This window comes from Streptomyces sp. S186, assembly GCF_051603415.1.
Classification (GTDB): Bacteria; Actinomycetota; Actinomycetes; order Streptomycetales; family Streptomycetaceae; genus Streptomyces.
The window spans coordinates 7,469,759-7,579,196 of sequence record NZ_CP193932.1 but is presented as its reverse complement, the minus strand read 5'-3'; the positions used below and the strand labels follow the sequence as shown (position 1 = coordinate 7,579,196).

The 109,438-nt window shown below is 70.3% G+C and carries 118 protein-coding genes and 3 pseudogenes (2 of these 121 cut by a window edge); 56 read left to right on the top strand and 65 right to left on the bottom strand.

The annotated features are described in order from the left end of the window. The 3 genes in view from ACRAS8_RS33100 to ACRAS8_RS33090 are tightly spaced (at most 45 nt apart) and all read left to right on the top strand, a layout consistent with a single transcriptional unit that may run on beyond the window. Positions 1 to 583: the final stretch of a permease gene (locus tag ACRAS8_RS33100; RefSeq protein WP_438489676.1), read on the top strand. The gene continues 596 nt to the left of window position 1, outside the view; only the last 583 of its 1,179 coding nucleotides appear in the window; its start codon lies off the left edge, out of view; its stop codon occupies positions 581 to 583. Between the two features lie 45 nt (positions 584 to 628). Then, the gene (locus ACRAS8_RS33095; RefSeq protein ID WP_438489675.1) at positions 629 to 1,306 is read left to right on the top strand and encodes a response regulator; all 678 of its coding nucleotides are present in this window, start codon (positions 629 to 631) and stop codon (positions 1,304 to 1,306) included. Continuing rightward, positions 1,299 to 2,807: a sensor histidine kinase gene (locus ACRAS8_RS33090; protein ID WP_438489674.1), complete on the top strand. Its 1,509-nt coding sequence runs from the start codon at positions 1,299 to 1,301 to the stop codon at positions 2,805 to 2,807. Before ACRAS8_RS33095 ends, ACRAS8_RS33090 begins: the two co-directional genes overlap by 8 nt. On the opposite strand, the gene ACRAS8_RS33085 is transcribed toward ACRAS8_RS33090, so the two are convergent. After that, positions 2,785 to 3,246 carry a cupin domain-containing protein gene (locus ACRAS8_RS33085; protein ID WP_438489673.1) on the bottom strand — a complete coding sequence of 154 codons (462 nt, stop codon included), beginning with the start codon at positions 3,244 to 3,246 and terminating at the stop codon, positions 2,785 to 2,787. The two genes, ACRAS8_RS33090 and ACRAS8_RS33085, sit on opposite strands and share 23 nt — an antisense overlap. Positions 3,247 to 3,430: 184 nt before the next feature. Here ACRAS8_RS33085 and ACRAS8_RS33080 point away from each other — a divergent pair, with 184 nt between their 5' ends. From ACRAS8_RS33080 to ACRAS8_RS33060, 5 genes are all read left to right on the top strand, one after another. Then, a complete protein-coding gene (locus ACRAS8_RS33080) occupies positions 3,431 to 3,874 on the top strand; it encodes an RrF2 family transcriptional regulator (RefSeq protein ID WP_438489672.1) in 444 nt (147 codons plus the stop codon). A gap of 122 nt (positions 3,875 to 3,996) precedes the next feature. Next, positions 3,997 to 5,220 carry a globin domain-containing protein gene (locus ACRAS8_RS33075; RefSeq protein ID WP_438489671.1) on the top strand — a complete coding sequence of 408 codons (1,224 nt, stop codon included), beginning with the start codon at positions 3,997 to 3,999 and terminating at the stop codon, positions 5,218 to 5,220. Between the two features lie 120 nt (positions 5,221 to 5,340). After that, the gene (locus ACRAS8_RS33070) at positions 5,341 to 5,781 is read left to right on the top strand and encodes a GNAT family N-acetyltransferase (RefSeq protein WP_438489670.1); all 441 of its coding nucleotides are present in this window, start codon (positions 5,341 to 5,343) and stop codon (positions 5,779 to 5,781) included. 48 nt (positions 5,782 to 5,829) lie between these two features. Further along, positions 5,830 to 6,192, top strand: coding sequence for a putative quinol monooxygenase (locus tag ACRAS8_RS33065; RefSeq protein ID WP_438489669.1), 363 nt, complete (start codon positions 5,830 to 5,832; stop codon positions 6,190 to 6,192). A gap of 189 nt (positions 6,193 to 6,381) precedes the next feature. Next, complete coding sequence (locus ACRAS8_RS33060) at positions 6,382 to 8,067, top strand: GAF domain-containing protein (RefSeq protein WP_438490667.1); 1,686 nt, start codon at positions 6,382 to 6,384, stop codon at positions 8,065 to 8,067. Between the two features lie 63 nt (positions 8,068 to 8,130). Here ACRAS8_RS33060 and ACRAS8_RS33055 read toward each other — a convergent pair whose 3' ends face one another. Then, positions 8,131 to 8,865: a response regulator gene (locus ACRAS8_RS33055; protein WP_438489668.1), complete on the bottom strand. Its 735-nt coding sequence runs from the start codon at positions 8,863 to 8,865 to the stop codon at positions 8,131 to 8,133. Positions 8,866 to 9,034: 169 nt separating this feature from the next. On the opposite strand from ACRAS8_RS33055, the gene ACRAS8_RS33050 reads away from it, so the two are divergent. Both ACRAS8_RS33050 and ACRAS8_RS33045 read left to right on the top strand, forming a co-directional pair. Next, on the top strand, positions 9,035 to 10,438 hold the full coding sequence (locus tag ACRAS8_RS33050; protein WP_438489667.1) for a globin domain-containing protein: 1,404 nt from the start codon (positions 9,035 to 9,037) through the stop codon (positions 10,436 to 10,438). A gap of 158 nt (positions 10,439 to 10,596) precedes the next feature. Next, positions 10,597 to 11,082, top strand: a complete 486-nt coding sequence (locus ACRAS8_RS33045; protein ID WP_438489666.1) for a pyridoxamine 5'-phosphate oxidase family protein — start codon at positions 10,597 to 10,599, stop codon at positions 11,080 to 11,082. A gap of 50 nt (positions 11,083 to 11,132) precedes the next feature. On the opposite strand, the gene ACRAS8_RS33040 is transcribed toward ACRAS8_RS33045, so the two are convergent. Next, a complete protein-coding gene (locus ACRAS8_RS33040) occupies positions 11,133 to 11,714 on the bottom strand; it encodes a TetR/AcrR family transcriptional regulator (protein WP_438489665.1) in 582 nt (193 codons plus the stop codon). Between the two features lie 373 nt (positions 11,715 to 12,087). On the opposite strand from ACRAS8_RS33040, the gene ACRAS8_RS33035 reads away from it, so the two are divergent. From ACRAS8_RS33035 to ACRAS8_RS33025, 3 genes are read left to right on the top strand one after another with little or no spacing between them, the layout of a single operon-like run. After that, positions 12,088 to 12,675 (top strand): (2Fe-2S)-binding protein, encoded by a 588-nt coding sequence (locus ACRAS8_RS33035; RefSeq protein WP_438489664.1) that lies wholly within the window; start codon positions 12,088 to 12,090, stop codon positions 12,673 to 12,675. Continuing rightward, a complete protein-coding gene (locus tag ACRAS8_RS33030) occupies positions 12,672 to 13,682 on the top strand; it encodes an FAD binding domain-containing protein (RefSeq protein WP_438489663.1) in 1,011 nt (336 codons plus the stop codon). Before ACRAS8_RS33035 ends, ACRAS8_RS33030 begins: the two co-directional genes overlap by 4 nt. Next, positions 13,679 to 15,835 (top strand): xanthine dehydrogenase family protein molybdopterin-binding subunit, encoded by a 2,157-nt coding sequence (locus tag ACRAS8_RS33025; protein ID WP_438489662.1) that lies wholly within the window; start codon positions 13,679 to 13,681, stop codon positions 15,833 to 15,835. The genes ACRAS8_RS33030 and ACRAS8_RS33025 overlap by 4 nt, the downstream gene beginning before the upstream one ends. A 60-nt stretch (positions 15,836 to 15,895) precedes the next feature. Here the strand turns inward: ACRAS8_RS33025 and ACRAS8_RS33020 are convergent, their stop codons facing one another. Both ACRAS8_RS33020 and ACRAS8_RS33015 read right to left on the bottom strand, forming a co-directional pair. Then, positions 15,896 to 17,791, bottom strand: a complete 1,896-nt coding sequence (locus ACRAS8_RS33020; protein ID WP_438489661.1) for a protein kinase domain-containing protein — start codon at positions 17,789 to 17,791, stop codon at positions 15,896 to 15,898. Positions 17,792 to 17,954: 163 nt separating this feature from the next. Then, positions 17,955 to 18,416 (bottom strand): hypothetical protein, encoded by a 462-nt coding sequence (locus ACRAS8_RS33015; protein ID WP_438489660.1) that lies wholly within the window; start codon positions 18,414 to 18,416, stop codon positions 17,955 to 17,957. 243 nt (positions 18,417 to 18,659) lie between these two features. Between ACRAS8_RS33015 and ACRAS8_RS33010 the strand changes: the two genes are divergently transcribed. Continuing rightward, entirely contained in the window at positions 18,660 to 19,892 is a 1,233-nt protein-coding gene (locus ACRAS8_RS33010) for an FAD-dependent oxidoreductase (protein ID WP_438489659.1), read from the top strand. Positions 19,893 to 19,947: 55 nt separating this feature from the next. Here ACRAS8_RS33010 and ACRAS8_RS33005 read toward each other — a convergent pair whose 3' ends face one another. Together ACRAS8_RS33005 and ACRAS8_RS33000 are read right to left on the bottom strand one after the other, a co-directional pair. Then, positions 19,948 to 20,220 (bottom strand): hypothetical protein, encoded by a 273-nt coding sequence (locus tag ACRAS8_RS33005; RefSeq protein ID WP_018540642.1) that lies wholly within the window; start codon positions 20,218 to 20,220, stop codon positions 19,948 to 19,950. A gap of 67 nt (positions 20,221 to 20,287) precedes the next feature. Then, positions 20,288 to 21,445: an acyltransferase family protein gene (locus ACRAS8_RS33000; RefSeq protein ID WP_438489658.1), complete on the bottom strand. Its 1,158-nt coding sequence runs from the start codon at positions 21,443 to 21,445 to the stop codon at positions 20,288 to 20,290. Between the two features lie 691 nt (positions 21,446 to 22,136). Between ACRAS8_RS33000 and ACRAS8_RS32995 the strand changes: the two genes are divergently transcribed. The 8 genes from ACRAS8_RS32995 (at position 22,137) to ACRAS8_RS32960 (ending at position 29,177) form a co-directional block, all read left to right on the top strand. Then, the gene (locus ACRAS8_RS32995; protein WP_438489657.1) at positions 22,137 to 22,358 is read left to right on the top strand and encodes a ferredoxin; all 222 of its coding nucleotides are present in this window, start codon (positions 22,137 to 22,139) and stop codon (positions 22,356 to 22,358) included. Beyond that, positions 22,348 to 23,715 carry an NAD(P)/FAD-dependent oxidoreductase gene (locus tag ACRAS8_RS32990; protein WP_438489656.1) on the top strand — a complete coding sequence of 456 codons (1,368 nt, stop codon included), beginning with the start codon at positions 22,348 to 22,350 and terminating at the stop codon, positions 23,713 to 23,715. Before ACRAS8_RS32995 ends, ACRAS8_RS32990 begins: the two co-directional genes overlap by 11 nt. 60 nt (positions 23,716 to 23,775) lie before the next feature. Further along, positions 23,776 to 24,990, top strand: coding sequence for a cytochrome P450 (locus ACRAS8_RS32985; protein ID WP_438489655.1), 1,215 nt, complete (start codon positions 23,776 to 23,778; stop codon positions 24,988 to 24,990). Between the two features lie 98 nt (positions 24,991 to 25,088). Further along, complete coding sequence (locus ACRAS8_RS32980) at positions 25,089 to 25,721, top strand: GNAT family N-acetyltransferase (RefSeq protein ID WP_438489654.1); 633 nt, start codon at positions 25,089 to 25,091, stop codon at positions 25,719 to 25,721. 89 nt (positions 25,722 to 25,810) lie between these two features. Further along, a complete protein-coding gene (locus ACRAS8_RS32975; RefSeq protein WP_438489653.1) occupies positions 25,811 to 26,731 on the top strand; it encodes a polysaccharide deacetylase family protein in 921 nt (306 codons plus the stop codon). 115 nt (positions 26,732 to 26,846) lie between these two features. Further along, positions 26,847 to 27,887 carry a beta-ketoacyl-ACP synthase III gene (locus tag ACRAS8_RS32970; RefSeq protein WP_438489652.1) on the top strand — a complete coding sequence of 347 codons (1,041 nt, stop codon included), beginning with the start codon at positions 26,847 to 26,849 and terminating at the stop codon, positions 27,885 to 27,887. A gap of 61 nt (positions 27,888 to 27,948) precedes the next feature. Next, complete coding sequence (locus ACRAS8_RS32965; protein WP_438489651.1) at positions 27,949 to 28,197, top strand: acyl carrier protein; 249 nt, start codon at positions 27,949 to 27,951, stop codon at positions 28,195 to 28,197. A 26-nt stretch (positions 28,198 to 28,223) separates the two neighbouring features. Then, positions 28,224 to 29,177 carry an alpha/beta fold hydrolase gene (locus ACRAS8_RS32960; RefSeq protein ID WP_438490666.1) on the top strand — a complete coding sequence of 318 codons (954 nt, stop codon included), beginning with the start codon at positions 28,224 to 28,226 and terminating at the stop codon, positions 29,175 to 29,177. Positions 29,178 to 29,192: 15 nt separating this feature from the next. Here the strand turns inward: ACRAS8_RS32960 and ACRAS8_RS32955 are convergent, their stop codons facing one another. After that, positions 29,193 to 29,921: a TetR/AcrR family transcriptional regulator gene (locus tag ACRAS8_RS32955; protein ID WP_438489650.1), complete on the bottom strand. Its 729-nt coding sequence runs from the start codon at positions 29,919 to 29,921 to the stop codon at positions 29,193 to 29,195. 121 nt (positions 29,922 to 30,042) lie between these two features. Between ACRAS8_RS32955 and ACRAS8_RS32950 the strand changes: the two genes are divergently transcribed. From ACRAS8_RS32950 to ACRAS8_RS32940, 3 genes are all read left to right on the top strand, one after another. Continuing rightward, on the top strand, positions 30,043 to 30,954 hold the full coding sequence (locus ACRAS8_RS32950; RefSeq protein WP_438489649.1) for an alpha/beta fold hydrolase: 912 nt from the start codon (positions 30,043 to 30,045) through the stop codon (positions 30,952 to 30,954). A 183-nt stretch (positions 30,955 to 31,137) separates the two neighbouring features. Beyond that, complete coding sequence (locus ACRAS8_RS32945) at positions 31,138 to 31,587, top strand: acyl-CoA thioesterase (RefSeq protein ID WP_438489648.1); 450 nt, start codon at positions 31,138 to 31,140, stop codon at positions 31,585 to 31,587. 104 nt (positions 31,588 to 31,691) lie between these two features. Next, positions 31,692 to 32,429 (top strand): hypothetical protein, encoded by a 738-nt coding sequence (locus tag ACRAS8_RS32940; RefSeq protein WP_438489647.1) that lies wholly within the window; start codon positions 31,692 to 31,694, stop codon positions 32,427 to 32,429. Positions 32,430 to 32,633: 204 nt separating this feature from the next. Here the strand turns inward: ACRAS8_RS32940 and ACRAS8_RS32935 are convergent, their stop codons facing one another. Beyond that, on the bottom strand, positions 32,634 to 34,496 hold the full coding sequence (locus tag ACRAS8_RS32935; protein ID WP_438489646.1) for a glycoside hydrolase family 15 protein: 1,863 nt from the start codon (positions 34,494 to 34,496) through the stop codon (positions 32,634 to 32,636). 339 nt (positions 34,497 to 34,835) lie between these two features. Between ACRAS8_RS32935 and kdpB the strand changes: the two genes are divergently transcribed. Beyond that, positions 34,836 to 37,079, top strand: coding sequence for a potassium-transporting ATPase subunit KdpB (kdpB, locus tag ACRAS8_RS32930; RefSeq protein ID WP_438489645.1), 2,244 nt, complete (start codon positions 34,836 to 34,838; stop codon positions 37,077 to 37,079). 19 nt (positions 37,080 to 37,098) lie between these two features. On the opposite strand, the gene ACRAS8_RS32925 is transcribed toward kdpB, so the two are convergent. Beyond that, complete coding sequence (locus tag ACRAS8_RS32925) at positions 37,099 to 39,060, bottom strand: amino acid transporter (protein WP_438489644.1); 1,962 nt, start codon at positions 39,058 to 39,060, stop codon at positions 37,099 to 37,101. Positions 39,061 to 39,372: 312 nt separating this feature from the next. On the opposite strand from ACRAS8_RS32925, the gene ACRAS8_RS32920 reads away from it, so the two are divergent. The 4 genes from ACRAS8_RS32920 to ACRAS8_RS32905 all read left to right on the top strand — a co-directional run bounded on the left by ACRAS8_RS32920 (position 39,373) and on the right by ACRAS8_RS32905 (position 42,327). Then, on the top strand, positions 39,373 to 40,164 hold the full coding sequence (locus ACRAS8_RS32920; protein ID WP_438489643.1) for a serine protease: 792 nt from the start codon (positions 39,373 to 39,375) through the stop codon (positions 40,162 to 40,164). A 27-nt stretch (positions 40,165 to 40,191) separates the two neighbouring features. Then, positions 40,192 to 40,935 (top strand): class I SAM-dependent methyltransferase, encoded by a 744-nt coding sequence (locus ACRAS8_RS32915; protein WP_438489642.1) that lies wholly within the window; start codon positions 40,192 to 40,194, stop codon positions 40,933 to 40,935. A 228-nt stretch (positions 40,936 to 41,163) separates the two neighbouring features. Beyond that, positions 41,164 to 41,655, top strand: coding sequence for a hypothetical protein (locus tag ACRAS8_RS32910; RefSeq protein WP_438489641.1), 492 nt, complete (start codon positions 41,164 to 41,166; stop codon positions 41,653 to 41,655). Between the two features lie 162 nt (positions 41,656 to 41,817). Then, positions 41,818 to 42,327, top strand: a complete 510-nt coding sequence (locus ACRAS8_RS32905) for a mycothiol transferase (protein WP_438489640.1) — start codon at positions 41,818 to 41,820, stop codon at positions 42,325 to 42,327. A gap of 13 nt (positions 42,328 to 42,340) precedes the next feature. On the opposite strand, the gene ACRAS8_RS32900 is transcribed toward ACRAS8_RS32905, so the two are convergent. Both ACRAS8_RS32900 and ACRAS8_RS32895 read right to left on the bottom strand, forming a co-directional pair. Next, a complete protein-coding gene (locus tag ACRAS8_RS32900; RefSeq protein ID WP_438489639.1) occupies positions 42,341 to 42,850 on the bottom strand; it encodes a metallophosphoesterase family protein in 510 nt (169 codons plus the stop codon). Positions 42,851 to 42,853: 3 nt separating this feature from the next. Continuing rightward, positions 42,854 to 43,678, bottom strand: a complete 825-nt coding sequence (locus tag ACRAS8_RS32895; protein ID WP_438489638.1) for an SDR family oxidoreductase — start codon at positions 43,676 to 43,678, stop codon at positions 42,854 to 42,856. A gap of 215 nt (positions 43,679 to 43,893) precedes the next feature. Between ACRAS8_RS32895 and ACRAS8_RS32890 the strand changes: the two genes are divergently transcribed. Beyond that, positions 43,894 to 44,397: a hypothetical protein gene (locus ACRAS8_RS32890; RefSeq protein WP_438489637.1), complete on the top strand. Its 504-nt coding sequence runs from the start codon at positions 43,894 to 43,896 to the stop codon at positions 44,395 to 44,397. 69 nt (positions 44,398 to 44,466) lie between these two features. Here ACRAS8_RS32890 and ACRAS8_RS32885 read toward each other — a convergent pair whose 3' ends face one another. After that, a complete protein-coding gene (locus tag ACRAS8_RS32885; protein ID WP_438489636.1) occupies positions 44,467 to 45,204 on the bottom strand; it encodes a L,D-transpeptidase family protein in 738 nt (245 codons plus the stop codon). Positions 45,205 to 45,753: 549 nt separating this feature from the next. Between ACRAS8_RS32885 and ACRAS8_RS32880 the strand changes: the two genes are divergently transcribed. Both ACRAS8_RS32880 and ACRAS8_RS32875 read left to right on the top strand, forming a co-directional pair. Continuing rightward, positions 45,754 to 46,065, top strand: coding sequence for a hypothetical protein (locus tag ACRAS8_RS32880; protein WP_438489635.1), 312 nt, complete (start codon positions 45,754 to 45,756; stop codon positions 46,063 to 46,065). Next, entirely contained in the window at positions 46,062 to 46,301 is a 240-nt protein-coding gene (locus tag ACRAS8_RS32875) for a hypothetical protein (RefSeq protein WP_438489634.1), read from the top strand. Before ACRAS8_RS32880 ends, ACRAS8_RS32875 begins: the two co-directional genes overlap by 4 nt. 22 nt (positions 46,302 to 46,323) lie before the next feature. On the opposite strand, the gene ACRAS8_RS32870 is transcribed toward ACRAS8_RS32875, so the two are convergent. Then, positions 46,324 to 46,578 (bottom strand): hypothetical protein, encoded by a 255-nt coding sequence (locus tag ACRAS8_RS32870; protein ID WP_438489633.1) that lies wholly within the window; start codon positions 46,576 to 46,578, stop codon positions 46,324 to 46,326. 165 nt (positions 46,579 to 46,743) lie between these two features. On the opposite strand from ACRAS8_RS32870, the gene ACRAS8_RS32865 reads away from it, so the two are divergent. From ACRAS8_RS32865 to ACRAS8_RS32855, 3 genes are all read left to right on the top strand, one after another. Then, on the top strand, positions 46,744 to 47,094 hold the full coding sequence (locus ACRAS8_RS32865; protein WP_438489632.1) for a hypothetical protein: 351 nt from the start codon (positions 46,744 to 46,746) through the stop codon (positions 47,092 to 47,094). A gap of 98 nt (positions 47,095 to 47,192) precedes the next feature. Beyond that, positions 47,193 to 48,155 carry a hypothetical protein gene (locus ACRAS8_RS32860; protein ID WP_438489631.1) on the top strand — a complete coding sequence of 321 codons (963 nt, stop codon included), beginning with the start codon at positions 47,193 to 47,195 and terminating at the stop codon, positions 48,153 to 48,155. A 31-nt stretch (positions 48,156 to 48,186) separates the two neighbouring features. Next, positions 48,187 to 49,191, top strand: a complete 1,005-nt coding sequence (locus ACRAS8_RS32855; protein ID WP_438489630.1) for a Ku protein — start codon at positions 48,187 to 48,189, stop codon at positions 49,189 to 49,191. 61 nt (positions 49,192 to 49,252) lie between these two features. Here ACRAS8_RS32855 and ACRAS8_RS32850 read toward each other — a convergent pair whose 3' ends face one another. From ACRAS8_RS32850 to ACRAS8_RS32840, 3 genes are all read right to left on the bottom strand, one after another. Next, positions 49,253 to 49,819, bottom strand: coding sequence for a hemerythrin domain-containing protein (locus ACRAS8_RS32850; protein WP_438489629.1), 567 nt, complete (start codon positions 49,817 to 49,819; stop codon positions 49,253 to 49,255). 165 nt (positions 49,820 to 49,984) lie between these two features. Then, positions 49,985 to 51,385 (bottom strand): MFS transporter, encoded by a 1,401-nt coding sequence (locus ACRAS8_RS32845; protein WP_438489628.1) that lies wholly within the window; start codon positions 51,383 to 51,385, stop codon positions 49,985 to 49,987. Positions 51,386 to 51,562: 177 nt separating this feature from the next. After that, positions 51,563 to 51,988, bottom strand: coding sequence for a MerR family transcriptional regulator (locus ACRAS8_RS32840; RefSeq protein WP_438489627.1), 426 nt, complete (start codon positions 51,986 to 51,988; stop codon positions 51,563 to 51,565). A 98-nt stretch (positions 51,989 to 52,086) separates the two neighbouring features. On the opposite strand from ACRAS8_RS32840, the gene ACRAS8_RS32835 reads away from it, so the two are divergent. Continuing rightward, complete coding sequence (locus ACRAS8_RS32835) at positions 52,087 to 53,067, top strand: oxidoreductase (RefSeq protein WP_438489626.1); 981 nt, start codon at positions 52,087 to 52,089, stop codon at positions 53,065 to 53,067. Here ACRAS8_RS32835 and ACRAS8_RS32830 read toward each other — a convergent pair. The 4 genes from ACRAS8_RS32830 to ACRAS8_RS32815 all read right to left on the bottom strand — a co-directional run bounded on the left by ACRAS8_RS32830 (position 53,051) and on the right by ACRAS8_RS32815 (position 59,109). Next, complete coding sequence (locus ACRAS8_RS32830; RefSeq protein WP_438489625.1) at positions 53,051 to 54,268, bottom strand: acyl-CoA dehydrogenase family protein; 1,218 nt, start codon at positions 54,266 to 54,268, stop codon at positions 53,051 to 53,053. The two genes, ACRAS8_RS32835 and ACRAS8_RS32830, sit on opposite strands and share 17 nt — an antisense overlap. A 102-nt stretch (positions 54,269 to 54,370) precedes the next feature. Next, positions 54,371 to 55,771, bottom strand: a complete 1,401-nt coding sequence (gene lpdA / locus ACRAS8_RS32825; protein ID WP_438489624.1) for a dihydrolipoyl dehydrogenase — start codon at positions 55,769 to 55,771, stop codon at positions 54,371 to 54,373. Positions 55,772 to 55,999: 228 nt separating this feature from the next. Beyond that, positions 56,000 to 58,558 carry an MFS transporter gene (locus ACRAS8_RS32820; RefSeq protein WP_438489623.1) on the bottom strand — a complete coding sequence of 853 codons (2,559 nt, stop codon included), beginning with the start codon at positions 58,556 to 58,558 and terminating at the stop codon, positions 56,000 to 56,002. After that, a complete protein-coding gene (locus ACRAS8_RS32815; protein WP_438489622.1) occupies positions 58,555 to 59,109 on the bottom strand; it encodes a MarR family winged helix-turn-helix transcriptional regulator in 555 nt (184 codons plus the stop codon). Before ACRAS8_RS32815 ends, ACRAS8_RS32820 begins: the two co-directional genes overlap by 4 nt. A 276-nt stretch (positions 59,110 to 59,385) precedes the next feature. Here ACRAS8_RS32815 and ACRAS8_RS32810 point away from each other — a divergent pair, with 276 nt between their 5' ends. Next, positions 59,386 to 59,463: a 50S ribosomal protein bL37 gene (locus tag ACRAS8_RS32810; protein ID WP_373287922.1), complete on the top strand. Its 78-nt coding sequence runs from the start codon at positions 59,386 to 59,388 to the stop codon at positions 59,461 to 59,463. 142 nt (positions 59,464 to 59,605) lie between these two features. Here ACRAS8_RS32810 and hemC read toward each other — a convergent pair whose 3' ends face one another. After that, the gene (gene hemC / locus ACRAS8_RS32805; RefSeq protein ID WP_438489621.1) at positions 59,606 to 60,541 is read right to left on the bottom strand and encodes a hydroxymethylbilane synthase; all 936 of its coding nucleotides are present in this window, start codon (positions 60,539 to 60,541) and stop codon (positions 59,606 to 59,608) included. A 153-nt stretch (positions 60,542 to 60,694) separates the two neighbouring features. Here hemC and ACRAS8_RS32800 point away from each other — a divergent pair. After that, positions 60,695 to 61,386, top strand: a pseudogene (locus ACRAS8_RS32800) (hypothetical protein). A 33-nt stretch (positions 61,387 to 61,419) separates the two neighbouring features. Here ACRAS8_RS32800 and proP read toward each other — a convergent pair. From proP to ACRAS8_RS32780, 4 genes are all read right to left on the bottom strand, one after another. Continuing rightward, on the bottom strand, positions 61,420 to 63,015 hold the full coding sequence (proP, locus tag ACRAS8_RS32795; RefSeq protein ID WP_438489620.1) for a glycine betaine/L-proline transporter ProP: 1,596 nt from the start codon (positions 63,013 to 63,015) through the stop codon (positions 61,420 to 61,422). A gap of 228 nt (positions 63,016 to 63,243) precedes the next feature. Next, complete coding sequence (locus ACRAS8_RS32790; protein ID WP_438489619.1) at positions 63,244 to 63,966, bottom strand: class F sortase; 723 nt, start codon at positions 63,964 to 63,966, stop codon at positions 63,244 to 63,246. Positions 63,967 to 64,145: 179 nt separating this feature from the next. Next, a complete protein-coding gene (locus ACRAS8_RS32785) occupies positions 64,146 to 64,763 on the bottom strand; it encodes a hypothetical protein (RefSeq protein ID WP_438489618.1) in 618 nt (205 codons plus the stop codon). A 719-nt stretch (positions 64,764 to 65,482) separates the two neighbouring features. Beyond that, the gene (locus tag ACRAS8_RS32780) at positions 65,483 to 66,208 is read right to left on the bottom strand and encodes a Mut7-C RNAse domain-containing protein (RefSeq protein WP_438489617.1); all 726 of its coding nucleotides are present in this window, start codon (positions 66,206 to 66,208) and stop codon (positions 65,483 to 65,485) included. A 590-nt stretch (positions 66,209 to 66,798) separates the two neighbouring features. On the opposite strand from ACRAS8_RS32780, the gene ACRAS8_RS32775 reads away from it, so the two are divergent. Continuing rightward, the gene (locus ACRAS8_RS32775) at positions 66,799 to 68,040 is read left to right on the top strand and encodes a cytochrome P450 family protein (protein WP_438489616.1); all 1,242 of its coding nucleotides are present in this window, start codon (positions 66,799 to 66,801) and stop codon (positions 68,038 to 68,040) included. Positions 68,041 to 68,229: 189 nt separating this feature from the next. Next, positions 68,230 to 68,925, top strand: coding sequence for an aspartate/glutamate racemase family protein (locus ACRAS8_RS32770; protein ID WP_438489615.1), 696 nt, complete (start codon positions 68,230 to 68,232; stop codon positions 68,923 to 68,925). Between the two features lie 158 nt (positions 68,926 to 69,083). Here ACRAS8_RS32770 and ACRAS8_RS32765 read toward each other — a convergent pair whose 3' ends face one another. Both ACRAS8_RS32765 and ACRAS8_RS32760 read right to left on the bottom strand, forming a co-directional pair. Then, positions 69,084 to 69,314: a DUF6296 family protein gene (locus ACRAS8_RS32765; RefSeq protein ID WP_438489614.1), complete on the bottom strand. Its 231-nt coding sequence runs from the start codon at positions 69,312 to 69,314 to the stop codon at positions 69,084 to 69,086. Between the two features lie 256 nt (positions 69,315 to 69,570). Beyond that, positions 69,571 to 69,915 carry a hypothetical protein gene (locus ACRAS8_RS32760; protein WP_438489613.1) on the bottom strand — a complete coding sequence of 115 codons (345 nt, stop codon included), beginning with the start codon at positions 69,913 to 69,915 and terminating at the stop codon, positions 69,571 to 69,573. Between the two features lie 64 nt (positions 69,916 to 69,979). Here ACRAS8_RS32760 and ACRAS8_RS32755 point away from each other — a divergent pair, with 64 nt between their 5' ends. From ACRAS8_RS32755 to ACRAS8_RS32735, 5 genes are all read left to right on the top strand, one after another. Further along, positions 69,980 to 71,098, top strand: a complete 1,119-nt coding sequence (locus ACRAS8_RS32755) for a serine hydrolase domain-containing protein (RefSeq protein WP_438489612.1) — start codon at positions 69,980 to 69,982, stop codon at positions 71,096 to 71,098. Then, entirely contained in the window at positions 71,088 to 71,561 is a 474-nt protein-coding gene (locus tag ACRAS8_RS32750; RefSeq protein ID WP_438489611.1) for a nuclear transport factor 2 family protein, read from the top strand. The genes ACRAS8_RS32755 and ACRAS8_RS32750 overlap by 11 nt, the downstream gene beginning before the upstream one ends. A gap of 658 nt (positions 71,562 to 72,219) precedes the next feature. Then, the gene (locus ACRAS8_RS32745) at positions 72,220 to 72,414 is read left to right on the top strand and encodes a hypothetical protein (RefSeq protein WP_438489610.1); all 195 of its coding nucleotides are present in this window, start codon (positions 72,220 to 72,222) and stop codon (positions 72,412 to 72,414) included. A 311-nt stretch (positions 72,415 to 72,725) separates the two neighbouring features. Further along, positions 72,726 to 73,304 carry a methylated-DNA--[protein]-cysteine S-methyltransferase gene (locus ACRAS8_RS32740; RefSeq protein WP_438489609.1) on the top strand — a complete coding sequence of 193 codons (579 nt, stop codon included), beginning with the start codon at positions 72,726 to 72,728 and terminating at the stop codon, positions 73,302 to 73,304. 223 nt (positions 73,305 to 73,527) lie between these two features. After that, positions 73,528 to 74,325, top strand: a complete 798-nt coding sequence (locus ACRAS8_RS32735; protein WP_438489608.1) for an alpha-ketoglutarate-dependent dioxygenase AlkB family protein — start codon at positions 73,528 to 73,530, stop codon at positions 74,323 to 74,325. A 52-nt stretch (positions 74,326 to 74,377) separates the two neighbouring features. Here the strand turns inward: ACRAS8_RS32735 and ACRAS8_RS32730 are convergent, their stop codons facing one another. Next, entirely contained in the window at positions 74,378 to 75,712 is a 1,335-nt protein-coding gene (locus tag ACRAS8_RS32730; protein WP_438489607.1) for an integrase, read from the bottom strand. A 351-nt stretch (positions 75,713 to 76,063) separates the two neighbouring features. Between ACRAS8_RS32730 and ACRAS8_RS32725 the strand changes: the two are divergent. The 6 genes and pseudogenes from ACRAS8_RS32725 to ACRAS8_RS32700 all read left to right on the top strand — a co-directional run. Next, a pseudogene (locus ACRAS8_RS32725) lies at positions 76,064 to 76,252 on the top strand (GntR family transcriptional regulator); the annotation flags it as partial. Between the two features lie 27 nt (positions 76,253 to 76,279). Further along, positions 76,280 to 76,669: a hypothetical protein gene (locus tag ACRAS8_RS32720; protein ID WP_438490697.1), complete on the top strand. Its 390-nt coding sequence runs from the start codon at positions 76,280 to 76,282 to the stop codon at positions 76,667 to 76,669. A 92-nt stretch (positions 76,670 to 76,761) separates the two neighbouring features. Further along, positions 76,762 to 77,001 (top strand): hypothetical protein, encoded by a 240-nt coding sequence (locus ACRAS8_RS32715; RefSeq protein ID WP_438489606.1) that lies wholly within the window; start codon positions 76,762 to 76,764, stop codon positions 76,999 to 77,001. 141 nt (positions 77,002 to 77,142) lie between these two features. After that, complete coding sequence (locus tag ACRAS8_RS32710) at positions 77,143 to 77,472, top strand: DUF6233 domain-containing protein (protein WP_438489605.1); 330 nt, start codon at positions 77,143 to 77,145, stop codon at positions 77,470 to 77,472. A gap of 36 nt (positions 77,473 to 77,508) precedes the next feature. After that, complete coding sequence (locus ACRAS8_RS32705) at positions 77,509 to 77,727, top strand: hypothetical protein (RefSeq protein WP_438489604.1); 219 nt, start codon at positions 77,509 to 77,511, stop codon at positions 77,725 to 77,727. Positions 77,728 to 77,881: 154 nt separating this feature from the next. Next, positions 77,882 to 78,676 carry a Ku protein gene (locus ACRAS8_RS32700; RefSeq protein ID WP_438489603.1) on the top strand — a complete coding sequence of 265 codons (795 nt, stop codon included), beginning with the start codon at positions 77,882 to 77,884 and terminating at the stop codon, positions 78,674 to 78,676. 21 nt (positions 78,677 to 78,697) lie between these two features. On the opposite strand, the gene ACRAS8_RS32695 is transcribed toward ACRAS8_RS32700, so the two are convergent. Next, the gene (locus ACRAS8_RS32695) at positions 78,698 to 78,889 is read right to left on the bottom strand and encodes a hypothetical protein (RefSeq protein WP_438489602.1); all 192 of its coding nucleotides are present in this window, start codon (positions 78,887 to 78,889) and stop codon (positions 78,698 to 78,700) included. A gap of 126 nt (positions 78,890 to 79,015) precedes the next feature. Between ACRAS8_RS32695 and ACRAS8_RS32690 the strand changes: the two genes are divergently transcribed. The 3 genes from ACRAS8_RS32690 (at position 79,016) to ACRAS8_RS32680 (ending at position 81,541) form a co-directional block, all read left to right on the top strand. Next, positions 79,016 to 79,813 carry a hypothetical protein gene (locus tag ACRAS8_RS32690; RefSeq protein WP_438489601.1) on the top strand — a complete coding sequence of 266 codons (798 nt, stop codon included), beginning with the start codon at positions 79,016 to 79,018 and terminating at the stop codon, positions 79,811 to 79,813. After that, the gene (locus tag ACRAS8_RS32685; RefSeq protein WP_438489600.1) at positions 79,810 to 80,898 is read left to right on the top strand and encodes a tyrosine-type recombinase/integrase; all 1,089 of its coding nucleotides are present in this window, start codon (positions 79,810 to 79,812) and stop codon (positions 80,896 to 80,898) included. The genes ACRAS8_RS32690 and ACRAS8_RS32685 overlap by 4 nt, the downstream gene beginning before the upstream one ends. A 289-nt stretch (positions 80,899 to 81,187) precedes the next feature. Next, on the top strand, positions 81,188 to 81,541 hold the full coding sequence (locus tag ACRAS8_RS32680; protein WP_438489599.1) for a hypothetical protein: 354 nt from the start codon (positions 81,188 to 81,190) through the stop codon (positions 81,539 to 81,541). A gap of 139 nt (positions 81,542 to 81,680) precedes the next feature. Here the strand turns inward: ACRAS8_RS32680 and ACRAS8_RS32675 are convergent. Continuing rightward, positions 81,681 to 81,809 (bottom strand): annotated as a pseudogene (locus ACRAS8_RS32675) (cold-shock protein); the annotation flags it as partial. A 438-nt stretch (positions 81,810 to 82,247) separates the two neighbouring features. Between ACRAS8_RS32675 and ACRAS8_RS32670 the strand changes: the two are divergent. Then, positions 82,248 to 83,057, top strand: coding sequence for an endonuclease domain-containing protein (locus ACRAS8_RS32670; RefSeq protein ID WP_438489598.1), 810 nt, complete (start codon positions 82,248 to 82,250; stop codon positions 83,055 to 83,057). Positions 83,058 to 83,108: 51 nt separating this feature from the next. Here the strand turns inward: ACRAS8_RS32670 and ACRAS8_RS32665 are convergent, their stop codons facing one another. From ACRAS8_RS32665 to ACRAS8_RS32500, 34 genes are all read right to left on the bottom strand, one after another. Further along, positions 83,109 to 83,543, bottom strand: a complete 435-nt coding sequence (locus ACRAS8_RS32665; RefSeq protein ID WP_438489597.1) for a hypothetical protein — start codon at positions 83,541 to 83,543, stop codon at positions 83,109 to 83,111. Continuing rightward, complete coding sequence (locus tag ACRAS8_RS32660; protein WP_438489596.1) at positions 83,540 to 83,959, bottom strand: hypothetical protein; 420 nt, start codon at positions 83,957 to 83,959, stop codon at positions 83,540 to 83,542. Before ACRAS8_RS32660 ends, ACRAS8_RS32665 begins: the two co-directional genes overlap by 4 nt. Before the next feature lie 87 nt (positions 83,960 to 84,046). Then, positions 84,047 to 84,889 (bottom strand): helix-turn-helix domain-containing protein, encoded by an 843-nt coding sequence (locus ACRAS8_RS32655; RefSeq protein WP_438489595.1) that lies wholly within the window; start codon positions 84,887 to 84,889, stop codon positions 84,047 to 84,049. Continuing rightward, entirely contained in the window at positions 84,886 to 85,422 is a 537-nt protein-coding gene (locus ACRAS8_RS32650) for a DUF6879 family protein (protein ID WP_438489594.1), read from the bottom strand. The genes ACRAS8_RS32655 and ACRAS8_RS32650 overlap by 4 nt, the downstream gene beginning before the upstream one ends. A 1-nt stretch (position 85,423) precedes the next feature. Then, positions 85,424 to 85,627, bottom strand: a complete 204-nt coding sequence (locus tag ACRAS8_RS32645) for a hypothetical protein (RefSeq protein WP_438489593.1) — start codon at positions 85,625 to 85,627, stop codon at positions 85,424 to 85,426. A 246-nt stretch (positions 85,628 to 85,873) separates the two neighbouring features. Continuing rightward, positions 85,874 to 86,275 carry a DUF1003 domain-containing protein gene (locus ACRAS8_RS32640; RefSeq protein WP_438489592.1) on the bottom strand — a complete coding sequence of 134 codons (402 nt, stop codon included), beginning with the start codon at positions 86,273 to 86,275 and terminating at the stop codon, positions 85,874 to 85,876. Positions 86,276 to 86,921: 646 nt separating this feature from the next. Beyond that, positions 86,922 to 87,272, bottom strand: a complete 351-nt coding sequence (locus ACRAS8_RS32635; RefSeq protein ID WP_438489591.1) for a hypothetical protein — start codon at positions 87,270 to 87,272, stop codon at positions 86,922 to 86,924. Positions 87,273 to 87,295: 23 nt separating this feature from the next. Next, entirely contained in the window at positions 87,296 to 87,544 is a 249-nt protein-coding gene (locus tag ACRAS8_RS32630) for a holin (RefSeq protein ID WP_438489590.1), read from the bottom strand. After that, positions 87,541 to 88,407, bottom strand: coding sequence for a glycoside hydrolase family 25 protein (locus ACRAS8_RS32625; protein ID WP_438489589.1), 867 nt, complete (start codon positions 88,405 to 88,407; stop codon positions 87,541 to 87,543). Before ACRAS8_RS32625 ends, ACRAS8_RS32630 begins: the two co-directional genes overlap by 4 nt. Positions 88,408 to 88,419: 12 nt before the next feature. Continuing rightward, the gene (locus ACRAS8_RS32620) at positions 88,420 to 89,031 is read right to left on the bottom strand and encodes a hypothetical protein (protein ID WP_438489588.1); all 612 of its coding nucleotides are present in this window, start codon (positions 89,029 to 89,031) and stop codon (positions 88,420 to 88,422) included. Positions 89,032 to 89,048: 17 nt separating this feature from the next. Then, positions 89,049 to 89,585, bottom strand: a complete 537-nt coding sequence (locus tag ACRAS8_RS32615) for a hypothetical protein (protein ID WP_438489587.1) — start codon at positions 89,583 to 89,585, stop codon at positions 89,049 to 89,051. A gap of 13 nt (positions 89,586 to 89,598) precedes the next feature. Then, positions 89,599 to 92,436: a hypothetical protein gene (locus ACRAS8_RS32610; protein ID WP_438489586.1), complete on the bottom strand. Its 2,838-nt coding sequence runs from the start codon at positions 92,434 to 92,436 to the stop codon at positions 89,599 to 89,601. A gap of 12 nt (positions 92,437 to 92,448) precedes the next feature. Further along, on the bottom strand, positions 92,449 to 95,247 hold the full coding sequence (locus ACRAS8_RS32605; protein ID WP_438489585.1) for a phage tail tape measure protein: 2,799 nt from the start codon (positions 95,245 to 95,247) through the stop codon (positions 92,449 to 92,451). Between the two features lie 36 nt (positions 95,248 to 95,283). Beyond that, the gene (locus ACRAS8_RS32600; RefSeq protein WP_438489584.1) at positions 95,284 to 95,748 is read right to left on the bottom strand and encodes a hypothetical protein; all 465 of its coding nucleotides are present in this window, start codon (positions 95,746 to 95,748) and stop codon (positions 95,284 to 95,286) included. Between the two features lie 6 nt (positions 95,749 to 95,754). After that, on the bottom strand, positions 95,755 to 95,979 hold the full coding sequence (locus ACRAS8_RS32595; protein WP_438489583.1) for a hypothetical protein: 225 nt from the start codon (positions 95,977 to 95,979) through the stop codon (positions 95,755 to 95,757). Between the two features lie 38 nt (positions 95,980 to 96,017). After that, positions 96,018 to 96,425: a hypothetical protein gene (locus ACRAS8_RS32590; RefSeq protein WP_438489582.1), complete on the bottom strand. Its 408-nt coding sequence runs from the start codon at positions 96,423 to 96,425 to the stop codon at positions 96,018 to 96,020. Between the two features lie 88 nt (positions 96,426 to 96,513). After that, complete coding sequence (locus ACRAS8_RS32585; RefSeq protein WP_438489581.1) at positions 96,514 to 97,659, bottom strand: phage tail tube protein; 1,146 nt, start codon at positions 97,657 to 97,659, stop codon at positions 96,514 to 96,516. Beyond that, a complete protein-coding gene (locus tag ACRAS8_RS32580) occupies positions 97,656 to 97,874 on the bottom strand; it encodes a hypothetical protein (protein WP_438489580.1) in 219 nt (72 codons plus the stop codon). The genes ACRAS8_RS32585 and ACRAS8_RS32580 overlap by 4 nt, the downstream gene beginning before the upstream one ends. Positions 97,875 to 97,933: 59 nt before the next feature. Beyond that, a complete protein-coding gene (locus ACRAS8_RS32575) occupies positions 97,934 to 98,419 on the bottom strand; it encodes a hypothetical protein (protein WP_438489579.1) in 486 nt (161 codons plus the stop codon). 221 nt (positions 98,420 to 98,640) lie between these two features. Further along, entirely contained in the window at positions 98,641 to 99,153 is a 513-nt protein-coding gene (locus tag ACRAS8_RS32570; RefSeq protein ID WP_438489578.1) for a hypothetical protein, read from the bottom strand. Between the two features lie 195 nt (positions 99,154 to 99,348). Beyond that, on the bottom strand, positions 99,349 to 99,636 hold the full coding sequence (locus tag ACRAS8_RS32565) for a hypothetical protein (RefSeq protein WP_438489577.1): 288 nt from the start codon (positions 99,634 to 99,636) through the stop codon (positions 99,349 to 99,351). Beyond that, positions 99,623 to 99,859: a hypothetical protein gene (locus ACRAS8_RS32560; RefSeq protein ID WP_438489576.1), complete on the bottom strand. Its 237-nt coding sequence runs from the start codon at positions 99,857 to 99,859 to the stop codon at positions 99,623 to 99,625. Before ACRAS8_RS32560 ends, ACRAS8_RS32565 begins: the two co-directional genes overlap by 14 nt. A gap of 73 nt (positions 99,860 to 99,932) precedes the next feature. After that, on the bottom strand, positions 99,933 to 101,294 hold the full coding sequence (locus ACRAS8_RS32555; protein ID WP_438489575.1) for a hypothetical protein: 1,362 nt from the start codon (positions 101,292 to 101,294) through the stop codon (positions 99,933 to 99,935). 115 nt (positions 101,295 to 101,409) lie between these two features. Next, positions 101,410 to 103,101, bottom strand: a complete 1,692-nt coding sequence (locus ACRAS8_RS32550) for a hypothetical protein (protein WP_438489574.1) — start codon at positions 103,099 to 103,101, stop codon at positions 101,410 to 101,412. Then, positions 103,101 to 103,313: a hypothetical protein gene (locus ACRAS8_RS32545; protein ID WP_438489573.1), complete on the bottom strand. Its 213-nt coding sequence runs from the start codon at positions 103,311 to 103,313 to the stop codon at positions 103,101 to 103,103. Before ACRAS8_RS32545 ends, ACRAS8_RS32550 begins: the two co-directional genes overlap by 1 nt. 19 nt (positions 103,314 to 103,332) lie before the next feature. Further along, positions 103,333 to 103,659, bottom strand: coding sequence for a hypothetical protein (locus ACRAS8_RS32540; RefSeq protein WP_438489572.1), 327 nt, complete (start codon positions 103,657 to 103,659; stop codon positions 103,333 to 103,335). 13 nt (positions 103,660 to 103,672) lie between these two features. Beyond that, positions 103,673 to 104,449 carry a hypothetical protein gene (locus tag ACRAS8_RS32535; RefSeq protein ID WP_438489571.1) on the bottom strand — a complete coding sequence of 259 codons (777 nt, stop codon included), beginning with the start codon at positions 104,447 to 104,449 and terminating at the stop codon, positions 103,673 to 103,675. Positions 104,450 to 104,550: 101 nt separating this feature from the next. Then, a complete protein-coding gene (locus tag ACRAS8_RS32530; RefSeq protein ID WP_438489570.1) occupies positions 104,551 to 104,787 on the bottom strand; it encodes a hypothetical protein in 237 nt (78 codons plus the stop codon). Beyond that, positions 104,741 to 106,261 (bottom strand): phage portal protein, encoded by a 1,521-nt coding sequence (locus ACRAS8_RS32525; RefSeq protein WP_438489569.1) that lies wholly within the window; start codon positions 106,259 to 106,261, stop codon positions 104,741 to 104,743. Before ACRAS8_RS32525 ends, ACRAS8_RS32530 begins: the two co-directional genes overlap by 47 nt. Beyond that, positions 106,249 to 107,838: a terminase large subunit domain-containing protein gene (locus ACRAS8_RS32520; RefSeq protein ID WP_438489568.1), complete on the bottom strand. Its 1,590-nt coding sequence runs from the start codon at positions 107,836 to 107,838 to the stop codon at positions 106,249 to 106,251. The genes ACRAS8_RS32525 and ACRAS8_RS32520 overlap by 13 nt, the downstream gene beginning before the upstream one ends. Beyond that, complete coding sequence (locus tag ACRAS8_RS32515) at positions 107,738 to 108,196, bottom strand: helix-turn-helix domain-containing protein (protein WP_438489567.1); 459 nt, start codon at positions 108,194 to 108,196, stop codon at positions 107,738 to 107,740. Before ACRAS8_RS32515 ends, ACRAS8_RS32520 begins: the two co-directional genes overlap by 101 nt. Positions 108,197 to 108,211: 15 nt before the next feature. Further along, positions 108,212 to 108,538 (bottom strand): hypothetical protein, encoded by a 327-nt coding sequence (locus tag ACRAS8_RS32510; protein WP_438489566.1) that lies wholly within the window; start codon positions 108,536 to 108,538, stop codon positions 108,212 to 108,214. An 83-nt stretch (positions 108,539 to 108,621) separates the two neighbouring features. After that, on the bottom strand, positions 108,622 to 108,900 hold the full coding sequence (locus ACRAS8_RS32505; protein ID WP_438489565.1) for a hypothetical protein: 279 nt from the start codon (positions 108,898 to 108,900) through the stop codon (positions 108,622 to 108,624). A 418-nt stretch (positions 108,901 to 109,318) separates the two neighbouring features. Next, positions 109,319 to 109,438 carry the final stretch of a hypothetical protein gene (locus tag ACRAS8_RS32500; protein ID WP_438489564.1) on the bottom strand. Its footprint extends 144 nt past the window's final position, so 120 of the gene's 264 nt are visible here — the last part of the coding sequence; its start codon lies beyond the right edge, outside the window; its stop codon occupies positions 109,319 to 109,321.

The following is a 109,438-nucleotide window of genomic DNA, read 5'->3' as shown; positions in this document are numbered from 1 at the left end:
TCTGGTGATCGGTCTGCTGATCGCCGGGGCCATCGCCGCCTGGGTGCCCGACGACTTCTGGCGGTCGTTCTTCTTCGACGGCCATCCGCTCGCGGCGAAACTGTGGGGGCCGGTCGTCGGGCCGCTGGTCGCGATGGCGTCGTTCGTGTGCTCCATCGGCAATGTGCCGCTCGCCGTGGTGCTGTGGAAGGGCGGGATCAGCTTCGGCGGGGTGGTGGCGTTCGTCTTCGCCGATCTGCTGATCCTGCCGATTCTGGCCATCTACCGGAAGTACTACGGCACTCGGACCGCGCTGTTCCTGCTCGGCACCTTCTATGTCGCGATGGTGGTCGCCGGGTACGTCGTGGAGTTCGCCTTCGGCGGCCTCGGCCTCGTCCCGGACCAGGCCCGGGCGCGGCTCCCGCAGGAGGGCATCCGCTGGAACTACACCACGTGGCTCAATCTCGCCTTCCTGGTGGCGGCCGCGGCCCTGTTGGTGCGGTTCTTCCGCACCGGCGGCCGGGACATGCTGCGCATGATGGGCGGCGCCCCCGCCACCAGCCACGATCACGGCGGAGCGGACGCGGGCCCGAAAGGCACCTGAAACTCCCTGAAGAGGGCTTCAGGAACGGTCTGGCAGGCTGGCGGCATGCGCCTGCTGATCGTGGAGGACGAAAAGCGCCTCGCCACCGCCCTGGCCAAGGGGCTGGCGGCCGAGGGCTTCGCCGTGGACGTGGCACACGACGGCCGGGAGGGGCTGCACCTGGCCACCGACCAGGACTACGACCTGCTCATCCTGGACATCATGCTGCCCGGGATGAACGGCTACCGCCTCTGCGCGACGCTGCGCGCGGCCGGGGACGAGACCCCGATCCTGATGCTGACCGCCAAGGACGGCGAGTACGACGAGGCGGAGGGCCTGGACACCGGCGCCGACGACTACCTCACCAAGCCCTTCTCCTATGTGGTGTTGCTGGCCCGGGTCCGGGCGCTGCTGCGCCGCCGGACCCGCGGCGGTAGCCCCGTCATCCGGCTCGGTGACCTGACCGTGGACCCGAACGGCCACCGCTGCACCCGCGGCGCGGCGGAGATCGCCCTGACCGCCAAGGAGTTCGCGGTCCTGGAATACCTGGCGTCGCGGCCGGGCGAGGTGGTCTCCAAGGCGGAAATCCTGGAGCACGTCTGGGACTTCGCCTACGACGGCGACCCGAACATCATCGAGGTCTACATCAGCGCCCTGCGCCGGAAGATCGACGCGCCGTTCGGCCGCCGCTCGATCACCACCGTGCGCGGCGCCGGCTACCGCCTGGCGGCCGACCGTGGCTGACCGCGGCACCGCGGCGGAGCCGCCGGTGCGTCCGCCGCGGTGGTGGGGTTCCGTCCGGGCCCGCACCACGCTGGCGTCCACGCTGGTGGTGGCCCTGGCCCTGGTCGCCGCCGGGGCCGCGGTCCTCGCCGTACTGCAGCGCAACCTCGTCGAGAGCGCGGGCCTCCAGGCGGAGGTGGCCGCCCGCGAGGTCGCCACCCAGATCGCGGTCGGCACCTCCTTCGACCGGCTCGACCTGCCCGACGATGACGACCGGCCCGTCCAGGTGGTCGCCGCCGACCGTAGGGTCCTGGCCGCCGGCGACGACCTCCACCACGCCCCGCCGCTGGCCGACTTCGCCCACCCGCCGCACCGCGCCGGCAAGCCGGACGACGACCACGACGACGATGACGACGACACCCCGGCGCGCGGATCGGCCGCCGCCCATGCGGCGTTCCGCACGGTGCCCCTGCGGCTGCACGACGACCAGCGGGCCGCCGAGCCGTTCCGGATCGCCGGCCTGCTCGCGACCACGCCGGACGGACGGACCGTCACCGTCTACGCGGGCTCCTCCCTCGACACCGAACGGCAGGCGACGAGCGGGGTGCGGGACGCCATGCTCATCGGCTTGCCCGCGCTGCTGCTCGTCGTGGCGGCGGTGACCTGGCTGGTGACGCGGCGGGCGCTGCGTCCGGTGGAGGGCATCCGGGCCGAACTCGCCGAGATCATGGACGGCGATCTGTCCCGCCGGGTCCCGCAGCCCGCCTCGCGCGACGAGGTCGCCCGGCTCGCACGGACCACCAACGCCACACTGGCCGCCCTGGAGACGTCGGTGGAGCGGCAGCGGCAGTTCGTCGCCGACGCCTCCCACGAGCTGCGCAGCCCGATCGCCTCCCTCCGCACCCAGTTGGAGGTCGCCCGGGCCCATCCGGAACTGCTGGAGCTGGACGGCCTGATCGAGGACACCGTCCGCCTGGAACGCGTCGCGTCCGATCTGCTGCTGCTGGCGCGCCTGGACGCCGGTGAACGGCCCCGGGCGGAGCGCCTGGACCTGGCCGAACTCGTCCGGGACGAACTCGCCCGCCGCTCCGGCGACCGCCTCCCGATCACCGCCGACCTCCCCGACGGCCCCTGCCCGGTCAGTGCCAGCCGCACCCAGCTCGCCCGCGTCCTGGGCAACCTCGTCGACAACGCCCAGCGCCACGCCGGGTCGGCCGTCCGCGTCGCGGTACGCCGCGGCGCCGCCGGCACCCTCGCCCTGGACGTCACCGACGACGGCCCCGGAGTCCCACCGGCCGAGCGGGAGCGCGTCTTCACCCGCTTCATCCGCCTCGACGACGCCCGCACCCGGGACGAGGGCGGGGCCGGTCTGGGCCTGGCGATCGTCCGGGACGTCGTTCACCGGCACGGCGGCCGCGTCGAGGTCGGCGACGCCGGCGGTGGCGGCGCACGCTTCACGGTCACCCTGCCCGGGCGCTGTCCAGGGTCGCCCGAGGGCGTCAGGAGCCCGGACGGCCCTTGATCCGCAGGCCGGGTCGGCGTAGGTGGACCGTGAGGTATGCCAGGCCGTCCCGGCCCGCGGTCACACTGCGGCGGGAACCGCGGGGCAGCCACAGCAGACCGCCCTCGGCGAGCGGCTGCCGGCCGTCTTCCGCGTCCACGGCGCCCTCGCCGGAGACGACATAGAGAAGAACGTCCAGGTCCGGCTCGACGTGGGTGTCGATACGACCCTCGGGCGGGAGCCGGACGACATTGGCATCGAGCTGGCGGCCGGACTCGGCCAGGCGCCACAGCACACCGGACGGTACGGGCGGATCGGCGGCGACCTTCCGTGCGTCGCAGAGCAGCACCGGCACCGGGCCGCTTGCGGGGGCGGCGCCACCGGAAGTGTCGGAGCTGCCGGGAGTATCGGAGCTGTCGGGAGTGTCGGCGCCGCCGGTGTGCGGGGCGTCAGCCTTCAAGGGTCACCATCCGTCGCATCCATCGCGTGTCCTGGGGGGCGCATGAGCCATGCGGTCCGTGCAGGTCCCTTCCTACTCCGGTCCTACTCGGGCGCGGCCCGCGGCACCACCGGCGCCGCGTCGTTCCGCCGAAACCCACCCTCCTGAATACGAACCCTACATGCGCATTTGCTACCGTCGTCGCGTGCGGCTGACAAAGTTCACTGATCTGGCACTCCGCGCCGTGATGCGCCTGGCCGTCGCGGAGCCGGGCGCTCCGCTGACCACCCGTGAGGTAGCCGAGGCGATGGACGTGCCGTACACCCACATGGCGAAGGCGATCAGCCGGCTCCAGCATCTCGGCGTGGTCGAGGCCCGCCGGGGCCGCGGCGGCGGACTGGAGCTCACCGGCCTGGGACACCGGGCCTCGGTGGGCTGGCTGGTGCGCGAACTGGAGGGCGAGGACGAGGTCGTCGCCTGCGAGGGCGACCCGCCGTGCCCGCTGCGCGCGGCCTGCCGGCTCCGCCGGGCGCTGGCCGATGCGCAGGAGGCGTTCTATGCCACGCTCGACCCGCTGACGGTGGCCGAGGTCGTGTCGTCGCCCACCGGCCCGGTGCTGATCAGCCTCACCGGCCGGCGCCCCGACTGACCGACCGCCGCACCGCCGCGCCCCACTCCGGCGCACCCCGGGTCCGCCCCGCACCCAAGGCGACCCACCCCACCACCTCACCCAAAAATTGGTAGATCATCTGCGACTTATGGAGGTGGCTCGTGCTCAGCGAGCAGTCCGCACCCGTCATCAAGGAAACCCTGCCGGTCGTCGGCGCGGCCATCGAGGAGATCACCGCGCTCTTCTACCGGAGGCTGTTCGAGGCCCGTCCGGAGCTGCTGCGCGACCTGTTCAACCGCGGCAACCAGGCCAACGGCGAGCAGCGGCAGGCCCTGGCTGGCTCCATCGCCGCCTTCGCGGGCATGCTGCTGGAGCACCCCGGGACCCGGCCCGACGCGATGCTCGCCCGGATCGCGCACAAGCACGCCTCGCTCGGTGTCACCTCGGACCAGTACAAGCTCGTCAACGAGCATCTGCTCGCAGCCGTCGCCGACGTCCTCGGGGAAGCCGTCACTCCGGAGGTCGCGGCCGCCTGGGACGAGGTCTACTGGCTGATGGCCCATGCCCTGACAGCCGTCGAGGCCCGTCTCTACGCGCAGCACGGCACCCCCGAGGGCGGGACCTGGCAGTCCATGAGAGTCGTCGCACGGCACCAGGAGACCCCCGACACCCTCGCGCTCACCCTGCGCCCGGCCGACGACACCCCGGCCCTCTCCTTCCGCCCCGGCCAGTACGTCAGCGTGCGGGTCGAACTCCCCGACGGTGCACGGCAGATCCGCCAGTACAGCCTGTCGTCCGCCCCCGGCGCCCCGGAGTGGCGGATCACCGTCAAGCGCGTCCGCGCGGCGTCCGGACCGGCCGGCGAGGTGTCCTCCTGGCTGCACGAGCGGGCCCACGTCGGCGAGTTGGTCACCGTCTCCGCGCCGTTCGGCGATCTGACGCTGCCGGCCGGCGACGGCCCGCTGCTGCTGGCCTCCGCCGGCATCGGCGGCACCCCCATGCTCGCCATGCTGCACCACCTGGCCGCCACCGGCTCCTCCCGGCAGGTCATCGTCGTCCACGCCGACCGCTCCCCGGCCGACCACGCGCACCGCGCCGAACTGCGCCGGCTGGTCGGCACGTTGCGCCATGGCTCGCTGCACCTGTGGTACGAGGAAGCGGACCACCAGGAGGCCGCGGCCGGCTCCGGCCCCGCTCCGGTGACGGTGTCCGCGGGCCGTGCCGACCTCGCCGAACTGCCGCTGCCCGAGGGCGTCACCGCCTGCCTCTGCGGCCCCCTGCCGTTCATGCGTACCCTGCGGGGCGACCTGCTCCGCCGCGGGGTCGCACCGCAGGCGGTCCACTACGAGGTGTTCGGCCCCGACCTCTGGCTGGCTCAGCAGTAGGCCGTGCCCCGGCTCCATGAACGGCACGACGTCACGGTCCTGGGGGCGGCGGTCTGAGGCGACGGCCGGGCCCCGGGCAAAGGTGTTGACGATCCGGAGCAACCGGGATTTCCTGCTCCGATGTCCGCTCTTCGATTCCGCCGGCCGGTCACCGACTCCGAGCTCGCCGACTGGCAGCACGTCCACAACACGATCATTCCCGCCCACCTCCTGTCCCTGGATGACATACGGGAACGGTCCCGGCGCCACCATCTGGAGGTCGCCTACCTCGGCGAGGAGTTGGTGGGCTGCAGCACCGTGCGCCCGCCGGAGGACGGCACCCGCACGGCGACGGTCATCGCCCGTGTGCTCGCCGCCCACCGCGGGCGCGGCTTCGGGTCGGAGCTCTACGCCCGCGGACTGGACCGCGCTCGGGAGCTGGGAGCACAGGTCGTCGAGACCGTCGTCCTGTCCTCGAACGCGGACGGCCTGCGGTTCGCCGAGCGGCGCGGCTTCGTCGAGCTGGAACGCTATGTGCTGCCGGGCGAGACGGTCCCCTGGATCGACCTGCGGCGGAGGTGACCCGATCGGGCGACGCGTCGCCGCGCACGCCGCTGCTTGAATGCCCGCATGAGCTTCTTCGTACGTGCGCGGTTCGACGTCCGGGACGAACAGCGGGAGGAATTCGAGGGGTTGGCGTGCGCCCTGCGGGAGCTGGCGGACGCGGAACCGGGCACGCTCGTGTACCGGTGGTTCTCGGCGGGTGCCGGCAGGTACCTGGTGCTGGAGGAGTACGCCGACACGGCCGCGGCCATGGCGCACCAGGAACGCGCGGCGCAACTCCTGGCCCGGGTCGGGGCGTGTGCGGAGATGGCCTTCGCCGAACTCCACGGCGAGATCGGCCCCGGTATCCGGGAGTGGGTGCGCGACCATCCGCAGGCGACGGTGTACCCGGAGTGGACGGGCGAGCGCACGCCGTCCGGCAGCCGGTGACACGGGCGTAGGACCGGTCTCCGCGCTGGCCGATCGGCACCGGTGCCCGCCGGGCCGGCCTTGATGATCACGTACGCTGCCGTACAGACGTACGGGATCTTTGGGAGCGGCACGGTCATGTCCGAATCGCAGCAGTACGCACCGGCCGCGGGCGGCCCGCGGGGGCCGCAGCTCCGTGAGCCGGACCGGATGCGCAGCCTGCTCGACGCGGTGATGGGCCTGGGCCGGGGGCTGGAACTCCCGCAGGTGCTCCGGGGCATCGTGGAGGCCGCGGTCACCCTCACCGACGCGGAGTACGGGGCGCTGGGCGTGGTCGGCGACGGGCAGCTGTCGCAGTTCCTGCCCGTTGGCATGTCGGACGAGCTGATGGAGATGATCGGCCGGACGCCGTGCGGCCACGGCATCCTCGGGGAGCTGATCCGCAATCCCGCACCGCTGCGGCTCACCGACCTCTCCAGACATCCGCGCAGCTACGGCTTTCCGGCCAACCATCCGCCGATGCGGACCTTCCTCGGGGTGCCGGTCCGGGTCCGCGACGAGGTGTTCGGCAACCTCTACCTCACCGAGAAGCGCGGCGGCGGCTCGTTCGACGCGGACGACGAGGCGGTGGTGACGACCCTGTCCATCGCCGCGGGGGTGGCGATCGACAACGCCCGGATGTACCACGAGAGTCGCCGCCGGGAGCGGTGGCTGGAGGCGCTGGGCGAGATCACCCGCAGCCTGCTGTCCGGTACGGACGCCGATGACGTGCTGCGGCTGATCGCCGAGCGGGCGCGGGAGGTCGCCGGCGCGGACTGCGCGGCGATCCTGCTGCCGTCGGCCGCGTCCGCGGACCAGCTGACGGTGTCGGTGGCGTGCGGGACGGGCGCGAGCCGGATCGTCGGACTGCGGGTGCCGGCCGATGGCTCGCTGCCCGGTATGGCGGTGCGCAGCGGCCGGCCGGTGGTCACCGCCGATCTGCGGGCCGACCCGCGGGCGTATCCGCTCGGCTCGGACGCCGGCAGCGGGAGCGGGAGCGAGGACGCGCCCGACGGGAAGGCGCTGAACGGGAAGGCGGTGGACGGGGACGCCGCGGGCCATGGCGTGGCATACGGGCCGGCCGTCGCCGTCCCGCTCCAGGTGGACACCGGCCATGGTGCCCTGCGGCTGAGCCGCCTGGCCGGCCGGCCCGCGTTCGACGACGCCGAGGTCACGCTGATATCGGGCTTCGCCGACCAGGCCGTGATCGCCCTCGAACTCGCCCGAAGGCGGGCCGAGTCGGAGGAGCTGACGGTCCTCCACGACCGCGACCGGATCGCCCGCGATCTGCACGACCTCGCCATCCAGCGGCTGTTCGCCACCGGTATCACGCTGCAGAGTGCGACCCGGCTGATCGAGCGGCCGGAGGCCGTCGAACGGGTCGGCCGCGCGGTGAACGACCTGGACACCACCATCAAGATCATCCGGTCCACGATCTTCGGGCTGCGGTCGACCGGCGACGGCAGGGACGGCCGCGGGCTGCGCCGGGACCTCACCGACACCGTGCAGCGGGCGGCCGGCCCGCTCGGCTTCACCCCGGCCCTGCGGATCGAGGGCCCGGTGGACGCCGCGGTCCCCGACGAACTGGCCGAGCACCTGCTGGCGGTGACCGCCGAGGCCCTCAGCAACGCCGCCCGGCACGCCCGCGCCCGCCGCCTGGACGTGGCCGTGGCGGTGACCGCGGACGAGCTGGCGCTGACGGTGACGGACGACGGGGTGGGGGTCGGCTCAGCCCCGCACACCGGGGGCCTGGCCAACATGCGGGCTCGGGCCGCGATGCACGGCGGCCGGCTGACCGTCGAGGCACCGGAGGACGGCGGCACCCGCCTCGTGTGGTCCGTACCACTGCCCGGCTGACCTCGCGGCGGGGGACGGACGCGGTGACGGCCCGTCAGCCAGGTCTCACGGCCTCCCCCGTGCTCACGCCCGTGGCTCCTTCAGCCGTTCGGCGACCATCGCGGCCTGCACCCGGCGGCCGACTCCCAGCTTGGACAGGATCGCGGAGACCCGGTTCTTGATCGTCTTCTCGGCGAGAAACAGCCGGTCCGCGATCTGACGGTTCGTCAATCCTTCGCCGATCAGCTCCAGTACCTCCCGCTCGCGCGGCGAGAGCCGGTCGAGCACCGACGGCTGTGCCTCCGGTTCCTGGTCGCGCTCCGGGCCGCGCAGCCGCTCCATGACCCGCGACGCGGTGCGCGGGTCCAGCATCGACTCCCCCGCCGCGACCGTGCGGACCGCGTGCACCAGCGCCGGGCCGTCGATCTGCTTGAGCACATAGCCGGCGGCCCCCGCCATGATGGCGTCGAAGAGCGCCTCGTCGTCGTCGAACGACGTCAGCATCAGGCAGGCCAGCTCCGGCACCCGTGCCCGCAGCTCCCGGCAGACCTCGATCCCCTCGTGGTCGCCGCCGGCCCCGTCCGTACCGCCCAGCCGCACGTCGAGGACGGCCACCTGCGGCCGGACCGCCGGCACCCGGGCGAGGGCCTGGCGGGCGTGCCCCGCCTCCCCCACCACCTCGATGTCGTCCTCCGCCTCCAGGAGGTCCCGGACACCACGGCGCACCACCTCGTGGTCGTCGAGGATGAAGACCCGCAGCGGCGCGTCCGGTCCGGCGGCGGACGGGGCGGGGGCGGGCGGGACGGGGTGCTGGTTCATGCGCTCTCGCTCTGTGGTTCTTCGCGGTTCGGCCGGGCACAACGGGCCCGACCACGAGGTTCGTCCGGCCCGTCGGCCCGCGCAAGGGTCGAACGACCCTGGGGAATCGGGGCCCTTCGGGCACGGTACGGCGTTGCGATACTGACGCCCCCCGTCAGGAGGTCGTTCCATGCAGCAGTCCCGCCGGTCCGCGCGCCCCGCCCCGTCCGTGCCGTCCGTACGGTCCGCCCCAGGCACCGTCGGCGGCGAGTACCACGCCCTGCTCGCCCGGCACGACGCCATGCGACTGCGCCGGCAGATCCTCGGCCAACGGACGGCGCCCGCACCCGACTTACCGGCCGCTGCCTACGACGGCGCCGCGGACCAGCGGTTGATCACCCAGTACCTGGACCTGGTCACGCCGTTCGGCGACCTGATCGCGCACCTCTACGACGAGATGTTCGCCCGGTGGCCGTACCTGCGGTCGCTCTTCCCGGCGTCGATGGAGTTCCAACGCGCCCATCTGGCCCGCGCCTTCTGGTATCTGATCGAGAATCTGCACCGCCCGGGCGAGGTGGCCGCCTACTTCCGGCAGCTCGGCCACGACCACCGCAAGCTCGGGGTGCGGCCGGTGCACTACGAGGCGTTCGAGATCTCGCTGTGTGCGGCGCTGCGGCGCACCGCCGGGCCGCGCTGGGCCGAGGCGGTGGAGGAGGCGTGGGTGCGGATGCTGCGCTTCGCGGTCGCGTCGATGGTCGAGGGCGCCGACGCCGCGCTCGCCGAACCGCCGTGCTGGCAGGGCACGGTGACGGCACATGAGCGGCGGCGTCCGGACCTGGCCGTGCTGCGGGTCCGGGTGCACGAGCCGTACCCGTACCGGGCGGGCCAGTACGCGGCGGTGGAGTCCCCGCTGATGCCGCAGGCGTGGCGGCACTACTCCCTGGCGTCCGCACCGCGGCCGGACGGCGAGGTGGAGTTCCACGTCCGGCGGACCGGCCCCGGCGGGGTGAGCGCGGCGCTGGTCGACGGCACGGACGTGGGCGACACCCTGCGCCTGGGGCCCGCGCACGGCACGATGACGTTCCAGGAGGAGGACCATCCCCGCGATCTGCTGTTGGTGGCGGGCGGCACCGGCTGGGCGCCGGTCAAGGCGCTGCTGGAGGAGTGGGTGGCCCGGCGCCGCGGGGCCGGCGGCGGTTCGCTGCGCCCGGCCGGCCGGGTCCGTCTCTTCGTCGGTGCCCGCAGCCGGGCCGAACTGTACGACGCGGAGGCGCTGTCCCAGTTCGCGACGCGGCAGGACCGGCTGCGGGTGGTGCGCGTCCTGGACGACGAGGCCGTCGCGGCCGGCGGCGGCTCGCCGGGCGGGTACGGTCCGCTGGCCGAGGTGGTGGCCCGGGGCGGCGCGTGGCCCGGCCACCTGGCCTTCGTCAGCGGTCCGGCGACCATGGTCGGCGCCGTGGTCGCGCGGCTGAGCGCGGCCGGGATGCCGGCCGGCCGCATCCGCCACGACCCGGTGCCGGACCTGATGCCGGGGTCGGCCCGCTGTCCCGCGGCGTACCCGACCGACGGGGCCGTTACGGGGGCGGCGTGGTGACGGGTGCGCCCGTGGCAGAGTGCCGGCCCGTGACGGGTGCCGCGTCGCCCGTGGGCCGGGCCGAACGGCCCCTGGCGGGCGCACGCCAGGGGTCGTCTACTGGGCGGCAGAGCAGTGCGTCGACAGCGCGACAGCGTCAACAGGACGGGGAGCAGGCCGTGAACGACATCCCGGCCCGGCAGACCGCCGGGACCGCCACCGACACCGCGCTGGTGGACTGGGCCGACCGCGAGGCGTCCCGCCGCAGCACCGAACTGGACCGTACCGAGGCCCTGCGGCTGCTGGGCAGCGTCTCGCTGGGCCGGATCGTCTTCACCCAGGACGCACTGCCGGCGATCCGCCCGGTGAACCACCTCCTCCACCACGGCGAGGTGATCATCCGCACCCACGAGGGCGCAGCACTGGCCACCCTGACCGAGCAGGCGGACGACACCGGGGTGGTCGTCGCCTACGAGGCCGACACCATCGATCCCGCCACGCACTGCGGCTGGAGCGTGGTGGTCACCGGCTACTGCCACTTGGTGACGGATCCCGACGATCTGGCGCACTATCAGGCACTGCTGCACCCGTGGACCGACCACCGGATGACCCATGCGCTGCGGATCCGCCCGGATCTCGTCACGGGGGTGCGGCTGTCCCGGTAGCGGCGGCGCCGCGCGCGGGTTCGGGAGAAGCGCCGAGCCCCGGGCCCGACTCAGCCCCGCTCCGGCGCCCCCGCGCGGAGCCCGTCCATCACCAGGTCGAGGAGACGGCCGGCGCGGGAGTGCCCGTCGGCGTGCGGATCGAGCTGCCAGAGGCCGGCGATGGCGAGGAGGAAGTCCTCGGGGGTGACACCGGGGCGGATGGCGCCGGCCTCCTCGTTGGCGGTCAGGAGGAGGGTGACGGCGGCGGTGAGGGGGCCGCGGCCGACGGCGGCAAGTGTGCCGTGGGTCGTGGTGGCCTTGCGCAGTGCGGCTGCCAGACCGGCCTTGGTCATGGCGTAGCGCGCGAGACGGTCCATCCAGGCGCGCAGGGCGTCGTCGGGCGGGCGGGTGGCCAGCAGGTCCGTCGCGGCGTCGCAGACCTGTTGGACCTCGTGGCGGTAGACCTCCAGGACGAGGGACTCGCGGTTGGGGAAGTTGCGGTAGAAGGTGCCCTGTCCGACGCCGGCCTTCCTGGCGATCGCGCTCAGCGGGGCGTCGGCGGAGCGGGTCAGCTCGGCCAGCGCCACCTCCAGGATGCGGTCGCGGTTCCGCTGGGCGTCGGAGCGCAGCGGGGCGTCCTTGGGACGGTGCACGCGTCCTCCTCCCGGAATACGACGGTGAGTTGGCCTTGTTGGATTCACCAAGCCTGGCGCGCAATCGGCCTTGCTAACCGGACAGCTGTCCATTAGGTTTTCAACCGTAGCGGACAGCTGTCCGCTTGAGTACCAACTCTAGCGCCTGTCCGAGGAGTCGGGGTCGGGCCCGGACGAGGCTCCAGCGGCAGACGAGCGCCACACCGCACCGCACCACCTGGCTCCCACCCTGATTTTCCGGTTGCCTCCGGTCGTTGCCGGCCGCTCCCGGCCGCCGGGAGCGACCCGATTCCGCCGCCCGACCGCGGCGGACCGGCGGGCCCCGACCAGCCGGCCGCCCCCTCGACGTGTGAGACGTGAAAGAAGGCAGAACATGGCCCCATCGACGGCCGGTGCCATCACCTTGACCATCAACGGCGAGAAGCACACGCTGCCCGTCGACAACCGCACCACCCTGCTCGACGCGCTGCGCGAGCGGCTCGGCCTGACCGGCACCAAGAAGGGCTGCGACCAGGGGCAGTGCGGTGCCTGCACGGTACTGCTCGACGGGCGGCGGGTGGTCTCCTGCCTCCAGCTCGCGGTGGCCGCCGAGGGACGGGAGGTCACCACCATCGAGGGCGTGGCCGACGGCGAGCGGCTGCACCCGGTGCAGCAGGCGTTCCTCGACCTCGACGGCTTCCAGTGCGGCTACTGCACGCCCGGACAGATATGTTCGGCCCTCGCGGTCATCGAGGAGCACGCCGCGGGCTGGCCCAGTGCCGCCACCACCGACGTCCGGCCGGAGGCGGGCGTGCCGCGGCTGACCGCCGACGAGATCCGGGAGCGGATGAGCGGCAACCTCTGCCGCTGCGGCGCGTATGTGTCGATCGTCCAGGCGGTCGCACGGGCGGCGGAGGAGTCGGCGCGCACGGCGGGCCGGGCGGATGTGGCGGACGTGACGGACACGGAGGGCGCGGCATGAGGGAGTTCGACTACCGGCGGGCGTCCGACGTCCCGGGCGCCCTGGCGCTGCTGGGCACCGAGCCCGAGGCCCGCTACCTCGGCGGCGGCACCAACCTCGTCGACCTGATGAAGAGCGGCGTGGAGCGGCCCGCGCTCCTCGTCGACGTGCGGGAGCTGCCGCTCGACCGCATCGAGACCACCGCGGACGGCGGGCTGCGGATCGGCGCCACGGTCACCAACAGCGACCTGGCCGCCCACCCCGAAGTGCGGCGCCGCTACCCGGCGTTGACGCAGGCGGTGCTGGCCGGTGCCTCCGGTCAGCTGCGCAACATGGCCACGGTGGGCGGCAATCTGCTCCAGCGCACGCGCTGCGCCTACTTCACCGACCTCACCAGGCCGTGCAACAAGCGCGTCCCCGGGAGCGGTTGCGCGGCCGTCGCGGGCGAGCACCGCAACCACGCGATCCTGGGCGCCTCCGCACACTGTGTGGCCGTCCACCCCTCGGACATGGGCGTGGCCCTGGCCGCCTTCGACGCCGTGGTGCACTACGCCACGGCCGACGGGCCGGGCGAGGTGCCGCTCGCGGAGTTCTACCTCCCGGTGGGCGACACGCCCCACCGCGAGACCGCACTGCCGCCCGGCGCGCTGATCACCGGCCTCACCCTGCCGCCCGCGCCGGTCGCCGCCGTGTCCCGCTACCGCAAGGTGCGCGAGCGGGCGTCGTACGCGTTCGCCATCGGTTCGGTCGCGGCCGCCCTGGATGTCCGGGACGGCACGGTCCACGACGTCCGGCTGGCCTTCGGCGCGGTCGCGTCCCGGCCGTGGCGCGCACGGACGGCCGAGCGGGCGCTGCACGGCGGTCCGGCCACCGCCGAGGCGTTCGCCGCCGCCGCGGACGCCGAACTGGCCGCTGCCGCGCCGCTGCCCGGCAACGGATACAAGGTGACGCTGATCCGGAATCTCGTCGTCGCCGTGCTCACCGAGCTGGCCGAGGAGAGCCGGCAGACCGAGGAGGCCGCCCGATGACCACCACCACGACCGGGCTCGCCCCGGTGACCGGAGCCGTCGGCACCGCGCACACCCGCCGGGAGGGCCGGGACAAGGTCACCGGCGCGGCCCGCTACGCCGCCGAGATACCCTTCGCCGGCCTCGCCCACGGCTGGCTGGTGGTGTCCACCGTCGCCCGCGGCCGGATCCGCTCGATCGACACCGCACCGGTCCTGGCGATGCCGGGGGTGCTCGCCGTCCTCCACCACGGGAACGCCCAGTCGTTGGCCTCGGGTTACACCGGCCCGATGGGGCCGGCCGACCCGACGCTCCAGCTCTTCCAGCACGACCGGGTGCCGTATGCCGGCTGGCCGGTGGCCCTGGTCGTCGCCGAGACCTCCGAAGAGGCCAGGGAGGCCGCCGAGTCGCTGGTGGTCGCCTATGAGGAGGAGCCGCACGACGTGGCGTTCGCCGCCGGGCACCCGGAGGCGTACGTCCCCGAGGGCGGGCGGGCCGAGGCGGAGCGGGGGAAGGGGGACCTGGCGGCCGAACTCGCCGCGTCCGCCGTCGTGGTGGACGCGGAGTACGCCACTCCGGAAGAGCACCACCACCCGATGGAGCCGCACGCCGCGACCGCGTACTGGGACAGCGGCCGGCTGGAAGTCGTCGACTCCAACCAGGGCAGCGGCTTCGTCGCCCAGGAACTCGCGCTGCTGTTCTCCCTCGAACCGTCCGCGGTCCGGGTGCGCTCCGAGCACGTCGGCGGCGGCTTCGGCGCCAAGGGCACCCGCCCGCACCAGGTGGCGGCGGCGATGGCGGCGACGGTCCTGCACCGCCCCGTACGGGTCGTGTTGACGCGGCGTCAGATGTTCTCGCTGATCGGCTACCGCAGCCCCACCGCACAACGGGTCCGGCTCGGCGCCGACCCCGACGGGCGGCTGCGGGCCCTGGACCACGAGGGACTCAACCAGACCTCGACCGTGTACGAGTTCGTCGAGCGCAGCGCCGATGTGGCGCGGGCGATGTACGACGCGGACGCGCACCACACCCTCAGCCGGGTGGTCCGCCTCGACGTGCCGACACCGACGTGGATGCGGGCCCCGGGCGAGGCCCCGGGCTCGTTCGCGCTGGAGTGCGCGATGGACGAACTCGCCGAGAAGTGCGGTATCGACCCGATCGCCCTGCGCGCCCGCAACGAACCGACCGTGGGCCCCCTCTCGGGCCTGCCCTACAGCAGCCGCCGGCTCCTCACCTGCTTCGAGGAGGGCGCCCGCCGCTTCGGGTGGGACGCACGGGACCCGCGTCCCGGGGTGCGGCGCGACGGCCGCTGGCTCCTGGGTACGGGCACCGCGGCCGCCTCGTTCCCCACCCTGGCCGGCCCGAGCACGGCGGCGGTGACGGCCGAGGCGGACGGCACCTTCACCGTGCGGATCACCGCGGCGGACATCGGAACCGGGGCGCGTACCGCGCTGTCCCTGGTCGCCGCGGACGCGCTGGCGGTGCCGCCGGACCGCGTGGTGATCCGGATCGGCGACAGCGACTTCGGCCCGGCCATGATCGCCGGCGGCTCGGCGGGCACCCGCTCCTGGTCCTGGGCGATCACCCTCGCCGCCCGTGAACTGCGCGAACAGCTGGCCCTGGGCGGCGACATCCCGCCGGAGGGCATCACCGTACGCGCGAACACCGCGGACGCCATCGGTGCGCTGCCGCCCCGTGAACGGCACGCCTTCGGCGCGCAGTTCGCCGAGGTGGCGGTGGACGTCACCACCGGCGAGGTGCGGGTCCGGCGGATGCTGGGCATCTTCGCCGCCGGCCGGATCGTCAACCCGCTCACCGCACGCAGCCAGTTCGTCGGCGGCATGATCTGGGGGCTCTCCATGGCCCTGCACGAGGAGGCGGTCCGGGACCACAGCACGGGCACCCATGTCGGCACCGACCTCGCCGGCTACCACGTCGCCGCCAACGCCGACGTACCGCTCGTCGAGGCGGACTGGGTGGACGACCCGGACGAGGACGACCCGGTCGGCATCAAGGGCATCGGCGAGGTCGGCATCGTCGGCGCCGCCGCGGCCGTCGCCAACGCGGTCTGGCACGCGACCGGCGTCCGCCATCGCCATCTGCCCATCCGCCCGGACCGGGTCCTGACAGCCGGCGGGGCCGCACTCCCCCGGCCGCCGGGCAGCCGCGCCTGACGACGCGCCCGGTCGCCGCCCCAGTCCCGGGCGGGACGGCGACCGGGCGCCCTTCCCCCTTCAGGCAACCTTCGTACAGAGAATGCTGCGCCCCTCGTACACCTGCCACGAATACGTGTAATGGCCGGGGTCGGGCGGGCAGGCGCGCGTCCCCGCCGAGGCCGGCAGTACCGCCGTGACCTGCATGATGAAGCTGAACTCCCGTGGCACCCGGCCGGCCCCGCAGTTCCACAGGGTGAGCAGGTTCGCGCCGCCCGGACGGCCGCCGTTGGACCGGGCGAGGAAGCACTGGCCGACGCGGAACTGCCGCTCCACACACAGATTGACCGACGAGCGGTCCGCGGCCGCATGCCACCAGCCGCCCAGCCCCGGCCCGGACGGGCAGCTGCCGGACCCGAGCACGGAACCGACCCGCAGATAGGCGTTGGCCGCCTGGCAGTCCACCCGGTCCGGGGCCGTCGGGCTCCAATCGCCGTAACCGTTCGCATAGCCGTCCAGGCAGTCCCCGGCCCGCACGGACGAAAAGGCCAGGTCCGCCGCGCTCGGGGTACGGGACGCGACGGGCGTGGGCGACGGGGAGGGCGAGTACGGCGTCGGGCTCGCGCTCGGCGAGGGGCTGAAGCTGTAGCCACTGCCACCGCTCCCGCCGGAAAGCCCCCCGACTCCCCCTCCCCGATACGTACTGCCGCCGCTGCTGCTCACGCCACTGCTACTGCTCGGCAGACCGCTCGCCGAGTCGGCAGAGCCCATATGCTCCCAGGGCTTCCAGAACATCACCACGAGCGCGATGACCCCCAACACGGCCCAGACCGCGCTCCCCGAGGAACCCGACGAGGAGGAGGAGCGCGAAGGCGCGGAACCGAAGGCGGACGGCGACTTCGCGGCGGGTGTGGGAGTGGGCTTCCGGGCCGGCGGCGTCGGTGACTTGGGACGCGACGGGCGGGCCTCCCTGCCACGCTTCTCCGTATAGACCCGCGTGGGCTTCGGCGGCGGCACCGGCCGCGTCCGCATGTCCACCGTGAGCGCCTCCGCACCTACCCCGCCCGCCCCCAGCGCCCGCCCCTGCGCCTCGTACTCCCCGATCAGGGCCGTCCACCGCGGCGGCAGCCGGTCGGCACCGCTTTTCGACGCCGGCGCCCGGTCGAGTTCGGCCAGTGCCCGCCGCAACACCTCGGCGGGTTCCGGCCGGTCGCGCGGATCGGCGGCCAGGCACGGCCGGATCAGAGCGGCGAGCCCGTGCGGCAGACCCCCGAGGTCGAGTTCGCCGCGCTGGACAAGGGTGAGCAGCCGGATGGTGTCGGACGTCTCGGGGTAGGGCGGACGGCCGACGGCGGTGTGGAAGAGCGTGGCGCCCAGCGAGTACACGTCGGACGCCCTGGTGGAAGGCTCGGCGCGGGCCTGTTCCGGCGAGGTGAACGCGATGGTGCCGAGGGTCAGTTGGGTCCGGGTCATGTCGTTGGCGTGCGAGATGCCGAAGTCGATGAGACGGGGCCCGGACCGCGGCAGCAGGACGTTCTGGGGCTTGATGTCCCGGTGGACGATCTGCGCCTCGTGCAACACCCCGAGGGCCTGTGCGACGCCCGCCGCGACCCGGTGCACCGCCTGGGTCGGCAACTTCCCGGCGCTCCGGACGAGTTCGGCGAGTGAGGGCGCCGGTATGTACTCGATGGCCATCCAGGGACGTTCGGCCTGCGCGTCGGCGTCGAGCACGCGGGCGGTGTGGGCACTGTCGATCCGCCGGGCCAGTTTCACCTCACGGGCGAACCGGCGCCGGTCGGTGTCGCTGAGGGCACCCTCGGCCAGCAGCGTCTTGACCGCGACCAGTGACCCGTCCTTCGTGGACCGCGCCACATAGACGCGCCCCATACCGCCCGGGGCGAGCCGCCCCAGCAGCTCATAGGCGCCGAGCCGCCGCGGATCGTCACCCCCGAGCGCCCTGATGCCCGTACTGGCCATGCCCGTCCCCCTCCCCCGTGTTCCGACCGCCGCCCGGCCCGTTTGGCGATGGGCCTGCGACAGCCGTCATTCCCGTCAAACACTGTCACGGCGGGGCGAGTTGAGGAAGGCAGGGGACATCAGGCGCCGGCCGGCCGCGAGCTGCGGCCGGCCGGCGCCCGGGTCACTTCACGTGAACGGTCTTGATGTCGGTGGTGCGGTCCACGGTCGGGTGACCCCCGTGCGGGCCGTCGACGGAGTAGAGCGCTCCGCGGAACTGCAGGACGCCGCGGTGGGCGGCCTTGACCTTCACGTCCACCTTGGCGTCAGCCATGGCGACCTCCACGATGTGGCCGCACTTGACGGTGTGCCAGGCGCCCTTCGTGCCGACCCGCTGCTGGGCGCAGAACTGCCCGTACTGGACGCCGTCGCTGTCCCCGTAGCCCTTGACGTGCACGGTCTGGCCGACCTTGACGGTGCCGGGCGACACGCTCAGGTCGGCGCTTCCCTTGGCGAACGCCGGGGTGACGGCGAGTACGGCCGCGGCCGCGCCCACCGCGGTCACGGTGGCGAGCCGGCCGCCCCGGCGCCCCAGGATCCCCCGCGCGGCGCGCCCGTTGTCGGCTTTCTTCGCTTGGTCGGTCATCCTTCTTTTCCTCCCCTTTTATCGGCCCGATCGGGCCTCGCACCATAAGAGGGGGAATACACGTGATGCGTTCCAGTCAAGTGCGCCCGCTGTCGTACGGCGGGGCGCCTGCGGAAGCCAGGCGCGGTGTCACGGGCGTGGCGAACGGAGGGACGTGGGGCTGGCGTCCGCCGCGATACCGGGTATCTGTGCCGGTGGCCGCGCCGGGACCGGTCCGGGCGGTGGCGGAAGGGAGCGGTTGTGGTGGAGCGGACGACATGCTGTGTGGTGGGCGGCGGCCCGGCCGGGATGGTGCTGGGGCTGCTGCTGGCGCGGGCCGGGGTGGCGGTGACGGTCCTGGAGAAGCACGGGGACTTCCTGCGGGACTTCCGCGGGGACACCGTGCATCCCTCCACGCTGGCGCTGCTGGACGAGTTGGGGCTCGGAGAGCGCTTCGCCCGGTTGCCGCAGCGGCGGGTGACGACCGTGCAGCTGCCGCTCGGGCCGGGGGGCTCCCTGATGACGGTGGGGAACATCGCCGCATTGGGCGGCCCGTTCAACTACGTCGCGATGGTGCCGCAGTGGGACCTGCTCGATCTGCTGGCGGACGAGGCCCGGCGCGAACCGTCGTTCTCGGTGCGGATGAGCACCGAGGTGACGTCGTTCCTGAAGGAGCGCGGCCGGGTGACGGGCGTCCGGTACCGCACGGCCGACGGCGGGACGGGGGTGCTGCGGGCGACGCTGACGGTGGCCTGCGACGGCCGGGGTTCGCTCGCCCGGGCCCTGCCGGAGCTCGGGCTGCGGACGTTCAGCTGCCCCATGGATGCCTGGTGGTTCCGCCTGCCGCGGCACGACGGCGATCCGCACGGGCTGGTGGGCGGGGTCGGCGACCGGCTGCTGGGCGCCATGATCGACCGCGGGGACTACTGGCAGTGCGCGGCGCTGATCCCCAAGGGGACGGACGCCGAGGTGCGCGCCGCCGGCCTTGAGGCGTTCATGGTGAACTACGCCTCCGCCGCGCCCTGGCTCGGCGACCGGGTGCGTGCGCTGCGCTCCTGGGACGAGGTGAAGCTGCTGGACGTGCGGCTCGACCGGTTGCGGCGCTGGCACCGGCCGGGGCTGCTGTGCATCGGCGACGCGGCGCACGCGATGTCGCCGGTCTTCGGCATCGGCATCAATCTCGCGGTGGAGGACGCGGTGGCGGCCGCCCGGCATCTGGTCGGGCCGCTGCGGGCGGGCACGGTGGGCCTGCGGGACGTCCGGGCGGTGCAGCGCCGGCGGTGGCCGACGGCGGCGTTGACGCAGGCGCTGCAGCGGTTCGCCCACTCCCGGGTGATCGAGCCGGTGCTGGCGGGCCGGCCACCGTTCGGCCATCCCAGGCGGGCGCAGTGGGTGGCCGAACGACTCACCACCTCGCGGTGGCTGAACCGGGTCCCGGCGTACTTCCTGGCGTACGGGGCGGTGCGCGAGCGGCCGCCGGCCGAGTCGGTGCGGTGAGGCGGCGGAACGGGCCCCGGCGCGCGGTGCCGGGGCCCGTTCCGCCGCCTCCCGGTCAGTCCGTCACTTCCGCCAGCCGGAAGGGGCCGGCCGCGCCGGGTGCGTACATCACCGGCAGGGTGCGGCCCAGTGGGACGACCACGATCGGCTCCTCGCGGTATTCCCGCAGGAAGTGTTCCAGCGGCTCCCAGATCATGCTCCGGTATCCGGCCTCGGTCCGCTGCTGCTCGAAGGACAGGGTCAGCGCGGAGTCCTCCACGGTGACGCTCACCGCGCCCACCTCGAGCCATTCCCCGCCGATCCAGGCTTCGAGTCGTACGTAAGACATGACGCAAGGGTGCCCGGTGCCGCACCGACCTGGCAATCAGGGGGTGCGGCAGGACCTCGTCTGAGCCTCACTGGGACGGTCGCTGGCCGGCCACGCGGTATTGCTCGGTGACGGCCGGTGGCGCGGACGGGGCCGAGGCGGGAGGCGGGGTCGCGGCAGGGGCCGGAGCCGGCGCCGGCCGGGGGGTAGCGGATTCCGAGGCCGCCTGGCTCTTGGAATTGCGGCGCATTTCCTGGAGGCCCTTTTGGATTCCGTCCCGCAGCCATTTGCCCAGGGGCCGCTCCACCAGCCGGTGCACCGCGTAGGAAAGCACCAGCATAAAGGCGACGATGGCGGACAGCAGTACGGGGGCCGGAAGCTTGTTGCGCAGCAGGTCGATGAGGGTGAATCCGATGTACATGTGCAGCAGGTACAGCGGGTACGTCAACGAGCCGGCGGTCAGCAGCCAGCGCCACCGCACCTTGTCGAATACCCCCAGGGCGATCGCCGCCATGACGGCGAAGGCCAGGACGACGCCGACGCGGGCGGGCCAGCCGTGCACCAGGCTCGCCTTGGCGCCGACGTTCATCAACAGGCGGCCGCGGACGTAGTGCTGGGCCAGCAGGAATTCGACCGCGACAATGGCCCAGAGCAGCAGGGTCGGCTTGAAGCGGTGCATCAGGTAAAAGGCGATGCCGGCGATGAAGTAGGGCGAGTACGGGGCGATGGCCCACACCGACAGGAAGTCGCTGTCGGCCTTGAGCGCGACGACTCCGGCCACCGTCCACAGGGCGCAGAAGAGCACGCATCGGCGGTAGGTGACGCCGCGGTACACGACGAGGGCGAAGAGCAGGTAGAACTTCAGCTCGACGAAGAGCGACCAGTAGACGTCGTCGAGGTCGGAAACTCCCACGCCCTGCTGGAGCATGGTGAGATTTGTCAGCACCGTTTCCAGATTGTCCGCGCTGCGGACGTGCGGCCAGAGCGTGAGGACGGCTGTGGTCAGCAGAACTCCGACCCAGTACGCGGGATAGAGGCGGGAGACCCGGGATTTCACGAAGTCGCCGAGCGAGCGCCCCCAGGCGCTCATGCAGATGACGAATCCGCTGATGAGGAAGAAGACCTCGACGCCCAGCCAGCCGAATTGGGAGAGGTGGTAGAGAGTGGGCGAGATCGCGTGCGGATCTTTGCCCCAGCCATCACGGAGGGTGATGTAGTGGTAGGCCAGCACCATGAGCGCCGCCACGAGGCGTAGACCATCGAGGACATAGAGTCTGGAATGCCCTTGCCCCTTCCCTGGTGCGGCCGGAGTTCCAGGCACAGCGAAGGGCATCCCGCGGTTCCTCACAGTTGGAAGGGCAACGTTCCCCCTATCCCATCTCATACTCGGGACAGGGAAGGCAAGTTCGGTTGAAATGATCGCAAAAAATTTCCGCAGCGCCAGGCGGGGCGTTGCGTAAAACACGTTCCCGCCGATGCTGGGTGCCCCGCCCCAATACGGGGCAATACGGATATCGGCCATGCGGTGGCACACGCTTCCCGACCAGCCGGAACTCCCGGAGAACACAACCGGAACATCCACTTCCGGAACCGATCCCCCGGTCCGGCACGACCGTTCCCCGGATACTTCGGTCGTCCGCAACCTTCCCGATGTCCGGTATTCCTATGCTGCGCCATAAGGGTTCGGAGCGTATTTCCCGGTACCGGGTGAAAATTCTCCGCGGTGGCCCCCCGCTGATTTCCGGCCGGGGCGCCGGGAGCGACGTGTGGAGCCGACCACCCGTTCCGCGCCGCCGCTGTGATGCTCGCCTCGTGCCGCTCGTCACAGCCGCCCGCGCTCACTCCCTGTGCACACCCCTCCGGCCCACCACCGCCCGCGCCGCGCACCGAGGACGAGTAGGACGGAGTCGACAGCTCGCGCGGAGAAATGGTGCGGAATGCAGATCGTGGTCGACCTCAACCGGTGCCAGGGCTATGCGCAGTGCGTCTTCCTCGCGCCCCGGGTGTTCGAGCTGCACGGCGAGGAGGCGCTGCTCTACTCCCCGGCGCCCCCGGAGGAACAGGCGGAGCGGGTACGGCGGGCGGCGGCGGCCTGCCCGGTGCAGGCGATCCTCGTCGGCGAGCAGGCCGGAGCGGGAGGGGGCACCGATGTCCGCTGAGCTGAAGAAGGGGCGGATCGTCATCGTCGGCGCGTCGCTGGCCGGGCTGCGCGCGGCCGAGACCCTGCGGGACGAGGGCTTCACCGGGGAGCTCACCCTCGTGGGCGACGAGCCGTGCCCGCCGTACGACCGCCCGCCGCTGTCGAAGCAGGTACTGCTGGGCCGGGTGCCGGCGACGGACGTCGGGCTGCCGGGCCGCCGCCCGGTGGACGCGCGCTGGAAACTGGGGGTGCGCGCCAGCGGCCTCGACCCGTCCACGAAGGAAGTGCTGCTGGCGAACGGCGAACGGCTGCCGTTCGACCGGCTGTTGATCACGACGGGAACCCGCGCCCGGCCCTGGCCGCACCCCGAAGAGGCCCGCCTGGACGGGGTGCTGACGGTGCGCACGGTCGAGGACGCGGGCCGGCTCGCCGAGCGCCTGGACGCCGGGCCGAGCCGGGTGCTGGTCATCGGGGCGGGTTTCACCGGGTCGGAGATCGCCTCCGCCTGCCGGGAGCGCGGCCTGGCGGTGACGGTCGCCGAGCGCGGCCCGGCGCCGCTGGTCGGGGCGCTCGGCGGGACGCTGGGATCGTTCGCGGCGCGGCTGCAGCGCGCGCACGGTGTGGATCTGCGCTGCGGGGTGACGGTCACCTCGCTCACCGGCACCAACGGGCGGCTGACCGGCGCCGAACTCTCCGACGGCAGCCGGATCGAGGCCGAGGTCGCGGTGGTCGCCCTGGGCGCGGTCCGCAACACCGAGTGGCTGGACGGCTCGGGGCTCGCCGCGGGCCCGCGGGGCGTGGCCTGCGACGCGGGCTGCCAGGCGTTCAACATGTACGGGATCGTCACCGGCGAGGTGTTCGTGGCCGGGGACGTGGCCCGTTTTCCGCATCCGCTCTTCGAGTACCAGATGTTGGCGCTGGAGCACTGGGGGAACGCCGTGGAGCAGGCGGAGGTGGCGGCGCACAACATGGTCAACCCGGGGCCGCTGCGGCGCCCGCACCTGACCGTGCCGGCCTTCTGGTCCAGCCAGTTCGGCCTGAACATCAAGTCCGTCGGCGTCCCGACCTTCTCGGACCAGGTGACCATCGCCCAGGGCTCGGTCGAGGAGCGCCGGCTGGTCGTGGTCTACGGCTACCGCGGCCGGATCACCGCCGCGGTCAGCGTCAACCGCGCCAAGTGGCTGGACCACTACCGGCATCTGATCGAGACCGCCGCCCCGTTCCCGCCCGAGCCGGGCGCCGCCGACCGGCCGGCGGCACCGAAGGTCGTGCCCTCCGACGTCCCGGACCCCAAGGTGCTCTCGCACGGCCCGACGGTCGCGCTCACCGGGCATCTGCCGGACCGGCGGCTGGCCGTGGTGCATCCGATGGCCTGACCCCGGTCCGGACACCACCGGCCGCCCCGCCCCTGCCCCTTGACGAGGAGAGCCCCGCGCATGTCCACGGAGACCCTGCTGGAGCGGATCAACGACCACGCCAGCCGCCCCGACCCCTATCCGCTCTACGCCGAACTCCGGGAACACGGCGTGGCGCGGCAGAACGACGGCAGCTATCTGGTCGGCACGTACCACCAGATCGCCGCGCTGCTGCACGACCCGCGGATCAGCTCGGACGTGCGCCACCGCACCGCCCCGGACGCGTCGGCCCACGCGGCCGGTCTCCCGCCGTCCTTCATCGGCGTCGACGACCCCGAACACGACCGGCTGCGCCGGCTCACCATGCGCCCCTTCGGTCCGCCGCACTCCCCCGGCCGGGTCGACGCGCTCCACGACGACATCGAGGAGATCGCCCGGGAGCTGATCGACGGCTTCGCGGACCGGGACCGGATCGACCTGGTGGACGACTTCGCCTACCCGCTGCCGGTCACCGTGATCTGCCGGCTGCTGGGCGTCCCCCAGGAGGACATGCCGTCTGTCCGCACCTGGACGGACACCATCATCGCCTCCCTGGACCACTCCCCCGGCGACGATCCGGAGGAGAAGCGGCGCGCGGGCCTGGAGGCGCGCATGGCGATGGGCGGGTACCTGGGCGAACTCGCCGACCGGCGGCGGGAGCACCCGGCCGACGACATGATCTCCGCCCTCGTCCACGGCGACGACCCCGAAGGGCGGCTCAGCAAGCCGGAGTTGATGACGACGCTGACGCTGCTGACGATCGCGGGGCACGAGACCACGGTCAATCTCATCACCAACGGCATGCTCACGCTGCTGCGCCACCCGGAGGAACTGGCGCGGCTGCGCCGGGAACCGGAACTGATGCCCTCGGCGGTGGAGGAACTGCTGCGGTACGAGCCACCGGTCCAGATGCTGCCGCAGCGCACACCGCTGACCGACGTCGAGGTGGGCGGGGTGACCGTCCCCAAGGGCGCGCCGCTGTTCCTGATCCTGGCGTCCGGGAACCGGGACCCGCTGCGGTTCGAGGACCCCGACCGCTTCGATCCGGCCCGTCGGGACAACCAGCACTTCGGCTTCGGCAGCGGCGTCCACAACTGCTTCGGCGCCCCGCTGGCCCGTGTGGAGACGCAGGTCGCGCTGGCCACGCTGCTGCGCCGCCTGGACGACCCGCGCCTGGTCGAGGATCCCCCGCCGTACCGGCACAGCCCGATCCTGCGCGGACCGCGCCACCTGCTGATCGCCAAGGGCGAGCACTGAACGGTGAGTTGTCCGTCACGGTAAATGGGGGTGCCCCGCACCGCCCCGAGAACGTAATGTGCACTGACATTGAGTGGCACTTACTCGGGGAGGGTTCGATGGTTCCGGATCTCGTCAGGATGTGGGTGGCCGGCTGGGTGGTCTCGCGCCGGCGTCCCCGCGCGGTGCAGCACCCTTGGGGGCTCTACGTCGACGTGGGCCTCCCGGACCAGGTGGGCCGGCATGTGCTGCCGGACCCCGACGAGTCCGCCGTGCGCGCGGCCGCCGCGTCGGTGACCGTCCCGTACACCTGGCTCAAGGCGCCCGTGGAGACGGAGACCGTCGAGCCGTGGCTCCCGGCGGGCTGGGTGGCGGACAAGGAAGAGGCGGGCCACCTGATGGCCACCGATCTGCGGACGACCCGCCCGGTACCGCCCGAGGGCTACCGCGCCACCGTGGAGACCACCGACGGCGTCACCCATGTCAGGGTCCAGGACGCGCACGGCGGGCTGGCGGCCAAGGGGCAGATGGCCGTCATAGGTCCGGCGACCGTCGTCGACCGGGTGCAGACGGAGGAGGCCCACCGGCGACGCGGTCTCGGCGGCTTCGTGATGCGCACGCTCGCCGACCGTGCGGTGGCCGAGGGCGCGACCCTCGGCATCCTGGGCGCCACCGACGAGGGCCGCGCGCTGTACGAGTCGCTCGGCTGGCACCGGCACACGGGGCTCGCCGCCTGCGTGTACCGCCCCTGATAGTCCCTGTCGTCCCCCGTGTCCGCAGCCGACCGCCGGCCACGCTTCCGGGCGCCGCTTGACCTTCACACCAATGTGAGGGTTCGACGATGCGGAGCAAGCAAGCGCCCGACCCCTGCGGACACGAGGGACACCCCATGGACAACCAGCTCTACCCCTACCGCCCGATCACCGAGCGGGCCCCGATCACCTGGCCCGGCGGCGCCCGGATCGCGTTCTACGTCGGCCTGAACGTCGAGCACTACGAGATCGACCGCCCGTCGACGAGCATCTTCCCCGGCACCGTCGGACTCACCCCGGACCCGCTCAACTACGGCTGGCGCGACTACGGCCCGCGGGTGGGCATCTGGCGGCTGATCGAGAGCCTGGACCGGCACCGGATCCGCGCCAGCGTGATGCTCAACTCCGATGTCGGAGAGCGCTATCCGCAGATCATCGAGGCCGGCCGGGCCCGCGACTGGGCCTGGATCGCCCACGGGAAGAACAACTCCCGCTTCCAGGCGGACATGACCCCGGACGAGGAGCGCGCCTATCTGGCCGACGTCGTCGGCGCCATCGAGAAGGCCATCGGCCGGCGCCCCCGCGGCTGGCTGGGCCCGGCCCTCACCGAGACCTTCCACACCCCCGAACTCCTCGCCGAACTGGGCCTGGACTACGTACTGGACTGGAGCAACGACGACCAGCCCTACCGTCTGAACGTGCCGGGCATGCTCAGCGTCCCGTATTCCATCGAGGTCAACGACATCAGCCTGTTCGTCGGCAAGAGCCTGAGCGGCCCGGACTTCCTGCAGATCGTCAAGGACCAGCTGGACCAGCTCCACGCCGACGCGGCGGGCAGCGGCCGCGTGATGTCGCTGGTGCTGCACCCGTTCGTCATCAACCAGCCGTTCCGCCACAAGTACCTGGACCAGGCGCTGGAGCACATCGCCCAGCACCCGGGGGTGTGGCTGACGACCAGCGACGAGATCGCCGAGCACTACGCCCGGACCACCGCCGGACAGCCGGCCTGACCGCAGGGCACCGCCCGGTACGGTGCAACACCACCGCCGTACCGGGCGCCGGCCCACGCCACGCGCCGGCACCTCCACCACCCCGCCCGCGCGTCCGATTGATTACATTTGCTCCATGTATCAACCGGAGGACAGCGCACAGGCCCCAGCCGCCCCGACCGCGGTACTGACCGGGCTCGGATCCTGGTTGCCGCCCCACGAGATCACCAACGACGAACTCTGCGCCCACCTGGACACCTCGGACGCCTGGATCCGCGAGCGGATCGGCATCTCCGTACGGCGCCGCGCGGACCCGAAGACCGCCACCGGGGATCTGGCCGCCGAGGCCGGCGCCCGCGCCCTGCGGTCCGCCGGGGTCACCCGGGCGGACGCGGTCATCCTGGCCACCACCACACCCGACCACCCGTGCCCGGCCACCGCGCCGGACGTCGCGGCCCGGCTCGGACTGGGCAACGTCGCCGCGTTCGACATCGCCGCGGGCTGCTCGGGATTCCTCTACGCCACGACGGTCGCGGCCGGACTGATCCACTCCGGTACGGCCGGGCGGGTACTGGTGATCGGTGCCGAGACGATGTCCGCCGTCATCGACCCCGAGGACCGGTCCACGGCGCCGATCTTCGGGGACGGCGCCGGCGCCGCCGTCCTGGAGGCCGGGCGCCCCGGCCAGGCGGGCTCCATCGGCAAGGTGGTGTGGGGCAGTGACGGCACCCGGACCGACGCCATCGTCATCCCGGTCGGCGGCTCACGGAACCGCGACGGCCGGGACGCTGCGCCGCCGGGCGAACGGCATGTCAGGATGCGCGGCAACGAAGTGCTCCGGCACGCCGTGCGCCGGATGACGGCCGCCGCCACACAGGCCGCCGAGGCCGCGGGCTGGGCCCTGGAGGACGTCGACCGGCTGATCGTCCATCAGGCCAACGCCCGGATCAGCGCCGGCGTCTCCTCGGCACTGGGCATCCCGTCGGAACGGGTGCCGTCGAACATCGCGACGGTGGGGAACACCGCCGCCGCGTCCGTCCCCCTGCTCCTTGCGGACGCCGCCGCCCGAGGCGCCCTCCGCGACGGTCACCGCGTCCTGGTGGTCGCCTTCGGCAGCGGCCTCGCCTGGGCCGCCACCACGCTGGTGTGGCCCGCCGGCCTCCGCGCCGAAAACTGACCCCGGCGCCGCCCCTCCACGGCCGCGTCATCGCCAGGACCCGCCTCCCTAAGGACGTCACATGTACGCGCAGTTGAAGGAAATGCTCATCGCCCGCGCCGGACTGCCCGGCGAACCGATCGTCCCGGAGGCGTCCCTGGCTCGGGCCGGCATCGACTCCATGGCCATCACCGTGCTGTCCATGGCCCTTGAGGACGAACTGGGCGTGGTGATCGACGAGGACGAACTGTCCGCGGCCCCGTCCGTCGCCGCACTCGCCGACCTCGTCGCCGAACGCGCCGCCCCCGACTCCCTCCCCTCCACCCCATAGCCGAGGAGGAGCCCGCCGTGGAATCCATGGAAGTGGAAGTCGACGAACGCCTGGTCCCCCTGTCCTTCCAGGACATGACCTACGCGTGCCGGGTCCTCACGCCCCCGCACAGGTACGGCACCGAGCCGCTCATCCTGATCGGCGGCGCCCTCCAGGACATGCGCTCCTGGCCACGGCTGGAACGCCGGCTCACCGCGCACACCCCCCTGGTGCTGCTGGACCTGCCCGGCACCGGGAGCGCCGGCGACCTGGCGTCCAGTGCCGGCTTCGAGGTCCTGGCCGAGGCGGTACTGCACGCCCTCGACCAGCTCGCCCTGGACCGCGTCAACGTCCTCGGCGCCTCCTACGGCGCCCCCATCGCCTACCGCCTGGCCCAGTCGTACCCGGACCGGGTCTCCCGGCTGCTGCTCGCCGGCGCCACACCCCGGGTCGGGCCCCGGCTGACCGCGGTGGTCCGCCAGGGCCTGGCTCTGGTGGGCAGCGCCGAATCCAGCCCGGCCGACGAAGCGGCCCGCCGCGACTACGCCCGCAACGTCGTCGACATGCTGGTCAACCGCGCCACCCGGCACCGGGTCGTCCAGGGACCGGCGGTCGCCCGGCTCCTGGAACGCCAGCTGATGCGCACCTCGCAGAGCGCCGCGCTGCGCTATGCCGCCTGCCACGAACGACTCCTGGACACCGACCTCTACCCGTCGGGCGGCATCGACGGGGTGCCCGCCCTCGTCTTCACCGGCGAACACGACTGCGCCAGTTCACCGGAGGAGAACCGGGCCGTCGCCACCACCATCGCCGGCTGCACCTTCCTCCTCATCCGCGACGCCGACCACATGGCCCATCTGGAGCGCGACGCCGAGTACGCGGACCTGGTCACGCGATTCCTGCGCGACCAACCCGTGCGAGACCTTCCGTACTGCGTCACGGGGGCGGGCGAGGGGCCGGACAGGGAGCCGGGCCGGGGCCCGCGGCTCGGGGGTCAGTAGGGTCCGGCTCGGGCGTCAGTAGGGCCCGAGGAGGCCGGCCAGTACCCGACGGACCACCCGCTCGAAGCGGTCGCCCGAGCCCGCGGCACCGCCGACGTCCAGCGGGCCGCCGCCCGCCAACGCCCGCGCCAGCAGCGGATGCCCGCCCTGCCGGGCCACCGCGCCCAGGTACGCGGCCTGCGCCGCCTGACGGCCCGTCGACGCCCGGCGGGCGCGCAGTTCGGCCCCGGACAACATCGTGACCAGGGCGTTCAGTACGGCCACCGCTTCCAGTCTGGCCGGACCGGTCAGTCCGGCCACGGGTTCCAGCGCCCGCAGGGCGAACTCCAGGTAGTCCAGCCCCCGCGGCCCCACCCGTAGGGCCTCCGGCGGGACCTCCAGCAACCATGGGTGCCGCAGCTGGACCCCGTGTGTCCGGGCGGCCAGCGCGACCAGATCCGCCACCGGATCCCCCGTCAGCTCCACATCGAGGTCGATCTCCCCGGTCGCGGCGTCCACCATCAGATCCACCAGATCATCCCTGCCGGACACATAGCGATAGAGCGACGCGGGGCCCGTGGCCAGCTCGCGCGCCACCTGCCGGACGGACAGCGCGGCCAGCCCGCCCGCATCGGCCAGCCCGATCGCGGCCGCGGTGAGCTGCTCCCGGCTCCGCTCCGGCGCGGGCCCCCGGGCCCCCCGCTCGGGCCGCTCCCACACCAACACGGCGTCCGCCGCGTCCTCCCGCACCGCCTTGCCGGCCAACGAACCTCACCCGCCCCTTCCGCAACCCAACTCCTTGCTGATAACTATAACTCCACAACCGAGAACAGCGTTCGCAGTAACTTGGCGTGGCACTGGCACTGGCACTGAAAGGAACCTGGTGATGAAGAACGAAACCCCTCCCCCTACATGGAGCCCCACCCGCTGGGCATCCAACGGGGAAGTCCGGCTCGCCTACGATGAGTTGGCGACCGGGCACGCCGGCCAGGAGCCGCTTCTCCTGGTGACCGGGCTGGGCGTCTCCCGGCAGTGGTGGCCCACGGGCCTGGCCGCGGCGCTGGCCGCCGCCGGCTTCGCGGTCGTCCGCTACGACCAGCGCGACGCGGGCGAGTCGACCCACCTGCCGCCCGCCTCCGGCACCGGCCCCATCGCCGCACTCGTCCGCAAACGGGGCGGCGCCTACACCGCCGAGGACATGGCCGACGACGCCATGGCCGTACTGGACGCGCTGGGCTGGGAGTCCGCGCACCTCTTCGGCCAGTCGCTCGGCGGCGCGGTCGCCCAGCGCATCGCACTGCGCCACCCCCGGCGCGTCCGCACCCTCACCTCCGTGTCGGCCGTCCCCGGCGACACCGCCGGCCTGGCCACGTTGCGCCACATCCGGCTGCGCACCCTCACCCGGCTCGCCCGTATGAGGCACCCCCGCACCCCCGAAGGAAACATCGAGGCCGGCGTGGCGCTGGCCCGTCTCCTCCACTCCCCCGCCCATCCCTTCGACGAGCGGGCCGTCCGCGCCATGCTGGCCGAAACCCCCGACACCGGCGTCCGGGACACCCACAGCCAGAGCCGCCAGATCGGTGCCCAGTGGCACGGCCCCGGCATCGACCGCATCACCGCACCGACCCTGGTGCTGCACGGCCTGGACGATCCCCTCGTCAAGCCGTCGGGCGGCCGCGCGGTGGCCGCCCGTATACCGGGCGCACGCTTCGTGGCCCTGCCCGGGGTGGGCCACGACCTGCCGGAACCGGTGTGGCAGGAGGTGGCAGGCCACGTGCGCCGGCTCGCCGACCGCTGACGGGATCCGCCGCCGGCCGCCTCCTCCAACGATTCGACCGCCCCATGCGCCGAACGCAGCAGCACCGATTGACGGTGCCCACGGGGCAACAGAGGTTGGGGCAGGGGCGGGTGACCGGGCCCCGTATCGCCGGGGCGAAGCGCGTCGGGTATCGAGGAGAGGTGGACCACGATCACGCAGAGCATGCGCACCGGCGGTGCGCCACGGGAGTTCACCCGCAAGAAGAAGATCTACTTCCACCACTGCGATCCGGCGGGAGTGGTCTTCTTCGCGCAGTACCTCGTCCTCATGAACGAGATCGTCCAGGAGTGGGTCGAGGCCGGTCTGATGGTCGACTACCCGCGGCTCCTGCGGGAACGGCGCATCGGCATGCCGACCGCCCACCTCGAATGCGACTTCCTGGCGCCGAGCAGCATGGGCGACACCCTTCGCTTCACACTGTGGGTGGACCGGACCGGCAAGAGCTCGTGCCACCTCCAACTCGTCGGCACGGGCCCGGACCCGTCGGATGTGCGGGTACGCATCAAGGCCCTGGTGGTGTGCACCTCTCTCGACTCCCGCCGGCCGGTCCCGCTCCCCGACGACGTGCGCACCGCGTTGCTGGACTGGTCGGCTCCCGGCCTGAGCATCTGAAGCCCGTGCACCTTGGCGCCACCGCTCGGCGGGCATTCTCAGGGATACGTGCTCTACTGCCGCAGCACCGCCCGCCCTTCCCCCGCGCGAAGGAGACTGCGCACATGCCACGCTCCACGAAGCCCGAGGACGCGTCACCCGCCCCCTCGCCCGCCGTAGCGCCGCACGCCGCCGACCGCTCCGTGGTCGGGCGTCGTTGGGTGTTGGCGGGTCTGGCCATGACGGCCCCGGCGGTACTCGCGGCCTGCGGCGGCGGCAAACGGGCCGCCGCGTCCGTCAGCCCGCAAGGCGCCGGGAAGGCGACGCCGCGGGACTCCACCGTCATCATGATCATCCGGCACGGCGAAAAGCCGGACAAGCACCATCCCGGCATCGACGAGCACGGCCACGAGGACCACAAGTCGCTCACCCGGCGCGGCTGGGACCGGGCCCATGCGCTGCCCAAGCTCTTCGATCCGCCCGCGGGCCGGCCCCTGCCGACCGGCATCCAGCGGCCGCGGACGATTTACGCCGCCACCGACCAGGGCCCGCACGCCGGCGCGCACCGGATGCGACAGACCGTCACCCCGCTCGCCGAGCACATGGGCCTGAAGGTCGACCTCCAGTACGCCGAGTCCGAGGAGAAGGACCTCGCGAAGGCCGCGCTGGCCGCCACGGGGCCGGTACTGATCTGCTGGGAGCACAGCCGGATCCCCGACATCGTCTCCGCGCTCGGCGCCTCGGACACCGGTGTCCCCGACGAGTGGCCCGACCGCTTCGACCTGGTGTGGGTCTTCACCCATGCCCATGGCACCTGGGCCTTCCGTCAGGTCGATCAGCACCTGCTGCCCGGCGACGCCTGAGCGGGGTCCGAGTACCACGGGTTGACATCAACGGCGCCTCAACCCACCTTCCGAGAGCATCATTCCACCCGTGCTCCGACGTGCGGTGCCTCCGCCGAGTGGTGAACTGTCTTCGGAACGAAGCCCGGTCGCAACGACGCCCGGTCGGAACGAAGAGAGGAGCCCATCATGTCGACAAGGTGTCCCCGCGCCGGGGATGCACGGTCAGCCCAAGGCGCGGTCCAGGTTGAAGGCGGCGCTGATGAGGGCCAGGTGTGTGAACGCCTGGGGGAAGTTGCCGATCTGTTCGCCGGTGCGGCCGATCTCCTCGGCGTAGAGGCCGAGGTGGTTGGCGTAGGTGAGCATCTTCTCGAAGGCGAGCCGGGCCTCGTCCAGCCGGCCGGCGCGGGAGAGTGCCTCCACGTACCAGAAGGAGCAGATGGAGAAGGTGCCCTCCTCGCCGCGGAGGCCGTCGGGGCTGTGCTGGGGGTCGTAGCGGTAGACGAGGGAGTCGGAGACCAGTTCCTCGCCGAGGGCGTCCAGAGTGGAGAGCCACTTGGGGTCGGTCGGCGAGATGAACTTGGCCAGCGGCATCATCAGAACCGCGGCGTCCAGGACGTCGGCGCCCTCGTGCTGGACGAACGCCCGGCGCTCGGTAGACCAGCCGCGCTGCATGATCCGCCGGTAGATCGCGTCGCGCGCCCGCCCCCAGCTGATCAGGTCCGCGGGCAGGCCGCGGTGGCGGGCGATCCGCATGGCGCGTTCGATGGCGACCCAGCACATCAGCTGTGAGTAGAGGAAGTTCTGGATCTTGCCGCGGGTTTCCCAGATGCCCTCGTCCGGCTGGTCCCAGTTGGCGCACACCCAGTTCACCACGTTGCAGACGGTGTCCCAGTGGTCGCTGGAGAGCGGCTGTCCCCATTTGTCGTAGAGGTAGAGGGAGTCGATGAGCGCACCGTAGATGTCGAGCTGGAGCTGGTTGACGGCGTTGTTTCCGATGCGGACCGGTGCGGAGCCCAAGTGCCCTTCGAGGTGCGGGAGTTCCACTTCCGGGAGTTCGCTGCGGCCGTCGATGCCGTACATGATCTGGAGGGGGCCGTGGGCACAGTCCTTCAGGCAGATCTTCGAGGAGAGGAAGTGGACGAAGGACTCCGCTTCTTCGGTGAAGCCGAGGCGGAGCAGGGCGTAGATGCAGAAGGCGGCGTCCCGCACCCAGGCGTAGCGGTAGTCCCAGTTGCGCTCGCCGCCGATCTGCTCGGGCAGGCTGGTGGTGGGGGCGGCGACGATGGCGCCGGTGGGCGCGTAGGTGAGGAGTTTGAGGGTGAGGGCCGAGCGGTGCACCATCTCCCGCCAGCGGCCCCGGTAGCGGGAGCGGGAGAGCCAGCCGCGCCAGTAGCGGACGGTGGCACCGAAGAGCTGCTCGGCCTCATGGACGGCGCAGAATCGCGGCGCCACGCCGTCGCCGATCCGGTCGAGGGCGAAGACGGCGGCGTCGCCCTCGGCGAGGGTGAAGGAGGCGCGGGCGTCCGGGCCGTCGATCTCGACGGGCACGCTGGAGGTCAGGGCGAGGGAGAAGTCCGGGGAGTCGAAGACGGTCAGGCCGCGGTGCGGGACGCCGACGGTGTGCGCCTGCCGGCCGTAGTCGAAGCGGGGTGCCACCCGGATGGAGAACGGGAGGGAGCCGCGGACGCAGAGCACGCGCCGGATCAGCCGGTGCCGGTCCGCCTCGCGGGAGTCGTCGACGATCGGCATGAAGTCCTGGACCTCGCCGACGCCGTTGTCCGCGAAGAAGCGGGTGATCAGGATGTTGGTGTCGGGGAAGTAGAACTGTTTGGTGCGGGCCGGCACGTCCGGGGCGAGGTCGAAGGCGCCGCCGCGGTCGGCGTCCAGGATCGCGGCGAAGATGCTGGGCGCGTCGAAGCGGCCGCAGCAGTACCAGTCGATGGTGCCGTGGGTGCCGACGAGGGCGGCGGTGCGCATATCGCCGATCAGGCCGTGTTCGGCGATGGGGACGTAGCGGGGTGCGTCGGCTCGGCTGGGGCGGAGGCTCGGGGTGGGTGTCGCCAGGCGCCCCGTGGGCGTGGTCATCGGACCTCCCCTGCGCTGGGGGACGAGCAGAAGCAGTCGATTCAGGCTAACTCCGCGCGACCCCCGGCCGCCCGTCCACCCGGCTGCGGCGACCGGCCTGTGTGCCGCAGGTGGCAAGACCGTGGCCCGCGCCGTAAGAGAGCCGCCAAATTCCGTACGGGCCGGGCTGCGGCGGTGCGGCGAGGCCCTAGATTCGGTCCCGGTCGGGAGACCGCCGTGGACGGCAGACGCGCAGGTCGGAGGCCGTCCGGTGCCCCCTGCCTCAGGCCCGGGACCAGGGTTCCGAGGCAGGCGTCTCCCGGTTTCCGCCCCGTGCCCCTCCGCCCAGAAAGCATGCGCATGCCTCCTGCTCCGTCCCGTGTTCCCACTCTCTCGCCGGAGGCTCCGGCGCACGGCGCGGGCGGCGTGCCCGCCCGGGGCGGGTCGGAGGCGGGTGGCCACCGGGGGCGGCGACGGCGGGCGCCGGCCGGGCTGTTCGATCCGCGGGTGCTGCTGACGGCCCTGCCGGAGGCGTTGCGCAAGCTGCATCCGCGGGTGCTGGCGACCAATCCGGTGCTCTTCGTCGTGGCCTGCGGGTCGCTGCTGACCACGCTGTCCGCGGTGCTGCATCCGTCGGTGTTCAGCTGGGTGATCAGTGGGTGGCTGTGGCTGACGGTGCTGTTCGCGCAGCTCGCGGAGGCCGTCGCGGAGGGCCGTGGCCGGGCGCAGGCGGCGTCGCTGCGGCGGGCCCGGACGGATCTCACCGCCCGGCGGCTGCGGGACAACTGGCGGGTCGGGGTCCATCTCGACACCGCCGTGACCGAGGTCGTTCCGGCATCCGATCTCCGGCCGTTCGACTTCGTGGTGGTGGCGGCCGGTGAGACCGTCCCGGCGGACGGCGAGGTGGTCGAGGGCGTGGCCAGTGTCGACGAGTCGGCGGTCACCGGGGAGTCGGCGCCGGTGCTGCGGGAGGCCGGGGGTGACCGTTCCGGTGTGACGGGCGGGACGACGGTGCTGTCGGACCGGATCGTGGTGCGGGTGACCTCGCGGGCCGGGCATTCGTTCCTGGACCGGATGATCGCGCTGGTCGAGGGGGCGACGCGGCAGCGGACGCCGAACGAGATCGCGCTGCACATCCTGTTGGCGGCGCTGACCATCGTCTTCATCCTGGTGGTCGTCGCGCTGCAGCCGATGGCGACGTATGCGGGGGCGGCCCAGGAGACGGCGGTGCTGGTGGCGCTGCTGGTGACGCTGATACCGACGACGATCGGGGCGCTGCTGTCGGCGATCGGTATCGCCGGGATGGACCGCCTGGTGCAGCGCAACGTGGTGGCCCTGTCGGGTCGTGCGGTGGAGGCCGCGGGGGACATCAACACGCTGCTGCTGGACAAGACCGGGACCATCACGCTCGGTCACCGGGAGGCGGTGGCGTTCGTTCCGCTGCCGGGGCGTGACGAGCTGGAGCTGGCGGACGCGGCCGCGCTGTCGTCGTTGGCGGACGAGACGCCGGAGGGGCGTTCGGTGGTGGCGCTGGCCCGGGCGAAGTACGGGTTGCGGCCGCCGGCCGAGGGTGAGCTGGCGTTCATCCGGTATGTGGCGTTCAGTGCGCGGACGCGGATGAGCGGGGTGGATCTGCGGTGGGCGGACAGGGCCGGGTCGGCGGACGCGCCCGGCGGCGGTGCGGTCCGGCCGTCGGAGTATCCGGGCGAGGTGGTGCTCCGCAAGGGAGCGGCCGCGCAGGTCATCGAGTGGGTGGCGCAGTGCGGCGGTGAAGTGCCGCAGGAGGCACGGCTGTTCAGCGATGCGATCAGTGCGTCCGGGGGGACACCGCTGCTGGTGGCGGTGAACGACCGGCACGGCCCCCGGGTGTTGGGGGTGGTGCATCTGAAGGACGTGGTGAAGGAGGGGATCCGGGAGCGGTTCGCCGAGCTGCGCCGGATGGGCATCCGGACGGTGATGGTCACCGGCGACAATCCGCTGACGGCGGCGGCGATCGCGCGGGAGGCGGGGGTGGACGACTGTCTGGCGGAGGCCACTCCGGAGGACAAACTGGCGTTGATCTCCCGGGAGCAGGCGGGCGGCCGGCTGGTGGCGATGACCGGCGACGGGACGAACGACGCGCCGGCGCTGGCGCAGGCGGATGTCGGGGTGGCGATGAACACCGGTACCTCCGCCGCGAAGGAGGCCGGGAACATGGTGGACCTGGACTCCAATCCGACCAAGTTGATCGAGATCGTGGAGGTCGGCAAACAACTCCTCATCACCCGGGGCGCGTTGACCACCTTCTCGATCACCAATGACGTGGCCAAGTACTTCGCGATCATTCCGGCGATGTTCGCGGGGGCGTATCCGGGGCTGGCGGGCCTGAATGTGATGGGGCTGCACAGTCCGACGTCGGCGATCACCTCGGCCATCATCTTCAATGCGCTGGTGATCGTGGCGCTGATTCCGCTGGCGCTGCGCGGGGTTCGCTATCGGCCGGCCTCGGCGCACGACCTGTTGCGCCGCAATCTGGCGTTTTTCGGGCTGGGTGGTCTGGTGGCACCGTTCGTCGGTATCAAGCTGATCGATCTGGTGATCTCGGGGATTCCCGGGCTGGGGTGAGGGTGGCGGGTCCGGGAGTTCAGCCGACGTGGACCCGCGGGCGTCGGCTGCGGTCCGGTTCCGCCTCGCGCAGGACTTCCCGGGTGACGGGGGCGACCTCGCCCTGGCCGAAGAGGAAGAAGCGGAGGAACTGCGCGAAGGGATTTCCTTCGGTCCATTCGAAGTAGATGTGCGGACGCTGCCCGGTGGTGTCGCGGACGTGGAGGAGCAGCGCGGCCAGGGCGTTGGAGACGGTGGAACTCTCCAGGCAGAGCACGCGATAGCGGTCGTGCATGACATATCCGTGGACGTGCAGGGCGCTTTCGAATTCGGAGGGGTCGCGGATGGTGACCTCGACGAACACCAGGTCGTCCTCGGGCGGGATGTCGTTGTCGGCGCGGATCTGCTGGGCCTTGTCACGGTATTCGGCGAGGTCGCGCTGGTCGGGCTCGTTGGCGATGAAGCGGATACGGCGTTGTGCGATGTCGCGGACGAAGCGGGCGGCGGTGTCGTCGAGGACGACGTCGGTGACGCGGAGTTCGAAGGCGCGGGCGAGCCGTGAGGTGAAGGAGAGCAGGATGATGCCGGCGATGAAGCAGGCGCCGATCTTCACGCCGTCGGGCCGTTCGATGATGTTGGTGATGGTGGTGTAGAGGAACACCACGGCGATCACCGCGAATCCGATGGTCCAGCCGCGTTGCCCGGCGCGGCGGGCGGCGATGGTCACGGCGATGGCGGCGGAGCTGATCAGGACGAGAACGCCGGTGGCGTAGGCGCCGCCCTGGGCGTCGACATCGGCGTCGAAGATCCAGGTGACCAGGAAGGCGACGCCGGTGAAGACGAGGACCATCGGGCGGACGGCGCGGGCCCAGGTCGGCGCCATGCCGTAGCGCGGCAGGTATTGCGGCATCAGGTTGAGCAGCCCGGCCATGGCGGAGGCGCCGGCGAACCAGAGGATGGCGATGGTGGAGACGTCGTAGACGGTGCCGAAGCCGGAGCCGAGGTAGATGTGGGCGAGGTAGGCCAGGGCGCGGCCGTTGGCCGCACCGCCGGGTCTGAAGGCGGGGGCGGGGATGAGGAGGGTGGTGACGAAGCTGGTGATGATGAGGAAGACGCTCATGATGACGGCGGCGGTGGTGAGCAGCTTCTTGGCGCCGCGGATCCGGCCGGTGGGGCGTTCTTCGGTGTCGTCGGGGTCGCCTTCGATGTGCGGCATGACCGCGACGCCGGTTTCGAATCCGGAGAGGCCGAGGGCGAGTTTGGGGAAGACCACGAGAGCCACCGCGATCATGGCCGGAATGCTGCCGTGCTGGAGGGTCAGTGCCCGGGTCCAGTCGGTGACGACGTGTTCGGCGGTGACCACGTGCCAGACGCCGACGACCGCGACGACGGCGTTGAGCACGAGATAGATGCCCACGAGCACCACCGCCACCCCGATCGCTTCCAGGAAGCCCTTGAGGAAGACCGCGCCGAGCAGCGCGACCAGGACCAGCGTGACGATCAACTGGCGGCCCTGGAGAACGCTGTGGACGTGCGGGTTCTCGACGAGGTGGGTGGCGGCGTCGGCGGCCGACAGGGTGATGGTGATGAGGAAGTCGGTGGCTGCGAAGCCGAGCAGGGTGAGGACGAACAGCTTGCCCTTCCAGAAGGACAGCAGCCGTTCCAGCATGGCGATGGAGCCCTGGCCGTGCGGGCTCTCGGTGGCGACGCGGCGGTACACGGGGAGGGCGCCGGCGAGGGTGACGGCCACGAGGACGAGGGTGGCGACGGGTGAGAGCAGACCGGCGGCCAGGGCGGCGATGCCGGGCTGGTAGCCGAGGGTGGAGAAGTAGTCGACGCCGGTCAGGCACATCACGCGCCACCAGCGCTGACCGTGGTGGGCGGAGGGGGCCGCGGGGCGCTGCTGCTTGCCCATGTCGGCCAGCCCTTGCAGCATCCAGGCGCGCAGGCGGTGCCGCGCCGTGGCCCGGGAGGCGGCACCGGCAGGGACGGAGGCGGCCATGGTGTGCTCCTGTCGTAAACCGAAAGGATCCGGCCATCGTGCGGCGGCGGGCTCAGCGTACGCACTTCCGGCGCCCTCGCCGTGGTGTTCGAGGGCTCGGCGGAAGCGTGTCTCGGGTCCGGCGGCGGGAGCGGTGGCGCCCGGCGCCGGGTCGGAGGTTCCGCCACGACCGAGGACGGGTGCTCAAACACCGCCGGGCCGAATACCACCAATTCGATGGAACGATCCGGCTCTTCGCTCCGGTGCGCCGCGCCGTCCTTGAGGATCGCTTGACAAGGAGGGCTCCTGGCCCATGCGGATGCGGGAGGCGGAATGGCACGGTCATGGCTGCGGCGAAGGGCGGCGACGGCCGCGGTGTGCGGTGCGGTGCTGGCCGCGGTCCCGCCGGCGACGGCGGTGACGGGTCGGGCGGCACCACAGACCCGGATCGTGGGCGGCCGGGACGCGGATGTGCGGGAGGTGCCGTGGCAGGTGTCGTTGCGCACCGACGGGGAGCACATCTGCGGGGGTGCGATCATCCGTGCCGATGCGGTGGTGACCGCGGCGCACTGCACCGCGGGGATGCCACCGGCCTCGCTGAGCGTCCGGGCGGGCAGCAGCGTCCGCGGGGCGGGCGGGCAGGTCGTGCGGGTGACGCGGGTGCTGCGGCACCCGAAGTTCGACGCGGCCACCATCGACTACGACGTGGCGGTGCTGGTCCTGGAGTCCCCGTTGACCTTCAAGGACGGGGTGCGGGCGGTCCCGTTGGCGGCGGCCGGGCGGGAGCCGACGGCGGGCACGCCGGCGACGGTCACCGGCTGGGGTGCGACGCGGGACGGCGGTGCGCTGTCGCAGCGGCTGCGGCAGGTCGACGTGCCCAAGCTCAGCGACGCCTACTGCAAGGGCGCGTACGGACCGTCCTCGATCACCCCGCGCATGACGTGCTACGGCTACGAGCAGGGCCGTAAGGACGCCTGCCAGGGCGACAGCGGCGGGCCGCTGGTGGTGGACGGGTATCTGACAGGCATCGCGTCGTGGGGGACGGGGTGTGCCTCGCCGGGCTATCCGGGGGTCTACACCAAGGTGAGCGATCCGGCGATCCACGCGTACATCGCGGGCTCGTAGGGCGGGCCGGGACCCTATGCTGACGCGATGTTCGCGCCCGAGGGTCCTACGTTCCGTGAGCTCGCCGTCCAGGCACTGTCGTCCGTCGAGCGGGGCTACGACCTGCTCGCCCCCAAGTTCGACCGCACGCCGTTCCGGACGCCGGCGGAGGTGCTGGGGCCGGTGGCCCGGCAGTTGCGGGGGCTCGGCCCGTTCGGCGGCGGCCTGGATCTGTGCTGCGGTACGGGCGCGGGGACGGATGTGTTGCGGCAGGTGTGCCGGGAGCGGGTGACGGGCGTCGACATCAGCGCCGGGATGCTCGGGGTGGCGCGGACCCGCGCACAGGGGGCCGAGCACGGCGGGGCCGGGCCGCGGCCGGAGTGGGTGCGGGCGGATGTGCGGGCGCTGCCGTTCGGGCCGGTCTTCGATGTGGTGGTGAGCTTCGGGGCGTTCGGGCATTTTCTGCCGCGGGAGCGGCCGGGACTGTTCGGGCAGGTGCGGTCGGTGTTGCGGCCCGGTGGACGGTTCGTGTTCCCGGTGGTGGCGCCCGCGCGGCCGGGGTCGCCGCCGTACTGGGCGCTGCTGGGTTTCGATGCGGCGATGCGGGTCCGCAATGCGCTGTGGTGGCCGCCGTTCGTGATGTATTACCGCGGCTTCCGGTTGTCCGAGGTGTCGGCGGAGCTGGTGCGGGCCGGGTTCGCGGTGGAGTTGCGGGCGCTGCCCGAGCTGGGGCGGCGGGCGGACGGCAGTCCCCGGGTCCGACTGGTGGTGGCGACGCGAGCGGGCACGTAGGCCGGCCGGGCGACGGCGGGCCGTGGGTGCCTGGCGGGCAGTGGGGGCGCCTGGGGCCGGTGGACACACCGCGCCCAGGCCCGAAAACGACCATCGCATGGAGAGTGGTTGCCCAACTCGCGTCCGGAGTGCGGTAGTTGTCATGCCGCAACACGATCGAGCACCGTTGCCGCAGTGCGCCTTCCAGTCGCCACGCCACCCGCTCACGCTTGCGTCGTTGAGTCCTTCGTGAGTTCCTATCCCGACCCTTCGACCGACGGCGCGACCATCTGTGACCTGTGCCGTTACCGACGTCCCGCGGCCGATGCGCCGGCCCTGACCGTGCGGCCCCCGATCGGCCCGCAGCGCCAGGTGCGGCTGTGCCGGCCCTGCCGGGAGGACCGCCCCGGCCGCCGGCGCCGCGAGCTGATCGAGGAGGACTTCAGCTGGCAGGCGATGTCCCATCAGGCCCATGACCTCGCGGACGCCTACGCCGCCGGCCGGTGGCTGCCCTACGAGGACGAGCACCGTTGGGCACTGGGACTGGCCCGGACGTACTGGACCCGGAACGCCCTGGAGGCCGCGCTGCGCGACCCCAACCCGTACCTCCGGGCCGGCCGGCTGGTCCGCGTGGTGGAGCCGCTCCCCCGCATCCTCTCCGTGGTCGGCCCCGGCGACCGTGCGCTGCGGCCGGTGCAGGCCCTGCTCGACACCCTCGCCGCACGCTCCGCACGGTCCTGACGCCCCGCCCCGCCGCGCCAGGCTGGCGCCGGCGGCGGTGCCCGTCCTCCGCCATGCGGCGGAGCGGCCACCCGCCGCGGTGCGCCGGGCGGCGGGCCGCGAACCGGCTTGGGACGATGGGCCGAGCGCAGTCACCGGCCGTCCCACCGTTACGGAGTCGCCATGTCCGCCAGCACCGCCCTGCTCGTCGATGCCTTCGGCCGGATCCGCGAGGTCGTCGAGGAGGTGGTGGACGGGCTCGGTCCCGAGGAGCTGGCCACCCGCCCCGACGGGCGCGCCAACTCCATCGCCTGGCTGGTCTGGCACCTCACCCGGGTCCAGGACGACCATGTGGCCGGGGCGGCCGGCACCGAGCAGATCTGGACCGCGGACGAGTGGTACGAGGCGTTCGGGCTGCCGTTCGCCGAGGAGGACACCGGCTACGGGCACTCCCGCAAGGACGTGGCGAAGGTGCGGGGGGTGAGCGCCGAGCTGCTGACGGGCTATCACGCGGCGGTGCACGAGAGCACAGTGCGCCATGTCTCCGCGCTGGCCGTGAAGGACCTCGACCGCGTCGTCGACCGGAACTGGTCGCCGCCGGTCACCCTGGGCGTCCGCCTGGTCAGCGTGCTCACGGACGATCTCCAGCACGCGGGCCAGGCGGCGTACGTACGGGGCCTGTTGGGCAGGTGAGCGCCGGGGCGCTTCAGCGTCGGCGGGGCAGGTGGTGCAGGACGACGTCGGTGAGCCGGCCGTCGGTGATCTCCGCGGTGAGGTAGGTGCAGGCGGGCTGGCGTCGGCGGTCCGTCGGGGAGCCGGGGTTCACAAGGCGCAGGCCGGTCCCGGTCGTGGTGTCCCAGGGGATGTGACTGTGGCCGAAGACCAGCACGTCGAGGTCGGGGAAGCGGTCGGCGCAGCGGCGTTCCCGGCCCTGTGCGGGGCCGGTCTCGTGGACGACGCCGAGCCGTAGTCCGTCCAGCTCCGCTCGGGCCACCTCCGGCAGCCTGGCGCGGAGTTCCGGGCCGTCGTTGTTGCCGTACACCGCGATCAGCCGGCGGGCGCGGGCCCGCAGCAGGTCGAGGGTGGCGGTGTCGGTCCAGTCACCGGCGTGCACGACGACGTCGGCATGCGGTACGGCGTCGAGGAGTTGCGGCGGCAGGGCCCTGGCGCGCTGCGGGACGTGGGTGTCGGAGGTGAGCAGGAGGCGAAGGGGCACGGGTCAGCGCTCCTGGGCGGTGGGGCGGACCATGATCTCGTTGACGGCCACCCGGGCGGGCTGGGTGACCATGAAGGTGATGGCGCGGGCGATGTCCTCGGCGTGCAGCCAGGAGTCCCGGGGCAGTCCGTGGGCCGACGCGGCCTGGCTGCCGAGGGTCATCTCCGTGGTGGTCATGCCCGGTTCGACCAGTCCGACGCGGACGCCGCGGCCGGTCACCTCCTGGCGCAGTGCCTCGCTGAAGGAGCACACCGCGTGCTTGGTGGCGGAGTAGACGCTGTTGTCCTTGCGGGGCACCCGGCCGGCGACCGAGCTGACGGTCACCAGGTCGGCGACGCCGCGCGGTCCGGAGTCCGCGGCACGCAGCAGGTGCGGGAGCGCGGCGTGCGACAGGCGCAGGACGCCCTTGAGGTTGAGGTCGACCATCCGGTCCCAGTCCTCCGGGTCGCTGTCCTCGACCGCGCCGCGGGCGCCGCACCCGGCGTTGTTGACCAGCACGTCCAGGCGGCCGAAGTGCGCGACGGCACGCTCGACGGCCTGCTGTGCCTGTGTCCCGTCGCCGAGGTCGGCGGGCAGGGCGACGGCCGGGGTGCCGCTCTGTTCGCCGATGGTGCGCGTGAGTTCGTCCAGGCGGTCGGCGCGTCGGGCGACCAGGGCGAGGGAGCAGCCCTCCGCGGCCAGGGCCAGTGCGGTGGCGGCGCCGATGCCGCTGGAGGCGCCGGTTACCAGCGCGACGCTGCCGGCCAGCGGACGCTCGTCGGTCGCGGGGGGTTCCGTGCGCGGGGTGCGGTCGTCGGTCGCGGGGGTGTGGTTGCTGCCCGTGGCCATGATGGTGCGGTGCTCCTCGTGGTCGGTGGTCCCCTCGGGGTCGTCTCGGAAGGGCTACCCCGTTCGTCAACTGATGCACCATCAGCCACCGGTGTCACTGGCGACGGGGGCCGCGTGGTGGGCGGGACCAAGGGGCCCTCGGTGGCGCGGTGCGGGCGCACGAACAGCGGGTATCACCCGGGGGAATCCGCTTCTCACGCTCCCAGGAGCCGCTCATGAAGCACACCCATCCCCTGCCCGGCGACATCGGGCTCACCCAGATCTCCGGTGTCACCGGCCGGTTGATCCGCTTCGGCGAGTGGATCAACGGAGACGGCTTCGCCGACTACGAACACGCCTTCCTGGTCCTGCCCGGCGGCCGGCTGCTGGAGGCCGAGCCGGGCGGTGCCCGCATCCGGCCGCTCAGCGAGTACGACGGTTCCGGCCCGCTCTACGTCTGCCCGGAGGGGCTCACCGAGCAGCAGCGCGAACGGATATGCGGGGCCGCCGACCGCTATGTGGGCGTGCCCTACAGCTTCCTCGACTACGCGGCGATCGCCACCCACCGCTTCCATCTGCCCGTTCCGGGGCTGCGTCGCTATGTGGCCAGCAGCCGGCACATGATCTGCTCCCAGCTCGTCGACCAGTGCTACCAGGACGGGGGCGTCCATCTCTTCTCGGACGGCCGCTGGCCCGGTTATGTGACGCCGATGGCGCTCTACACCCTGCTGGCCCGCTGAGGCATCGGCCGGACGGTCCTGAGGGGGGCGCGGGCGTGCCGGTGGTGTTCCCGGCACGCCCGCGAGGTGCTAGGTCCCGGGCTTGCGGCCGTAGACGTACACGTCGTCGCCGTAGTGCAGCAGCGACCAGTACTTCTTCGCGTCGTTGGGGCGCATGTTGACGCAGCCGTGCGAGCCGGGGGCGGACCAGACGCTGCCGCTGATGGCGTGGAACGCCTCGCCGCCATCGAAGAACTGGCTGTAGGGCATGGGCGTGTGGTAGAGGGTCGACACGTGGTGCAGGTGCCGCCAGTAGATCCGTTTGAGGCCGGTGCGGGTCGCGCCGCCCTTGCGGCCGGTGCGGACGGGGACCGGCCCGTACTCCAGGCGCCCGCCGTCCTGGATCCAGCTGAGCTGGCGGGTCAGGTCGACGCAGGCGATCCGTCCTTTGTCCGTGGGGCACTTGTGGGCGCTGTTGGGGTGGTGCCCGGCGGTGCGCTGCCTGGCGACCTGCCGCATCACGTTCCAGGTGGCCGGGCCGGCGTAGCCGTAGGTGGGCGTGATGCCGTGGCCGGCCTGGAAGGCGCGGATGGCCCGGCAGTCGGAGGGCGACTGGCGGCCGTCGACCCTGAGGCCGAGGAACCGTTCGGCCTGCCGCTGGTAGGGGCCGCGGAGCCCGTAGCAACCCGACGAGGCGGCCTGGGCGGGAGAACCGAGGGCGACCGTCAGCGGCAGGGTGAGGGACGTGAGGGCGAGCGCCGCGCCCGCCCGCCGGCCGAGAGCGTCCGACGCGGGTCTGCGGAGTCGGAAGGATATACGTCGCTTCATGTCCGTTAGGACTGCCGGCCCCGGAGGGCGGTTGCGGACGGGCGCGGGCAGGCGGGGCTTATGCGCCACGTTCGCGGCGGCGGGGTCGGTCGCTCCGTGTCACCGCGGTGGCGGTCCGGTCTCCGTGAGGTCGGGCCGGGGCCTCGCAGATCATCCGCGACCGGGTCACGGCCTGGTCGGTGGCGGCGTCCGTTTCGGCCTGCTGCCGGCGGGCGTTGAGGTCGCGGACGGTGACCGGGAGCGGGTGGGCGGGCGTCGACGGGTCGTTGTGGAAGCGTCCGAGATCGTCTCCGGCCCGGAAGTACGGCGCGCCCCTCTTCCACGACCCGCTCGGCTACGCCGGCCTCTCCGCGGCCGCCCCAACCCGTACGAATTCGCGCGGTACTTCGATGTACTTCGACGCCTGACTCGACGCCTGACTCGACGTCGGCCCGGCGGCCCGGCGCGGCGCCCGGGTCCGTTGGCGGCCGGGTCCCTCGCCGGCGTCGCCGGGGCGGATTGTTACGGTGGACGCACGCATCCGCGCCAGCAGGTCGTGTGGAGGACCCGATGAGCAGCTCCGGCCGGTCATGGACCGTCGACAGCATCGCCCACGCCCTGCCGCACTCCGAACTGCGGGCGACGTTCATGCGGGAGTTCGCCTTCAGCGATGTCCGTGAAGTGCCGGCCGTCCTTGAGCGTTGGGTAAAGTTCATCGAGTCCTTCGAAGCCGACCGCGAACGGGTCGAGCACCTGCGCACCGCCTTCCACGGGTCCGGACACCTCCCGTCCACCTACCGTGCCGGACTGATCGACCTGAGCGCCGAGGAGTTGCGCTCCGCCGCCGGTGACGACGGCTCCCGCGGGCGAGGCGCCGCGTGACCTACCGGCTCCATCTCGACCCGGCCCTCCACGCCACCTACAAGTCCCTCCCCGACGAGGCGCGTCAGGACTTGTCGGTGCTGCTGCTGGACGCGTTGATCGACCCTCCGGCGCACTCCGAGCCGTACGGGACCGACGACGGCGTCATGCGGACCATCGCCCGCAGCCACGTCGCCGGCGTCATCCTCATCGGCGACACCGAGATCACCCTCGTACAACTCACCTACGCGGGCTGAGTCGACGACCTGTGCGCCGGCCTCACGCGCCGGGCGTCCAGTCGTCGGGGCCGCCGCCCCGCCACCGGACCACGTCCGGGTCGTGGAGATCGACCTGGTCGGGGTCGAGCCCGGCGCGGCGGGCGAACTCCAGGACGTCGATCCTGCCGTAGGCCAGGCCCACCGAGTCGTGACCGATCCAGACCCGGCGTCCGCCGTCCGCCCTCGGCGCATCGACCAGGATCTTGGGAGCGTGGTCGGTCTTGGGAGCGTGGTCCCTGTCGGGCGCATTGTCCATGCCTCCACGGTGCGGGCTGACCGCGCACGGCGCTCCCGGACCGGCCGTCCGGACGAGTCCCGTAGGGGTGCCGTTTCTCGTCACCGCGACGGCAGCTCCGTGCGGTGACAGAGTGTCCGTGCGGTGACAGAGTGGAGGTGTGGATGTCACAGAAAGGTGGCCACCATGCTCCTCCTGGGACTACTGCTCCTTGCTGCCACCGGGGCGTTCATCGGTGTGCTGATCGCCGACAACCTCGCCGGCGGGCCTGACTACGGCGTGGGGGTGTTCGGCAACCACATCGCCACCATGAACAGCCTGGCGATCTTCCTCTCCGGCATCGCGCTCACGCTGATCCTGGGCCTTGCCCTCGCCATGATCATGGCGGGCATGACACGGGCGCGGCACCGGAGACCGGCCGTCCGCAGCGCCCGGATGCCCGCCGGGCAGCCCGGGACGGCAGACGAGGTGCCCGAGGCCACGGGCGGCACCGCGACCAAGCGCCCCAAGCGCCATCACTTCCGGTTCGGCCATTGAGTGATCACGTGAGGTAGGCGACGCACGGCGGCAGGGGGGCCACCGTCGGCGCCGCCGGCCGATGCCCGTAGGGCGCACGCGCGCCCCTGGAGGGCCAGGTGGATCTGGACACCGTCGCCGACGAGCTCTACGCGTTGCCACCGGACGAGTTCACCGCGGTGCGCGACGGGCGGGCCCTGGCGGCACGGGCGGCCGGCGACCGGGAGCTGGCGGAACGGATCCGGCAGCTGCGCCGGCCCACCCTCGCCGCCTGGGCCGCCAACCTCCTGGCCCGCGACCCGGGCAAGGACCGGGCACGACTGCTCCAGCTCGGCGAGGAGCTGGAGCAGGCCCATCAGGAGCTGGACGGCCGACGACTGCGTGAGCTGTCCGGGCGGCAACACGAGGTGGTGGCCACGCTGACCGGCCAGGCACGCAGGCTGACCGCACGTGCGGGCCACCCCCTCGGCCCGAACGCCCAGCGGGAGCTGGAGGGCACCCTGCGGGCCGTCCTGGCCGACCGACAGGCAGCCCGGGACTGGGCCGGCGGGCGGCTGACACAGCCACTCACGGCCATCGGTTTCGGCACCCTCCCGGACGTGGACGTCCCCCCGGGCGTTCCGCCGGACGTTCCCCAGGCAGCACGGGCCGCGGCCCCCACCCCACACGCCGGTACGGGGAAGGTCGTCGACCTCGATGCCGCCCGCACGCGTCGTCGGGCGCGGGCGACGCGCCTCGCGCCCGAGTCGGACGGCGGGCGCGAGCGGGACCCGGAGCGGGCCCGACAGCAGGCCGCGGTCGCCGAGCGGGACGTGCGTGCGGCCGCGGAGGAGGTGGCCGCGGCCAGGACCGCGGAACGGCAGGCACTCGACCGGCATGAGGCCGCACAGCGGCAGATCACCACGCTCAGCGGACAGTTGGCGGAGGCCGAGGACGAGCTGCGGCGGGCACGCCGGGCGGCCGAGACGGCCGGTGAACGCGTGCGACAGGCGGAACAGGCCGAACGGGAGATCCGGCGCCACGCCACGCAAGCGATCGCGTCCGCCCGGCGGCGGACCGGCCCCGAGCACCGCGATCGCTGAGCCGCCACGAGGAGAAGGGCAGGGTCGGGTCATGGCGCGGGCGATCTGGAGTGGCGTGGTGAGCTTCGGGCTGGTGTCGGTGCCGGTGCAGTTGTTCACCGCCACCGAGGACCACACCGTCCACTTCCACCAGCTGCAACGCGGCACCTCCGACCGGATCCGCCACCAGCGGGTCAACGAGCGGACCGGGAAGGAGGTCGACTACGACGACATCGTCAAGGGCTACGAGGTCGACGGCACCTACGTGATCGTCGAGCCGGACGAGCTCGACGCGATCGCACCGGGCAGGTCACAGGTGATCGACATCCGCGGCTTCGTCGATCTCGGCCAGGTCGAGCCGGTCTACTTCGCCCGCACCTACTACCTGGCGCCCAAGGCACAGGAGTACACCAAGGTCTACGAACTGCTCCGCGCCGCCCTGGGCCAGGCGGACAAGGCCGGTATCGCCACCCTCGTCATGCGCGGCAAGCAGTACCTGGTGGCGCTGCGCGCCCAGGAGGACATCCTGGCCATGCACACCCTGCACTGGGCCGACGAGGTCCGCGACCCGCACCAGGAACTGCCGTTCCTGCCCGAGCGGCGCCAGGCACGGGGGCGGGACCTGGACACCGCACGCCAGTTGATCGACGCCCTGTCGATCGACTGGCGCCCGAAGGACTACCACGACACCTACGAGGAGAAGGTGGGCGAACTCGTCGCGGCGAAGGCCAAGGGCCAGGAGGTCGCCGGCACCGAGGAGCCGCCGGCGGCCACCAACGTCGTGGACCTGATGGAAACGCTGCGGAACAGCGTCGAGGAGGCCCGCAAGGGGCGCGGCACCGGTCACACCAAAGGAACCCGGCCCAAAGGAACCCGGCGCCGGGATCTGCGGGACCTCAGCAAGAGCGACCTGTACCAGCTGGCCGGCGACCGGGACGTGCCCGGCCGGTCCAAGATGAACCGCGACCAGCTGATCAAGGCCCTCGGCACGAAGACCACGCGCCAGGAGACCACGGGCAGGGAGACTGGCAAGAAGGCCGGCAAGCGCGCGGCCTGACGCGCCTCCCCGCGACGAGGACCGTCAAGGCGATGAGGGCCGTCAAGCCCCTGGACGCCGCTCAGGCGATGTGGTGTCTGCGGCCGGTGAGCATGTCCCGCACCCGGTCGACCAGTCCGGTTCCCGGGGCGAGGATCTTGTTCGCCGGCGGGGTGTGCGGAGCGGACGGGTGGGGCCGGGTCGGCGCCGTCTTCTTGGCCTTGCGGACCTTCTCGCCCAACTCGTCGAGCATCTGCGCGGAGCAGGCGTCGGCCAGCAGCGGGAAGAGCCGTTTCTCCTCGTCCTGGACGTGGGCCTGGACGGTGGTCTGCAGCTTGGCGATCTGCTGGTCGAAGCGGGAGTCGGTGGGCTCCAGCGACTCGAGGGACTTGAGCAGCTTCTCGACCTCGGTGTGGTCATCGAGCTCCCGGTCCGCGAGGGTGCGTCCGCCCGCTACGTGCTCGCGCACCGTGGGATAGAGGTACTGCTCCTCGGCAACGGAGTGTCGAACGAGTTCCACCGTGAGTCGGTCCGCCAGTTCCCGGCGCCACGGGGTGCCGGTCGGCAGCGACGCGAGTTCCTCGAAGAGCGCGTCCACCTCGCGGTGGTCCGCCGTCAGCTCGTTGATGACGTTTCCGCCGTGTCCCATGGCAAGGGCTCCTTCACGTGGGGTGACGTCGCGGTTTGGGCCGGCGTGCGGTTCCCTCCTCGACCAGTATCCCGCGCGCCCCCGCGCATTGCCTGACGAGACCTCCCGGCCACCGGCGCCACCCGGCCGGCGTTCCGGGTGCCCCGAAGTCGCCCTGTGCCTCCCCTACGTCCGCGGTGTGAGACGGATCAGCGCCGCCGACACCAGGGCCAGAGCCCCGCACGCGCCCCACAGCAACAGATAGGCGGCCAGGGCCGGTTGGTGTGTGGAGCGGGTCAGCAGACCGCTGAAGAGCGCGGCCGCGGCGGCTCCGGCGATGCTGCCACCGGCCGTCTTGAGGTTGTAGTAGACGGCCGTCGCGGACGCCGCCCGATCGCGCGGGCTGCCCTCGGTGATGACGGTGGGCAGCCCGCTGACCGCCAGGCCGATGCCCACACCTGCCAGCAGATGACCGGCGTACCACGTGGCCATGACGGCGTGCCCCGCGATCTCCACCCCGAATCCGGCGGCCATCAGCAGAAAGCCGACGGTGAGCATGGCGCGGTAACCCAGGCGCCGGCCCACGGCAGCCGAGGCACCGGCGGTCAGGAAGCTGATCAGGGCCGGTACGGCGATCCACAGACCGATCTGCCACTGCGGCAGCCCGAAGCCGTATCCGGCCTTCTCCGGGACCGCGTCGAGGAACGCGACGGTGACCCCCTGCCCGCCCAGGACCACCACACCCGCGGCGAATCCGCAGGCGAAGGCCGGTGCGATGGCGCGGCCCGCCATCGCCCGCACATCGACCAGGGGTTCACTGCTGCGCAGCGACGAACGCACCCACAGGCCCAGGGCCACCGGCGCGAGCAGCAGTCCGACGAGGACCGGCGGCGCGCGCCAGCCATGCGCCGCGCCCTGGGCCGCGGAGCCGAGCAGCAACGTCAGGCCGAGGCCGAGCAGCACGGCGCCCGTCCAGTCCATCCGTCCGCTCGCCAGCCGTCCGGTCTCGGAGATGCGCGGGGTGAGGGCGAGCACCAGGCCCACCGCGGCCAGCACCGCCAGGCTCCACAGCACCGTGCGCCCGCCGCCGGCGACGGACGCCAGGGGCCCAGCCGTGGCCGTACCGGCCGTCGCTCCGAGGATGAGCGCCGCGACCAGGAGACTGACGCCCCGTCGGCTGGCCGCGGTGTCCAGGCGGTCCCGCACCAGTCCGACGGAGAGCGGAAGTGTCGCGCTGATCGGACCGATCAGGACCCGGCCGGCGAGGAAGACCCCGAGCGTCGGTGCCAGGGCACACAGCAGGCATCCGACGGTGACCGTCCCGAGCGCCACCCGCAGTATGCGGCGGTGGCCGTGCAGATCGCCCAGGCGCCCGAAGACCGGCACACACACCGCGGCGGACAGGAACTGTGTCGCCGTGATCCACATGGCCGGTCCGGTGCCGGTGTGCAACGTGTCGCGGATGGCGGGCAGCAGGGACACCACACTGCCCTGGATGAACCCGTCGAGCAGGACGAAGACGAGCAGGGGGCCGATAAGGGCTGAGGGGACGGACACCGACATGCTGCGGGCAACAACCGTGCTCATGGCGCTCCAGAAGCAGTTCACAACCAGCGGTCGCTGCGGACCGGTCCGCGGCCTCCAAGGCATTGCCTGTGCCGGGCCGGCGAAACCTGACGACCCGCCGACACCGCGCTCCCGGGCGACACAATTGCGCTGTGTGAGGGACCGTCAGCGGTCCGCGTCCCAGGCCCCGCCCGTGTCTCAGGCTGTCGGGTCCCAGAGCCCGCCGGCCTCGCCGCGGGCCAGGTGCTCGGCGTAGACACCGACTTTCCAGGCAATGACCGAACGGCACTCCTCCAGTGCCTGGATCTTCGCCTCGACGCGCCGCCGGTGGGCGTCGAGCAGTTCCAGGCGTTCGGCCTCGTTGCCCGGCCCCTGCCGCACCAGCGCGGCGAACTGTCGGAGATCGGCGAGCGGCATCCCCGATTCCCGCAGCCTGACGCAGATCAGCAGCCACTCGACCTCGAACGTGGTGTAGCGCCGCCGTCCGCCTGTGGTGCGCCGGACCGGTCCGACCAGCAGGCCCTCCCGCTCGTAGAAACGCAGTGCGTGCACGCTGAGGCCGGTCCGCTCGGCAACCTCGCCGATGCTCAGGAGCTCCGCGGGGGTCTGGGCGGTCGTCGTCATACCGGCAGCGTAGACGAGCGAGTCCGCAGTCCCGCCTGACCATCGGACAGCCCGTGGGACTTGATCTAGACCTCGCTCCAGCTCGTAGCGTTGCGGGCATGACCAGCACTGATCAGCAGCCGCTCGGCTCGCCCTTCTCCGCCGCCAGCACCGCCGAGGACGTCATGGCCGGCCTCGATCTCTCCGGCACCACCGCTGTGGTGACCGGGGGCTACTCCGGACTCGGGCTGGAAACCACCCGGTGTCTGGCGGCCGCCGGGGCCCGGGTCGTCGTTCCGGCCCGCCGGCCCGCGGCCGCCCGCGCCGCTCTCGACGGGGTGGCGGGCTGCGAAGTCCTCCCCATGGACCTGGCGGACCTCGCCGGCGTGCGCAGCGCCGCCGCACACCTCGCAGACACCCTCGGCCGGCTCGACCTCCTCATGGCCGTCGCCGGTGTGATGGCCACGCCCGAACGGCGCGTCGGTCCTGGCTGGGAGGGCCAGTTCACCGCCAACCACTTCGGGCACTTCGTCCTCGCCTGTGAGCTGTACCCGCTCCTGGCCGCCGCCGACGGCGCGCGCGTCGTCGTCAACAGCTCCGCCGGACACACCCTCACCGACATCCGCTGGCACGATCCGCACTTCCGCACCGGCTACGACAGGTGGCTGGCCTATGGCCAGTCCAAGACCGCCAACTCCCTGTTCGCCGTGCAGCTGGACGCCCTCGGCCGCGACGACGGTGTCCGGGCGTTCGCGCTCCATCCAGGCAAGATCATCACTGGTCTGCAGCGTGAGATGACGCGTCAGGAGCAGATCGACCGCGGATGGGTGGACGAGCACGGCAACGTGATCGGCGCCGACTTCAAGTCACCCTCCCAGGGCGCCGCCACCGGCCTGTGGGCGGCCACCTCCCCACTCCTCGACGAGCGCGGCGGGCTCTACCTGGAGGACTGCGACATCGCGCGCCGCTCCGCCCCCACCGAACCCATGGACGACGGCGGCGTGCGCGGGTACGCCGTCGACCGCGGCGCGGCCGCCCGGCTCTGGGACCTGTCCGTCGCGGCGACCGGCGCCGCACCCGTCCTCAGATCAGCGGCGTGACCTGTTCCTCGATGCCGAGCAGCGCCCGGCCGTACATCTCGGTCGCGATGGCGGGATTGACCATGGCGTGGCGCGAGCCGGTCTCCAGATCCCGCCAGATGCGCTGCAACGGACTGGCGTCGGCGAAGCTCCGGGCCCCGTGAACGTTCAGCAGGATGTCCAGCGCCTCCCGTGAACAGCGGGCGACGGTGCCGATGTCCATGCGCACCCGGATCCGGTCGAACGGGGGCATGCACCGGCCGCCGGCCGCCCAGTCATCGACCTCGTCCGCGGCGCGCCACAGGTGCAGGGCGGCGGTGTCGATCAGCTGGGCGGCCTCGGCGAGTTGCGTCTGGGTGGCCGGAGCCTCCCGGGCCTGCTCGTAGAAGGTGTGCGAGATGCCGCGCCCCTCCGCGAGCGAGGCCAGTACCAGCTCCAGCCCGCCGCGGGCCAGGCCCAGCAACGGGCCCGCCAGCGACAGGGCGAGCGTCGGGACGAACGCCGCGCGGTACAGGACCTCGTCGGCGAACTCGGTCGGGTACTCGCCCCGCATCGCTCCGGGCACCGACAGGACGCGGTGCGAGGGGACGAAGACACCGTCGGCGACGAGGGTGTTGCTTCCGGTGCCGCACATCCCGGCGACGTGCCAGGTGTCCTCGATCCTCAACCGGTCCATCGGGACCAGCGCCAGTCCCTGGTCCAGGCGTGTGCCCGCGTCGTCGGTGACCGAGACGCCCAGCAACGCCCACTGGGCGTGCAGACAGCCTGACGCGAATCCCCACCTGCCGCTGACCACCTGGCCCCCGTCGGTTGCCTGGCTCGTCCCGTGCGGAGGGAGTACGGCACAGGCACGCGCGCGCGGATTCTCCTCGTAGACCTCGCGTTGCGCGCGTTCCGGGTAGAGGCCGACGAGCCAGCCGGAGATGTTGATCAGGCTGGTCGTCCAGGCGGTGGAGCCACAACCGCGGCCGAGTTCCGAACCCACCTCGACGAGGGTACGGACGGATGCCTGGCGTCCGCCGAACCGCTCGGGAACCGTGACACCGAACAGACCGGCCTCGTCGAGTGCCGCGAGATTCTCGTCGGCAATGCGGCGATCCCGCTCGGTACGGGCGGCGTTGTACCGCAGCAACTCGACCAGTGCGGCGGCCCGTTGGGGTAAACCCGCCCGCCCGTCCCGCGCGCCGGGCCCGGCCTCCCCGTTCCCCGCGACCCTCACCATGCGCTGACCTCCTTCGCGTTCGACCACCGACCGGCCGAGGAGTGAGTGACATCGCCCGCGACCGATGTCCGGGAACTCTACGCCGCCGAAGGTGGGTCACCGTCACAGATTGATCATGTGGCCCGCGAGGCCGTGGACCGCTTCCTGGATCGCCTCGCCGAGGGTGGGGTGGCCGTGGACGTTGCGGGCCACCTCGTGGACGGTCAGATCCCACTTCTGAGCGAGCGTCAGTTCTGGTAGGAGTTCGGTTACTTCAGGGCCGATGAGGTGGGCGCCGATGATCTCCCCGTGTCCGGCATCGCTGACGATCTTGGCGAAGCCCGCGGTGTCCCCGACGCCGTGCGCCTTGGCGTTGGCGGTGAACGGGAACTTGGCCACCCGGACGTCGAAGCCCCGGTCGCGGGCCTGTGCCTCGGTCCAGCCGAAGCTGGCGATCTGCGGCTGGCAGAACGTCACCCTCGGGATCATCACATAGTCCAGCTCCATGGTCTCCGCGCCGGCGATGCTCTCCGCCGCCACGATGCCCATCGCCTCGGCGGCATGCGCCAGCATCAGCTTGGCGGTGACATCACCGATGGCGAACAGGTGCGGGACGTTGGTGCGGCACCGGCCGTCGATGTCGATGGCGCCGCGTTCGGTCAGCCGGATGCCGGTGTTCTCCAGTCCGAAGCCGGTGATCCGCGGCTGGAAGCCGACGGCCTGGAGGACCTGGTCGGTCTCCAGTGTCTGGCGCTGGCCGCCCGTGGTGACGGTGACCTGCACCCGCTCCCCGGAGTCGTCGATTCCCTCGACACGGGTGGAGGGCAGGACGCTGATGCCCAACTTGCGGTAGCGGCGGGCGAGTTCGGCGGAGACCTCCTCGTCCTCCAGCGGTACCACGCGGTCGAGGAACTCCACGAGGGTGACCTCGACGCCGTAGTTGTGGAGGACGTAGGCGAACTCGACGCCGATGGCGCCGGCCCCGGCGATGACGATGCTGCGCGGCAGTTCGTCGGAGAGGATCTGCTCCTCGTACGTCACCACGCGGCGGCTGAGGGAGGTGCCGGGCAGCAGCCGGGTGACCGAGCCGGTGGCGATGATGGCGTGTGCGAAGGAGAGGGTCTCGGTCCGGCCGTCACCCAGGGTGACATGGAGGGTGTGCGGATCGATGAACGCGCCGACGCCCTCGAACTGCTCGATCTTGTTCTTCTTCATCAGGTAGTGCACGCCCTTGGCGCGGCCCTCGGCCACCTTGCGGCTGCGCAGGAACGCCTCGTGGTAGTCGAAGGTGACCTGCCCGTCGATCCGCATGCCGAAGGTCTTCGCCTCGCGGTTCACGAGGTGGGCGATCTCGGCGTTGCGGAGCAGTGCCTTCGACGGCACGCACCCGACGTTCAGGCAGACACCACCCCAGTACCTGGCCTCGACGATCGCCGTGCGCAGGCCGAGCTGGGTGGCGCGGATGGCGGCGACGTACCCGCCGGGGCCGGCGCCCAGCACCACCACGTCGAAGTCGGTGTTCATGCCGCGCACCCGCCGCGTCGGTCGGCTGCGGCGCCGGGCAGGCACCGGGCCGTGTTCGGCTCGCTCATGCTCGGCAGCCTAGGCGGGGGCGGTCGGGGCCGCAGCGCGTCGCGGTCCAGGCGGGGGGGCAGGTGGACGCGGACGTGCCTGGGAGCCGTCGGGCGGCCGTACGCGAAGGCCCGGCGACCGAAGTCGCCGGGCCCTGGCCGGTGCCGTTGCGGCGGAAGGTCAGTGCACGGTGTCGTGACTGAGCTCGATGTCGCACTCGGCCTGTCCGGAGGCGGTCAGCCGCAGCGGGGCGGCGGCCGGCGGATAGCCGCTGGCGATCAGCGTGTACTCACCGCTGTCCAGATCGGTGAAGACATACGCGCCGTCCTGGCCGCTGGTGGCGGTGCCCACGACGTTGCCCGCGGGGTCGAGCAGGGTGACCCGGGCGTCGTTGACCGCGCCGCCCTGCACGGTGCGGACGGTGCCGCGCACCTGGGCGCCCGGCGTCAGCCGGATCTCGTACCAGTTGCGGGTGCCGGCGGCCACCTCCACCTGGAGGGCGGACGGGCGGTGGCGCTCGGCGCTGACCGCCAGGGTGTAGCTCCCCGGGGTCAGTTCGCCGAACGTGAAGCCGCCGTCCTGGCCGACGACGCCGGAGGCCACGACCTCCCCGCGGACGTCGGTGGCGACGACCAGCGCACCGGGCACCGGGTCGTCGTTCTTCTCCTCGCGGACCTCGCCGGACAGCCCGGCCGCACCGCTGAGGGTCAGGTCGAGGACGACCGGTTCGGCGCCCACCACGACGGTCAGTGCCTGCGGCTTGCGGGCGCCGGCCGAACCGATCAGGACGTAGGTGCCGGGGCCGGTGGTGGGCAGCGCATAGCCGCCGTCGGCGTCGGTGACGGTGCGGCCGAGCTGCCGCCCGCCGACGCTGATCAGGGTGACCGCGGCCTGCGGGACCGGGTGGCCGCCGCTGTCGCGCACGGTGCCGCGGATCGGCGGACCGGACGCGTCGACGCCGGGGTCCGGGACGTGCTCGGCAGCGGGTGCGACCGCCTCCGGGGCCGGCGCGGCCGCCGGTGCGCTCTCCTCCGCGGGCAGCACCTCACCGTTGGCCTCGGCCTCTGCCTGGGCCCGTGCCTGAAGGCCGGAGATCTGCCGCAGCGGCACCTCCTTGATGAACCACATCAGCACGAAGGCCAGCGCGACGACGACCGCGCCCATCAGGAAGACGGTGTGCATGGAGTCCGCGAAGCCTCGCTTGAAGGGCTCGGCCAGCCGCGGGTCCAGGTGCTGGATGAACGAGGAGTCGCTCAGCACACCCGAAGAGCCGCCGTTCCCGGGGTGCTTGAGCATGTCGAGCACCGGCTTGTTGGCCGGGTCGTGCAGGACGGCGGGGTCCTTGAGCGCTTCCTGGAAGCGCGTGGTGGACGCGGCGGCCCGGAACGCGTCGCCGATCTTGTCACCGACCGTGCTGAACAGCACCGAGAGGAAGATCGCGGTACCGGCGGTGGCACCCATCTGCCGGAAGAACGTGGACGAGGCGGTGGCCACACCCATGTCCTGCGGCGGGACCGCGTTCTGCACGGCCAGCACCAGGGTCTGCATGCAGCCACCCAGGCCGAGGCCGAAGACCAGCATGTAGACCATGGTTTCCCACAGCGCGGTGTCCCACTGGACGCGGTAGTGGAAGAGCAGCATGGCGGCGACCATCAGAGCGGTGCCGATGATCGGGAAGATCTTGTAGCGGCCGGTCTTGGCGGTGATCTGGCCGGACACGATCGAGGCGATCATCATGCCCGCCATCAACGGCAGCATCTCCAGGCCCGACTTGGTGGGGCTGGCGCCCTTCACGATCTGGAGGTACTGCGGAATCATCAGCATCCCGCCGAACATGCCCATACCGATCAGCACGGACAGCAGGCTGGTCTTGCTGAAGGTGCCGTTGCGGAACAGCCGCATCGGGATCAGCGCGTCGTCCCCGATCCACCGCTCGACCAGAACCCAGGCGATGATGCCCACGACGCCGACGGCATAGCAGGTGATCGAGCGGGCCGAGGTCCAGCCCCACTCCCGGCCCTGCTCGGCGACGAGCAGCAGCGGGACGACGCCGATGGTGATGGTGAGCGCGCCCCACCAGTCGATGCGCCGGTTCCGTCGGGTGTGCGGGATGTTGAGGACCTTGGCGACGACGAACAGCGCGATGATGCCGATCGGTACGTTGACCAGGAAGACCCAGCGCCAGCCGGTGATGCCGAGCAGGGTGGCCTGGCCGGCCAGCGCGCCGCCGATGAGCGGGCCGGCGACGCTGGAGGTGGCGAACGTACCGAGCATGTAGCCCTGGTACCGGGCGCGCTCCCGGGGCGGGACGATGTCACCGATGATCGCCAGCGCCAGCGACATCAGACCGCCGGCACCCAGGCCCTGGACGGCGCGGAACGCGGCCAGTTCGGTCATCGAGGTGGAGAAGGTGCAGAGCACCGAGCCCGTCACGAAGATGCTGATCGCGGCGAGGTAGTAGGGCTTGCGGCCGTGGAGGTCGGACAGCTTGCCGTACAGCGGGGTGGCGATCGTGGAGGTGATCAGGTAGGCCGTGGTCGCCCACGCCTGCTGGCTGAGTCCGTGCAGATCGTCCGCGATGGTGCGGATGGAGGTGCTGACGATCGTCTGGTCGAGGGCGGCGAGAAACATCCCCAGCATCAGACCGCTGAGGATGGTGAGTATCTGGCGGTGGGTGAGCGCCCCCGGCCCTGGTGCCGCCTTGGCTTGCGCCCCCGGCGGAGAGGTGGCTGTGCTCATCTGCGTATCTCTCCCTGCTCCACGGTGGTGCCCTGGTCTCCCCCGGGGCCCGGCCGTACGTGTTGACGTTCTGCCAGATCCGCGTTGAGCCGGCTCATCAGCCGGATCAGATCGGCCCGGTCCTGTGGCGACCAGGACTGCAGGATCCCGGCCAGCTCGGCGTCGCGCTGACGCCGGTAGTCCTCGAAGCGGGCCCGCCCCGCCTCGGTGGCGGTCAGCAGCGAACCGCGCCGGTCCTCGGGGTCCGGGCGCCGGGCGACCAGACCGCGTTCGACCAGCGAGCGGACCTGTCGGCTGACCGTGGACAGGTCCAGGAAGGCGTCGGCGGCCAGATCGGTCGCCCGCTGGTCCCCTCCGCACACCAGTCTGGCCAGCAGCACCCGGTCCGCGGCGCCGGCGTCATGCTTGACCCGCTGCTTCCAGGCCGCGATCAGCCGGGTGAAACGGACCATCTCCGTCCCCAGCCCCGCGGCCGCCTCGTCCAGGCTCGACGTGGCGGTGATCTCCGTGGTCCCCGCCCCGTCACAGGCACGGACCGCGCCGTTGTTCATCGTCGTGATCCTTCGCACTGGATGCGTGCATGCGTGATTGCGTGATTGCCGTGATCCAGTCGATCCACTGGATACATTGCTTGTATCCAGCAAGCATAGCGCCGCACGCCGGCACCGCCGACCGTGGGTCGATTCCTCGCGACTTCCCAGCGACGCGAAATGACGCCGGGCCGTCGGCGCCCCCTCCCAGCACCCCTACTCCCCCGGTGAAAAATCGCGACGAGGTGGTAGATATGCCGAAATGCCCCAGCCCTCTCGACCGGAAGGGAGAAATCCATGTCGTCGAAGCGTCGCCGCAAGAAGAAGTCACGCCGCAAGCACGCGGCCAACCACGGCAAGCGCCCACAGTCCTGAACGGGCACTAACGGGCGCTAACGGCCACTAGCCGGCCCTGACGGACGCGGGGCACTCCGGGTAGCCACTGGGTGATGCGGTACACCCCGCCGCCGAAGGCAAGCGTCGGGGTGCCGCTCGTCATGCGAGCCGGTCGTCGAGGTCAGTGTGCGATGCCATCGATGAGCTCGCGGGCGCCCTGGCGCAGCAGCGCTACGGCGACGGACGTGCCCAGCGTCTCGGGGGTCAGCGGGCCGGCCCACTCGTGTGCGTTGAGGACGGTCTTGCCGTCGGGCGTGAAAACGCTGGCCCGCAGGGAGAGTTCACCGCGCCGGTCGATGCTGGCGAATCCGGCGATCGGGCTGTTGCAGTGGCCCTGGAGGACGTGCAGCAGCATCCGCTCGGCCATGGTCTCCCGGTACGTCGCGGGGTCGCCGAGGCCACTGACCGCGCCGATGGTGTCGCTGTCGTCCTCGCGGCACTGGAGCGCCAGGACACCCGCGCCGATGGGCGGGCACATCACGTCCACCGGGAGGATCTCGGTGATCGCGTCGGTGCGGCCGATCCGCTCCAGTCCGGAGACGGCCAGCAGCAGGGCGTCGGCGTCGCCGGCGGCCAGCTTCTCCATGCGGCGGTTGGCGTTGCCGCGCATCGGCACGCACTCCAGGTGCGGGTGCGAGGCGGCGAGCTGGGCGATCCGGCGCACCGAGGAGGTGCCGATCCGGGTGCCGGCGGGCAGCTCGTCGAGGGGCAGGCCGCCCGGGTGGATCAGCGCGTCACGGACGTCGTCGCGCTTGAGGAAGGCGGCAAACGCCGTGCCGGCGGGCAGCGGGCGGTCGCCGGGGATGTCCTTGACGCAGTGCACCGCGAGGTCCGCCTGGCCCGCCAGCAGGGCGGCATCGACCTCCTTGGTGAACGCCCCCTTGCCCTCCACCTGGGAGAGCGCCCCCATCCACCGGTCCCCGGTCGTCTTGACGGGGACGACCTCCGTGGTGATGCCGGGGTGCAGCACGGCCAACTCGGCGCGGACGCGCTCCACTTGGGCCAGGGCCATCGGCGAGTCGCGGGAGACGATGCGGATCAGTTCTGGGGCGGACATGGCGCCGATGATAGACCGTCACATACGGACAGTTACCGACAGCACGTCGGAGTTTGCGTGCGTCCCGCCACCCCGCTCCGGTACGCGGACGACGGACCCGCGCCCGGCCGCCCGGTCCCCCCCCCGCTCCGGCCATGGCGATACCGTTCCCGCATGTCCCGATCGAGCAACAACCCCGCCGGAACGGATCACTCCGCGCCTCCCGCCGCCCCGGATCCCGTCACCGCCGACGATCTCGCCCGTGCCGTACGGCTCGCGGTGCGGCTGCTGCGTACCGCGCCGGCCTCGGCGTGGGAGGACGGCGGGCGGGCCGGTTCGCTGGAGTGGGACTGCTGGGAGACGGTCGAGCACCTCAGTGACGATCTCTTCGCCTACGCCGTCCAACTCGGCTCCGGCACACCGCCGTTGGACCGCGAGGTGCCGTTCGTATGGCACGCCCGCCGCCCCGGCGGCCCGGCCAACGCGGTGCACGCCGACCGGGCCGCCGGGCCCGCCGGGCTGCTCCGGACCCTGGAGGCGTGCGGTGCGCTGCTGGTGGCCATGGTGCGCACCACCCCGCCCGAGGTACGCGCCCACCATGTCTTCGGGGTGTCCGACCCGGAGGGCTTCGCGGCGATGGGGATCGTCGAGACCCTGGTGTGCACACCCACGATCTGGCCGCCGGGCTGGGGCTCGGCTGGGAGCCGCCGGCCGAGGTGTGCGCGCGGGTGCTGGACCGGCTGTTCCCGGACGTCCCGGCCGGGGCGGCCCCCTGGCCGACGCTGCTCTGGGCGACCGGCCGCATCGCGCTGCCCGGGCGCCCGCGCCGCTCGAAATGGCGCTGGGACGGCACCGTGCGGGCGTAGGGCCCCGGACGGCGAGCCGCCGGGGCCGCGGCGTCAGTGCCGCCGGGCCCAGGGGTGCCGCAGCCGGATCCAGATGTCCCGGGCCCGGCGCCCGGCCTCGGTGCGGCTGTGCGCCACCAGCTTGTGGGCCTGCTCCTTGGTCTCCACCATCGGGCCGGAGCCGCGCAACGGCTTGCCCGCGGTCTCGTGCAGGAACAGCGTCGAGAAGAACCCGACGACGCCGGCGGCCATCAGGTAGTACGCGGGGACCATGTGGCTCCCGGTCAGCTGCACCAGGCCGGAGGCGAACAGCGGCGTGGTGCCACCGAACAGCGACACCGAGATGTTGAAGGCGATGGAGAGCGCGCCGTACCGCATCCGGGTCGGGAAGAGCGCCGGCAGGGTGGCGGCGGAGGTGCCGGCGAAGATCACCAGCAGCAGGCCCAGGATCAGGCAGCCGAGGGCGGGCAGCAGGATGCCGCCGGCCCGGATGAGGAGCACCGCGGGGACGGAGAGCGCGATCAGGGCGAGGCTGCCGGCCATGAAGAGGGGGCGGCGGCCCCAGCGGTCGGAACTGCGGCCGACGGTGGTGATGGTGAGTACCACGACGATCATGGTGCCGAGGACCAGCAGCTGGGCGGTGAGCGGGTCCTGGCCGAGCGTCTCGGTCATGAAGGTCGGCAGGTAGGAGGTCACCATGTAGTTGGTGACGTTGTAGAGCAGCACCAGGCCCATGCAGATCAGCACCGCCTCCCAGTGCCGGGTGAAGATCTCCTTGAGCCTGCCGTGGCCGGACTGGCGGGCGACCTCGACCGGGTCCTCGCCGCCCGCGGCCCGCACCTCCTCCGCCTCCTTGTGGGCCTGCTCCGCCTCGCGCTGGAAGGCCGGGGTCTCCTCCAACCGCATCCGCATGTAGAGGCCGATCAGCCCGAGTGGGCCGGCGACCAGGAACGGCAGCCGCCAGCCCCAGGAGACCAGCCCGTCCTCGCCGAGCACCGCGGTGAGCACGGTGACCAGTCCCGACCCCAGCGCGTATCCGACGAAGGTGCCGAAGTCGAGCCAGCTGCCGAGGAATCCACGGCGTTTGTCGGGGGCGTATTCGGCGATATATGTGGTGGCTCCGGCATATTCACCGCCGGTGGAGAATCCCTGTACCAGCCGGCAGACCAGCAGCAGAATCGGCGCGGCGAAACCAACGGCGTGATATCCGGGCAGGAATCCGACGGCGAAGGTGCTGACCGCCATCATGATCATGGTGGCGGCCAGCACCCGCTGGCGTCCGATGCGGTCCCCCAGGGGACCGAACACCATCCCGCCGAGGGGCCGCACGACGAAGGCCGCGGCGAAGGTGGCGAACGACGAGACCACCTGTGCGCCGGGCGAGCTGGCGGGAAAGAAGACCTTTCCCAAGGTGCCCGCCAGATAGGCGTAGACGCCGAAGTCGAACCACTCCATGGTGTTGCCGAGCGCGGCCGCCGATACCGCCCGGCGCACCGCCGGCCGGTCGGTGATCGTCACATCCGCGTGACTCAGCGGCTGCTTTCGGCGGCGCAGCGCAATGCGCAGCAGGCGGTCGGTGGCGGCGCTTCCGCCGGCGGATGGTTTCCGGGCCGGGCGGCGGCCCTGCGGATTGCGGCGGGCGGCGCTCATTTCATCCCGTCAGCGCGCGGAATTCGGTGCCTCATATTCGTCATATCCGTCATTATTTCTCCGTGTTTTCCGCGGCGAGAGCAGACCCGCCGGAACCGCGTGTCGGGACGGCCGGAGCCCGGGCCGGCGTTTCGGGCCGCCCCGGACTCCGCCCACCCCGCCCCACGCGTCCTCGCCACACTGCCCGCGTCCTGCGCCGGGCCGTGGCCGTGCGTGCCAGGACGCGCCCTACGCCCGCCTCGACGAGACGAGGTGGGCGAACGCCACCACGTTGGCCATGTAGTCCTTGACCTTGTGGTCGTACGAGCCCCCGCAGGTGATCAGGCGGAGCTGGGGGTCCGGGGTGTCGGCGTAGACCCGGTCGTTGGGGAAGTTCGCCTTGCTGAACGTCTCCACGGAGTCGACCTTGAAGGTGGCGACGATGCCGTCCTCGCGGGTGATCTCGACCAAGGCCCCGGGCTTGAGGGTCTCCAACTGGAGGAACACCGCGGGGCCGGTCTTGGTGTCCACATGTCCGGCGACGATGGCGGCGCCCCGCTCGCCCGGCGTGGCACCGTCCTGGTACCAGCCGACGAGGTTCTTGTCACCGGCCGGGGGCGCGTTGAGCTGCCCGTTGGGGCCGAGGGTCAGCGGGGTGAAGGGCGCGTCCACGGCGATCTCCGGGATGGACAGCCGCTTCGGTACGGACCGGGCCAGGGCCAGATCGGGGGCGGACGAAGCCGGAGTCTCCGGCGTCGGGGTCGGGGTCGGGGCCGCGGCGGTCGGGGTGGCCGCGTACGAGGACTGCGGTTTGGCGTCCGCCGAGGTGTCCACGGAGTTGTAGACGAGGATGGCACCCAGCAGAAACGCGCTCACGGCCCAGATCAGGCCGCGTCCCACGGGGCGAGGCACGGCGGCTTCCTTGGTCGGATCGGGACTCGGATTCGGCTGGGGCGACTGCGGGGCGGTCATGGGGGGCCTTTCGTGAGCGGGCGGGGCGAGTCGCGGCGGGCGGCGCGGCGTCATCGGACGGCACGCGGGCCGTCAGGGGATGCGCGGCACCATGGCGGCGGACATGGAATCGCCGCGGCCACCGTCCGGCGAGGACGGTGGCCGCGACTGCACATCGACCTCCGGAGGGGGCAGCCTTGTCAGGCCGCGGTGCCCGACGTGTTGCGGCGACGCAGCATGTAGGCACCAGCGCCCAGACCACCGAGCATCAGGACGGAACCGGCGGCCAGACCGCTGCCGGACATCGCCATCCCACCGCCACCGGTGTGGACGCCGCCGTGCGGACGGCGGCCCCAGTGGTCGTGGCCCCAGCCACCGTTGTCGCGGTCGCCGTAACCGCCGTTGTCGCGGTCCCGGTCGCCCCAGCGGCCGTGGTCCCGGTCGCGACCGTGGTCCCGGCCCCGGCCGTGATCGTTGTCGCCGTAGTCGTTGTCCCAGTCACCGACCACGACATCGGCCAGCGCGCCACCACCGGTGTGCACGCCACCGTGCGGATGGCGGTGGTGGCCGCCCCAGTAGCCGTGGTCCCGGCCGTTATCGCGGTCGCCGTAACCGCCGTGGTCGCGGTCCCGGTCGCCCCAGCCACCGTGGTCACGGTCCCGGTCGCCGTAGCGGCCGTGGTCCCGGTCCCGGTCGCCGTAACGGCCACGACCGTGATCATTGTCGCCCCGGCCGTGGTCGTCGCCGCTGACTGAGGTACCGCTGCCCGTCGCGAAGTCCTGGACCAGGCCCATGGCATTCGCGGCTGGTGCGGTCATGGAGAGCACCGCCGTAATGGCGGCGGAAGCGAACAGAGTGCGGGCAGTGCGCATGGAGTCATGTTCCTTTCGGCGCGACTGCGAAGGCTGACACTTCGTCGGCGCATCGGATCGCAGTAGCGACGTGATCACCGTCAGTCGGAATCGGGCTCGGCACCACCGGAGAACGCCGCATTCGAGCGACAACATCGGCTCTTCGGGTGGCAGAGGACGGCGAATTCACCCGTTGGACGGCGCGTGTCTCCGCCGTGTCGTCATCAAGGTGGGCTAGAGGGGGGCTAACGGGGCCCGGAGGGCGCGGACGGTGCTGGGGGGCGGCGAGAGCGGGCGACTGGAGGTTGTGGCGATGTCACGACCATCGTCGTGCAGGACGGTGGGACGGTGACGGCGGGACGGGAGAGGGGCCGGCCTGGCACCCCTGTCACTCCAATGCCAGGCAGGGGTGCCGGTGCCTGGACGCTCACGCCGCCGGTTGCTGACTGCCTATTGGCTGACGTGACGTCAATCCGAGGGAGATGGGTCGGCCGGCCGTACGGCGGCGCCAGTCGCGACAGAGGTCGGCTCGGAATTCCCCAACATATCTCTATGGCCGTGCTGTTCGAGGGGAACGACGACCGGTTGGCGGGTCTCCGGGCATGCTCGGCCGGATTGAGGAGAGCGAGGAGATCGCGGAGTTCGTACAGATGGTGGGCGGGGGCGGGTGGGCGCGGCGGCGCGGTTCAGCCGGTGCCGGCCCGCAGCGCCTCCTCGACGATCGCCTCCAGACGGGCGTGATGGGCGCCGCGCCAGTAGACCCGTCCGCACGCGGTGCACTGCGCGAAGACGTCGTAGGTGCGCTGGGTGCCGTGCTGGAGCTGTTCCTGGACGGCGTCCTTGTCGGCGGCGGCCAGGCGGCCGTTGCAGGCGGTGCAGCGGGTCCAGGGGTCGAGAGCGGGGGCGAATCGGCCGAGTACGTCGCGGAGTTGGTCGTCCGGCCGGTCGCTGTAGACGTACGCGCCGGCCCAGATCTCCCGGCGTTGCAGCAGCCCCCGGTCGCGGGAGAGCAGCACCCGCCGCTCCTGCGCGGAGAGCGCGGCCAGGGCGGCGTCTCCGGGGTCCTGGTTGCTGTAGGCCGCGTCGACGCCGAGCAGCCGCAGCCGGCGGGCCAGGGTGCCGAGGTGGACGTCGAGCAGGAACCGCAGCGGTGCGCCCGGGACGCGCTGGGGGCGCTCTACGGCCTGGACCTCGATGTGTTCGCCCCGGCCCGGAACGTGCGAGACGGCTACCTGGGCCCCGTTCACGACCAGCCGTCCGACCTCGGTGAGCGGGACGCCGAGCGACTCGATGACATGGCCGAGCGTCGAGGAACCGTCGGTCACCAGCGTCGTACGGCCGGCGGCGCGCTCGGCCCCGACGAAAACATGCAGCTCAGGGGCGAAGGTCAGGGTGATCTCGGGTCCGTTCACGTCGCACAGCATGGCACCGGGCGGGCCGTGTCAGCCAGCGCATTCCACGGCGGCCGCGCCCGCGCTGGTCTCGGCCAGCGAGCTGTTCACCCCCGCGGATATCGAGCACATCGCCCCGGTGGCTGCCCAGGCGTCGTTCGAGCCGTATCTGTGGCGATCGGCGGCGGTACGGGGCCCCGGTCCGCCTCGGCACGAGCACCGAGGACTACCTCGCCGCGCCGTCTGCCGGCCTGCCCGACTGCCCGTCCGCCCGCCACCGGACCCGGCGCTCCCGTGCCCCAGGCAAGCCCCAGGCGGCCTCTCTTCCCCCACCCCGATGACTCCGCCCCACTACGGACGGAGGACGTCGTCCGCCGCGGCTCCTCCCCTGGTACGACGATGCGCCCAACCGAACTGCGTAGCGTGAGCAGAGCAGCCGGACCGCACGGTACGGAGCTGCGCCAGTGTGGTGACGCGATATGTGTTGCGAGTCGAGAAAGGCGGGACGGCAGATGCCGGAGTATCCGCAGACCGATCAGGCCCCGCGGGGTGGGCAGAGCCCTCGGACGCCCGAGGCCCCAGAGGGCCAACGGGACGCACGGGGCCCCGAGATGTCCGCGCAGCGGCAGTCCCCGCTCACCGACCCGCCGGACTCAGGCGCGCTTCCGGTGGTCGATCTGCCCGCCTACGGCGAGGACTTCATCTCCGACCCGTATCCGTACTACGCCGAACTGCGGGCCCGCGGCCCCGTCCACCGGGTTCGCACCCCGTACGACCAGGACGCCTGGCTCGTCGTCGGCCATGAGGCGGTCCGTTCGGCCCTCGCCGATCCCCGGCTGGGCAAGGACTGGACCAAGGCCAACCTGCAACGCCTGGCCGGCGAAACGCCCCTGTTCACCAACATGCTGGACGCGGACCCACCGCACCACACCCGGTTGCGGAAGCTGGTCGCGAAGGAGTTCACCAGCCGCCGCGTCGAGGCGCTCCGCCCCCGCGTGCAGCAGCTCACCGACGAACTCCTCGACGCGATGCTGACCGCGCCGGACGGCCGGGCCGACCTCATCGAGGCACTCGCGTTCCCGCTGCCGATGACCGTCATATGCGAACTCCTCGGCGTGCCCTCGATAGACCGCGAAGCCTTCCGCGTCTGGTCCAACGAGCTCGTCTCCCCGACCCATCCCGAAGCGGTCGCCAAGGCCACCCAGGACATGGCGGACTACCTCACCGCGCTCATCGAGACCCAGCGCCGCGAGCCGGGCGACGGGCTGCTCAGCGCCCTGATCCGGACCAGCGACGAGGACGGCGACCGGCTCTCCCACGAGGAACTCATCGGCACAGCCTTCCTGTTGCTGGTCGCCGGCCACGAGACCACGGTCAATCTCGTCGCCAACGGTGTCCGGGCCCTCCTGGAACACCCCGACCAACTGGCCGCCCTGCGCGCCGACGACGGCCTGCTGGACAACGCCGTGGAGGAGATGCTCCGCTACGACGGCCCGGTGGAGACCGCCACCTGGCGCTGCGCCTCCGAGCCGGTGGAACTCGGCGGCACCGTGATCCCCGAGGGCTCCCCGGTGCTGATCTCGCTGGCCTCTGCGTCCCGCGACACCGAACGGTTCGCCGTCGCCGACGACTTCGACATCACCCGCGACCCGCGCGGCCATGTCGCCTTCGGTCACGGCATCCACTTCTGCCTGGGCGCGCCGCTGGCCCGTCTGGAGGGCCGGATCGCCGTCCGCTCCCTCCTGGACCGCTGCCCGAATCTCGCCCTGGACACCGCAGCCGACGCTCCGCACTGGCGCAGCGGCCTCCTCATGCGCGGTATGGACCGGCTTCCGGTCCGCTGGGACGGATAGGCACCCCCAACCGGGCCGCGAGCGGAGCGAGTTGATTCGCCGCACCCGGTAGTCCAGTCGTGGGGCCGGGCTGTACGCCTGTTGGACGTGCGGCTCGCGGCCGCCGGCCGCCCGGCTGTACGGCCCGGCGGCCTCTCCCGTTCACCGGCCGGTGCGGGATCGTCCAACCGCCTGTGGCACAGTGTCCCGATGAAGACCATCGGGTTGATCGGCGGCATGAGCTGGGAGTCCACAGCGGAGTACTACCGCCTGTTGAACGAGCTGACACGGGAGCGACTGGGCGGGCTGCACTCGGCCAAGTGCGTGCTCTACTCCGTGGACTTCGCGGAGATCGAGCGCCTCCAGGTAGAGGGGCGCTGGGACGAGGCAGGCGAGGCCCTGGCCGAGGCCGCCAAGGCGCTGGAGGCGGCGGGCGCGGACCTGCTGCTGATCTGCACCAACACCATGCACAAGGTCGCCGACCAGGTGTCGTCCGCGGTCGGCGTCCCGCTCCTGCACCTCGCCGACACCACGGCGGAGGCCGTACGCGGCAAGGACCTTCGCCGCATCGGCCTGCTGGGCACCGCGTTCACCATGGAGCAGGACTTCTACCGCGGGCGCCTGGCACACCACGGCCTGGACGTCCTGGTTCCGGATGCCGCCGGACGCGAGACCGTGCATCGCGTGATCTACGAGGAGCTGTGCCTGGGCATCGTCAAGGAGGAGTCCCGCGACGCCTACATCGCCGTCATCGACGAGCTGATCGCCGCCGGAGCCGAGGGCATCGTGCTCGGCTGCACCGAGATCGAACTCCTCATCCGTCCGCAGGACAGCCCCGTCCCGGTCTTCCCGACGACCCGACTCCACGCCGAGGCGGCAGTCACCTGCGCGCTGAGCATGACTTGAGCATCGTCACCTACCGCCACGCCCGCGCCTGCGCGGTCCCTGACAGCCCCGGCAGGACGCGGCACCCTCCAGCCCCGGCCGAAGCACACTGAGGCGGCCCACCCCACGCCCGGCCTGGGCCCTGCCCGGAGTGGCAGAGACTGCGGCCGATCAACGCCTCACGGGCTCAGGGGCCTCGCCAGGAGCGGGGTATGGGGTGCCTGGTGCCCGCCACTGGCCACCATGCGGACCTCGCCCCGATCACTGATCTCCGCGCGCACGATCCCCGACTCGTCTTCGTAGATCGGATACCCGCCCGCTCCCGCCTGGTCCGTACGGCGGACGATCACCACGTCGTCCTCTACGGCGGGGGCCTGAAATACCAGCTCATAGCGTTCCGGGTAATCCATCGGGGCCTCCCGTTACTGCTCTGCGGGTCCTGCCGCCCAAGGCGCCGCGCCGCCGCCACTGCGCACTGTGCAGCGCCCCGTCCCTTCCATCCTCACCCACCCCCGGGCGCCCCGCCTCACCACAATTCGTTGAACGGTGAATATCTCCTGTGCGCGGCTGTGCGCGGCGACGAGGTTTCGGATCAAGCCGGACCAAGCCGGATCAAGGTAGACCCGTGGGTTGATGTCTCGCGCCTGGGCCTACGCGAGAATCGGATCAATGAAGCACCGAGAAACGACCAGTAAACGAGATCCGTACGCCTCCAAGACCCCGAATTGCCGGAGTAGCCATGCCTGTTGACCTCCGCTCGCCACACCACCGCCGCAGAGTGACCCTCATCGCCACGGCCGCCTCCTTATCCCTCCTCACCCTCCCCACCGCAGCCTCCGCGACCGCCATCACACCGTCCGCCTCGCCACAGACCCCATACGCCGGCACAGCAGCCACAACCCCGACCTCTGCCTCTACCTCTGCCTCCGTTTCTACTTCCGCTTCCACTCCCGACTCCGCCTCCGCCTTTGCCTCTAGCTTTGCCTTTGCCCCAGTCTCGACGCCCTCCACGCACCACCCAGCGCTCGACCGCCGGGCCCTGGAAAGTTCCCTCCAGGCGTTCCACAAGGCAGGGATGTACGGCGCGTACTCCGCCGTGCGCGACGGTTCCGAAGAGTGGCAGGGCGCAGCAGGGGTCGCCGATATCGACACCGGCCGCCCCACCACCCCGCAGATGGAACATCGCATCGGCAGTGTCACCAAGACCTTCACCGCCACCGCCGTGCTCCAGGAAGTCGGCAAGGGCCATATCGACCTCGACGCACCGGTCGGCCACTACCTTCCCGATCTCGTAACGGGCGAGCGTGGCCGGGCCATCACCGTCCGGATGCTGCTCAATCACACCAGCGGCATCGGCGACTACGGCCGAGCGATCTTCGCGACTGCGGACAGCATCGAAGGCAATCGCTTCCACGAGTTCGCCCCGGAGGAGCTGGCCCGACTGGGTGCCGCCGCTCCCCCGCTGGGCAGGCCGGGCGAGGCCCACCACTACTCCAACACCAACTACATCCTCGCGGGTCTCCTGCTGCGGAAGGTCACCGGCCAGCCCCCCGAGACCTACATCACCGAACACGTCATCCGAAAGGCCGGCCTGCGCCACACCTACTTCCCGCGCTCGCCCTACCTCGCCGGACCACACGCCAAGATGTACGAGGCCGCATACGGAGGCTTCACTCCACCCCGCGACTTCAGCGTCTACAACATGTCCTGGGGCGGCACGGCCGGTGCCCTCGTCTCGACCATGCCCGACCTCAACCGCTTCCACCGCGCCCTGCTCAGCGGCAAGTTGCTCGCCCCGGCAGAGCTGCGCCAGATGAAGACGACGGTGCCGGTCCCGGGCACCCACGCACGCTACGGCCTCGGTCTGCTCCAAACGACCTCGGCCTGCGGGGAGTTCTGGGGTCACGACGGCCTGGTCCTCGGCGCCATGACCTGGTCCCTCTCCAGCCCGGACGGCCGGCGTCAGCTCTCACTCGGTTTCAACCTCGCCCGCTATCAGAAGCTCGACGCCAACAACCAGCCCATACCGAACGGGATCGACGCGGCCATGGAGGCCCATCTGGCACAGGCCATATGCGGCACCAAGGCCAGCACGGGCCGCAACACAGAGCGGTCTCTTGCCCGGCCCCGGCCCCAGCCCCAGCCCCAGCCCCACAACTGGCCCATATCTCCTAGGACTACGGATGTCTACTGAAGCAATCGACCCCATGGACCGGCTGCTCGCCGAGCGCGCCTGCGAACGTCTGATCCTCGACTTCGTCCACCGCCTCGACCTCGGAGACCCGAGCTCCGTGGCCGAACTGTTCACGGAAGACGGCGTCTGGCAGTGGCCCCATGACGACCGCCGCATCGTGGGCCGCGAGGCACTGCGCGCGTACTTCGGCTCCCGCCCGGCGGACCGCCTCTCACGGCGTCTGATGACGAACATCCTGGTTTCCGTCACCTCCACCACGACGGCAACCGCCATCTCCTATCTCACCACCTACCGCGTCGACGGCTTCACCGGCGGCATGGTCCCACCGCAACTCCCCGCCAACGTGGGCCACTACGAGGACACCTTCCGCAGGATCGACGGCAGGTGGCTGCTCGCCACCCGAACCACCCACCTGGCCTTCGGAGCCGCCACACAACGCCTCGCGCCCCCGAGCAACAGCTGAAAAGCAGAGGCAAAGAGGCAGCGAGCAAGAGATGCAGAAGAAGAAGTAGGAGACGGGAGCGAGGAGAAGTAAGGGAGGGAAACAGGGAGGGCCCCGCTCCCGTGCGTGACGACGGGAGCGGGGCGGGTCCGAGTAGCGCCAGCAGCTCGGATAGATACGGGACTACGGTACGGGCGACCACTGACAACGGCCTCCCGCACCGGTCCGCCCAGACCACGAACGGCGGCAGTTCGCCGCCCCAATCCGGGCGCCCCAGTCAGAGCCGGCGGCGATCCCGCGCCACGCCCTCGTCCTCGAACACGCCTCACCGCACGCCGAAGCCCGTCGAAAAACACCACCCGATCCGGGGAACGTACAACGACAGACCGCCTGCCCTGCCGCCGGTTCGACTCGAAAGCCCAGTGGCGCCGGCATGGCGCCTCGCGGCCGGATCGCATGACGCCCTGTTGACGGTTCGAGTGCGGGCATACAGGGTGGGCGAACGCGGAGCGTGTGGGAATGGACACATGCTGACAGCGAGGGGAGGGCGAGGTGCTGACAGTCTTTGCTGGTCAGCGAGTTGAGTCGGAGTCAGGACGGGCGGCGGAGTCCACTCGGGGGCGCTATGGCTGAAGAACGCGGGGGCGCGTTGTCAGTGGCTGCCCCTAGCATGTCTCACATGTCCCCGACTCCTGCTGCCCATACGGGTGCGCCCGTTCCTGCTTCCGAGGCCAACGATTCGATCCGGCGTTTTGTGCGCGCCCGGCACGGTCTGGCCTGGACGGCGCAGGACATGGCGGAGTATGCGGCACTGCTGGAGGTCTGGATGCTGGCGGTGCGTGCCGAGGTGGCGGAGGTCGTCGAGGCCGCCTAGGAAGAGCTAGCGCCCACCCATCGACAAGGGCACGTGTACGACGGCCCTGGCGCCCCGCCGCGCACCCAGCGGTCCGCCAGGGTCACCGCCCGACCAGCCAGGGCACCTGCGTTTCCGTACCTCCCGCGGTCGTCTCCGGCCCTCGGGGAAGGTGGGCCGCTGCGAGCAGGGCGTGCGATGCGTCCGCTCCCGGCTCCCCCGGTCCGCCAGAACCTCGACGTCGGATTTCCGCCAGTAGCTGCGTCCCAAAACCGGCAGACTCGAAGAAAGCCCAGGTAAAAACCGACCGAGGACGCACCCGAGGACGCATCATGAACACCCGCAGCACGCCGGCCGCCACGACCAGCGCCACCACCTCCACCCCCGGCTCCGCCAACACCGCCTTCTACACAACCCACGACAGTCCCCTTGGCGAGCTGCTGCTGGTCGGTGTGGATTCCCCCACCGCACCCGGTGGCATCGCTCTGACCTCGCTCTCCCTCCCCGGACAGCGCGGCGCCGCCACCGTAGGGGCCCACTGGCACCGCGATGCCCCTCCGTTCGCCGAGGCCATCCGTCAGTTGCGGGCCTACTTCGCCGGTGAGCTGACCCGTTTCGCGCTGGCGTTCCGCACCACCGGCACGGAGTTCCAGGAGCGCGTCTGGCGAGCCCTCGACGAGATCCCTTACGGCACCACAACCACGTACGGGCGGCTCGCCGACGAGGTTGGCGTTGCGCGGGGCGAAGTGCGTGCGGTGGGAGCCGCGATCGGCGCCAACCCGCTGCTGCTCGTGCGGCCCTGCCACCGGGTGATCGGCGCGGACGGCTCCATGCGGGGCTACGCCGCCGGCGTGGAACGCAAAGTCGCCCTGCTGACACACGAAGGCGCCCTCCAGCCCACCCTCATCTGACCGTCGTGATCGCGCACGAGGTGCGCGATCACGGTCGGCTGCCACTGTGCACCCAGCGTTACCCGGCGGCTCGCCACCCGCTACCCGGCCACCTGGTCACACCGCTCCACCCCAGCCCACCCCACCAGGTGGCACCCCATGGCACCCTGAACGAAGGGGGAGCCCGCGCAGGCGCCCCGTCAATCCATTCCCTTCCCCGCACATCAAGGCAGGTCAGAAAGGTATGAGTACCCCGCTTCCCGGCTTTGAGGATGTTGGGCGGCTCCGGGATCGCGATGGGGCGGGCGGACGCCGGGGAGCGGCCCGCCGGCCCGGGGCAGCGGCCGGTACCGAAGGCCGGATCCGTCGGGAGCCGGCGCCCGGGGCGGTCCACGTGCCCGGTTGGCTGTCTCTGGATGAGCAGCGTGAACTGGTCACCGCCTGCCGGGCGTGGGCGCGCGGCCCGGTGCCCATCCGGCACACCAAACTGCCGCGTGGTGGCGTGATGTCCGTCCAGACCGTGTGCATCGGCTGGCACTGGCAGCCGTACGCGTACACCCGTACCGCCGACGATGTGAACGGTGCACGGGTCGCCGAATTCCCGGACTGGATGGTCGCGTTGGGCCGTCGCGCACTGACGGACGCGTATCAGGACACCGCAGCGGCCGCCGACTACACCCCGGATACCGCGCTGATCAACTTCTATGACAGCGTGGCGAAACTGGGCATGCACCAGGACAAGGAGGAGCACTCCAGCGCGCCGGTCGTCTCCCTCAGCATCGGTGACACCTGTGTCTTCCGCTTCGGCAACACGGAGACCCGCACCAAGCCGTACACGGACATCGAGCTGGCGTCGGGGGATCTCTTCGTCTTCGGTGGTCCTTCACGGTTCGTGTACCACGGTGTGCCGAAGGTCTATCCCGGCACCGGCGACCCCGCCACCGGCCTCTCCGCCGGCCGCCTCAACATCACCATGCGCGTCACCGGACTCACCGGCCCGGGTGGACTGGCTGGACCGGGCGGACACAACCGACTCAGCTGATCGGCCCCGCAGGTTTCCAGGAGGGGGCAGACTGGACGCATGTGCCGCAGTATCAAGACGCATGGATCTCCATATGGCGTCTGGCCTGCGGAAACTCCGCAACCTTTTGATCAACTGGGAGCGGAGTGGGAACTGGGGGCATCCAAAACGGCCCCGACTGCCAGAACTTCTCCCACCGGTCCTGCAACGTCTCCACGATACGAAGCTCCATCCCCGGAGTCACGTTGCTGTAGAGACCCTTCACGCCGGCGACCTCGTGGCCCATGCGTGACTCGGACGCGATCTCACTGTGCCCGTCTTCGTCCAACCATTCCTTATGTCCATGTCTGAGAAGGTAGATCCGCTTCCCTGTCATCTCCCCCACCGCCGGGATCGCGGGTCGCAGCTTGTGCCTTCGGCTTGTCCGCTCTTTCGCCCCGTCACGGATCGGATGCCAGTAGTGCTTCTCGAACTGCGTCCCGAGCAGGTCTCCCCCGTTCAGGGCCGGGAACACCCACGGCGACGCGTGCGAGGCGAGCAGCGCCTCGTGCATCTCGTGCAGGAACGGCGGCACGACCAGCGTGCGGTGCGAGTCGTACTTGGGGTCCGTCAGAACCTTCTCACCGTCGACCCACTGATGCTGGTACTGCACCCGCAGGGCCGGCATCTCCCCGTAGCGCTTCAGCGACTCCGCCCGCCGGTCCGTGTCCGGCTCCGTGGCAGGCCAGGTCGGCGAAGCGTAGTGCCGCTGCAGCCCATACATTTCGCCAGGCCGCATGGCGGTGAAGGCCGCCGTCCAGATGTACACCCAGCCCGTGTATGCCCACACCGTGTAGGCGTTCCTCGCCAACTGGTGCAGAACCGCCATCTCCATGGGGCGCTTGATCTCGCGCGGCTTCTTCGTGTACTTGCCGCGGCGCTTCTGCCGGATGACCGGTGACTCCCTGCGCATCTTGTACTTCACAACCGCGTCATCCATGAGCATGCCGAAGACCATGAGGATTTCGCCGACGTAGCCCTTGGAAATCTCGCCCCTGGCGGCGGCTGTGTTGAGGACCTTCTTCCATGCCTCGTACTCCCACGTCGTGATCTCGCCGACGGGGCGGCCGTTCCAGTACGGAAGGATCTGCACCTTGATGATGGACTTGTAGGAAGTCAGCGACGCCGGGCGCAACTCCTGTGCCTCGTACCAGTCCCAGCAGTAATCCTTCATCAGCACCTTGCTGTCACGCTGCTTGATCCCGGTGCCATGACGCACTTCGTACTCACGATCGAGGCCATAGTCGCGCGCCACATCTTCGTCGTCGAAGCCGGACTTCCACTCGTACTTCTTGCGGCCGTTCGGCAGGTACTCGCCTGCCCACCACTTGACTCGACACTTGTTGCCGCGCCACTCGATGTAGGGCATAGGCACTCCTTGGGGTCTCCCGCGATGGCCCGGCAGGCTGATGCCCTCTCCTGCCACGCCTGCATGGCCTGCTAATCACGCCCGCCCATGGGGCGGTTGCGCCGCAACGGGCAGCCTCCCCCTGGCACTTGATCCTCCCATCCTTCCCTCGACTGGGAGCCCATTACGACAGAAGCCGCCCCCGGGCCACCCACTTGGGAGGTGGGACGGCGGCCCGGGGTCGGCGTTCGTGAGGCGCGGCCCGCCTTGATGCGTGCACGCGCCAGCCATCCATCTTGATATATCAAGCGGACTCCATCGTTCCTACCCTTGCGGTCACATCAGAAACAAGATCGTTAGGGACGGGTTGCGATGGAGGCTGCGCACCGACGCGTCGCCGCCGACCTTGCCGACCAAATCTCAGCCGGCCTCTGGACCCCCGGCGACCAGCTCCCCTCCCGGGCTGCGTTAGCCCGCCACTACGGAGTCCATGAGCAGACCGTGCGCCTCGCGATGGTCCTCCTCCGATCGCGTGGACTCATCGAAGGCGAGCAGCGCAATCGCCTCCGTGTGGCACATCCTCGCGTTATGCGCACCCTCATCCGCCCGGACACCGATTGGCCGCACCAGACGGAGATCACCGACAGCAGCCCCTGTCGCGCCACAGACGAACTTGCCGACCGGCTCGGCGTCCGGCCGGGCGTCACGCTGCAGCACGAGACCGTCGAATGCATGGACCCGGGCGGCCGGTCGGCGATGCTCGTCAGCAGTTGGTGGCACGGTCGGCGCCGGTCGCACAGCAGCCACGTCGTAGAGCTCGGCGTCATCGCAGTCGACGCTGACCAAGCGCACGCGCTCGGGCTCACCGTGGACACGTCCGCCTACCGGCTCGTGCGCACCCGCCTCAATGCAGAACGCCAGGCGGTCGAGACCGCGGACCTCATCCTGCCGATGGACCGCTGGACGATCCGGCTCTGACGTGCCAGCGCCCCGCTCCGGGCGCCGTTCCGGGGCGGCGCGGGGTAGCAGCGTCGCCGCAGCCGATCGTCTGACCTGGCACGATGGGCTCCATGGAAGCTGAGCTGCCGACCGTGACTGTGCGCCTGTGGCGCGCCGATGCCCTCGTGCTGTTCGACTGGCTGATGGGCACGGATCTCGACTCGGTGCCGGTCACCCATCCCGCACAGAAGCAGGCGCTGGCCGACTTGCTCTCCCGGCTGGAGTGGGACACCGACACGGACCTGACCGGCACGACGAGCGAGGAGATTGCCGCTGCGCAGCAGGAGGTCGCTCAAGACATGGGCTGGTAGGAGCTCTGACCTAGGCGGTCAAGGTTCGATGTCACGAACCGGGCAATGGTCAGTCTTCGATGGCAATCGGTCCAGGTTCATTGTCACTGGACACGGGCGGCCACTGACAATCCTGGGCCCCTTGAGCCTAGTATCGAACACATGCACGACTTGCCGCCGGATCTGCCCCGCCTCCGCACCCTGGAGACGTGGCTGCAGCTCACCCTCGACCACGTCCGGCAGGCCATCGTCATCGCCGAGCAGCGCGAAGCCCAGCGGCAGCGCGCCACCCCTCCCCCGTCGCCGGACTGGCTGCTGCAGCTCAGCATCGGCGCCGGGAGCCAGCCGATCGCCGTGCACGTCGGCGGCTGCTCCTCCGCCGGCCGGCGCGCCCGCCCTATCGGCCGCGACCAAGCGATGCGCGCCCTCGCCGAGGGCTTGGAGGCGTGCGTGCTGTGTCGGCCGGACACGGAGCTCGGCATCCTCGGCTGACCTGCGGCCCGAGGCCGCTCGGCGCACGCTGGAGGGATGCGGCACGACGCGCCCATCGTCATCCACCGGCTGTCAGCAACCGGCGGCCGGCGCGTCGTCGCACGTGGGCAGATTCTCGGGCTGGCGTACCGAGATGCTGACGTGATCGAGTTCCTACGCCGAGCCGGCGTCGCTGCGCCCGAGGAGATCCTCGACGATCCCGCCTGGGTTGAATGGCGCGGAACGAAGCCGCACGAGTGGGGCGACGGGCGATAGGGAGCCCCACCGCGTCGGGGGAGCACGGTGGGGCCTGGGTGCAGTGTGGCAGACGGCTCACCTCCGCAGCGCCCGATTGACCTCACGCCCGCGCCTGCGCCCGGATGGGCGCAGAGCAGGAGCATGCCCCCACCCGTCGACCTACGGTCGGAGTATGCGGCCGATCTGGAAGGGCAGTATCTCGTTTTCGCTGGTCAGCGTGCCGGTTCAGCTCCTGGCCGCCACCGAGGAACATGGCCCCGGGCTCCACGAGGTCCACGCTCTGGACGGCGGCCGCATCCGTCACCGCAAGGTGTGTGAGCTTGACGGCCGCGAGGTAGCCCAGCACGAAATCGCACGCGGCTGGGAAGCCCCTGACGGCCGCACAGTCGTACTCGACGAGGCCGACATCGCTGCGCTGCCACTGCCCACCAAGCGCGTTATCGACGTCGTCGGGTTCCTGGACATTGAGCAGGTCGACCCGCTCATGTACTCGCGCCCTTACTGGGTCTCGCCCGAAGGAGCCTCATCGGAGCGGCCCTACGCTTTGATGACCGAAGCTCTTGCCCGCTCGGGCCGGCTGGCCGTTTGCAAGGTGGCGATCAGATCGAGGGAACGCCTCGCTGTGCTCAGGCCGAGGCAGGGCATCCTCGTCCTCCAAACCCTCTTGTGGCCGGAGGAGATCCGAGACCCCGGGGACCTGTCCAGCCCGTCGCCGGTGACGGATCGGGAGCTGATGCTCGCCGAGATGCTGATGGACGAGCTCGCGGGCGTCGACATCGACCAGCTTCACGACGAGTACGCCGCGGCGCTGGAGCAGTTGGTCGACGCCAAGGCTCTCGGCGCGGGGCTGGCGCCGGCACTTGAGCCGGGGCCGGTCGTCGACCTTATGGCGGCGCTGGAGGAGTCGGTGCGCGCAGCCCGGCACGCCCGCGGCGACGAAGAGCGCGAGCAGCACCAGGATGACTAGCGCATAACGTTCCCTTAAGCGCTACGAATTGATCTCCTCCGCAGCACCGGACGGCGGCTTCGCCGGGCTGGCGACGTACCGGTGAAGAGCCATCACGATGACGTCAGTGATCGTCCGCCCCTCCCCCTTCGCCTTCTCTGTGGCCGCCCTCCAAAGCGGGTCGGGCACGCGGACGTTGCGCTTGGGCGTCTCGCCGGTCTTCGGCCTGGCCACTGCGGCCACCTCCTCAAATCTGTAGGGACAGAAACTAGCATTCACCTGCTTACCCGTCTTGACTAGGGCCTCACCTTTGGAGCATTCTGTATGTACAGAAACTAAGCTTGATTAGGGGAGAAGGTCGTGTCGGTTCAGCTTGAGTTCCGGGCAATCGAAGAGACCGAGTCGGCTGTGGACGAGATCCTGACGGCAGCCCGTGCCGCTATCGACCTCAACCGCTTCCCGGGCTTCGCCGAGTTCACGAGCGGCATCGTCACCATCGAGCAGGCGGACAGCGACCGCATCGTGCTCGCCACCGACAACCGCTGGTCGGCTACCGCAATCCGCACCGCCCTACGCCGCGCGGGCCACGCAGTCGAAGGCGACCGCCGCAACGAGACCACCACGGTCGCCGTGTGGGCGACCAGTGAGTCATACGACGCGACACAGCCCGAGCTGCAGTTGACGGAGGGGCACGACGAATACGGGCGCAGCGTGTTCCGGCTTGAGGGGCCGGACGGCATGGTGGAACAGCAGTGTGGCTCCGGCGCCCACAACGAGCTCATCGTGCATGCCCGCCATCCGTTCCCGGGCGCGGCCCACGTCGAGTGCGACAGGCACGGCAATGACTGCTGGCGCCGCGCCGACTGGCCGCTGGACGACCGCATCCGCCGCTTCATCCGTGCCGTTCTCACGGATAGCGGCTCCGCTTGGCAGACGAGCCCGGAAGCAGAGCAGCGCATGCACTCCTTCTACGTGCGCCACGTACACCAGACCCGGCCCGGAGCTTCCCTGCCTGAGTTCCGCGTCGCCATTCCGCCTGTCGCTCAGGTGCCAGTTCCGGCTGCCACAAGCCGAACGGTTCCCCGTCAGCCCACCGTCCCTGCTCCCCGGCAGGTGGACGTCATCCGAGACCTTGCCGACTTCGAGGACGTCGCGTGACCCAGAACCTCCCCACCCAGTCCGCCGGGCAGTCGATCACGCTGCCCGGCTCGGACCTGTTCGACCGGGTCTGGAAAAAGCTCACCGACGACCTCGGCGTCGTCCAGGTCGCACGTCACGGGCAGGAACGCATCTACAAGCCGCGCGCCGAACTCCTCGCAGAAGCCGTCACACCCGAGACGTTCGTGATGATCCTCGACTGGCTCACCTCCACCCGCCGCGGAGCCATCACCACCAAGCGAACCTACGTCGACGACATCCGCCGCGTCTGGGCCACCTACGCCCAAGAGATCGGCCACGAACGGTTCTTTCTCGGCTGCTTCACCGCCGACCAGATCCGAACCTGGCGGCTCGACAAGGAAGGCGAGGGCGTCGCCCGCACCACCATCGCCCGCTACCTCAACGCCCTCTCGTCGCTCCACACCTATGCCGCCGAGAAGATCGATCTGCCGAAGAACCCCGTCACCCAGGACGACCGGCCGAAGGTAGACAAGGGCAACAGCTCCACGAGCACGCCCGTCCTCGAAGTCGAGGAAGTCCAGGCCGTCGCCGCGCAGGCGCAGAGCGAGCTCGACCTACTCGTCGTCTCGCTGCTGTACGCGCTCGCCGGCCGGGTCACCGAGATGTGCGCCGCTGATGTCACCGATCGAATCGAGCGCGGGCGACGCAGCTACCTCGACGTGACCCGCAAGGAGCACAAGGAGCGCATCCTACCGCTCCCCCTCTCCGTCGCCGAGATGCTCGACGCCCACACCGCGGGCCGCACCGAGGGCCCGCTCCTGCTCGACTCCGAAGGCCAGCGACTCGACCGGCACGACGTCGCGCGCATCCTCGCCCGCATGGGTCGCCACGCCGGAGTCCTACCCGGCCGCAAGCTCACCCCGCACGTCATGAGGGCCAGTCGCATCACACACATGCTCGACGAAGGCGTACCGCTCGCCGAAGTGCAGGCGTTCGCCGACCACGACAACTCAAACACGACGGTCGCCTACTGGAACCGGCGGAACAAGGGGAAGCGCAACGCTGCCCACGTGGACGCGGCCGAGGCCGTATTCGCCAGCGTCACGCCGAAGTTCCGGACCTGACGGCGCCTGCGCAGGTCAGCGCCCGCCATATGGCATGTTATCGCGGACGGTGCAAGGTCAAGTTGCGGGCCACCCAGCGAGGTTGACGTCTGAGGGCAGCCGTCCCTCGCCGCATCGGGGGGTCGGACCGCGGGTTAGGGGACGACGCAGGCGGCGTGCCGGCTGAGTGGCCAGCCTGGGCGAGAAGCTGGATCCGCGCCCACGTCCCGCTCTCCCAGCAGCTGCCTCTCCAGGTGTCAGTCCCCTGGGCTAGCGTGACCGACAGCCCAAGATGATCCAGGAGGACGAGATGAGCAGCGGCGACGAGTCTGAGGGCGCCTTCTGGACGATCAGGGTGACCCAGCCGATTCTGGTCCAAATCCAGGGGATCGATCCGACCGCCGTAGCGATCAACGATGCTGTGATGGAGGACGCGACCATCCCTGTCAGCTCGTATGCTCCCGTTCGGCGAGTCGAGGCCCTGCGGTGCCCGCAGTGTGGCGCGGATCGGGACTGGACGGCATTCGGCGCGTGGACGGACCCGGTGCGGCTGGTCTGCCCTTCGGGGCACAGCTGGACGCCATGGGAGGCCGAGCCGGCGAGGGGGCGCGCCCTCATGCAGGAACTCATACTCGCCTGCGGCATCGAGGAATCCCGCGACTGACGGCGCATCGTTCTAGGCCCTGCCCGGTGGGTCGTGTGCCTACAATCCGCCCGATGGGGCGCCTGACGCCTGGCTGGCCCGGGAGGATACGGCAAGGCGCCCCAAACCCAAACGGTTCGGGGCGCCGAGGCATTCTCGGTCAGGCCGGGGTGACGTTCTCCGCCTGCGGGCCCTTCGGGCCCTGGGTGACATCGAAGGTCACCGCCTGCAGGGACCGGTATCCTCCGGCGTTGAGGACGAAGACGTCGGGACCGCCGCCGTCCTGGCTGCGGCAAGCGTGGCAGCGGCGAGGGCGCTACGGATTCGGTGGGCCGGGCGCGTGATGGTGCTGGTCAAAGATCCCCCCACTTCGGTTCGGTTGGTGCGCTGAGTGTGGCAGCGTCGGCACCCAGCGAGCCGGGGCAATCTGGACGCTGTGACGAAGGCGTGATGAGCTGTTCGAGGCCGATCGACTCGCGCGCCTGTTGCCCTGCGTGCCTGACCACAGGCCGCAGGCCGCATGAGTCCGGAGCTGGCAGGCGCCTGCACTTGGGGCGCGGAAGGGCGACCGGCCGAGCTGCTTTCCGTCGAAAACGTCGTCTGCCAGTGCCCGTTCTCACGGCAAACGGCACCCGACTCCGCGCACTACGAGGAACCGACGGGCTGACAGTGCAGAGAATGGGGCACGTCTGGCAGCAGTGTCAGACCCAGCTCATACCCTCCAACCGTGACGGACATCCAGCTCACCCCTCAACCGCCCACTCTCATCGCGGGCGCCAACACCTGCGCGGCGTTCCCACCGGGCATCTCACCGTACCCGCCGTGTGAACGTCCGGTGCGGTCCAACAGGCTGTGCGACGCCCACAACCAGCAGCGCTCGCGCGGCACAGAGCTGCGCCCGATTCGACAACGGCGACGGACCACACCGGAGTTCTGCACCGGGCCCGGAGCCGAGGAGTCCAACATGCCGTGCGGCTTGCCCGCCATCGCCAAGGGGTTGTGCAATGGCCACTATCAGCAGGACACGCGGCGCGGCGAGCTGACTCCCTTATACACGCAGCGGATCAGACAGGATGAGGTGTATTCGCTGCTAGACAGTGGCTTGAAGCGGTGTCCCGCCTGCAGGAACGTCAAGCCCCTTACTGAGTACAGCCGTTCATCCGCGCAACACAGCGGACGGTCGACCTACTGCGTCGTCTGTCAGCCGGACTACGTGCTCATGAAGCGGTTCAGATTCCCGTCGATGGAGGCAGTCCGGGAGTTCCGAGAGTCTCGCGACCACCGATGCGACATCTGCAAGCGGCGGTGGCAGGAGGGGGACATTGCCTTCCACATCGACCATGACAGCGCCTGCTGCCCATCCGGCGGCTCCTCATGTGGGGAGTGTGTCCGCGGTTACCTGTGCCACCTGTGCAACGTACAAGGGCTGTCCTGGTACGAGCTTGTCGGCCGCAGTGTCACGATCGTGCCGGTATTCGAAGACTACCTCCGGCGATACGAGCGCCGCCGCAGGGAAACCCTTCTGCCGGAGGCATAGCTGCCGGGGCGGATGGAGGTTCTGGAAGGCGAGGAACGGGTAGCCGATCGGTCATCGGGCGGCCTCCGCGGGGAGTCGTCTGCCGGGGCCGAATGCGGCACCCAGTTTGATCGGGTCGGTGAGTGTGCCGGTGCCGTCGGGTTTCTCCAGCCAGCCGCGGCCGTTGAAGTACAGGTGCGCGGGCGGGCAGCGCAGCGCCCAGCCTCGCGGGTGGACGGTCAGCAGCGGCAGGTCGGCGAGGTGGTGCTCGGCGCCGTCGGCGACGAGCCACCAGGCGATGTCGGCTGCTGGGTCGACGAGGACCGGCCCGAGGTGTCCGCACCGTGCCAGCGGGCGCATCGCGTCCAGGGAGCGCAGGCAAGACGCCTCGACGACGGTCCAGCCGGTCGATGGGATCGGGGCGAACTCCTCGTCGTTCCAGGCGCATTGCACGTCGGTGGGGTTCCGGGCGAAGGACAGCAGCCAAGCGGTTCCGGGGTGAGTCACGAGGTTGCTCGTGCTTCCGTGAGGGCGGTGCGCAGCATCCGCGGCTGTACGAGAGGTTCGGGCGGCTGGCATCGGGGTGGGCTGAGCCAGTGGATGCCGAGGGCATCGGCGCCTGTGTCGCCGTTGAGGACGACGTAGCAGCATTGGCCGAGGCCGAAGCTGTCTTCTTCGTGCCACCGGTCGGCGGTGCCGAGGGGGACGAGGAAGTACACGCGCGGGGCAGGACCTTGGGGGTCGCAGATGATCGGGCCTGTACGTCCGGTTGCCCGGTAGTGCGCGACGGTCCGTATTCCGAGTTCCCCGTCGATGGCGACGGCGTCCCACCACCGGCCGGCGGCGACGGCATCGACGACGTTCTCCAGCGGCAGCCACGGCGGCCTCACCCGGCGGGCTCTGGTTGCGCTCCCAGCGGTCATGAGCAGGAAGTTAGGGCCCGCCGTTGCAGGGGCGCGCGCCGATTGCGCGAGATTGCGCGGGCCGGTGCTGATGTTGCTGCCGATTGCCTACGGGAGAGCCAGCCCGGCCCGAGCACGCGCGATATGCCGGTGAGCCTGGTGCCCATACACCGCGGATTCGTTGAGCCAGTCCCACGCCCGCGAGTACAGGTCGATGTTCTCCCGATCGTCGAGCCACAGCTCCGCGTTGATCGTCTCGACTGTCACAAGCCGATCGTCGTAGATCCAGAACCCGTGAGCCGGCGTGCGCTGCAGTGAGGCAGTGAACGGGATGATGCCGAGTTCGACCGTGCCAACGCCGATGAGGCCACAGAGCCGATCCAGTTGTGCGGCCATCACTTCCCGAGGGCACACCTGGGCGTACAGCGCGGCTTCCCACAGCAGGAAGCGGAAGGACCGCCCTGCCACGTAGAGAGCTTCCTGCCGCTGTATGCGCGCCCGGACAGCCTCATCGGTATCACGCGGCGTCCGACGGAACTCAGCGTTCGCGATGAACAGGCACCGTGCGTAGTCCGCCGTCTGGAACAGACCCGGAATACGGGCCACCTCCACCCCGCGGATCAGCCGCGTCCGCGCCGTCTCCACCACGGCCAGCTCCTGGCGGGACCGGTGTCCATTGGCCAACTGCCGGCGCCACGTCCGGTACTGCGTCTCCAGCCCCTGCAGCCGTCCCTGCAGCTCCTCCGCCGCGTTGGGCTCGCCTACGGCCTTGGACCAGGCCGCCAAGTCCTCACGGGACGGCGTCTGCTTGCCGTTCTCCAGCCGGGAGACCTTCGACCGCTGCCAGCCGAGACGCTCGGCCAGGTCCTTGCCGTTGAGCCCTGCCTCGGCGCGCAACTCGCGCAGCCGCGCACCAAGGGCTACCCGGGCAGTCTGAAAGTCGGTACTCATACGTCGGAAAGTACCCGGGCCTGAAAGTCCCTGGTAGGTACCGCGTGGTGCCAGGCGGCGTCGCGTACCTGGCAGGCGCGCACTACGGTCTCGGCGTCCTCGTGCACCCGCACCCCCAGCGTCACGTCGTGGTCGTCGAACTCGAACTCGGCCACCACGCGCGAGTCGAACAGCCAGAAGTCGCTGTCGACGATGCCGAGACACTGGGCCTCTGACCGGTACAAGTTCCGGATATCTTCGCCAGCTGCCACATTGCCAAGACCGCTGGCCAGGAGGAACCGTTGCCCCTCGGTAGGCGGCTGGTCGACCAGCCGCACCCGCTCGAAGCGCTTGCCGGCCGCGGTCTGGGCGCGCACGTTCGCCCGCCATTCGTTGTCGGGCTCGTTGGCGATGTCGTCGCCGCGCAGGAACCGCTGCCACTTGGGCCCATTGCGGTCCGAGGCATAGCCACGGCGGGTCTCAAGCCGCCAAGCCGTGTGCTCGAAGTCCTGGAAAAGGTGGGCCACTTCCGAGAACGGGATCAGGTCTGGCACGTCACTCCTTCGGGGCGAAACGGATGAGGAGTTCGCGAGGGATCACGACGAACGTTTCGGAGTCCTTGACGTCACGGAGTTGGGCGAGGTGCTCGGGATCGGTGAGGCGGTCGCCCTGGACGACGATGTCGCCGGTCTCCTCGACCTCGTAAAGGGTGGGGCAGTCCCCGTCGTCGGAGGTGGTACCGAGAAACCTCAGTGTCATGACAGTGGCCTTTCGCGAGATCAGCTTGAGATTCAGCATGGTGGCCTGCTCGGGTGGGCGCACGAGGATTGCGACGGATTGCCAGCGTCAACCCTGCCCCGTCGGATTGCGCGCAATCGTAGGCCGGGCGCACCGCTGACAGCCAAGCGTCTCCATCAGCGGCGGGCGGTGAGCATCAGCCCTACCTGGACGCCAAAGAGCGCCCCGCCTCCGAAGAGGCGGGGCGCTCCGTTGCAGTGGGGAGGGTCAGCGCTGAGGTTCCCGGCCTGTGAGCCCCTCAGGTCCTGGCCCTTGAAGGGCGTCGACGTGGGCCGCGACCTCGTCGAGGCGGTTGGCGATGTAGGTAAGGGCCTGATGATCTGCGTCCGCCTTGAGGGTGCGTTTCGCATCGGCGCGGTTCTGTGTGTTGCCGAGAACGGGCAGCGCCCACAACTGGATCAGGTTGGAGAGGAAGAGCAGGAAGGCGAACGGGTAGCGGTCGCTGCCGAACCACCACACGCCGGCCTCGGCGAGGATCATCCAGCCGAGCTGCCAGCCCACCAGCACCCAGAACGTCGTCATGCTGCCGAACACGCTGCTGATGCGGTCGCCGAGTCGGTCGTTCACGGACTCCAGCGGATGCGGAACCTGTGGGTGGGGGTGGCTCACGACTTCTCCTTTCATCTGATGATGAGTGGCTTACTGGGTGTCGGTGTCGGCGAGGACGCCTTGCTGACGGTGCAGGTGTAGTGCGTCGACCCGGAGCTGTCCGGCGTGCACGTGTACGTGGTGCCGCTGCTGTCCGTCCAGGTCCAGCCCGCCGGAGGCGGGCCGGCAGGTCCGGTGTCGCCCTTGCCGCCCTGAGGGCCGGCAGGTCCAGCGGGACCAGTAGGCCCGACCGGTCCAGGTGAGCCCGGCGAACCCGCGCCGCCCTTGGCTCCTACGGCTCCCGACGGGCCGACAGGACCGGGCGAACCCGCCGAGCCCGCTGGACCGTCCTTGCCGTCCCTGCCCGGAGCCCCCGACGGCCCCGGACTACCTGCTGGTCCCGGCGGACCCTGCGGGCCTCGCGGGCCGACGATGCTTTGCCCCGGCTGACCGCGGCTGCCAGGCGGACCCGCCACGGGCCTATGTCCAAGGCCCTGCACCTGCCGCGCGAGGGCGTCGCGGGCCGAGTTTGCCGTCTCCAGCTCGCCGTGCAGGGCGACGACTCGTACAGCGAGCCAGCTGAGAAAAGTCAGGACGAGCACGATGGTCACGGCGCCGAGCAGCTCGGCTCGGGGGAACACCCGTTGTCGAGCTCTGCGTGGCGTGCTCATTTCGCCACCACCGCCCATATCGCAATCGCTGCCGCCAGGAGACCCATCAGCACGGGGACGATCATTTGGTAGAGGCGATGCTGCCGCTCCCGTTCACGCCGATCCCGCTCGTCCATCTGATACTGCTCAAACTGCCGCTCCAACGCCTCGCGGGCATCGATCGCCTTCTGAAGATCGTTACTAAGGCCCGTCAAACGCTGATCGGTGTACGCCTGCTGGAGGGTATACACCTCTGTCGAGACGACCTTGTCGAGGCGGGAGTTGATGCCCTGCCCCATCGCCTGGATCTCCTGGCGCAGCGCCGAGACCGCGCGCCCGAGTTCGCCCACGGACAGCTCATCGGGCACGGGGGCCTCCTGTCGTGCAGGTGCTATTCGGCGGCAGGCGGCGCCGCCGGGGGCTCGCCGGCCCGAGCGGTGTGCGGGGCCTGCCACCCCGCTGCGAACGTCAGAGCGGTGGGGGCCAGGGCAATGACGATGTCCTGGAGCCAGGACGGCAGCGGAGCCAACAGCCTGTTGTCCGCGGCGACCGTGTTGAGGACGGCGATCAGCAGGGAGGCAACGAACGAGGCGGCGGTAGCCGACCGAACCTTCGCCTCGATCGGGGCGCGCCCGGTCACGGCTTCGTCCCGTCCAGAGCGTGGCCCATCGCCGTCAGAAGCTGCGGCACGACCGCCTTCACGATCGCGGCGACCTGCGCGTCCGTCATGCCGCCGGCCTGCTGGAGCTTGGTCACGGCCGCGGACAGCGCCGTCACCTTGTCGCTCAGTGACTTCACGCCGGCTGCTGCGGCAGCGGACTGGGCTGCGGCGTCCGCGAGGGTCTGGTGCACATCCGGTGTGTCGCCGTGGGTGTAACCCCAAATGGTCGCGGCGTCCGCGGGAGTGAGGGGCATATCAGCCTCCTGGATTAGCGCCCACGCCTTGAGGTCCGCGAGCGAAGAGAAATGGCAGTAGTCCTTGTCGACCGGGCTGTCCGAGTACTGGTGAAACAGCCACTTGGCTTGGATGCCGGGATCCCCGGCGGCGCGCCCGGCGGTGGCGATCCACAGGAAGTCGCCGTAGAAGGAGGTCGTGTCGACGTTCCGCCAGTAGTCGGTGTTGCAGTACATGCCGACCCGGTTGTTCGGCAGCTTGCTCTTCACGTACTTCAGCCACGCGTCCTTGTACGCGGCCTGCGTGCCTCGGGACACACCGGCGTTGGCCGCGTCGTATCCCTCCCAGTCGAGAACCACGAGGTCGCCGGGCGCCCAGTTGACCCGGCTGAGAAAGAAATCGGCCTCGGCTTTCACTGAGTTGCCCATGTGGGGGTACGCGTATCCGCCCCAGACAAGCCCTGCCGCCTTGGCGTGGTCGCGCTGCGCCACCCACTTCGGGTTCACGTAGCTGAGCCCCTCGGTCACCTTGACGAAGACGAAGGAGAGCCCGCTCGTGTCGGGGGTCGAGGGCTGGTAGCTGGACCAGTCCTGGCCGTAGATGCCCATGAGATCCCCTTCCTAGGAAATCAGGCCCGGGACATACAGCTGCGCCGTCCAATCCGCATGCGATGCTGTATGGGCTCCGCCGTGACCTCGATGGTGGAAGGAGCACAGCCACCGGAACTCCCCGGGGCTGGACTCCAGCCAGGTGGCTACCTCCTCGACCGTCGCCGTTTCGGAGATCTCCGGGAAGTCGCGATGGAGCGCCCGGGGATCCGCCGCATTGGCCGTGGCGAACTCAAGCACCGCGTGGTGTAGTTCGAGGCTTCCAGCGCAGTGCCTGGTGCCGACACGCTCGCCAACGAAGCAGACAGCGCCCTCGCGGTGATGCCGGCGGTACGCCTCGAAAGCCGCGTAGTGCGGGTCGTGGGCGCGTGGAGCATGGTCGGGGAAATGCATCGTGTACCGGTGCGATTCGGTCTGTGCGTGGGCAGCAACGACCGGCGACTCAGGGTCCGCCATCGTCTGGGCTCCGTTCGGGTCATGAAGAAGCCCCGGCCGTTGACCGAGGGCGATCGTGTCTGTAACCCCAGCGAGTGAGGTAAGGATGAATCCGCCGTCACTCTCGCCTTGCGGGCCGTTGACGGAAAAATTGAATTGGTACTCGGTGACGGTATTAAGGCTGGACATGAACCCTCCGGATTGGGTTAGCGGCTGATCCAAATGACGCGCATGCTGGGGCTGAACGCGCCGCCTGTGCTGGTGGACAGGGATGTACCGCTGGCCTGTGCGACCATGACCTCGACGTAGTCCGTCGTACCGTTCATGGTCACCAGCGCCTGCGTCTGGTGTGCGCAAATCACCGGGTTCATGGGGTCGAATGATGCGGCGGATCCGATGACACCGGATCCGTTGAGGGCGATCTGGATGCGGCGGTCGCCGGTCGTATTGCTGACCCAGGCCACGGCGCCGATGACGAGGTATGTGCCGGGCACGGTGGCCGTGTATCGGCTCGGGTTGGTTACGTTGGAGTGGCCGCCATCGCTGTCGAGGACCGTGGTGTCGAAATTTAGGGGCGTCATAGCATTGCTCCCGGGCATCGACTGCACTGACGTCGCATAGACGCTGCACACGGGTGGGCCGGTCAGGTAGTCAGTGGTGCCCTTGACTTGGGCATTCCACAAGGCGCCGGTGATGAATTGACCAGGGACGACGGTTGCCGAGGTCGGCACAGTGCGTGCCACGGCTCACCTCCGCTCAGTATGCGAATGCACAGTTGTCGAATTTGGTCACGGCGTCCCACGTCGTGGGGTCGGTGATCCCCGTGGGGAGCGGTTCGTTGATGCCGTCGCCTGCCGCATGGGATTTGGTGGTTGCCGCGGTGAGGTTGATAACGGCGCTTGTCCAGCCCGGGGAGGTGGCGCCAACGGAGGCCACGGTGACCGATTCCTGATTCGCGGTGTTCTGGCCGAGAACGATTTGCTGGCCCGCAGCGAGTTGCGTGGCAAGCGGATTGGTGGTGTCCGCTGACGCGTTGACGGTGATCGCGGTGACACCGGACGCGACCGTGGACGCCAGCGTGGTGTGCCAACTGGCGAACCCTGCATATGGCGTCAAGTCCACGGGGCTGCATTGCAAGTTCCACACGGCTTCCCCGTGGTCGTCCATCTCCACCTGGATCTGCTCGATGAAGCAGTCGACCTGGATAGGCGCAGCCGGGGCGGGCGGCCGGCGCATCACCCGTACCCGCATGCCAAGTTCCAGGGACAAACACACAGGCCAGAGAGCCGGGTTTGCGCTTGGGTGGAGCTTAAGAGACGAGACGCGTACTGCCGGATTCTTGTACCTGCTCAGCAGGTAGTTCGCGGCATCCTGGCATTCGAGCGCGGAGGATGCGTTGATCGAGCGCGACAAGGTCCGCGGGAAGTAGTTGGTGATGCTGGTCTGGTCTTGGGCGCGGAAGAGCTGGTTTGGCCCCGACTGCGTGACCGTCACCTGGTTGGACAGGTGCGTCGAGTCATAGTCCAGTTGGCAGTCCTCATACGGCCACTCGCCGGCCGCGGTGTTCTCCCCGAAGGTATACACCGGAGTCAGAGAGTTGTATCGGGCGCTGCGGGAGCGAAAGGTCACCGTTCCCATACGGTCGATGAAGTGCTCGCCGTTCTCGGTGTCCACGACCGCCTGCAACGCGCTCAGAGCATCCTGACCACCGGTAGCCATCGGCCCCATGCTCGTGGTGAGCCCGGCCTGTATCGAATAGACGCCGAGGTATCCGGCGTAGCGGAGGATGCGGCTGTATCGGGCGTCACTGGACTCGCCGGAGCAGGCGGACTTCCACGCGTTGTACAGGTTGGTGCAGTCGGTCGTCGACAGCGCGGAGGGGAACTCGGCGACGAAGCTCAGGTCGCCCTTGTACTGGAAGGCGGATCCATTGCCCGTGGTGGGGTCGATCCACCCGCCGACGGAGTCGGAGACCAGGCCCGAGGCTTCGATGGCTGGGTTGACGGAAGTGTAGGTGACGTTCACGCCGTCCACGGACAGGGTCAGGCGGGCTGTGCTGTGGCTGTAGCTGAGGATCGCGAGATGCCAGTTCCCGTCGACGTAGTTGGTGTTCGTCGGCTGGAAATTCGTGAGGGATCCCGCGGTGGGACCGCTCAACAGGACCTGAAAGAAGCCGCTGGAGTTGATCTGCCAGTAGATACTCGACCCGTTTCCCGCGTTCTTGTCGAATGAGCTCCAGAACACCGTCTTTGAGCTGGGGGTGGGCCCGGTGTATCGGAAGGCGATCATGCGCGTCCACTCGCCCGATGGGTTCGCCGGGCCCCTGATTCCTGCGGCGGTGAGAGCGATGAACGACGCTGGGTCGATGAACAGGGTTCCCGGATCGGGATTGTTGACGGTAACGACCGTGCCGGTGCTTCCCGTATAGGTGCCACCGCTGGTTGCGGATGTGATCTGGTTGCCGGACGTCAGGGAGCCCGGCCCTGCCTTCGAGACACCGATCGGCGCAGCCGGGAAGTTCCCCGAAGCGTCCGCGAACGAGTTGCTGCCCTGCGGGTCGTCGAGCTTGTACAGGAACCGCGGATTGTGGGAGTTGATCTCCTGGGTGAGCGGGTCGGACAGCTGCACCTGCGAGAGCAGAGATATCGCGTCGACAGCGACAGGTTCGACAGTGCCGTAGGTGCCGTTGAAGTTCCAGCGGGAGGGCCAGCGCTCCACGAAGCCGGCGTACAGCGGGTACCAGACCCCGGGCGCCGTCCATGCAGTGGCAGTGGAACCCTTCTCCACCTGCCACCCGTCCGCCTGCGCATTGCACGTGGCAGCTGCCGTCGCTGCGAGGGAGAAACCGACGTTCATGCCGGCTGCGGTGGTGGGCGCGGTCGCGGTGACGGTGAGCTGCGTCCACGCTGCTGTCGGCGAACCGGTAAGGGTGACGGTCGTGCCGTAGGCGAAGGAGGTCGGGCTGCCGCCGGATGCCGAGTACCAGCCGACGTGCGGCTTCACCTGCAGCGAGGTGGACGATGTGACGTTGCGGACGCGGATCTGCATCGTGTACGTCTGGCCCGGCAGCGCCCCGTACTGCGGCGTGTGGCAGATGCGGGTGGGCGCAGTGGATCCGGAGGGGACGGCGAACTGCATGACTCGCGCACCCTGCCACGCGGTGCTGTCAGCGGCGATCTGGCCGCCGCTGGCGTCGGTGCTGCTGAAGATGTCCGGCCCGGCGCCGGATTGGTCCAGCGTGCCGGTGCCGTATCCGCCGAGGTCTCCCCCGGTCGCTTGCACCTGGGTCAGCAGGTTCTGCGTGGGCGGCCACTGGGCGCGTTTGCGGTACGGCTGGTAGGCCATGATGTGCCCGTACCAGGGCCCGGAGGTGTTGAGCGGGTCGAGGGCGCCATCGGTGTCCGCGAGCGTCGCCTGATACTCGCCCGAACGGACCTGGTCGAGTTCGTACTGCCGACCGCGCTGGATGCTCGTGCGGCCCCGGGTACGGGGGGTGACCTCTACATACCGGTCGAGCGGGCTGTCGCCGCCGGCGCAGTTCCAGTACGGGGCCCAATCTTCTGAGATCAGAGGCCAGTTCGGGTTAAACGCCACCGGGCTACCTCCTCACCTCTTGTACGGGGTGTAGCTGGTGGAGGAGCGCATACCGAGGCGCAGCATCTGGGTCTGGACGACGTCCCGGAGGTCCCGCTCCGAGAGCACGGAGCCTTGGATGGTGATGTTGACGGTGACCGTCTGGCCGCCGGGCGCTGCGCCGCCGCCGGCAACCAGTGCGCCGCTGGCCGTCGATGGCGCCAGGGCTGTCTTCGCGGTACCGAGGGTGCGCTGAGCCAGTGCGTCGGCGGCGTCGGTCGCGACGTGAGCATGCCGAGTGATGCCGACCGCGATGCCGTGTGGAATCCACTGGCCTATCTGGTCGGCGAATTCCTTCGAGGGGCTGGAGATCCCGAGGAAGTTCTTCGCGGCGTTCAGGGCGTTGCTGGCAAGGTTTTTGAGCGAGTTGTAGAGATACCCGGCGGCGTTTTCGACGCCGTTGATGATTCCGTTGACGATGTCGGAGCCGATGCCGAGGAACCACGAGCCGACGTGCTTGACGGAGTTCCAGGCCGAGACTAGGCCGTTCCAGATCGAGCTGGCGATGTTGCCGATGAGGCTGGTCACCGAGTGCCAAGCCGACCTGATCGGGTTGATGATGGACATCTGGATGCCGAGCCAGATGAGCGCCGCGGTGCGCTTGATCGAGAGCCATTGGCTGTACAGCCAGTCGGACACCATGTTCCAGATGTTGACGAGAGTCGTCCACACCTGCTTGATCGGATTGATGATCGTGATCCGAATGCCCAGCCACAGGAACGCCGCGGCGTCCTTGATGCCGTTCCAGATGGACGACAGGAAAGACGTGATGGCGTTCCAGACGGTCTTGGCGACGTTGATGATGGTGTTGTGGCAGTGGTTCCAGATGGAGATGACCAGAGCGATCGGCGGCGCGAAGATCGCCAGCAGCAGCGGCCACCACTTCTTGAAAAACCCGACGATGGCATTCCACACCGTGGAGGTCACCGACGAGATCGCATCCCAAGCACCCTTGATCGCATTCCACAGCCACTTCACCCCGGCCACCAGGCCGTTCCACGCGGCCTGCAGAGCGTGCCAAACGGCGACCGCGGCGACCTTCACGCCCTCGAAGGCGGCCTGCACGATCGCGCGGAACCGCGCGGAGTGGTTGTAGGCGTAGATGAGCCCGGCAACCAAAGCCGCTATCGCGACGATGATCAGTCCGATCGGATTGGCGTCCATTGCGGCATTCAGCAGCCACTGAGCAGCGGCCATGACCTTGGACGCTGCGGCAGCCACCCTCTCTGACGTGGCGAAGGCTCGGATCGCCGTGCCCGCAGCGCGCATCCCGCTCGCGATGTCGCTCACGCCCTTCACGGCGCCGGTCACAGCCGACGTCGCGAACCGGATGACGGCCGCGGTCAGGACCCCGCCGATCACCACGGCCAGGGCCATGGTGACGCCCTGGTATTTAGTGAAGAAGCCGATCACCGCGCTCACGACCGGGATGAGCTTCGTGCCGATCGTGATGGCCGCGACCTGCACGCGTTCCTTAAGCTGGCTGATCTGGAAGTTGAACGTGGCCTGGGTCTCCGCCCAGCCGTGGATGTCCTTGCCTGCGTGCTGGCCGGCGGCCCCGACTGCGGCGACGTTGCTCCGGAACTGCGACATACTTTCGCCGCCGAGCATGAGGGCGGTGTTCAGGCCGGTGGCGCCACCCATCATGCGCTTCATCGCGTCATTGAACGTCTGCGCTGCAGGTCCACCGGATTTGAGCTGAGAGTTGAAGCCCTTGGATCTATTCGTGAGCGTCGCGAATTGCGTCAACAGGTTGGCCTGGTCTACCGGCAACGCCTTGATCTTCTGCCTCCAGTCGGCAACGCTGATGCCGCCCTGGGCGTAGGACTGCGCCAACTTCTGAAGGGAAGCCGGCATCTTCGAGATCATGGTGTTGGCGTCCTGCGCAGCCTGTCGGCTCGTGTTGAAGGCGTTCAACAAAACCGTCCCGGCCGACCCCATGTGCTGGAGAACGGCCTGCTGCAGCAGGTCAATCGTGCCGGTGAGTCCGCGCTGCCCCAGGTGCGTGGACACGTCGACGCTGGACAGGCCGAGGCGCTGCATCTCCTGGACAGCGACGTTGTTCGGAGCCTGCAACGCGCGGATCGAGAAGGCCAGTTCTTGGGTGGCTTCCCGAGCCGAGGTGCCGTGGTTCGTAAGGGTCGCGATGGCGCCGCCGACTTGAGCGAAAGATAGGTGCGCGGATGAGGCGATCGGCAGCACGGTAGACAGTGAGCCCGCGAACTCGCCGAACGTCATCTTTCCGTGTCCGACGGCCGCCACCATCTGGTTGGTGATCTGCACGGCAGCCGAGGCCGGCAGGTGGTAGCTGTTAAGCGCCGAGGTGACGGCGTTGGTGACCTCGGGCAGGGGCGCCTGCTCGGCCCGAGCACCCTCCGCCGCCGCCTTCAGGACCGTCAGGCCCTGGGCGCCGTGGAATCCAGCGCTCTCCACCATGTACATGCCGTCGGCAAGGGATTTCGTGCTCGTGCCGGTCTGTACAGCAATGTCCAGGATCCCGTTCGAGACCCGCTTGAGGTTCGATTGCGATTCGCCCGCCGTCGTGACGAGCTTCTGCATACTCGCTTGGAAGTCCCCGGCCATCCGCACGCTGACGGCGGCGATGCCGATCCCGGCGACCGTAGTCGCGGCGCCGAGCTTCGTCATTGCCCCGCCGACACCGCCCATCTTGGCCGTGAACGACTCGCCCTCCGCCGCAGCTGTCCGCATGCCGGCAGTGAACGGCGCCGTCTCCGCCCGCAAGATCACGAAAAGATCGGCGACATCCGGCACCAGGTCACCACCTCTCGGTCAGCACTCGGGTAGGCGTCAGACGCGGGGCCAGCCAGGGCGGAACACGGCCTGGTACAGCTGCGGCGCCACCACAGTGACCCCGAATCGAAACGCTGGCAGCAGGAACGGGTAGGCCGCTCCGTTGCGGAGCATCCCGCGCTCCAGGTACATGCCGTACTTGTTGGCCGGCGTGCGCGACTTGCCGTAAGGCGGGGCGAGGCCCGGCGCGGTGCCGACCTTGGACTCCCAGCCACCACCGGTGTACGCCACGGCGGTATGCGTGAGCGCTCGGCGTAGCGTCCCGGAGATGACGGCCGGCCCCGTGCCAGGGCGTGCCGGGGTTCGCGTGCCGTAGGCGTGAGCCCCGTTGCTGGCGTTGATCTTCGCCTGCCGCTCCACCGCATCAGCAAGACGGGACACCACAGTGCGCGCCTTCACCTGCGCGTCGCGGTCGATCTCCGTGAGGAGGCGGGCGAACATGCCCGGCCGAAGCTCCGTCATCCAGCATCACCCCATCCGCTGGGCACGGTTGGCCTCACGCTGAGCCCTGTCGTTCTGCTCCTGCTCCTGCTCGGCAATCAGCCCAAGGAAGTCCAGCACGTACCGCCGCACGTAGACGGGGGTTGCCTGCAGCTCGTCCCAGGTCCAGCGCATTCGGTGCATCAGGATGAAGTCGGCCCACTCGGCGGGCGGGTTCCCGCTCCCCCATGTGCCGTCGAGGATGCTCTCCACCGGCAGCAGGACGTCCTCGTAATACTCGCTGCCGGGGCCTAGGTAGGGTCCGCGACGCGGCCGATCTCCTCGCCGATTCGGTTGATGATCGCCATGGGCAGCCGAGCGACGTTCTCTGCGGTGATGTCGACCAGTCGGACCTGGTCGGCGCCTTCCAGGGCCTGGAGTTGGGCGTCGAGGTCGTCGGCGTCGAGGTCGATGTGTACGGTGTCTGCGGTTGCGGTGGCGTCGTACACGTGCCATGCCGCGATGAGGTTCGCCATCACCTTGTACATGGCGACGTTGGCAGCCTGCGGATCGAGCGGCTGGCCATTGGCGTCGACCGGGACGTCCTCCGGCGTGAGCTCGGCCGGGGGAAGCAGCCGGGGATTGCGCAACAGGACACTGACCTTGTCGCCGAGTTCGGGGAACTGGAGCAAGATGACGCGGTTGGTGTAGCCCGACACGGTGGATCTCCTTGCATTGAGGGCGTTGGAGGGTGTGGACCCCGGTCGTGCCGCACGCCCTCCAAGGCGGACACGACCGGGGAGTTTGTCAGTACGCGGCCGAAGTGAAGTTCTTCAGGACCGCGCTGACGGCGCCGCCGTCGGAGGTGTTGTAGATGCCGCTGATCGAGAAGTCGGCCTGTACGTAGGCCGATCCGAGGTCGCGCTTGCCCTTGTAGTAGCCGCTCTTGGACATGGTCAGAGCAAGAGACTGGCCGCCGCGGGGAACCGGCTGCGCGAGCGTCGCCGTCGTGGCGGTCTGCGTGTAGTTCAGGTACAGGTTCATGTCGAGCTGGTTCTCGAAAATGCACTTGTACGTGCCGTCGACCTCGATGGGGCCGGCGAATACCTCGCGGGGCGACTGGGTGCCGTCGCTGCTCGCGATGGCTTCGGTGGCTCGCTTGACCGTCATGTCGTAGGTGAGACCGCGCGTGCTCGACCCACCGGCGTTGTTCATCGTCCATGACCAGCCGAGCAGTGGGTCGTAGGTCGAGAACGTCTCCGTCTGCAAGGTCTGCACCGCCGACGGGAATGACACGTACTTGAGCGTCAGGGACACCGCGCCCTTGGGGTCGATCTTGACGCCGAGGTCCGACAGGCGGCAGTACGAGCACGACACGGTCTGTGTCGTGTCGTACAGCGTGAGCGAGTACGTCGGCAGCGGGCTGGCGGACTGCTTGAACGTGTGCGTCGTCTGGCTGACGACGGTCACAGCCGAGTTGTGCGCCTGGGTCAAGCCCGTCGCCGGCACCGTGATCGGTATCGTGTACGGGCCCGAGCCGGTCGGCGCACCCGTCGTCGCGTACTCCAGCTTGGTGCCAGTGTCGATCGCGATGATCGACCCGACGGGGATCGTGGCTGCCGTCGAGATGGACGTGGCACCGATGACCGTGGATGAGGACAGAGTCGTGGACACGCCCGCCGTCACCACGTCCGGGCCGATCACACCAGCCAGGAAATGCCCGGCCAAGTCCGGGTACGCCATGACGTCGAGGTTCCACTCGGCGTGCACCACGCCCTGGTACATGCCCTGCAGAACGGTGTCGTTGCCCCGGATCGACTCGTCCTTGAGTTCGGTGAACATGTCCTCAAAATCCCCTTTGAGGAAAGGGATACCGACCGTCGGTGCCAGCCAGGTGCCCGGCGTGACCTCCTTGGAGAGGCCGAGCGTCGCAAGCCTTGAAATCGCAGTCACAGCTTCGGCTCCTCACCGGTGGGCGCCTCAGCCGGCGCGGACTTCTTGCTGCGGGTGGTCTTGGCGGGGGCTTCCGTCTTGGTGTCCGGAGGCTCGTCGGTGACGGGCTCGAAGCCGCTGATGGGGTCGGGCCAGTCGACGACCCCGCCAGGCTCGACAGTCGCAGGGATCGCCGGTACGTCGACGGGTGCTTCGTGCAGGCTGCGCTGTCGCACAGGGGCCTCCGGGGCATACGGAAGGCCCCCGCGGAGGCAGGGGCCAGAAGGTGGGTTGGTCAGCCGGTGATTTCGGCGTCGTCCGCGAAGTAAGTGATCTCGGCGTGGAACTCCGCCTCCGGCGGCATCGTCTGCTCGGGATCGGTGAACCGCACAGTGACGTAGGCAGGGTCCTCGGCGACCGACAAGAACCTGCCTCCGTGGCTCTTGTCGCCAGGGAAGCCGCCGATCCGGGTCAGCAGCTTGTCTACGGCCGAGTCGAATGCCCGCTGATCGTCCTCTGCGCGTCCTTGGCCACTGGTCAACGGCCAGATCAGTTTGAGGACGAACTCGTAGGTCGGCATCCTGCGGACGTTCGCGAACCGCTTCTCGTGGATCTGTCGGCGCAGCACGATCACGTATGTGTTGCGGCGCCCCGGGGTGCGCGGCTGGTACGCCTGGATACTGCCCCACGGACCGCCGGCGCCGGTCAGCAGCGACGGAAGGCCATCACCGGCAGTCGTCAGCCAGGCGACCTCCCGGTCGACTGCATCAGCGGTGCTCACCGTCGCCTCCTCCTGCTCCCCGGGTTCCAGCGCGCTCGCGGGTGGCGCATGCGGGAATGCCGGACCCGGCCGGTCCTAGGACGGTGCCGCACGTAGTGCACTGCACGCAGCCGGCGCTTATGGTGGCGCAGTCCGATGCGAGTGCCCGTGCGCCCACGAGCCCTGGCGCCGTGCCGGGGATGGCGGAGCCGAACCTTGCTTGCCGCAATCCGAGCCATGGCTCACCGCCTCGTGTACGGGGCGAGCATCTCCAGCGCATCCGCCCGCAGCGCATCCGGGTCATGCCCTGATCTGCCGTCGACCGGGTCCAGCTGCTTCACCGCCATGCTCGCGGCCATGTACTGGCACGCCTGCACGAGGTCGGCAGGCACCGTGGCGTAGCCGCCCGAGTACGTCACCTGGATCGTGGTGCCGGGCGGCACGAAAGTCCCCAGCTGGAACCTGACATGCCCGGTGTCGGTCTCGTACTGGACCGTGTTCACCGCGACCGTCTGCTGGCCGGAGTACGACCGGTACAGGCTGATCGAGGCGATGTTCCCAGTCCACAGTTCTGGGTAGCGGGGCGGATGCTCCCGCACCCAAAAATGCCGGGTGAGCAGCGTCGAGCCGAGGGACTGCGCCCGGGAGAACCCCAGCTGGCTGGTGGGGTCGAGGGGCACGTAGGCGTCCATGGCGTCCTCGATGTCCATCGCGTCGGCACGCTGCGTCTCGACGACACCAGCAAACGGGGCCAACCGGCGATCACACGCAGACTCGCACGCCCGCGTTGCCTGCAACATCAAGTTGGTCTGCGCCTGCGCCGAGTAGCCCGAGGTGAGGTTCGCGAACGGCCCCTCAACGAAATTCGAGACCGACGCCAACGGGGTTGGGGAATCGGAAGGCACCACCGCTCACCCCTTCTCGCACAGCCGGACGGGCGAAACGGGGCGCTACTCGGATACCTCGGTAGAAGCCGGCTTCCGGGCCGCGCGCTTCTTCGGCGCCGCCGTGGGGGCCTCCACCACCTCAGACGACGAATCTGCCGGATCCCCGGCAGCAGGCTTGTCCCGCTTGGCGCTGCCGGCCGCCGGCCGAGCGACCTCCACGAACCCGGCGTCGGGAACCGCCACCAGCTCGGCTCCGAGATCGTCGGGGACCTCGACCACGTCCTGGTCCGAGTTCCACTCGTAGCCGCCGGGTGCTCCACCCGGCAGGAGCTTCGTCTTACGGAGCCACATCGGATTTCCCTCCGGTCTTCTGCACGGACTTCAGCAGCTTCCGCTCCTGCTTCTTCAACTGCTTGGGGTCCTGGATGGCCTCCCAGCGGCGGAAGAACTCCTCCTGGAAGGAAAGGTGCTTTGCGCACACCATGTAGCCCTTGACGATCGTCTCGGCCGGGACCCGGTCGCCGTGGAAGAGGTCCACGACGCACAGGCCGGGCGGGGGCGGCATGTCCGCCATGGGATGCCTCCAGGGTGGTGAAGGGCCCGAGCACGCGGGCACGGGCCCCTCGAATCATTCAGGCGAGGAGGGACTACAGGGTCGCCGAGAGCCGGGAGAGCCTGCCCACATAACGGCTGCCGCGGCAGGCAAGCGTCGTGTCACACAAGACGGCAAAGGGGAGGGAATCAGGCGCGGTGACCGTCGGTGCGAGCGGCAGGATCTGCATGTCGCGCGTGTACGGGCGGACGAGGAAGTTCTCGTCGCGTGGGATGAGGTACACGTCCTCCTGGGCGGTGGCTCCGCCGCGGGGCAGGGCACCGGAGTTGGTGCCCTGGTATGCGGCCGGGCCGGTGTTGCCGGAGGAGTTGGTGAGGAGGTTCACGCCGGTGTCGGTGATCGAGGTGGTTGCGGCGCCGGTGGTGTCGAAGGCGTCCACGGTGCCGATCAGGGACTCGGTACCGGTGGCCGTGCTGCGGTAGACCTTGTACAGGACGGGGGTGGCGCTGTCCGGCAGGTTGGTCGGCGTGCTGAAGCTCAGCGTGACCGTAGAGGTCGAGCCGGTGGTGGTCTGCGAGACCTCGGTCGAAGCGGAGATCTCACCGAAGCGGGCGACCACCGCGGACACCCGGTAGTAGTAGGTGGCCGCGGCCAGCGATCCACCGGAGGTGGACGTCGCCGTGGTCACGGTGCCCATGGTGTTCGACCGGGGGCTGAGGAACGACGACTTGATGATCGGGATGTCGCGGTACGTCGGCACGTTGAGGCCGGCGCCGATCTGGGTGGTGGGAGCGGCGAAACGCTGCTGTGCGACCAGGGACTGGCTGACCGCCGAGGCCATGCGCGGGCTCATGACGAACATCCAGTTGCTGCCGACCGGCATGGCGGCGTTGGTCTCGACGAGGTCGATGAGCTGGTCGAGGTAGTGCAGCCCGAAGGTGTTGTTGATGTCGAGGGCGTTGACGTAGTTGTTGCTGCCGGTGCCGGCGGTCCAGTTGGACACGAGGTAGTCGAGGCCGGAGCAGATCGGGTACTGGCCGTTGGCGGTGGCGCCGTCGTGCCCCCAGACGAAGCTGTTTTCCAGTGTCCACAGCATGGAGGTGACGGTGCCGTCGAGTTCCAGCTGGCGGAGGTCGCCGACGATGTCGCGGGTGACGGTCTGCGCGAACCCGGTGACGCTGCCGACGGCCTGGAACAGGCGGATGTTGAACACGGCCTGCTCGTAGGTGCTGTTGCCGATCGGGCGGGCGCCACCGTCGACGACACCGCCGGAGTCAGGGCGGGCGACGCGCCGGTTGAAGAAGTACTGCGTGCTGTTCCACTGCCGGCTCGGGATCGCGGCGAGCAGTGGAGCGTACCGGCGCTGGTACTCCAGCAGAAGCGGCGAAATCGCCTTCGGGATCAATCCTGAGACTGCACCTGCGGTGGTGATGGCTTCTTCCAGCTCGCTGGCCATGGAAGCGCCTCCGTTTCATGCGAAAGCCCTACGCGGTCGGTGCCGGGCAGGGCTGGGGTGGTGGGTGGAGATGCGAAGGTCCCGATCGGCGGGTCCTTCAGGAGGTGCTGCCTGCCTACTGGGCGGGCTGGGGTGTGCGGCCGAAGTCTCCGAGGAGGAGCTCGGCACGCTGTGCGTACAGGTCTTCGGGGCTGGTCTCGTCCGGACCGGACTGGTCGTTCTCGTGGACTCGGTAGCCCTTACGAGCCGGCAGGCCGTTCTCACGGAGGAGTTCCTCACGGAGTTCGTCGCGAACCTTGGGCAGGAGCTCTTCGCGGAGGGACTCCTTGAGCTCGGCCATCTCGGCGCGGACGGTTTCCTGGAGCTTGGCGACCTTGAGCTTCTTGGACTCCTTCGCCTCCTTGCCGGGCTTGGCGTCGGTGGTCTCAGTGGCTTCGCTCTCGCTCTTGCTGGCCTTGGGGGCGTTCTCGGCGAGGGCGGCGGTGACCGGTGCGAGGTTCTCCTTGAGAGCGGCACCGAACAGTGCGCCGAGGGCGCTGATGTCGGCGTCGGTGAGGGACCGGGCTGCCGGGGCCGCCGTGGTCTGGTCAGTTTCGGTGGGCTCGCCCATGGCGGCCTCCTCCTCTGTCGTGGTGGTGGCCGCGCCCTGGTCGGGCGGGGCGGTGAGGGCTTCGGTAGTCGGCTCCGTGGAGGCAGTCTCGTCGGTCGGCGCCTGCGCGGGAGCAGATTCTCCGCTGGCGCCTTCCGCATCGCTGCCGGTGTCCGTGGCCGGGGCGCCATCGACATCCACATCCGCGTCCATATCCGGGTCGATCTGCTGGAGCGCGTTGGCGACGGCGTCCATCGCGGCAGCGGCAATGACTCGAAGCTCCGCCGGGTCGACCTGGCAGTTCCGGATGGTGATCGACGTCGGTCCGTTGAACGCGTCGATCGCGAAGCCGGCTGCGCCACCCGGGCCGTCGTAGTACTCGCGGACATCCGAGTAGCGGGTGTCGGATTCCTTCATGGAGCCGTCCTTGTTCCAGTTGTCGGGGATCATCGAGGACAGGCCGAGGTCTGTGGCGCGCTTGGTGATGTGGGCACGGATCTTGTCGTGGTCGGCGCCACCGCGGCCGACCGCCCGGATCGCTCTCCGTAGGTCTGCCTTGGACTTGATGGGGTACGACGGGTCTCCCGAGGCGTTCTTCATCGCCTGGCCCGACTTGACCATCGCCCGCTTCTGCTTCGCCGAGTACTCGTCGACCGGGGCTTCCTCGGTGAACACTTCGACGGTGGCATCCACGGACTCACGGATCGGGGTCCGGCCAGCCGTCGACTCGGCGGGCTCGCCTTCGGGCAGATACGACGCTGTGGCGACCGACGCACCCAACACTCCCGGGGTGGCGGTGAAGTCCAGCGAGTCGATCTCCAAGTCCGTCCCGCTGCTGACGGACTCACCTTCATGCTGGATCCGCTTGACCGGGCCGAGCCAGTAGCCGTGGATCGATACGGAGCGGAGAGCGGGCTGCTTGCCGGTGATCAGGGCGGCGATGTCCCGGCCGTGGGTGGTGTCGTACAGGTCTGCGGTGTAGTGGGCGGCGCCGTCCTCACCGACCTTCACGTCGCGGAGGGCACCGACGATCCGGGTACTGTCGTCGCCGGCTTCATGGTGCGAGCGCATCGTGATCGGCAGCCCATTAGGGTCGGCCAGACGCTCCTGCATCCGTCCGACAGCCTTTGCGATCAGTTCCTTGGTGTAGAGGCGCCGGTTGCGGGAGACACCAGGCGTGAGCATCGTCCCCGAGATCGTGGCGATCCGCTTGTCCATCAACGACCTCCCCTCCCCCGTCGCACCGGCTGGGTAGTCGTCGGACGCTTCTGCCGTGGCTTCGGCGTGCTAGCCACGGCGCGGAGGATCGCGGCGCGTACCTCGGGGTTGTTGTCGATGGCGTCGATCAGCCAGTCCGTCATCCGCTCGGCCTCGACGTCCTCGCGGGTGACTGCCCGGCGCCCGGCCCGCTTCTTGGGGATCTCGTACATCAGCCCACCACCATCCTGGTCACGAGTAGGCGACGGTGAGTGCGACCGATGAGGCGGCAGCCGCTACGACGATGCCGTTCGCGGCGGGCATCTGTACCTCGTACAACGCGCCGACCGCAGCGCTGCCAGGGACCACCGCGAGGACTGTGCCAGTGGCGCTGCTCGCGTTGTCGTAGAAAGTCACTGCTCCAGTGGTCCCCGCCGCAGTCACCACCACTCGGCACAGTCGCCCTGGCGCAGCCTTGACGACGACGGTCCCCGCCCCGGCTGTCACGGGGACGGTCGTTGTTCCCCCGATGCTGCTGCTGTTGTCGTCAACGAGCGTCACAACTGGGTTGCGGGGCACGGAGACCTCCAGATCAGGCGGGGGCGAGGCAGCAGCGGCAGTTCGGATGCTGCGGCAGTGTCGGGGCGGCGAGGAGGCTGTACGGACTGCCGGCCTCGGCGTCCGAGCAGCGCGGACATACGCGGCCGTCGCCCGCTGTCAGCCAGAGGACGGACCTGGTGCCGGCGCCGAGGTAGGCGGCGAGCATGCCCGCGCCGTATGCGGCGGAGACGGCGGCGTCGGCAAGGAGTGCGAGTTCGAGGGCCGTTTCGATGGTGTCCTCGCCGTCGCCTGCCGGGTCGTCGCCAGTGCTGTCGGCGATGGCTCTGCCGGCACGGTCGGCCGCGGCTGATAGTGCTGCGGTGAGCACGGCCGTGGCGGTGCCGTCCGCGTTGTCGTCGCTCATGTCGGGTGAGCCGATGACGTGGGGGCTGCTGGGCTCGGTGTCGTAGGGGGTGTCGTCGTCGTGGTCCTGGGTGACAAGGGCATGCCCGGCGGCCCAGCCGGCACGGTGGGCACGTTTCGCTGCGAGGGCGAGGGCGGCGCGGGTGCGCCGCCAGGACCAGGCGGTGAGGATCCCGAGGACCGCGGCGGCTGCGGCTCGACGGCGGTGCTGCTGTGCCGGGTCAGCCTCTTCGCCGAGGAGTTGCTGCCACGCGGCGACGGCCGGCGCGAGGTTGAGGCTGTGTACGTCACGCCTCCACGCGGCGAGGACGATGGCATCCGCAGTGGAGTGAAGGGCGATCCGGTGGGCGTAGAGCGGCCGCCATATGCCCTTGAGGGACCGAAGTTGGATGGTGGCATCGGGCACAGCCACCTCCCCGCGGGCCGAGACCTGAGGTCAGCCGATCTGCTTGGCGATCAGCGGGCCGACGTCCTGCGCCCGCGTTGGATGTCCAGCACCCATGGTCGTCACCTCCCGGGATCAACCGGTGCGAGTAGCTCGTCGGGGGCGCCTAGGTCGTGCTCGGCCATGTAGAGGGCTACCTCGTCCATGCGGTCGAACGGGCCTACCCGCCGACCGCCGTTGTGGTCGTACCAGCGGACCTCGAACCCGCCGAGTTGGTCGGCCGTCAGCTCGGCGGTGTGCCCGCGCAGGGGCTCAGACTCCAGCGAGGGTTTCGTTGAGGATGCGACGGTAGAGGTCATCCCACATCTCCTCGGGCGGCTCGCCCTGCGCGGCGTCTCTTGCCAGCCCCGGCCCGTCTTCCGGGTCGCTTGGCCCGTCACCGGATGCGGGCGGAGCGAGGTCGTTCGGGTCCTGCGGTGCACTACCGGGCTGCTGGGCTGCCGCACCCAGGTTCTTGACGATGAACGACTTCGCCAAGTCCTGCATGTTCCCCCAGTCGGCGATGAACGTGCGCTCCATGAAGATCGGGTCATCGCCGCCATCAACCGGCGGCTCACCGATCTCAGCCCGCCAGCGATTCAGGGTGTAGGCGCCGGCGCGGAGCCGCATCTCGCGGATCTCCTCGACAACCTTCGAGTCTCGGAAGTCGATCTCGGCGAACTCCAGGTGGAAGTCCTCGATGCCGAAGCCCTGCTGCAACAAGTGGAAGTTCAACTTCTCCAGGATCAGGTTCGCCACCGGGATGATCGTGTTGACTCGGAAGGACTTGTCTTGTGCCTCCCCTGTGCCGCCGCCGAGGTTTCCGGTCTCGATGATGCCCAACTTTGCCGGCGGAACCCCGAATGCGGAGATGATCTGGTCCCGCATCTGACGGTCCGCATCCAGGTAGTCGGTCACCTTGCGCTGGTCGAGGACCCCGACGGCGGCGCCGCCGGTGGTCAACACCGGCGTGCCGACCGCCTTCGGTCCCAGGTTGTAGACCGTGTACTGCTCCCGCCACCTCTGTACGTCCGCGTCCTGGAGATGTCCCAAGTCGACGTGCAACCGCGGCGGGTCCCCCCTCCTGAAGCACTCCTTCAGCGTCGCCATAGTGAACAACCACGCCGTCACGGGCAACAAGCATTTCTGAGCCGGGGACACGCCGTACAGGCCGCCGCGGGGCGCGTCGAGGCTGATGTGGATGACCTGGTCCGCATCGAATTTCGCGGTGCGGACGCCGTCGACGTCCTGGATGTAGCCGGACACCTCGCCGTGCTGGTCCGCGATCACGGTCATCGTGGTCGCGTCCAGCGTGTACAGGGCCACCGGCTCGCCCAGTAGGTACACGACCTCCAGGTACGCGTCCCCGAAGAGCATCAGGTCCGTCGCGACGTTCCTCAACAACTGGACCATGTCCTCACGCGGATTGCAGAACCGCATGAGGCGGCGCAGCCGGGCAACCTCCGGAGTGTCCTCGGCAGTGCCCCCTCCTTGGGTGGCCTCGGCGACGATCTGGATGCCGCCAGCCGTCACAGTCCGAGCGATCAAGTCCACGCTCGCGGAGACCCAGTTGCACGACATGTACGCCTGGTGGAGCTGAGAGAGAACCTGCTGGCGTTCGCTGGTGGCGGAGGTCAGCGACGAGGAGTTCTGTACGTTCAGCGGCAGGCCGTACTCGTAGCCGACGCGGCGGACCTGAGTGGGAGTCGGCGCCTCCAGGGTCTCCTTGAGAGGTGCCGTCTCCTGGGTGGGGGTGCGGCGGAACGTGTCGCGCAGCCAGGTCAGAGCGCCCATGGGTCACCCCCTTGCAGGATCGGGAACCCGCCGATGGTCTGCCTCGGGGGCGCTGGCCGGCTGCCGTTCGCGTTCGGGTTGAGCAGACCGTCGGAGACCGGTTGGGGCTCGGGGAAGTGGAACCGTGCCCCGCCCCCGATGTTGATCAAGGCGTAGCGTCCGGCGTCATACGCGTGATCTTCGGCGTTGGTGTCGACGTCTTCTGGGTTCCCCGTGGTCGCGTGTGGGAGGACGGGGAGTGTGCGCACCAGGTTGGTGCAGGTGGTGAAAATGTGAACCTTCGGGCAGGTGTCCCAGCCTTGGGCGCGGTGGTGGGGGCAGGCGGGCGCCTCGGCGAGGTAGGTGTGCCAGCGTTGCAGCCCAGCCAAACGCGACCCGGGCCCCTTGCCTGCTGGGCTTAGGGGCACCCCGTTCTCGGCGTACACATCGGCTACGGCCTTCGCGTCACCGCGGGTGGCCCACATCGAGTCGTCTGCCCACCTGGCAGCCACCTGTTCGTCGTCGGCTTCGGCCGCGAGGATCTGGCGTGCCTGTTCGGCCTCGCCGACCTGAGTGGCGTACAGCTCTCGGTAGAACCAGACGCGGCCGTCTTCGTCCACGGCGGCCCACAGCACGCACCATGGGGCGGTGTAGCCCCAGTCGATGCCGCAGTAGCGTCGCCACGACGTGGGCAGGGCGATCGGGGCGATGGTGTGTCGGTCGTGGCGCCATTCGCTCAGCGCCTGCCCCATGAACGACTCCCAGTCTCCTTCGAGGAATGCCCGGCGGAGTTTCTCGGGTAGGGCCTTGAGGTCGTCGGCGTACTCCCGGTTGACGTGGGGGTTGTCAGCGAGTTTGGACGGGATGAACCGCACGGTCCGGCCGCGTTCGTCGACCACCACGCGCTCGCCGTAGCCGGTGGCATCAACGTAGCGCTGCTTGACGGTGCCGTGGCCGGGGCCGCCAGGGTTCGTTCCGGCCCTCACGCCGATCACGGGAATGTCGCCGCGCCCGGTCCGCAGCCGGGATTCAAGGAAGGCGACCACATCCGGCGGCGTGAGTGTCAGCTCATCGAACAGCAGCAGCTGGTACTGGCCGCCCTGCCGCCGGGTCGAGTCCTTCAGGGATTCGGCATACCGGAACATCAGCAGGCTGCCGTTAGGGAACCGGAGCTCGTACTCGGTGCCGTTCCATGACGCCCCGAGTGCCCCCGCGTACCCAACCTGTGCCAGTTCGGCGAGCAGCGACTCCTTGAGTTCCCCGTAGGTGCGGCGGAACGCGCCGACACGAATCCCGGGGTAGAGCACGCACGCGCGGATGGCCTCCATTGTGAGGGCCTTACTCTTGCCCCCGCCCGCCGCTCCTCCGATCAAGACGGCGAACTCGTCGGCGTCGTGAAACTCCTGCTGGCGCGCCGTCGGCGTGTATCCGAGCATCCCGAATACGTCGATCTTCCGGAGTCGTTCGGACTCGCGGCGCTGCGCCTCGGCCTGTAGGTCACGGAGGCGGCGGAGTTTCTCCAACTTCGCTGTCAGCAGGGGCGATTCCGGCGGCGTTGAGTTCGGCCTCAAGTCGCTGGATTTGGGCGTCGAGGGCATCGACCGTCAGCACCTCCAACTTGATGGCACTGTCGAGGCCGAGGAGTTTGGCGCGCCGATCGAGGATCTTCAGCGCGGCTTCGATGGCCCGGGTGTCGCCGGACATCGCCTTGCCCCAGATCGCCTGCTGGAGAGTGTCGAGCCGAGCGAGTTCAAGCTCGCGCCATGCCTCGATGGCGAGGCCCTCCTCGACGACATGCTTCTCCAGGGACCGTTTGACGTCCATGTGGGCCGCACTGCGGGAGGAGTAGCCGAGGGCAGTGGCGATCTCGCTGTACGAAGCGCCGTCGATCTTCATGCGGATGGCCTTCGCCCGGCGTTCCGCCGTCGCGGCTTGCTGGGCTTTGGAGGCGACCATGGCGCGCCCCCCTTCCTAGCTCCAGCCGGGTGGGAGTGGCGTCGGCTCGGGGTCGGGGGTGGGCTTCGGTGCGGGCTCTGGTGTGCAGTTGCAGCCGGGCAGTTTGGCCGGGTCGGGGGCCGTACACGTCTTCTGGTGGACGAGGGCTGCGGCGTCCGCGGTGATGGCGTGCGTGGCGCAGCCGAAGACGGGGGTGACGCAGTCGGCGGGGGTGGGCAGTGGTCCGAAGTCGGGGGCCGGCTGCTGCGGGTCAGCAAGGCGAAGACGTTCGTCACGCCGCTGCTGCTCCAGCGCCAGGTGCGCCGCGAATTCAGCGTCGGTCAGTCGCCGTTGCCACTGCACTGCGGCTCGGCTGCCGCAGGCGTTGCAAGTAGGTCCGGTCGGTTGAGCCGTGCCGGGGGCAGCGTCCGGAGCGGGTGCTTCGCTCACGCCGTATCTCCGGTGGTGGGCGGCTGCTGGGTGTGGTCGAGGAGCTTGACGACCTCGGCGGCGACCGCGGTGGCGAGCTTGGTCTCGTCGGCCTTGAGCTGGTCGAGTAGGCTTCGGCCGTCGGCTTCGACGGTGGTGAGCGCGTCGTGGACGGCGCCACGGATTACGGGGACGAGGTGCTGCTCGATGGCGGTAACGATCTCCTCTACGTCGCGCTTTCCGACAGTGGTGAAGCGGGTGACGAGGGAGTGGAGCTTGTCTCCGAGGGCGGACATTCCGTTCTCCTTGGCGAGGGGCGGTCTGGGATGAATTCGGCGGCGCGTCCGCGTGAGGGGCATGCGGGTCCTTGGTGCCACCAGCGCCGTTCGCCGAGCCGCGCGGGCTGGCCGCAGCGGGAACATGTGCCAGGAATCGGCTGCCACTCGGAAAGAGGCGTGAACGGCGCGTCGACGTGATGCCAGCGGTCGACGGGGTCTGAGACGGTCATGGTCACCTTGCTGTGTATGGCCCGCTGCCCGGCCGCGGTCCCTCGGGCAGCGGGTGAGTGTGGGTCCGCCCGGCCGTGAGTCAGCCGGGCGGACCGGGGTGCCGAACGCCGGGGGATGGCGCTCAAGGCCCCGTGCCTGCCATGCGGCAGGCGTCGTTCCTCGCGGGTAGGAGCCGCCGCCACAAAGCTCAACCACCCGCGAGGAGTCAGGCGACGCGCAGACCGCGCCGGGGCGTGGCTCGGTAGGAGCGGGCCCGCTCCTGCACTTCAGGGAGTGCGTACATGGTCTTGTACTCGTGGCCGTTGCCGGTGAGGCGGTGTTCACC

Coding starts and splice junctions, on each gene's coding strand:
- ACRAS8_RS32550 (WP_438489574.1), bottom strand. CDS start 103,101: ATGGACAAGCGGATCGCCACGATCTCGGGGACGATGCTCACGCCTGGT.
- ACRAS8_RS32840 (WP_438489627.1), bottom strand. CDS start 51,988: ATGACGACGACCGCCCAGACCCCCGCGGAGCTCCTGAGCATCGGCGAG.
- ACRAS8_RS32555 (WP_438489575.1), bottom strand. CDS start 101,294: ATGGCCAGCGAGCTGGAAGAAGCCATCACCACCGCAGGTGCAGTCTCA.
- ACRAS8_RS32870 (WP_438489633.1), bottom strand. CDS start 46,578: ATGGACAATGCGCCCGACAGGGACCACGCTCCCAAGACCGACCACGCT.
- proP (WP_438489620.1), bottom strand. CDS start 63,015: ATGAGCGCCGCCCGCCGCAATCCGCAGGGCCGCCGCCCGGCCCGGAAA.
- ACRAS8_RS32925 (WP_438489644.1), bottom strand. CDS start 39,060: ATGGCCGCCTCCGTCCCTGCCGGTGCCGCCTCCCGGGCCACGGCGCGG.
- ACRAS8_RS32700 (WP_438489603.1), top strand. CDS start 77,882: ATGCGGCCGATCTGGAAGGGCAGTATCTCGTTTTCGCTGGTCAGCGTG.
- lpdA (WP_438489624.1), bottom strand. CDS start 55,771: ATGAACACCGACTTCGACGTGGTGGTGCTGGGCGCCGGCCCCGGCGGG.
- ACRAS8_RS33055 (WP_438489668.1), bottom strand. CDS start 8,865: ATGAACCAGCACCCCGTCCCGCCCGCCCCCGCCCCGTCCGCCGCCGGA.
- ACRAS8_RS32655 (WP_438489595.1), bottom strand. CDS start 84,889: ATGAGTACCGACTTTCAGACTGCCCGGGTAGCCCTTGGTGCGCGGCTG.
- ACRAS8_RS32680 (WP_438489599.1), top strand. CDS start 81,188: ATGAGCAGCGGCGACGAGTCTGAGGGCGCCTTCTGGACGATCAGGGTG.
- ACRAS8_RS32965 (WP_438489651.1), top strand. CDS start 27,949: ATGTACGCGCAGTTGAAGGAAATGCTCATCGCCCGCGCCGGACTGCCC.
- ACRAS8_RS32525 (WP_438489569.1), bottom strand. CDS start 106,261: ATGGGCGCTCTGACCTGGCTGCGCGACACGTTCCGCCGCACCCCCACC.
- kdpB (WP_438489645.1), top strand. CDS start 34,836: ATGCCTCCTGCTCCGTCCCGTGTTCCCACTCTCTCGCCGGAGGCTCCG.
- ACRAS8_RS33015 (WP_438489660.1), bottom strand. CDS start 18,416: ATGACCGACCAAGCGAAGAAAGCCGACAACGGGCGCGCCGCGCGGGGG.
- ACRAS8_RS32845 (WP_438489628.1), bottom strand. CDS start 51,385: ATGAGCACGGTTGTTGCCCGCAGCATGTCGGTGTCCGTCCCCTCAGCC.
- ACRAS8_RS32885 (WP_438489636.1), bottom strand. CDS start 45,204: ATGAAGCGACGTATATCCTTCCGACTCCGCAGACCCGCGTCGGACGCT.
- ACRAS8_RS32950 (WP_438489649.1), top strand. CDS start 30,043: ATGAAGAACGAAACCCCTCCCCCTACATGGAGCCCCACCCGCTGGGCA.
- ACRAS8_RS32560 (WP_438489576.1), bottom strand. CDS start 99,859: ATGGCGGACATGCCGCCCCCGCCCGGCCTGTGCGTCGTGGACCTCTTC.
- ACRAS8_RS32835 (WP_438489626.1), top strand. CDS start 52,087: ATGACCAGCACTGATCAGCAGCCGCTCGGCTCGCCCTTCTCCGCCGCC.
- ACRAS8_RS33030 (WP_438489663.1), top strand. CDS start 12,672: ATGAGGGAGTTCGACTACCGGCGGGCGTCCGACGTCCCGGGCGCCCTG.
- ACRAS8_RS33070 (WP_438489670.1), top strand. CDS start 5,341: ATGTCCGCTCTTCGATTCCGCCGGCCGGTCACCGACTCCGAGCTCGCC.
- ACRAS8_RS32945 (WP_438489648.1), top strand. CDS start 31,138: ATGCGCACCGGCGGTGCGCCACGGGAGTTCACCCGCAAGAAGAAGATC.
- ACRAS8_RS32960 (WP_438490666.1), top strand. CDS start 28,224: ATGGAAGTGGAAGTCGACGAACGCCTGGTCCCCCTGTCCTTCCAGGAC.
- ACRAS8_RS32505 (WP_438489565.1), bottom strand. CDS start 108,900: ATGTCCGCCCTCGGAGACAAGCTCCACTCCCTCGTCACCCGCTTCACC.
- ACRAS8_RS32980 (WP_438489654.1), top strand. CDS start 25,089: ATGGTTCCGGATCTCGTCAGGATGTGGGTGGCCGGCTGGGTGGTCTCG.
- ACRAS8_RS32730 (WP_438489607.1), bottom strand. CDS start 75,712: ATGCCCTACATCGAGTGGCGCGGCAACAAGTGTCGAGTCAAGTGGTGG.
- ACRAS8_RS32660 (WP_438489596.1), bottom strand. CDS start 83,959: ATGACCGCTGGGAGCGCAACCAGAGCCCGCCGGGTGAGGCCGCCGTGG.
- ACRAS8_RS32545 (WP_438489573.1), bottom strand. CDS start 103,313: ATGTACGAGATCCCCAAGAAGCGGGCCGGGCGCCGGGCAGTCACCCGC.
- ACRAS8_RS32920 (WP_438489643.1), top strand. CDS start 39,373: ATGGCACGGTCATGGCTGCGGCGAAGGGCGGCGACGGCCGCGGTGTGC.
- ACRAS8_RS32740 (WP_438489609.1), top strand. CDS start 72,726: ATGAACACCCGCAGCACGCCGGCCGCCACGACCAGCGCCACCACCTCC.
- ACRAS8_RS32720 (WP_438490697.1), top strand. CDS start 76,280: ATGCGCACCCTCATCCGCCCGGACACCGATTGGCCGCACCAGACGGAG.
- ACRAS8_RS33020 (WP_438489661.1), bottom strand. CDS start 17,791: ATGGCCAGTACGGGCATCAGGGCGCTCGGGGGTGACGATCCGCGGCGG.
- ACRAS8_RS32975 (WP_438489653.1), top strand. CDS start 25,811: ATGCGGAGCAAGCAAGCGCCCGACCCCTGCGGACACGAGGGACACCCC.
- ACRAS8_RS32935 (WP_438489646.1), bottom strand. CDS start 34,496: ATGACCACGCCCACGGGGCGCCTGGCGACACCCACCCCGAGCCTCCGC.
- ACRAS8_RS32895 (WP_438489638.1), bottom strand. CDS start 43,678: ATGGCCACGGGCAGCAACCACACCCCCGCGACCGACGACCGCACCCCG.
- ACRAS8_RS32565 (WP_438489577.1), bottom strand. CDS start 99,636: ATGTGGCTCCGTAAGACGAAGCTCCTGCCGGGTGGAGCACCCGGCGGC.
- ACRAS8_RS32940 (WP_438489647.1), top strand. CDS start 31,692: ATGCCACGCTCCACGAAGCCCGAGGACGCGTCACCCGCCCCCTCGCCC.
- ACRAS8_RS32715 (WP_438489606.1), top strand. CDS start 76,762: ATGGAAGCTGAGCTGCCGACCGTGACTGTGCGCCTGTGGCGCGCCGAT.
- ACRAS8_RS32750 (WP_438489611.1), top strand. CDS start 71,088: ATGTCTACTGAAGCAATCGACCCCATGGACCGGCTGCTCGCCGAGCGC.
- ACRAS8_RS32970 (WP_438489652.1), top strand. CDS start 26,847: ATGTATCAACCGGAGGACAGCGCACAGGCCCCAGCCGCCCCGACCGCG.
- ACRAS8_RS32620 (WP_438489588.1), bottom strand. CDS start 89,031: ATGTCCAGCCTTAATACCGTCACCGAGTACCAATTCAATTTTTCCGTC.
- ACRAS8_RS32790 (WP_438489619.1), bottom strand. CDS start 63,966: ATGACCGCCCCGCAGTCGCCCCAGCCGAATCCGAGTCCCGATCCGACC.
- ACRAS8_RS33095 (WP_438489675.1), top strand. CDS start 629: ATGCGCCTGCTGATCGTGGAGGACGAAAAGCGCCTCGCCACCGCCCTG.
- ACRAS8_RS32785 (WP_438489618.1), bottom strand. CDS start 64,763: ATGACCGCACCAGCCGCGAATGCCATGGGCCTGGTCCAGGACTTCGCG.
- ACRAS8_RS32985 (WP_438489655.1), top strand. CDS start 23,776: ATGTCCACGGAGACCCTGCTGGAGCGGATCAACGACCACGCCAGCCGC.
- ACRAS8_RS32810 (WP_373287922.1), top strand. CDS start 59,386: ATGTCGTCGAAGCGTCGCCGCAAGAAGAAGTCACGCCGCAAGCACGCG.
- ACRAS8_RS32530 (WP_438489570.1), bottom strand. CDS start 104,787: ATGACCTCTACCGTCGCATCCTCAACGAAACCCTCGCTGGAGTCTGAG.
- ACRAS8_RS32815 (WP_438489622.1), bottom strand. CDS start 59,109: ATGAACAACGGCGCGGTCCGTGCCTGTGACGGGGCGGGGACCACGGAG.
- ACRAS8_RS32520 (WP_438489568.1), bottom strand. CDS start 107,838: ATGCCCTCGACGCCCAAATCCAGCGACTTGAGGCCGAACTCAACGCCG.
- ACRAS8_RS32880 (WP_438489635.1), top strand. CDS start 45,754: ATGAGCAGCTCCGGCCGGTCATGGACCGTCGACAGCATCGCCCACGCC.
- ACRAS8_RS32600 (WP_438489584.1), bottom strand. CDS start 95,748: ATGACGGAGCTTCGGCCGGGCATGTTCGCCCGCCTCCTCACGGAGATC.
- ACRAS8_RS32865 (WP_438489632.1), top strand. CDS start 46,744: ATGCTCCTCCTGGGACTACTGCTCCTTGCTGCCACCGGGGCGTTCATC.
- hemC (WP_438489621.1), bottom strand. CDS start 60,541: ATGTCCGCCCCAGAACTGATCCGCATCGTCTCCCGCGACTCGCCGATG.
- ACRAS8_RS32625 (WP_438489589.1), bottom strand. CDS start 88,407: ATGGGCATCTACGGCCAGGACTGGTCCAGCTACCAGCCCTCGACCCCC.
- ACRAS8_RS32765 (WP_438489614.1), bottom strand. CDS start 69,314: ATGGATTACCCGGAACGCTATGAGCTGGTATTTCAGGCCCCCGCCGTA.
- ACRAS8_RS33035 (WP_438489664.1), top strand. CDS start 12,088: ATGGCCCCATCGACGGCCGGTGCCATCACCTTGACCATCAACGGCGAG.
- ACRAS8_RS32515 (WP_438489567.1), bottom strand. CDS start 108,196: ATGGTCGCCTCCAAAGCCCAGCAAGCCGCGACGGCGGAACGCCGGGCG.
- ACRAS8_RS32990 (WP_438489656.1), top strand. CDS start 22,348: ATGTCCGCTGAGCTGAAGAAGGGGCGGATCGTCATCGTCGGCGCGTCG.
- ACRAS8_RS32915 (WP_438489642.1), top strand. CDS start 40,192: ATGTTCGCGCCCGAGGGTCCTACGTTCCGTGAGCTCGCCGTCCAGGCA.
- ACRAS8_RS33025 (WP_438489662.1), top strand. CDS start 13,679: ATGACCACCACCACGACCGGGCTCGCCCCGGTGACCGGAGCCGTCGGC.
- ACRAS8_RS32855 (WP_438489630.1), top strand. CDS start 48,187: ATGGCGCGGGCGATCTGGAGTGGCGTGGTGAGCTTCGGGCTGGTGTCG.
- ACRAS8_RS32890 (WP_438489637.1), top strand. CDS start 43,894: ATGAAGCACACCCATCCCCTGCCCGGCGACATCGGGCTCACCCAGATC.
- ACRAS8_RS32710 (WP_438489605.1), top strand. CDS start 77,143: ATGCACGACTTGCCGCCGGATCTGCCCCGCCTCCGCACCCTGGAGACG.
- ACRAS8_RS32755 (WP_438489612.1), top strand. CDS start 69,980: ATGTACGGCGCGTACTCCGCCGTGCGCGACGGTTCCGAAGAGTGGCAG.
- ACRAS8_RS32820 (WP_438489623.1), bottom strand. CDS start 58,558: ATGAGCACAGCCACCTCTCCGCCGGGGGCGCAAGCCAAGGCGGCACCA.
- ACRAS8_RS33050 (WP_438489667.1), top strand. CDS start 9,035: ATGCAGCAGTCCCGCCGGTCCGCGCGCCCCGCCCCGTCCGTGCCGTCC.
- ACRAS8_RS32705 (WP_438489604.1), top strand. CDS start 77,509: ATGCGGCACGACGCGCCCATCGTCATCCACCGGCTGTCAGCAACCGGC.
- ACRAS8_RS32770 (WP_438489615.1), top strand. CDS start 68,230: ATGAAGACCATCGGGTTGATCGGCGGCATGAGCTGGGAGTCCACAGCG.
- ACRAS8_RS32735 (WP_438489608.1), top strand. CDS start 73,528: ATGAGTACCCCGCTTCCCGGCTTTGAGGATGTTGGGCGGCTCCGGGAT.
- ACRAS8_RS32850 (WP_438489629.1), bottom strand. CDS start 49,819: ATGGGACACGGCGGAAACGTCATCAACGAGCTGACGGCGGACCACCGC.
- ACRAS8_RS33060 (WP_438490667.1), top strand. CDS start 6,382: ATGCGCAGCCTGCTCGACGCGGTGATGGGCCTGGGCCGGGGGCTGGAA.
- ACRAS8_RS32645 (WP_438489593.1), bottom strand. CDS start 85,627: ATGACACTGAGGTTTCTCGGTACCACCTCCGACGACGGGGACTGCCCC.
- ACRAS8_RS32905 (WP_438489640.1), top strand. CDS start 41,818: ATGTCCGCCAGCACCGCCCTGCTCGTCGATGCCTTCGGCCGGATCCGC.
- ACRAS8_RS32775 (WP_438489616.1), top strand. CDS start 66,799: ATGTCCGCGCAGCGGCAGTCCCCGCTCACCGACCCGCCGGACTCAGGC.
- ACRAS8_RS33005 (WP_018540642.1), bottom strand. CDS start 20,220: ATGTCTTACGTACGACTCGAAGCCTGGATCGGCGGGGAATGGCTCGAG.
- ACRAS8_RS32830 (WP_438489625.1), bottom strand. CDS start 54,268: ATGGTGAGGGTCGCGGGGAACGGGGAGGCCGGGCCCGGCGCGCGGGAC.
- ACRAS8_RS33065 (WP_438489669.1), top strand. CDS start 5,830: ATGAGCTTCTTCGTACGTGCGCGGTTCGACGTCCGGGACGAACAGCGG.
- ACRAS8_RS32995 (WP_438489657.1), top strand. CDS start 22,137: ATGCAGATCGTGGTCGACCTCAACCGGTGCCAGGGCTATGCGCAGTGC.
- ACRAS8_RS32745 (WP_438489610.1), top strand. CDS start 72,220: ATGTCCCCGACTCCTGCTGCCCATACGGGTGCGCCCGTTCCTGCTTCC.